General features: G+C 46.1%; 106 protein-coding genes and 1 pseudogene (2 of these 107 only partly in view). 11 read left to right on the top strand and 96 right to left on the bottom strand.

Annotation, left to right across the window (positions count from 1 at the left end):
• The 36 genes from MHI48_RS11470 to MHI48_RS11295 form a co-directional block, all read right to left on the bottom strand.
• Positions 1-72, bottom strand: the 5' portion of a protein-coding gene (locus MHI48_RS11470; RefSeq protein WP_405143984.1) for a chemotaxis protein CheW. The gene continues 2001 nt to the left of window position 1, outside the view; 72 of the gene's 2073 nt are visible here — the first part of the coding sequence; it begins with the start codon at positions 70-72; its stop codon lies beyond the left edge, outside the window.
• Between the two features lie 32 nt (positions 73-104).
• Positions 105-1547, bottom strand: a complete 1443-nt coding sequence (gene cheB, locus MHI48_RS11465; RefSeq protein WP_405143982.1) for a chemotaxis-specific protein-glutamate methyltransferase CheB — start codon at positions 1545-1547, stop codon at positions 105-107.
• Positions 1548-1579: 32 nt separating this feature from the next.
• Positions 1580-2467 carry a MinD/ParA family protein gene (locus MHI48_RS11460; RefSeq protein ID WP_405143980.1) on the bottom strand — a complete coding sequence of 296 codons (888 nt, stop codon included), beginning with the start codon at positions 2465-2467 and terminating at the stop codon, positions 1580-1582.
• Complete coding sequence (gene flhF, locus MHI48_RS11455) at positions 2464-3816, bottom strand: flagellar biosynthesis protein FlhF (protein WP_405143978.1); 1353 nt, start codon at positions 3814-3816, stop codon at positions 2464-2466. Before flhF ends, MHI48_RS11460 begins: the two co-directional genes overlap by 4 nt.
• Positions 3813-5846, bottom strand: coding sequence for a flagellar biosynthesis protein FlhA (flhA, locus tag MHI48_RS11450; RefSeq protein ID WP_036670372.1), 2034 nt, complete (start codon positions 5844-5846; stop codon positions 3813-3815). Before flhA ends, flhF begins: the two co-directional genes overlap by 4 nt.
• A gap of 25 nt (positions 5847-5871) precedes the next feature.
• Positions 5872-6954, bottom strand: a complete 1083-nt coding sequence (flhB, locus tag MHI48_RS11445) for a flagellar biosynthesis protein FlhB (protein ID WP_200869420.1) — start codon at positions 6952-6954, stop codon at positions 5872-5874.
• Positions 6955-6977: 23 nt separating this feature from the next.
• Positions 6978-7766, bottom strand: coding sequence for a flagellar biosynthetic protein FliR (gene fliR, locus MHI48_RS11440; RefSeq protein WP_036609353.1), 789 nt, complete (start codon positions 7764-7766; stop codon positions 6978-6980).
• Positions 7767-7776: 10 nt separating this feature from the next.
• The gene (gene fliQ, locus MHI48_RS11435) at positions 7777-8046 is read right to left on the bottom strand and encodes a flagellar biosynthesis protein FliQ (protein WP_017689172.1); all 270 of its coding nucleotides are present in this window, start codon (positions 8044-8046) and stop codon (positions 7777-7779) included.
• A gap of 25 nt (positions 8047-8071) precedes the next feature.
• Entirely contained in the window at positions 8072-8827 is a 756-nt protein-coding gene (gene fliP / locus MHI48_RS11430) for a flagellar type III secretion system pore protein FliP (RefSeq protein WP_405143975.1), read from the bottom strand.
• Positions 8824-9360, bottom strand: a complete 537-nt coding sequence (locus tag MHI48_RS11425; protein WP_100529395.1) for a flagellar biosynthetic protein FliO — start codon at positions 9358-9360, stop codon at positions 8824-8826. Before MHI48_RS11425 ends, fliP begins: the two co-directional genes overlap by 4 nt.
• Before the next feature lie 11 nt (positions 9361-9371).
• Positions 9372-9737, bottom strand: coding sequence for a response regulator (locus MHI48_RS11420; RefSeq protein WP_017689175.1), 366 nt, complete (start codon positions 9735-9737; stop codon positions 9372-9374).
• 28 nt (positions 9738-9765) lie between these two features.
• Positions 9766-11040 (bottom strand): flagellar motor switch phosphatase FliY, encoded by a 1275-nt coding sequence (gene fliY / locus MHI48_RS11415; RefSeq protein WP_036609358.1) that lies wholly within the window; start codon positions 11038-11040, stop codon positions 9766-9768.
• Entirely contained in the window at positions 11030-12028 is a 999-nt protein-coding gene (gene fliM / locus MHI48_RS11410) for a flagellar motor switch protein FliM (RefSeq protein ID WP_036609359.1), read from the bottom strand. Before fliM ends, fliY begins: the two co-directional genes overlap by 11 nt.
• Before the next feature lie 40 nt (positions 12029-12068).
• Positions 12069-12530, bottom strand: coding sequence for a flagellar basal body-associated FliL family protein (locus MHI48_RS11405; protein ID WP_036609360.1), 462 nt, complete (start codon positions 12528-12530; stop codon positions 12069-12071).
• Positions 12530-12751, bottom strand: coding sequence for a flagellar FlbD family protein (locus MHI48_RS11400; RefSeq protein ID WP_017689179.1), 222 nt, complete (start codon positions 12749-12751; stop codon positions 12530-12532). The genes MHI48_RS11405 and MHI48_RS11400 overlap by 1 nt, the downstream gene beginning before the upstream one ends.
• A 68-nt stretch (positions 12752-12819) precedes the next feature.
• Positions 12820-13638 (bottom strand): flagellar basal body rod protein FlgG, encoded by an 819-nt coding sequence (gene flgG, locus MHI48_RS11395; RefSeq protein WP_036609361.1) that lies wholly within the window; start codon positions 13636-13638, stop codon positions 12820-12822.
• 81 nt (positions 13639-13719) lie between these two features.
• Entirely contained in the window at positions 13720-14103 is a 384-nt protein-coding gene (locus MHI48_RS11390) for a TIGR02530 family flagellar biosynthesis protein (protein WP_036609362.1), read from the bottom strand.
• Positions 14100-14657 carry a flagellar hook capping FlgD N-terminal domain-containing protein gene (locus MHI48_RS11385; protein WP_017689182.1) on the bottom strand — a complete coding sequence of 186 codons (558 nt, stop codon included), beginning with the start codon at positions 14655-14657 and terminating at the stop codon, positions 14100-14102. Before MHI48_RS11385 ends, MHI48_RS11390 begins: the two co-directional genes overlap by 4 nt.
• A gap of 19 nt (positions 14658-14676) precedes the next feature.
• Complete coding sequence (locus tag MHI48_RS11380) at positions 14677-16065, bottom strand: flagellar hook-length control protein FliK (RefSeq protein ID WP_051449694.1); 1389 nt, start codon at positions 16063-16065, stop codon at positions 14677-14679.
• Positions 16066-16105: 40 nt separating this feature from the next.
• A complete protein-coding gene (locus tag MHI48_RS11375; protein WP_036670365.1) occupies positions 16106-17047 on the bottom strand; it encodes a MotE family protein in 942 nt (313 codons plus the stop codon).
• Between the two features lie 14 nt (positions 17048-17061).
• Positions 17062-17520, bottom strand: coding sequence for a flagellar export protein FliJ (fliJ, locus tag MHI48_RS11370; protein ID WP_405143970.1), 459 nt, complete (start codon positions 17518-17520; stop codon positions 17062-17064).
• A gap of 11 nt (positions 17521-17531) precedes the next feature.
• The gene (gene fliI, locus MHI48_RS11365; protein ID WP_036609365.1) at positions 17532-18851 is read right to left on the bottom strand and encodes a flagellar protein export ATPase FliI; all 1320 of its coding nucleotides are present in this window, start codon (positions 18849-18851) and stop codon (positions 17532-17534) included.
• Positions 18838-19701: a FliH/SctL family protein gene (locus MHI48_RS11360; RefSeq protein ID WP_036609366.1), complete on the bottom strand. Its 864-nt coding sequence runs from the start codon at positions 19699-19701 to the stop codon at positions 18838-18840. The genes fliI and MHI48_RS11360 overlap by 14 nt, the downstream gene beginning before the upstream one ends.
• Positions 19694-20710 (bottom strand): flagellar motor switch protein FliG, encoded by a 1017-nt coding sequence (gene fliG / locus MHI48_RS11355; protein WP_036609368.1) that lies wholly within the window; start codon positions 20708-20710, stop codon positions 19694-19696. The genes MHI48_RS11360 and fliG overlap by 8 nt, the downstream gene beginning before the upstream one ends.
• An 11-nt stretch (positions 20711-20721) precedes the next feature.
• Complete coding sequence (gene fliF, locus MHI48_RS11350; RefSeq protein WP_036609370.1) at positions 20722-22305, bottom strand: flagellar basal-body MS-ring/collar protein FliF; 1584 nt, start codon at positions 22303-22305, stop codon at positions 20722-20724.
• Between the two features lie 137 nt (positions 22306-22442).
• Positions 22443-22754 carry a flagellar hook-basal body complex protein FliE gene (fliE, locus tag MHI48_RS11345; RefSeq protein WP_017689190.1) on the bottom strand — a complete coding sequence of 104 codons (312 nt, stop codon included), beginning with the start codon at positions 22752-22754 and terminating at the stop codon, positions 22443-22445.
• A 58-nt stretch (positions 22755-22812) separates the two neighbouring features.
• A complete protein-coding gene (flgC, locus tag MHI48_RS11340) occupies positions 22813-23262 on the bottom strand; it encodes a flagellar basal body rod protein FlgC (protein WP_017689191.1) in 450 nt (149 codons plus the stop codon).
• Between the two features lie 6 nt (positions 23263-23268).
• Positions 23269-23676 carry a flagellar basal body rod protein FlgB gene (gene flgB, locus MHI48_RS11335; protein ID WP_036670359.1) on the bottom strand — a complete coding sequence of 136 codons (408 nt, stop codon included), beginning with the start codon at positions 23674-23676 and terminating at the stop codon, positions 23269-23271.
• Between the two features lie 987 nt (positions 23677-24663).
• Positions 24664-26064, bottom strand: a complete 1401-nt coding sequence (hslU, locus tag MHI48_RS11330) for an ATP-dependent protease ATPase subunit HslU (RefSeq protein ID WP_047842474.1) — start codon at positions 26062-26064, stop codon at positions 24664-24666.
• Between the two features lie 116 nt (positions 26065-26180).
• Positions 26181-26723 (bottom strand): ATP-dependent protease subunit HslV, encoded by a 543-nt coding sequence (gene hslV / locus MHI48_RS11325; protein ID WP_017689194.1) that lies wholly within the window; start codon positions 26721-26723, stop codon positions 26181-26183.
• A gap of 26 nt (positions 26724-26749) precedes the next feature.
• Entirely contained in the window at positions 26750-28093 is a 1344-nt protein-coding gene (gene trmFO, locus MHI48_RS11320) for an FADH(2)-oxidizing methylenetetrahydrofolate--tRNA-(uracil(54)-C(5))-methyltransferase TrmFO (protein WP_370511405.1), read from the bottom strand.
• Positions 28094-28149: 56 nt separating this feature from the next.
• Positions 28150-30249, bottom strand: coding sequence for a type I DNA topoisomerase (gene topA, locus MHI48_RS11315; RefSeq protein WP_036609379.1), 2100 nt, complete (start codon positions 30247-30249; stop codon positions 28150-28152).
• A 116-nt stretch (positions 30250-30365) separates the two neighbouring features.
• The gene (dprA, locus tag MHI48_RS11310) at positions 30366-31496 is read right to left on the bottom strand and encodes a DNA-processing protein DprA (protein ID WP_036609380.1); all 1131 of its coding nucleotides are present in this window, start codon (positions 31494-31496) and stop codon (positions 30366-30368) included.
• A gap of 245 nt (positions 31497-31741) precedes the next feature.
• The gene (sucD, locus tag MHI48_RS11305; protein WP_036609382.1) at positions 31742-32671 is read right to left on the bottom strand and encodes a succinate--CoA ligase subunit alpha; all 930 of its coding nucleotides are present in this window, start codon (positions 32669-32671) and stop codon (positions 31742-31744) included.
• 63 nt (positions 32672-32734) lie between these two features.
• The gene (gene sucC / locus MHI48_RS11300) at positions 32735-33895 is read right to left on the bottom strand and encodes an ADP-forming succinate--CoA ligase subunit beta (protein WP_036609384.1); all 1161 of its coding nucleotides are present in this window, start codon (positions 33893-33895) and stop codon (positions 32735-32737) included.
• Positions 33896-34138: 243 nt separating this feature from the next.
• A complete protein-coding gene (locus MHI48_RS11295; RefSeq protein WP_036609387.1) occupies positions 34139-34594 on the bottom strand; it encodes a MarR family winged helix-turn-helix transcriptional regulator in 456 nt (151 codons plus the stop codon).
• Between the two features lie 478 nt (positions 34595-35072).
• Between MHI48_RS11295 and MHI48_RS11290 the strand changes: the two genes are divergently transcribed.
• On the top strand, positions 35073-36683 hold the full coding sequence (locus tag MHI48_RS11290) for a YifB family Mg chelatase-like AAA ATPase (RefSeq protein WP_036609389.1): 1611 nt from the start codon (positions 35073-35075) through the stop codon (positions 36681-36683).
• Between the two features lie 243 nt (positions 36684-36926).
• On the opposite strand, the gene MHI48_RS11285 is transcribed toward MHI48_RS11290, so the two are convergent.
• The 10 genes from MHI48_RS11285 to rplS form a co-directional block, all read right to left on the bottom strand.
• Positions 36927-37478: a nitroreductase gene (locus MHI48_RS11285; RefSeq protein WP_036609391.1), complete on the bottom strand. Its 552-nt coding sequence runs from the start codon at positions 37476-37478 to the stop codon at positions 36927-36929.
• Between the two features lie 280 nt (positions 37479-37758).
• The gene (locus MHI48_RS11280) at positions 37759-38949 is read right to left on the bottom strand and encodes a carboxypeptidase-like regulatory domain-containing protein (protein WP_036670356.1); all 1191 of its coding nucleotides are present in this window, start codon (positions 38947-38949) and stop codon (positions 37759-37761) included.
• Between the two features lie 57 nt (positions 38950-39006).
• Positions 39007-39168 (bottom strand): paeninodin family lasso peptide, encoded by a 162-nt coding sequence (locus MHI48_RS11275; RefSeq protein WP_143781352.1) that lies wholly within the window; start codon positions 39166-39168, stop codon positions 39007-39009.
• A gap of 319 nt (positions 39169-39487) precedes the next feature.
• Positions 39488-39886: a YraN family protein gene (locus MHI48_RS11270; RefSeq protein ID WP_051447123.1), complete on the bottom strand. Its 399-nt coding sequence runs from the start codon at positions 39884-39886 to the stop codon at positions 39488-39490.
• Positions 39880-40191, bottom strand: a complete 312-nt coding sequence (locus MHI48_RS11265) for an EscU/YscU/HrcU family type III secretion system export apparatus switch protein (RefSeq protein WP_036609395.1) — start codon at positions 40189-40191, stop codon at positions 39880-39882. Before MHI48_RS11265 ends, MHI48_RS11270 begins: the two co-directional genes overlap by 7 nt.
• Positions 40188-42221: a hypothetical protein gene (locus MHI48_RS11260; RefSeq protein ID WP_036670354.1), complete on the bottom strand. Its 2034-nt coding sequence runs from the start codon at positions 42219-42221 to the stop codon at positions 40188-40190. Before MHI48_RS11260 ends, MHI48_RS11265 begins: the two co-directional genes overlap by 4 nt.
• 30 nt (positions 42222-42251) lie before the next feature.
• Positions 42252-42953: a ribonuclease HII gene (locus MHI48_RS11255; RefSeq protein WP_081745912.1), complete on the bottom strand. Its 702-nt coding sequence runs from the start codon at positions 42951-42953 to the stop codon at positions 42252-42254.
• Positions 42954-43417: 464 nt separating this feature from the next.
• The gene (gene ylqF, locus MHI48_RS11250; protein ID WP_036670353.1) at positions 43418-44281 is read right to left on the bottom strand and encodes a ribosome biogenesis GTPase YlqF; all 864 of its coding nucleotides are present in this window, start codon (positions 44279-44281) and stop codon (positions 43418-43420) included.
• 30 nt (positions 44282-44311) lie between these two features.
• The gene (lepB, locus tag MHI48_RS11245) at positions 44312-44932 is read right to left on the bottom strand and encodes a signal peptidase I (RefSeq protein ID WP_036609449.1); all 621 of its coding nucleotides are present in this window, start codon (positions 44930-44932) and stop codon (positions 44312-44314) included.
• A 357-nt stretch (positions 44933-45289) separates the two neighbouring features.
• Complete coding sequence (gene rplS / locus MHI48_RS11240; RefSeq protein ID WP_017689212.1) at positions 45290-45631, bottom strand: 50S ribosomal protein L19; 342 nt, start codon at positions 45629-45631, stop codon at positions 45290-45292.
• Between the two features lie 361 nt (positions 45632-45992).
• On the opposite strand from rplS, the gene MHI48_RS11235 reads away from it, so the two are divergent.
• The gene (locus MHI48_RS11235) at positions 45993-46895 is read left to right on the top strand and encodes a polysaccharide deacetylase family protein (RefSeq protein ID WP_256721266.1); all 903 of its coding nucleotides are present in this window, start codon (positions 45993-45995) and stop codon (positions 46893-46895) included.
• A gap of 3 nt (positions 46896-46898) precedes the next feature.
• Here the strand turns inward: MHI48_RS11235 and MHI48_RS11230 are convergent, their stop codons facing one another.
• From MHI48_RS11230 to MHI48_RS11130, 21 genes are all read right to left on the bottom strand, one after another.
• A complete protein-coding gene (locus MHI48_RS11230; protein ID WP_076318517.1) occupies positions 46899-48146 on the bottom strand; it encodes a hypothetical protein in 1248 nt (415 codons plus the stop codon).
• Between the two features lie 154 nt (positions 48147-48300).
• On the bottom strand, positions 48301-48675 hold the full coding sequence (locus MHI48_RS11225) for a VOC family protein (protein WP_076318516.1): 375 nt from the start codon (positions 48673-48675) through the stop codon (positions 48301-48303).
• A 187-nt stretch (positions 48676-48862) separates the two neighbouring features.
• Positions 48863-49630, bottom strand: coding sequence for a tRNA (guanosine(37)-N1)-methyltransferase TrmD (gene trmD, locus MHI48_RS11220; RefSeq protein ID WP_036670343.1), 768 nt, complete (start codon positions 49628-49630; stop codon positions 48863-48865).
• 1 nt (position 49631) lies between these two features.
• A complete protein-coding gene (gene rimM, locus MHI48_RS11215; protein ID WP_036609454.1) occupies positions 49632-50144 on the bottom strand; it encodes a ribosome maturation factor RimM in 513 nt (170 codons plus the stop codon).
• Between the two features lie 301 nt (positions 50145-50445).
• Complete coding sequence (locus MHI48_RS11210; protein ID WP_017689218.1) at positions 50446-50676, bottom strand: KH domain-containing protein; 231 nt, start codon at positions 50674-50676, stop codon at positions 50446-50448.
• Positions 50677-50699: 23 nt separating this feature from the next.
• Complete coding sequence (gene rpsP / locus MHI48_RS11205; protein WP_017689219.1) at positions 50700-50972, bottom strand: 30S ribosomal protein S16; 273 nt, start codon at positions 50970-50972, stop codon at positions 50700-50702.
• A 53-nt stretch (positions 50973-51025) separates the two neighbouring features.
• The gene (gene ffh, locus MHI48_RS11200) at positions 51026-52405 is read right to left on the bottom strand and encodes a signal recognition particle protein (RefSeq protein WP_017689220.1); all 1380 of its coding nucleotides are present in this window, start codon (positions 52403-52405) and stop codon (positions 51026-51028) included.
• Between the two features lie 63 nt (positions 52406-52468).
• Positions 52469-52819 (bottom strand): YlxM family DNA-binding protein, encoded by a 351-nt coding sequence (ylxM, locus tag MHI48_RS11195; RefSeq protein ID WP_017689221.1) that lies wholly within the window; start codon positions 52817-52819, stop codon positions 52469-52471.
• Positions 52820-53081: 262 nt separating this feature from the next.
• Positions 53082-53729, bottom strand: a complete 648-nt coding sequence (locus tag MHI48_RS11190; protein ID WP_017689222.1) for a hemolysin III family protein — start codon at positions 53727-53729, stop codon at positions 53082-53084.
• 146 nt (positions 53730-53875) lie between these two features.
• Positions 53876-54889: a signal recognition particle-docking protein FtsY gene (gene ftsY, locus MHI48_RS11185; protein WP_036609455.1), complete on the bottom strand. Its 1014-nt coding sequence runs from the start codon at positions 54887-54889 to the stop codon at positions 53876-53878.
• Between the two features lie 108 nt (positions 54890-54997).
• A complete protein-coding gene (gene smc, locus MHI48_RS11180) occupies positions 54998-58567 on the bottom strand; it encodes a chromosome segregation protein SMC (protein WP_036609457.1) in 3570 nt (1189 codons plus the stop codon).
• A 217-nt stretch (positions 58568-58784) separates the two neighbouring features.
• On the bottom strand, positions 58785-59489 hold the full coding sequence (rnc, locus tag MHI48_RS11175; RefSeq protein ID WP_036609458.1) for a ribonuclease III: 705 nt from the start codon (positions 59487-59489) through the stop codon (positions 58785-58787).
• A gap of 13 nt (positions 59490-59502) precedes the next feature.
• Positions 59503-60741 (bottom strand): beta-ketoacyl-ACP synthase II, encoded by a 1239-nt coding sequence (gene fabF / locus MHI48_RS11170; protein ID WP_036609459.1) that lies wholly within the window; start codon positions 60739-60741, stop codon positions 59503-59505.
• A 177-nt stretch (positions 60742-60918) separates the two neighbouring features.
• Positions 60919-61152: an acyl carrier protein gene (gene acpP, locus MHI48_RS11165; RefSeq protein WP_024630176.1), complete on the bottom strand. Its 234-nt coding sequence runs from the start codon at positions 61150-61152 to the stop codon at positions 60919-60921.
• A gap of 152 nt (positions 61153-61304) precedes the next feature.
• On the bottom strand, positions 61305-62054 hold the full coding sequence (fabG, locus tag MHI48_RS11160; protein WP_017689228.1) for a 3-oxoacyl-[acyl-carrier-protein] reductase: 750 nt from the start codon (positions 62052-62054) through the stop codon (positions 61305-61307).
• A 211-nt stretch (positions 62055-62265) separates the two neighbouring features.
• On the bottom strand, positions 62266-63207 hold the full coding sequence (fabD, locus tag MHI48_RS11155; protein ID WP_036609461.1) for an ACP S-malonyltransferase: 942 nt from the start codon (positions 63205-63207) through the stop codon (positions 62266-62268).
• A gap of 25 nt (positions 63208-63232) precedes the next feature.
• Entirely contained in the window at positions 63233-64222 is a 990-nt protein-coding gene (locus MHI48_RS11150; protein ID WP_036610885.1) for a beta-ketoacyl-ACP synthase III, read from the bottom strand.
• An 8-nt stretch (positions 64223-64230) separates the two neighbouring features.
• Positions 64231-65226, bottom strand: coding sequence for a phosphate acyltransferase PlsX (plsX, locus tag MHI48_RS11145; RefSeq protein ID WP_017689231.1), 996 nt, complete (start codon positions 65224-65226; stop codon positions 64231-64233).
• The gene (gene fapR / locus MHI48_RS11140) at positions 65223-65771 is read right to left on the bottom strand and encodes a transcription factor FapR (RefSeq protein WP_047842457.1); all 549 of its coding nucleotides are present in this window, start codon (positions 65769-65771) and stop codon (positions 65223-65225) included. Before fapR ends, plsX begins: the two co-directional genes overlap by 4 nt.
• A 372-nt stretch (positions 65772-66143) precedes the next feature.
• The gene (gene rpmF, locus MHI48_RS11135; protein WP_017689233.1) at positions 66144-66317 is read right to left on the bottom strand and encodes a 50S ribosomal protein L32; all 174 of its coding nucleotides are present in this window, start codon (positions 66315-66317) and stop codon (positions 66144-66146) included.
• Positions 66318-66384: 67 nt separating this feature from the next.
• Positions 66385-66891, bottom strand: coding sequence for a DUF177 domain-containing protein (locus MHI48_RS11130; RefSeq protein WP_036609465.1), 507 nt, complete (start codon positions 66889-66891; stop codon positions 66385-66387).
• Positions 66892-67354: 463 nt separating this feature from the next.
• Here MHI48_RS11130 and hmpA point away from each other — a divergent pair, with 463 nt between their 5' ends.
• Both hmpA and MHI48_RS11120 read left to right on the top strand, forming a co-directional pair.
• Positions 67355-68590, top strand: coding sequence for an NO-inducible flavohemoprotein (gene hmpA / locus MHI48_RS11125; protein WP_076326829.1), 1236 nt, complete (start codon positions 67355-67357; stop codon positions 68588-68590).
• 290 nt (positions 68591-68880) lie between these two features.
• Positions 68881-70111: pseudogene (locus MHI48_RS11120) on the top strand (nucleotidyltransferase).
• 362 nt (positions 70112-70473) lie between these two features.
• Here MHI48_RS11120 and MHI48_RS11115 read toward each other — a convergent pair.
• Positions 70474-71514 (bottom strand): SepM family pheromone-processing serine protease, encoded by a 1041-nt coding sequence (locus MHI48_RS11115; RefSeq protein ID WP_076326831.1) that lies wholly within the window; start codon positions 71512-71514, stop codon positions 70474-70476.
• A 251-nt stretch (positions 71515-71765) separates the two neighbouring features.
• Here MHI48_RS11115 and MHI48_RS11110 point away from each other — a divergent pair, with 251 nt between their 5' ends.
• Positions 71766-73103, top strand: a complete 1338-nt coding sequence (locus MHI48_RS11110) for a nucleoside recognition domain-containing protein (protein ID WP_076326832.1) — start codon at positions 71766-71768, stop codon at positions 73101-73103.
• Here MHI48_RS11110 and coaD read toward each other — a convergent pair.
• The 16 genes from coaD to MHI48_RS11030 form a co-directional block, all read right to left on the bottom strand.
• Positions 73081-73587 carry a pantetheine-phosphate adenylyltransferase gene (gene coaD, locus MHI48_RS11105; protein ID WP_085981453.1) on the bottom strand — a complete coding sequence of 169 codons (507 nt, stop codon included), beginning with the start codon at positions 73585-73587 and terminating at the stop codon, positions 73081-73083. The two genes, MHI48_RS11110 and coaD, sit on opposite strands and share 23 nt — an antisense overlap.
• A gap of 1 nt (position 73588) precedes the next feature.
• Positions 73589-74197, bottom strand: a complete 609-nt coding sequence (rsmD, locus tag MHI48_RS11100) for a 16S rRNA (guanine(966)-N(2))-methyltransferase RsmD (RefSeq protein ID WP_076326833.1) — start codon at positions 74195-74197, stop codon at positions 73589-73591.
• Positions 74198-74499: 302 nt separating this feature from the next.
• Entirely contained in the window at positions 74500-74937 is a 438-nt protein-coding gene (locus tag MHI48_RS11095; RefSeq protein WP_143781355.1) for a hypothetical protein, read from the bottom strand.
• A gap of 43 nt (positions 74938-74980) precedes the next feature.
• Entirely contained in the window at positions 74981-75226 is a 246-nt protein-coding gene (locus MHI48_RS11090; protein WP_143781356.1) for a hypothetical protein, read from the bottom strand.
• Between the two features lie 144 nt (positions 75227-75370).
• On the bottom strand, positions 75371-75676 hold the full coding sequence (locus MHI48_RS11085) for a hypothetical protein (protein WP_017689244.1): 306 nt from the start codon (positions 75674-75676) through the stop codon (positions 75371-75373).
• A gap of 168 nt (positions 75677-75844) precedes the next feature.
• Positions 75845-78892, bottom strand: coding sequence for a glycoside hydrolase family 2 TIM barrel-domain containing protein (locus tag MHI48_RS11080; protein WP_036670306.1), 3048 nt, complete (start codon positions 78890-78892; stop codon positions 75845-75847).
• 157 nt (positions 78893-79049) lie between these two features.
• Positions 79050-79880, bottom strand: coding sequence for a carbohydrate ABC transporter permease (locus tag MHI48_RS11075; protein WP_036609483.1), 831 nt, complete (start codon positions 79878-79880; stop codon positions 79050-79052).
• Positions 79873-80763 (bottom strand): carbohydrate ABC transporter permease, encoded by an 891-nt coding sequence (locus MHI48_RS11070; RefSeq protein WP_036610887.1) that lies wholly within the window; start codon positions 80761-80763, stop codon positions 79873-79875. The genes MHI48_RS11075 and MHI48_RS11070 overlap by 8 nt, the downstream gene beginning before the upstream one ends.
• Positions 80764-80904: 141 nt before the next feature.
• A complete protein-coding gene (locus MHI48_RS11065; protein WP_235193818.1) occupies positions 80905-82188 on the bottom strand; it encodes an extracellular solute-binding protein in 1284 nt (427 codons plus the stop codon).
• 352 nt (positions 82189-82540) lie between these two features.
• Positions 82541-84310 (bottom strand): sensor histidine kinase, encoded by a 1770-nt coding sequence (locus MHI48_RS11060; RefSeq protein ID WP_036670305.1) that lies wholly within the window; start codon positions 84308-84310, stop codon positions 82541-82543.
• Between the two features lie 18 nt (positions 84311-84328).
• The gene (locus tag MHI48_RS11055; protein ID WP_036670302.1) at positions 84329-85876 is read right to left on the bottom strand and encodes a response regulator transcription factor; all 1548 of its coding nucleotides are present in this window, start codon (positions 85874-85876) and stop codon (positions 84329-84331) included.
• A 271-nt stretch (positions 85877-86147) separates the two neighbouring features.
• A complete protein-coding gene (locus MHI48_RS11050; protein WP_405143953.1) occupies positions 86148-89216 on the bottom strand; it encodes a X2-like carbohydrate binding domain-containing protein in 3069 nt (1022 codons plus the stop codon).
• 404 nt (positions 89217-89620) lie between these two features.
• Positions 89621-90502: an SMP-30/gluconolactonase/LRE family protein gene (locus tag MHI48_RS11045; RefSeq protein WP_340032453.1), complete on the bottom strand. Its 882-nt coding sequence runs from the start codon at positions 90500-90502 to the stop codon at positions 89621-89623.
• A 12-nt stretch (positions 90503-90514) separates the two neighbouring features.
• Entirely contained in the window at positions 90515-91180 is a 666-nt protein-coding gene (locus MHI48_RS11040) for an SGNH/GDSL hydrolase family protein (protein WP_405143951.1), read from the bottom strand.
• Positions 91181-91264: 84 nt separating this feature from the next.
• Positions 91265-92053 carry an alpha/beta hydrolase gene (locus MHI48_RS11035; protein WP_405143949.1) on the bottom strand — a complete coding sequence of 263 codons (789 nt, stop codon included), beginning with the start codon at positions 92051-92053 and terminating at the stop codon, positions 91265-91267.
• Between the two features lie 143 nt (positions 92054-92196).
• Positions 92197-93030, bottom strand: coding sequence for an AraC family transcriptional regulator (locus MHI48_RS11030; RefSeq protein ID WP_100529367.1), 834 nt, complete (start codon positions 93028-93030; stop codon positions 92197-92199).
• Between the two features lie 128 nt (positions 93031-93158).
• On the opposite strand from MHI48_RS11030, the gene MHI48_RS11025 reads away from it, so the two are divergent.
• From MHI48_RS11025 to MHI48_RS11015, 3 genes are all read left to right on the top strand, one after another.
• Positions 93159-95186, top strand: coding sequence for a beta-galactosidase (locus MHI48_RS11025; protein WP_405143947.1), 2028 nt, complete (start codon positions 93159-93161; stop codon positions 95184-95186).
• A 438-nt stretch (positions 95187-95624) separates the two neighbouring features.
• Positions 95625-96581: a YafY family protein gene (locus MHI48_RS11020; RefSeq protein WP_339198869.1), complete on the top strand. Its 957-nt coding sequence runs from the start codon at positions 95625-95627 to the stop codon at positions 96579-96581.
• A 1-nt stretch (position 96582) separates the two neighbouring features.
• A complete protein-coding gene (locus MHI48_RS11015; RefSeq protein WP_339198866.1) occupies positions 96583-97302 on the top strand; it encodes a hypothetical protein in 720 nt (239 codons plus the stop codon).
• Between the two features lie 100 nt (positions 97303-97402).
• Here MHI48_RS11015 and MHI48_RS11010 read toward each other — a convergent pair whose 3' ends face one another.
• Together MHI48_RS11010 and MHI48_RS11005 are read right to left on the bottom strand one after the other, a co-directional pair.
• Positions 97403-98917: an altronate dehydratase family protein gene (locus MHI48_RS11010; protein WP_338708415.1), complete on the bottom strand. Its 1515-nt coding sequence runs from the start codon at positions 98915-98917 to the stop codon at positions 97403-97405.
• On the bottom strand, positions 98914-100431 hold the full coding sequence (locus MHI48_RS11005; protein WP_339198863.1) for a tagaturonate reductase: 1518 nt from the start codon (positions 100429-100431) through the stop codon (positions 98914-98916). Before MHI48_RS11005 ends, MHI48_RS11010 begins: the two co-directional genes overlap by 4 nt.
• Positions 100432-100572: 141 nt before the next feature.
• On the opposite strand from MHI48_RS11005, the gene MHI48_RS11000 reads away from it, so the two are divergent.
• From MHI48_RS11000 to MHI48_RS10990, 3 genes are all read left to right on the top strand, one after another.
• Positions 100573-101499 carry an AraC family transcriptional regulator gene (locus MHI48_RS11000; protein WP_339198861.1) on the top strand — a complete coding sequence of 309 codons (927 nt, stop codon included), beginning with the start codon at positions 100573-100575 and terminating at the stop codon, positions 101497-101499.
• Positions 101500-101640: 141 nt separating this feature from the next.
• Positions 101641-103629 (top strand): translation factor GTPase family protein, encoded by a 1989-nt coding sequence (locus tag MHI48_RS10995; RefSeq protein ID WP_339198858.1) that lies wholly within the window; start codon positions 101641-101643, stop codon positions 103627-103629.
• A gap of 14 nt (positions 103630-103643) precedes the next feature.
• Complete coding sequence (locus tag MHI48_RS10990; RefSeq protein ID WP_405143943.1) at positions 103644-104321, top strand: tetratricopeptide repeat protein; 678 nt, start codon at positions 103644-103646, stop codon at positions 104319-104321.
• Positions 104322-104434: 113 nt separating this feature from the next.
• Here MHI48_RS10990 and MHI48_RS10985 read toward each other — a convergent pair whose 3' ends face one another.
• The 10 genes from MHI48_RS10985 to MHI48_RS10940 all read right to left on the bottom strand — a co-directional run.
• A complete protein-coding gene (locus tag MHI48_RS10985) occupies positions 104435-105496 on the bottom strand; it encodes a phosphotransferase (protein WP_339198852.1) in 1062 nt (353 codons plus the stop codon).
• Between the two features lie 92 nt (positions 105497-105588).
• Complete coding sequence (locus tag MHI48_RS10980) at positions 105589-106215, bottom strand: GDSL-type esterase/lipase family protein (protein ID WP_017689264.1); 627 nt, start codon at positions 106213-106215, stop codon at positions 105589-105591.
• A gap of 200 nt (positions 106216-106415) precedes the next feature.
• A complete protein-coding gene (locus tag MHI48_RS10975; RefSeq protein ID WP_405143940.1) occupies positions 106416-109583 on the bottom strand; it encodes an MMPL family transporter in 3168 nt (1055 codons plus the stop codon).
• Positions 109580-110038 carry a MarR family transcriptional regulator gene (locus tag MHI48_RS10970; protein ID WP_339198846.1) on the bottom strand — a complete coding sequence of 153 codons (459 nt, stop codon included), beginning with the start codon at positions 110036-110038 and terminating at the stop codon, positions 109580-109582. Before MHI48_RS10970 ends, MHI48_RS10975 begins: the two co-directional genes overlap by 4 nt.
• Positions 110039-110257: 219 nt before the next feature.
• Positions 110258-110695: a GNAT family N-acetyltransferase gene (locus MHI48_RS10965; RefSeq protein WP_036609514.1), complete on the bottom strand. Its 438-nt coding sequence runs from the start codon at positions 110693-110695 to the stop codon at positions 110258-110260.
• 55 nt (positions 110696-110750) lie between these two features.
• The gene (locus MHI48_RS10960) at positions 110751-110936 is read right to left on the bottom strand and encodes a hypothetical protein (RefSeq protein WP_211081698.1); all 186 of its coding nucleotides are present in this window, start codon (positions 110934-110936) and stop codon (positions 110751-110753) included.
• Between the two features lie 68 nt (positions 110937-111004).
• The gene (locus MHI48_RS10955; protein ID WP_047842435.1) at positions 111005-111718 is read right to left on the bottom strand and encodes a bifunctional 2-polyprenyl-6-hydroxyphenol methylase/3-demethylubiquinol 3-O-methyltransferase UbiG; all 714 of its coding nucleotides are present in this window, start codon (positions 111716-111718) and stop codon (positions 111005-111007) included.
• Between the two features lie 68 nt (positions 111719-111786).
• Positions 111787-112740: an alpha/beta hydrolase gene (locus tag MHI48_RS10950; RefSeq protein ID WP_047842434.1), complete on the bottom strand. Its 954-nt coding sequence runs from the start codon at positions 112738-112740 to the stop codon at positions 111787-111789.
• Between the two features lie 36 nt (positions 112741-112776).
• Entirely contained in the window at positions 112777-114474 is a 1698-nt protein-coding gene (locus MHI48_RS10945) for an ATP-binding protein (protein ID WP_076326897.1), read from the bottom strand.
• Between the two features lie 15 nt (positions 114475-114489).
• A protein-coding gene (locus MHI48_RS10940; protein ID WP_076318470.1) for a B12-binding domain-containing protein crosses the window boundary here: on the bottom strand, positions 114490-115343 show its 3' portion. 235 nt of this gene lie beyond the right edge of the window; only the last 854 of its 1089 coding nucleotides appear in the window; its start codon lies off the right edge, out of view — the gene reads right to left on this strand; the stop codon is at positions 114490-114492.

The following is a 115343-nucleotide window of genomic DNA, read 5'->3' as shown; positions in this document are numbered from 1 at the left end:
GTTTTCGTTAAGCGATTGCAGATGATCATTAGACTCATCAATAAACATGGATAAATATTGGTTCATGTCCATTGTGAGGCACCTCCTCCGTGAGTTACACTCCGTTATTTCACTGCTTGAACAAGTTTAGAAGCAATCTCCTGCAATGGCAGAAGATGACGAACGCATTGCAGCTCTACAGCAGAACGCGGCATACCATATACAACACATGTTTCTTCATTCTCGGCAAAGGTTGATGTAACTCCAGCTTCGTATAATCGCTTCATCATACGTGCTCCATCACTTCCCATTCCCGTTAGCAAAACAAGATGCCTTTGTAAAGATGTAAACGGTAGAAGTGACTCAAACATCGTATCCACTGAAGGTCTATGTCCATTCACTGGTTGATCTTCAGTCAACTTCACGATAAACTTCCCGTCTGCTGTTTTGTTAACTTTCACATGGAATCCGCCGGGTGCTATATAGGCGGTTCCTTTTTTCAGAACCATGCCCTCTTCAGCTTCAACCACATGCAGTGGACTGAATGTATTCAATCGTTGAGCCAGAGAACGTGTGAAATTGGGCGGCATATGCTGCACAATAATGACCGGTGCAGGCAAATCAGCAGGCAACTGCTCGAGCAATGTCTTGAGAGCCCTCGGTCCACCCGTAGAACAACCTATTGCCACAAGTTTGTTGAATGGTCCTTCCAGCCCTCCTCCACCTTTGGGAACAGGATTAGGCTTGGTTACATCCTTGGCTTTTGCAGAGGCAGAAGTTGCCGCTATTTGATCAGCTGCCACTCTAGCTGCATTAGGTAGTCGAACTTCCTTTGGAGTCTGTACTGGATTAGCTGACCTCACTGCTTTTTCTGCCTTCGTCCCCAAATTACGCTCAGCCTTTGGCAAAGGCTCCGGTTTATTCTCTACGCGACCTGGTTTTGAAGGTGACAATGGTTCAATTGGTTTCTTGGCTTTGGCCTGAAAGGCTTCAGTCCTCTCTCGAAGAGAGCGTTGAATCGTCTCGACAGGTTCGATCGTTTTTTTCACAGGCTCCGCTCGATCCCTAGCCGGCAGTTCTTTCTGCACTGGCTGAGTTGGGGGAGCAACTGCTCCTCGCAACATGTCTCTATTTTTCATGGATAACTCACGATCAGCTTTTCTTTTGACCTCATTCATCGCAGCACGCATGCGCTCAACCAAGGCTTTACCAACTTGAGCAATATCCTGGTCATGTGAAATAGATGGTTTGCGAATGAAGTCAAATGCCCCGGCTTCAAGCGCCATAATGGTTTCTTTCATGCCTTGTTCATTGATGCCAGAGAGCATAATCACAGGAACGAAAGATTCCTTCATAATTGATTTTAATGCATCCAACCCATTCATTTCGGGCATCTCAACGTCCATTGTAATAATATCGGGTTTCAATTCTAGTGATTTTTGAATCGCTTCTCTACCGTTTGATGCCGTTGCCGTAACCTTGAATTCCGGATCCGCTTGGATCAAATCCGTAACAATCTTACGCATAAAAGCGGAATCATCGACAACCAATACTTGATACGCCGCCATGTTGTGTCACCCCTGTTTCCTTTATTCAGAAATCATGTTGTTCGTTTAAGCCACTTATTCATAAATCCCCTGATTCCTGTCAAGGTTCCGGATCCCGGAGTTGCAGGTACAGCCAGATAACGAAGAGCAAGTTTCTCTATATCTTTAGAGGCTTTGGCATTGGGATAAGCCAGACTATAGGGCATTTGCCTTTTAACCGCCTTGACTACCTGGGCGTCTTCTGAAATATACCCAAGCAGCGGAATATCCGTCTGCAAAAACCGCCTCGCCACTCCAGCTATTTTTTCTGCCACCCGTTCCGCTTCTCGTTCGTCTTCCACCCGGTTAACGATCATCCGAAAGGGTGTAGCATTTTCCTGGCCGTGCATAACTTTGACTAAAGCATAAGCATCGGTTATTGAAGTCGGTTCAGGTGTAGTTATAATCAGGCATTCATCAGCAGCACCGATGAACTTCATATTCTCTCTGGAGAGTCCTGCCCCAGTGTCAAAGATGACATAATCCATTTCCTGGGCAATATCCTCGACTTGACTGGCGAAGAACTCCAGATCACGATTAGACAATGAGAACAACTCTTTCATGCCCGATCCTCCAGCAATGTAAGGCAAGCCACTGGCACCCAGTTGTATGATTTCCCTTATGGATTTTTGTCGGTACAACAGGTGGTAAAGATTATAGGAAGAAGACGTACCCATAAGAACATCAATATTAGCCATTCCAATATCGGCATCAAATACAAGTACCTTTTGCCCCAAAGCCTGCAATGCCAAGGCAAAGTTCAGTGTGAAATTGGATTTGCCAACACCTCCCTTACCACTAGCCACAGTAATGATTTTCGAGGATCGAATATCTCGCTCAATGCCTTCCAATTCCAATGGCGCGGAGACCATACTTCGAAGTGCAGCTGCCTGATCCTTCATTGTGACCATTCTCCCAGCAACTGTTTAGACAACGAATCTGCATCTGGTTTCAACAAATCGTCCGGAACATTTTGTCCATTTGCCACATATGCGAGCTTGAGTGGAAAACGGTGTAACAAGTTAAATAGCGGACCGCAGCTCCCAGTCTCATCCATTTTGGTGAAAATCACCTTATCCAGTCCATATTTACTGAAATGTTCCGTGATCTGCACCATATCAGCACTTTTGGAAGTCATACTCATGACCAGAAAGGTTTCGCTATTCTCTACAGGAGCAAGCAAACTTTGCAGTTCCGAAACAAGTAATTCATTTCTGTAGTTTCTACCCGCTGTATCCATAAAGATCAAATCACAATTCTCTAATCGAGAAATGGCACGTTGTGTATCACCAGGCGATTGCACCACCTCAAGTGGAACATTCAGTATAGATGCATACGTTCTAAGCTGTTCTACTGCCGAGATCCGATACGTATCTGATGTAATGAATCCCACTTTACGCTGTTTTTTGAACATTTGTTCAGCAGCCAATTTTGCAATTGTCGTCGTTTTCCCTACACCGGTTGGTCCAGCTACATAGACGATTCGCGTGGTAGGAAGAATGCCTTCTTCAATACGTTGCTCCAAAAAGTGCATAACCTCAAGCTTCACTATTTGCTCTACATCCTGTTCTTTTAATCCATTCTCAGACCATTTTGCTTGAATTGAATCAAACCAGGATTCCCATACTTCAGGCCAAACATCTTGTTCTGTCAAACGTTCTCGGATCGTATGCAGTTCCTCTGGCACAGGGTCTGCAGAAGTACCTTGCTTTGAAAGCCTGGTCACCATCTGTTTAAGATCCTGCAATTCAGTCATCAACTTATCCTGCTGCAGGTCAGAACCTGTTGGCTTCGGACCAGTTGTTGAACCCGAAAAATCCGCCCCTTGCGGTCGCGGTTTATGATCCGTGCTCGAAGAACCTGAGCCGCTGTCTATGTTTGAACCGATATTACGCGATTCAAACACAGACGGTGCAGCCGCAGATTGGTCCTGTACACTTTGATCAGCTGTATTCGTTGCCACCGACTCATCAGAAGCCGCAACAAACGAACGAGCTGTTTGCCGATAAGCCTCAGGTACAAATGCACGAGGTACAGGTGTGAATTGATTTTGTACTGGCTTTGTTGTTTGCTTGTTTTCTTCCTTATCCACTGCAGCTACAACTTCGATCCGTTTTTTGCGAAACATTCCCATTACACCGCCCACCTTAATCTCTTTGGTGGACAGAATAACGGCATCACTTCCCAGGTCTTTGCGAATTTGAAGCATAGCTTCGGGCATGGTCTCAACAACGTATTGTTTTACTCTCATAAGTTCACCACCCCGATACTTTGAATTTCAACATTCGGCTCCAACTCGCTGTAGGAAAGCACAGGAATGTCCTGCATAGTACGTTCAATAACCTGACGCAGATACATCCGAATGGTTGGAGAAGTTAATACAACAGGTTGTTGACCTGATTGAATCAAACGGTTCACTTGTTCACTGAGCTTCTGATATACACTTTGTGTAGATACAGGGTCAAGCGCAAGATAACTGCCTTGATCCGATTGTTGCACACTTTCAGCAATTTTCTTCTCAAGACCAGGTCCAACCGTGATCACTCGAAGTGTCTCACCTTTCTGTGAGAACTGCTGAGTAATCTGACGTGAGAGGGATTGTCTGACGTATTCAGTCAGCACATCAGGATCTTTCGTATACGTACCATAGTCAGCTAGTGTCTCAAAGATGGTAACCATATCTCGAATAGATATTTTCTCACGCAATAACTTGGCAAGCACTTTCTGTACATCACCAATGGAAAGTAGAGAAGGGATCAGTTCATCCACAAGGGCAGAATAGTTCTCTCTGAGATTATCCACAAGTGCTTTTGTCTCTTGTCTACCAAGTAACTCATGCGCATGTTTCTTAATCAGTTCTGTCAGATGTGTAGCCACAACGGAAGGCGGATCAACGACCGTATATCCTGCAAGTTCGGCTCTGTCTTTGGTTACTTCATCAATCCATAGTGCCGGAAGTCCAAAAGCAGGTTCCGTCGTTTCAATACCTGTCACAGACTCCTCATCATAGCCAGGACTCATGGCAAGGTAATGATTCAACAACAGTTCTCCGCCACCTACCACATTACCCTTGATTTTGATAACATACTCATTGGGTCTGAGCTGGATATTATCTCGAATCCGTATGACCGGAACGACCAACCCCAGTTCAAGAGCACACTGCCTCCGAATCATAATGATCCGATCCAATAAGTCCCCACCCTGCTGATTATCAGCAAGTGGTATTAAACCATAACCAAATTCAAACTCAATAGGGTCCACCTGAAGCAGGTTAATTACACTTTCAGGACTTCTAACCTCTTCAATCTGCTGTTCTTCTTCCAACTGTTCTTCCGCTACTTGTTTCAAATTCAGATTATTCTGCATACGCCACGCGGCATATGCCAAGACACCTGCCAACGGAAGCGTAGTAATAACATGAATTGGTGTGAAGAAACCGAGCATGGCAATAACGAAAGCTACGATATAAATTAGTATTGGATATGTAAACAGTTGCCCCGTAATATCATCTGCCAGGTTTCCTTCTGAAGACGCTCTGGTGACGATAAGTCCTGCTGCTGTGGAAATAAGCAGAGCCGGGATTTGGCTTACCAATCCATCTCCGATAGTCAGTACAGAGTACGTTGACATTGCATCTGCAAAAGCCATCCCATGCACAGTCATACCGATTATAAATCCACCAATGAGATTGATCAGGAGGATGATAATACTTGCAATTGCGTCACCTTTTACGAATTTACTTGCTCCATCCATCGCTCCATAGAAATCGGCTTCACGTTCAATTTTGGAACGACGCTCACGAGCTTGTTGCTCGTTGATCAGACCCGCATTCAGATCCGCATCAATACTCATTTGTTTACCAGGCATCGCATCAAGGGTGAATCGGGCAGCAACTTCAGCTACGCGCTCAGACCCCTTTGTAATAACGATAAACTGAACGACAACGAGGATCAAAAACACGATAAATCCAATTGCAATCTGTCCTCCAGCAATCCAGCTACCAAAGGTAGCAACTACAGCTCCAGCATCCCCTTCACCAAGAATTAGCTTGGTAGTCGAAATGTTCAGAGCCAGTCGGAATAGTGTAGTGATCAACAGCAAAGCTGGAAAAATAGAAAACTGCAACGCTTCTTTGCTGTTCATTGCAACAAGGAGTATCATCAGTGCAATTGAAATATTAACGACCAGCAACAAGTCCAACAGCCAGGTTGGGATCGGAAGAATCATCATCAACACAATGCCAATGATACCCGCAAGGACAGCTATATCTTTAATCTTCAATGAATGTACGGCCTCCGATCCCCTTTTATTTCGTTCTGCCCTTTAGTTTATATACATAAGCCAGCACTTCAGCTACCGCTTGAAACAAATCGGCCGGTATAGCGTCACCAATCTCGGCTCTCTGGAACAATGCCCGTGCCAGCGGCTTGTTTTCCATCGTAATAACACCGTTTTCTTTGGCTATTTCCTTAATACGCAAGGCGACATAATCCTGACCTTTGGCAATAATCTGTGGTGCCTCCATCTCGGAACCTTCATACTTTAGCGCAACCGCAAAGTGGGTCGGGTTCGTGATGATTACATCCGCATTTGGCACTTCCTGCATCATACGCTGCATAGCCATACGACGCTGGCGTTCCCGGATTTTACCTTTGATCAGCGGATCACCTTCCATTTTCTTGTACTCGTCTTTGATGTCTTGCTTGGACATACGAATCTTCTTCTCATGGTCATACTTCTGATACATGTAATCAAATATCGCAAGTATCATTAATGCCACTGCAATCTTGATACCAAGACTTAAAGTGATCGACGCAGCGAAATGTAAAATAGCATCCAATGAAAAATGAGAAAGTGAAGCAATATCTGACTGGTAGCCTTTAATTGTACTGTAAACGAGATAACCGATAAGCGACATTTTCAAAATGGATTTAGCAAATTCCACTAATGAGCGGAGAGAGAATATATTTTTGAAACCTTTAATCGGGTCCAGTTTCTCAAGTTTTGGCTTCAAACCTTCCCCTACAAGAAGAAAACCAACTTGCATGTAGTTAACGATTAAAGCAACCAGTAACGCACCCAGCAAAACGGGAGCGATCAATAACAAAACTTCAATGCCATAGCGCATCATAAGCGCCATCACATTCTCTCCGGTGATATCCATACTCAATCGATTGATGAAGATATCTGTAAACAGACGAACTATACGTTCTTTATAGAAATTGCTGAATACCATCATGATCAAAAACACGATTAGGAGAATGGATGCGCCAGATAGTTCAGCGCTTTTTACAACCTGTCCTTTTTTTCGTGTATCCTGTTTCTTTTTCGGGGTAGCTTTCTCCGTCTTCTCCCCTGAAAACAACTGGAGGTCGAGTTGAAGTTTCATCCGTGTCTTTTCCTCCGTTTCACTCAGCCGGGCCTTTGTCCAATGGTTCCAAGCAATTTTTCCATCGATCTGAATATCGCTTCGAACAATTGACTAAATACAAAGGAGAAACTGGGAACCAGCAAAAGCAAAATAGCAAGACCAACGAGTAACTTAAGCGGCAACCCAACTGCAAATACATTAAATTGAGGAGCAGTTTTGGCCAAAAAACCCAATCCAACATCCGTCAAAAACAACGCAACTACAATCGGAGCCGACATCTGAAAAGCCAGCATAAATGATTGACCTAAGGTCTGAATCAAAAATTCAGCAATACTTCCATCTGCCAACCGTAGGAAAAACACATTAGATAATGGTACCCACCGGTAACTGTAAACTATCGCATCCAGCAAATAATGGTGACCATTCATTGTCAGAAACAGAAGCATAGCAAATGCATACTTCAAGTTACCCGTAAGTGGAGCTGAAGCACCTGTCATTGGATCGTATACATTGGCCATACCAAAACCGATCTGTAGATCGATAAAGGTCCCCGCAGTCTGAACAGCCGTCATCAACAGATAAGCCACAAAACCTAAAAGCAGGCCAATTAGAATCTCTCTGATGATCAATAAGACATAACTCAGGTCTGTGGGTACGGTCTGGTCTATTCCGTAAATCAGATAGACAGATAATGTGACAAATGCAGAGATACCTATTTTAACTGAAGCCGGCACATTTCGAGCCGAAAAAACTGGCGCAGTTACAAAAAATGATGTGATTCGACAAAACATAAGCAGAGCGACAGGGAAACTTTGCAACAATGTCTCCATCTGCTAAAGCCTACCCTATGTATCTGTATAGATTATCGAGAATGTTAAACGTGAAATCGACCAAGATATTTAAGATCCAAGGTCCAAACAAAAGTACTGACAGAAGTACGGCAACAATCTTGGGCACAAAAGCTAATGTTTGTTCCTGAATTTGAGTTGTCGCTTGAAAAATACTGATTGCAAGTCCTACAACCAGAGCTAGTATAAGCATAGGTGCGCTGGCCAGCAATGACGTGTATACCGCTTTCCCGGCCAGACCGATAATAAATTCCGAAGTCATGACCGTCCTCCTTTAACTTTCCGGATCAAGTGTTAAAACTCAGTAACAGTGACTTGACAACCAGATACCACCCGTCCACAAGGACAAAGAGCAGTATTTTGAAAGGTAATGAGATCATGACCGGCGGAAGCATCATCATCCCCATTGCCATGAGTGTACTCGCGACAACAATGTCTATAACCAGAAACGGAATAAAAATCATAAACCCCATCTGGAATGCTGTCTTCAACTCACTGATTACATATGCCGGCACCATAACAGTAATTGGGATATCCTGATAGGTCTTTGGTTGTTCAGTCTGATTGTACTTCATAAATAGCAGAAGATCTTTTTCTCTGGTGTGACTAAACATAAATTTCTTCATGGGATCCGCTGCTTTTTCAAGTGCCTCTGTTTGCGTAAGCTCTCCCTGGAGATAGGGCTGAAGCGCTACCTGATTTATGGAAGACAATGTCGGCGACATAATGAAAAGTGTCAGAAATAGCGCCAAACCGACCAGCACCTGATTGGGTGGCATTTGTTGTGTACCCAAAGATGTACGTATAAAACCGAGCACAATCACAATCCGAGTAAAGCTGGTCATCAGTACAAGCATTGCTGGAGCAATACTAAGCACCGTAATTAACAGAATGATGGACAGTGAACTCGTGCTTGGTGTTCTTCCATCACCGTTTCCAATCTGAATATCAATATTCGGAATGGGTTCGGCAAAGGCAACCGTTACAGATGCCAGACTGATAAGTCCTAATAAACAACACGCTAACCAAATCTTTTTCTTCATGAATCCCTCGACCGATCTGTAGTATTGTCTTTATCCAGGAGCTTTTCCATCTTCTCTTTACGGTTAGGCATCTGCCGAAGTTTGGATTCAAACATTTCGTGAAAAGAAGTTGTGTCCTCTAGTTCCATTTCCCGCGGCGGTTCTTCTTTACGGAAACGTTTTGTGAGCTTGGCAATGAGAGGTGAGAGATTTCCTTGTTGTGCAGCAGCATCTCGTTCGAAGGAATCAATGATTCTTTGGGCCTCTTCCAGATCCGAAACCTTATCTATCAACTGGATGTCTTCACCTACACCAAGCAGATATACACATCCACCAATTTCCATAATTTGCAATGACTTGTTTTGCCCCAGTCCAACTCCGCCCAGGGTACGAATTGTGCCGTGCCGGAACATTTGCTGATTCCTTTTGTTTAGAAAACGGATCAGATAAACAATAAGGGCCAGGATGACGGCCAGGACAACAATCACCCATACAAGCTGTAAATAATAATTACTTCCCACGCCAGCTCCTCCTGGAATATCACCCTGAGCCATCATCATGTCTCTTAAACGCCCAGTGTCTTGCTGATCGCTTCGATAACCCGGTCAGATTGGAACGGTTTAACGATAAAGTCTTTAGCACCTGCTTGAATAGCGTCGATTACCATCGCTTGTTGACCCATCGCGGAGCACATAATTACTTTAGCGTTAGCATCAATCTTCTTGATTTCTTTCAAAGCTGCAATGCCGTCCATCTCAGGCATCGTAATATCCATTGTGATTAGATCTGGACGAAGCTCTTTAAATTTCTCAATTGCTTGTGAGCCATCCTGTGCCTCACCAACAACCTCATATCCATTTTTGGACAAAATGTCCCGGATCATCATTCTCATAAATGCAGCGTCGTCTACGACTAAAATTCGGTTTGCCATCTTGATTCAAGTCCTCCCTAAATTGTGCTTATTGTAATTTCTGAATTCGGTCCCATTGGCTAACGATATCTATAACACGAACACCAAAGTTTTCGTCAATAACGACAACTTCTCCCTTGGCGATCAGTTTGTTATTCACCAAAATATCGACAGGTTCCCCGGCTAACTTATCCAGTTCGACAATCGAACCCTGTGACAGTTCCAAAATATCTTTAATTTGCTTCTGGGTCCTTCCTAATTCTACGGTGACCTTAAGGGGAATGTCCATCAATAAATTCAAATTGTTTTCGTCTACCTGACCATACGCCCCATTTTGCAAATTGGCGAATTGAACTGGTTGTACGTTAACATTCCTATTTGGCATTCCACCGTAATGTTGAGGTGCACCATAAGGTTGCTGCGGTGGCATGCCATACGGCTGCTGTGGCGGCATTCCTTGAGGCATACCCATCGGGGCCTGTCCATATCCGTTATAGTCCTGAGCAGGCTGTTGTGGAGCCTGTGGAGCCTGTTGGTGCTGAACGGGCGGCTGCTCCGCAACCGGTGGTGGCGTTGCTGGTACAGCTGCTGGCGCAGGTTCAGGTGTTGATGCCACTGGTGCGCTGGCAGTTGACTCCTGAGCGCCTCCAATCAGCATATCTACCATGCTTTTGGCAAAATGTACTGGAAGCAACTGCATCAGATTGGAATCGATCAGATCCCCGATTAACAAACGAAATGAAACTTGGATAAGTGTCTCATCTGCTGGAAGATTACTTACACCCTCTCCACTCTCCAGATTGAGAATATCGATTCCCGGAGGGGAAATATTCACAAAACGATTAAAAATCGTGGACATTGAGGTTGCAGAGGAACCCATCATCTGGTTCATCGCTTCCTGTACTGCACTAATATGGATTTCATTCAGTTCTTCATCGACCGGATTTCCTTCTCCACCCAACATCAAATCAGCGATGACTTGGGCATCTCTCTTCTTGATAACAAGTGAGTTAATACCTTCGAATCCATCCACGTAATTCACATGAACGGCAACATGTGGCTTAGGAAAAGCTTCTTCAAACTGCGTTCGACTAATGATAGAAACTTTAGGTGTTGTAATATCTACTTTGAGGCCTAATAGCGTGGATAAGGCTGTTGCCGCGCTACCAAATGTAATGTTACCAATCTCCCCCAAGGCATCCTGCTCCAGCTCGGTCAAAAAATCATCAACCGTCTTTTCAGCGGGTTCCGAGCTGTTTATCGATTCCGATTGCCTGAGCAAAGCATCGATTTCTTCTTGGGATAAATAATCCTTACTCGTCAAATTCTTCAACTCCTTCGGTGACAATCTTGTCTATTTGCACAGCCACACGGTCTTTGATTGTCCCCGGACTGCCCATGTATTTCAGTTTGTCACCCACTTTAATGGAAAGTCCCTCATCAACTGGTTTGTTCAACGTAATGACATCGCCAACGGACAGACCCAGAAATTCTGCAATTGAAATTCTCGATTCTCCCAATTCCGCAACGATTGGTAACTTGGCTTTGTTTACACGCTCTTTTAGAGCATCATACTCCTCCGGAGCTCTCGTTTTCTTCTCCGAAACAAACCACTGATGAGTTGACAACCGTGACATAATAGGTTCAAGAACGACATGCGGTATACATAGATTGATCATGCCTGTCGTGTCACCAATTTTGGTACTGAGCGAGATCAGAGCAATGGTCTCATTGGGAGATACAATCTGCATAAATTGCGGATTGGTCTCGAGCGCTTCCATCCTTGGGGAAATATCCAACACAGTCTTCCATGCTTCCTGCAAACTTTCAAATGCTCGGCTGAATATCCGCTCCATGATGGTCGTCTCAATCTCCGTCATGGATGCGATCTTGGTTGGAGCAATTCCGGTTCCACCAAGCAGGCGATCCAACATCGCATATCCCACGTTTGGATGGACTTCCATCACCATTCGTCCCTGTAGTGGCTCCGCTTCAAAAATGTTCAATATCGTCATCTTAGGAATAGAACGGATAAACTCATCATAAGGCAACTGTTCGACCTGAACGACATTGATTTGAACGAACGTCCGCAGTTGGGCTGAAAAATAAGTGGTGAGAAAGCGTGCAAAGTTTTCGTGAATACGAGTCAAGCTTCTGATATGGTCTTTGGAAAAACGCACTGCCCGCTTAAAATCGTACGATCTGATTTTCTTCTGAGTTTCTTCCTTCTTCAATTCTTCTGCGTCCATTTCACCAGAAGAAAGGGCTGCTAATAGGGCGTCAATCTCATTTTGTGATAATACATCCACCATGTTCTCACCCCCTTACAGGTCTACAGCGTGTTCTGTTCATTTACATTGGCGCCATTACAAAAGCTGAAAAACTGGTGCTGCTCAACTTACCTTCAGGTAAAGCTTCATTAATTAGTCCCGTCAATCTCTCATTAAATTGTACGCGGCCCTTCGCTGTAGCCAGCTCCTCAGACTTTGTATCCGCAAACGTCTGAATGATAATAGGCTTCACTGTAATTTCTTTGATTTTCTCGAAATCTTCTTTGGCTGTTTTGTCTGACAACTTGAATGAGAAGCTGACAACTACAACATGATCCGTATCAGCCAAATTGGTTTTAATTTCTCCAAGCTCAGAGGAAACCTCTACAATCTCATCCGCAGTCATCTTCTTAGCTTCTGAGGCTGCCGCCGTATGTGTGTCGTCCTTATTCCCGTTCTGTCCTTGCATAAATACAAACACAACCACCACAATGAGTGTTATCGCCAGCAACATTGTTGCAAGCCAGGGCATCATTTTTTTCATCAGGATTCCTCCGTTTGCTGCACTTTAATAGTGGCTGCCTGAACCCCGATTTCACGGTTGTAATCTTTAATCTTGGAAATAACGTCAGCGGCTTTTTCAAGCACAATCAGTCTCTTTCCAGTTACCAGAGTAATATACGTATCCGGCGTCTCTTCCACAATTTCAACCATCAGCGCATTTAACCACATGGGAGAACCATTTAACCGCGTAACCGAAATCATGCTAAGCCCCCTTAATCAGAGTGGGAGGAGCAAGCTCCCCCACGTTTTAAAAATTCATTAATCAGTTATTAACGTTTCAGGTTAACAACTTCCTGAAGTATTTCATCCGACGTTGTAATGATTCGGGAGTTTGCCTGGAATCCACGTTGAGCTACGATCATCTCAGTAAACTCTCCAGTCAGATCCACGTTAGACATCTCGAGCTGTCCAGCAATGATTGCTCCTGTTCCGTCCTCAGCACTGTTCGCTGTTAAAGGATCAAGAGTACCGTCAGGATTTGCGTTAGCTGTCATCCGGTATAGGTTACCCCCTATTTTTTCCAATCCTTCAGGGTTAACTACCTTCCCTATTCCAATTTGAGTATCGCCTTCGATTGTTCCATCAGCCATTGTCTGATTAATCATACCGTTCTGTCCGATTGTGAATGAAACAACATCATCCCCAATTGTAATGGGCTCTCCCTCACTACTTAAGACGAACAAACCATCTGAAGTTACAAGATTTCGAGCAGCATCAACATGGAAATCCCCTGCACGTGTCAAGTAAGGAATTTCCTGATCTCCACCCAGGGAGACAAGAAAAAAGCCATCTCCGTTAATACGTAAGTCTGTCGGATTGTTTGTAGTCATTGGGCTTCCTGCGAGATGCAGTGTATCTATAGATCCCACAGATACACCCAAACCGATTTGCTTTGCATTCACACCACCAGATGGAGCATCAGTTGGGGCAGTTACCCCTGCCGTAGTTTGGCTCATAATATCTTTGAACATAACCCGACTGCCTTTGAAGCCAACCGTGTTTACGTTCGCAATATTGTTACCAATTACGTCGAGTTTTGTTTGGAAACCCCGCATCCCGGAAACGCCTGAGTACATTGATTTCAACATTTTTAAAAATCCTCCCAGTCTTCATTTGGTTACCGCATCAGTCGGTCAGCGGCATTCCGGCTCCCGAGAAGGGCCAGCCGGTCAAGAAATGATTACGGCACTATCAATCTGAGTGAACACATTATTCTTCATGCTCTCACTATCCATAGCTGTAACCACAGTACGATTTTTGACATTGACGATAAAAGCCATATCCTGCATTAAAATCAATGACTCTTTGGCTCCTTTGGCAGCAGCTTTGTCCAAAGCAGAACCAATCTGTTCCATTTGCTCGGTCTTGAGTTCAATACCACGCTGTTCCAATCGTTTGGCAGCATGATTGCTCAATTTCAGAAGATTATCTTCCAGCACCTTTGCAAAAGGTTTTTCGGGTATAGCCGAAGCTTCTCCCGTTTTGGGTCTTTGAAGCATATTCGGTGTAATCGGGCCTGCGTATAATTGTCCAACCGTTATGCGATCACTCATATCGTTTTCCCGCTATCTTCTGTATCACCCGTTTCAGCGGATGATTCAACTTCCTGGCTCTCGTTCGTTTCAGGAGTTACATCCTGAACGTTCTGTACCGGAGTTTGACTCTCTTCTGCCTGTTTTGGATAATTCACCTGAATGATCTCATCCAGCTTAATCTCGTCGTTGCCCACTTTTGCGTATTGAACGCTATCTCTTACAATGATGGAATCTACAATACCCTGACGAAGAGTTCCGTTATCATCTTTATTAGAAGAAAGCCAACTTACCTCCATGCCAATCATACCGGATACAGCACCAAGGGACTGGTTCAATGTTTTAAGCTGCGTAGAAATATTGACCAGTTGTTCCACTGAGCTGAACTGTGCCATTTGAGCGATAAATTCCTTATCCTCCATTGGCTGCATCGGGTCTTGATTTTGCAGCTGGGTAATCAGGATTTTTAGAAACTGATCTTTACCCAATTCTTTTGTTGCAGCACTTGTGGTTGCTTTATTGGCTGCCGAATAGTTCGGCCAGGTATTATTCATTGAAACATTTTCATTAGCCATTTACTCACCTCATTTCTATTTAAGCCTCAGCACTAAACGTATCTCTCTGTAATTCGTTTCCTTCGACTTGCTCGCTACGCCAGTTACGCAATTCTTCTTGAATCCCTGCTGTAGCTATAGCATCATCCGATTGTTCCTCACGCTCACGCGAACGGCGTTGTTGCTGAGAGTTACTTCCCGGCTGACGGCCTCCGTCCTGATACATCTGTGATCCGATTGAACTGTTCTGGGTAACCTCAAGTCGTTCCACTTGAATTCCCTGGGCTTGAAGTGAAGAACGTAGCTGCGTCATTTGTTGTTCAAGCATGTCTTTAGCCATCGTATGTTCAGTCATAAACCGTGCAACCAACTGCCCGTTCTGCAAGGTAATTTGAACATCCAATTTACCTAGATGCTCAGGCCGAAGTGAGATGGTCGCCTCGGAAAATCCTTTTTGCTGGACAATATCCAGCTTATTAACAACAAACTGTGTCATTTCCTTGGCAAACTGTGATGTTTGCATTACAGGTTCAGCCGGTTTTCCTGCTGTAGTACCTGATGAACGCAAGGACAGCTCTCCTGCAGTAATGATGGTTGAGTGTTCCACTTCTCCACCTGCATTTGAAGTAGATGTTGTCTCAACCTCAGCTTTCACTTGGGTTCCAGAATTCGCCACTGCCGCAACAAGAACTTGTGGTACGACCGAATCCTGTTTGGATGTTTGAAGCCTAGTACTTGGAGCGACCTGTGCAATCTGATCCTTAACTGCAGTCAATGTATCCAGTATGGATTTCAGTTCAGTCCATCCTTTGTTACTAGTGGTATCCACTCCAGCCTCTTGAAGCTGACTCTGCAGAGATTGTAACAAATGTTTGAATTCAGGAGCGTTCTTCGCAACGTTACTCTCAGGATCATTCATTCCAGCTACTAATTGTGTAAGCATATCTTGCAGAACAAAACGTACTGCTGCCGGATGCTGCGACAGTTCAATTGCGGGTACTGTTTTTACGCTTTCCGCTCCGTTCGAAGACTCGTCGGAACCTTCTGCATTAGTACCTGAAGGATTAGTTAATTGTGTATACATCTGTTGAATCAGAGTTTGCATACCTGCAAGTAGAGCTGGGTCATTTTCCAAAGCTTCGTCAAGTGAATCCAAGTCCGTGAACAACGAATTCAGTATAGCTGTGATTGATGCCGCTTCTCCTTCTTCACTTGTAGCAAAGGAAAACAACAACGGATTGGCAGTTAAACTTCCAGTAGCGCTTGAACTATCACCTTCTGTGTTTCCTCCAGATAGCGATTGTGCAAGAGTTTGGAGAAATTCACCGCTAGCACCTGCAGCTGAACCTTTCGATTGTGCTCCGGTTGTCTGACCTGCTCCTGTTGCTTTTACAGTTGCTGTGGATGCCATTTGATATACAATCGACATTTTATTTTCACCTCCTCTCGGTTAAACAGTGTAATCCGATCTACTTGTTGCCCATTAATTTGTTCAAAATTTTTGCAGTTTCAACCGAGTCCTCTGAAGACATGTTCTCAAGCAATTGAGAGCGTGTTGCATCATCTACTGAATTCAGGATGGTCAATGTTTTGTCAGGACTTAACTTGTATGTTTCCAATAATAACTTGGCACCACTTGAAGCAGACATCGAAGCAAATGTTTGACTAAGCTGGTTTTTATCCAGGTTTTTGCTTGTGGTTGTGGATGCAGTTGAAGTTGCTGTGGTTTCTTTCTTCAATCTGGATTGCAGCGCATCCAGCGCCAGATCCCCGGACGGTTTGGCATCCTTCATCATCATGGTGACATCGGCTGCTGTTTTCGGGTCCATCTTTTCAAGCACCTTGGTCCGAGCAGATGACTGCATGGCATTCAACAACAATACCATTTCCTCATTCGTCATATTTTGCAAAATCGGTGCAGCTTTGCTTGGGCTCATGTCAGCATACATTTTAGCCAAATCTTTGATTTGTTTCTGATAATCAGATTCCGTTTCCGGCGTTGCTGCTGTAGCCGTTTCAGCCGCTTTTTCCGCATCATCCAACTTCTTCTGAAGGTCCGTGGCCTTCTTTGCTTCAGTTGTTGTCGCTTCCTGTGCTGCCTTGAGCTCTGTTTCTTTGGCAGTTACTTGGGATTTCAGCTTTTCGATTGTGGCTTCAGCACTTTCAACCTGCTGCTCACTCTTCTCCAGCTTCTCCTTCTCCGGATCCAGTACAGGATCAGGTACCCATTCCTTGACTACCGGTATCTTGTTGGCGAATTCAAACAAATTATTACGAATATCTACATTAAACAGCGTAAGTAGTACACCTAGCAATACTACGGTGAATACAATCGGGATTGAAATCATCAGAAACTTTTCCCAACCGCCTCCCGACTCTTTTTCCATGTCGCTATCATCTTTAACAGCCATCGTTTATTCCTCCTTCACGAGACAACTTCGCGTCCGGCTTTGGCAGCGAAGCGTACAGTAGCCATCTCGTCCAGATCGTTCTGTTCCCGGAGGAGCATCTCCTGCTGAAATTTGATCTTGGCCTTGTCTCTCGCTCCAAGCCATACTTTTTCATCAACCATCTTACCGTTCAGAAACGTCTGATTCCGTTGCACGTTGACCTGAGCATGTTTAACATCACTGTTTTTGCGTGAAATGCACTCGTCAAGATGATGTACATAACGCTGCATCTCCTGCAGACTGTTTACAGACGCTGTATTTTCCGTAGCAGATTGGATAATGCCGATCAGATTACTTCTATCATTAAGAAGTTGTATCAGATGTTCTTCCTCCGTCTGAAGTTTACCGATCGCTGTGGATAACATCCACTCTGCCTGTGTTTTTTCATTACTCTTCAGGTCAACAACTTTCTGGAAATGATATCGAAATTTCATCGTTTACCCATTCATCTCCTTGCAAATTCAAGAATCAAACGTTCCTGTACTTCACTTAAAGTGACTTTCTCGTCGACTTTCTGCTTGGTAAAGTTCCATATACTATCAATCTGGTCTATCGATTCATCTATGGCTGCATTTGATCCCCGCTGGTAAGCTCCAATATTGATCAAATCTTCCGATTCTTTGTACACAGCCATCAAACGTTTCATATTATTAACGGCTTCCAGCTGCTCTTCCGGAGCAATATCCTTCATAACACGGCTTATGCTGGCTAACACATCAATCGCTGGAAAATGACCTTTATTTGCAATGGATCGATTTAACACAATGTGTCCATCCAGAATACCCCTTACCGCATCCGCGATTGGTTCGTTCATGTCATCTCCATCAACCAGAACGGTGTAAAAGGCTGTAATCGAACCCGTAGGCCCTGTGCCTGCCCGTTCAAGCAGTTTGGGCAAACTTGCAAAAACCGATGGCGTATATCCTCTCATTGCCGGAGGTTCACCTACGGCCAGACCAACTTCCCTTTGTGCCATCGCATATCGAGTTACCGAATCCATCATGAGCATCACGTTCATTCCACGATCTCGGAAATACTCTGCAATAGTGGTCGCAATAACTGCTCCCTTAATCCGAATCAGGGCAGGCTGATCTGAAGTTGCAACAATGACTACGGAGCGTTCCAGTCCTTCCGGACCCAGATCCCGTTCAATAAAGTCGCGCACCTCACGTCCACGCTCACCCACAAGCGCGATGACATTGACATCTGCTGCTGTATTACGAGCAATCATGCCCATCAATGTACTCTTACCAACACCAGAACCGGCAAAAATACCTACACGCTGTCCCTTACCTACGGTCAACAATCCGTCGATAGCTCTTACACCAACACCCATCGTTTCAAGTACACGCGGACGATCCATTGGATTAACCGGTGTATTGGAGGTAGAGTACATCGGCATTCTGGATGGAAGGAGGGAACCGTCCAGCGGTTGTCCAAGTCCGTCCAATACTTTACCGAGCAATTCGGAGCCTACCTGAACGCCGAGTGGTTTACCCGTACCTACTACATCGCAACCAGGACCGATGGATTGAAGTTCACCCAGTGGCATAAGCAGCACTTTGTTATCTCGAAACCCAACAACTTCGGCCTGAAGAGGCTTAGCCGATTTACCAGGATAGATATAACATACGTCACCGATACTTGCATCTGGCCCTTCTGACTCCACCATAAGACCAATGACCTGAGTAACTTTGCCGTTAATACGAACAGGATCGAATTGGCGCAAATGTTCCATATATCGCTGTGAACTAAGAACCTTCATGTTGATTTTTTCGCTCCTCATCCTCAAGTGCTATGCGGACCAGTTCTTTTTTAATCTCAGCAAGCTGTGTATCAATTCTCGCATCTACACTTCCGAACGAAGAACGAATGACACATCCCTTATCTTTGACCGTTGAATCAGGCAAAATCTGCAATTCTGCCTGAGAGTCAATAGATAGAGACAATTCTTCACGAGCTGCCTGTACAAAAGTAAACTGATCAGGTGCCACACAGAGTGTGATCAAACCCTGCTCCCGTTTACGTGACAAACTCTGACGAATCAGTTCCAATGTATGATCGGGTTCAATGGTAAGTTGCTTATCAATGACTTTCTCAGCGATCCCGCAAGCGAGCTCCACGAGGAACGGTTCGGCTTCCTGAATGATCTGATCTTTAGCTACATAAGCTTCCTTGAGCACTTCCTGGGCTTCAATCATCATCTTTTCGATCTGCACCTGGAGATCCAGTTCAGCTTGTACTTTGCCTTCCTCAAAACCCTGTTGGAAACCTTGTGAACGAAGCGCTTCAGTCAGATGTTCATCCTGTTGTCGTTGTTCCTGCCACCAGCTGTCGATCTGTTCACGGGCCTCTTGAAGCATGCGCTCTGCCTCTTCTGAAGCTTCACGTACTTGCTTTTCTGCAAACTCCTTGGCATCTTCCAGCATTTCTGCGGTGAGACGTTGTGTTTCTTCGTCCACGCGTGCTTGAAGCGTTTCTGCCTCAGAACCTTCAGCACTATCACCGTATAATTCCGTTTCAGACTCCTCAGCACCACCATAATGATGATGATTTTCAAGTTTTTTACGGTCATCAACGGGTACATACTGGAAAGATTTAATCAAATTAGACAATGATATCATCTCCTCCACCGCGTGCGATAATGATCTCACCGGCTTCTTCCAATCTGCGTATCGTTCCTACGATACGTGTCTGAGCTTCCTCAACATCACGCAATCGCACAGGTCCCATGAATTCCATCTCTTCTTTGAATGTCTCGGACATCCGTTTCGACATATTCCGGAACACGGCATCCCGAACTTCTTCGCTTGCCACTTTGAGTGCCAACTGCAAATCTGCGTTGTCGATATCCCGAATAATGCGCTGAATCGAACGATCATCCACATTGACGATATCTTCGAATACAAACATGCGTTTTTTGATTTCCTCTGCAAGCTCTGGATCCTGAATTTCAAGCGAGTCCAAAATGGTACGTTCTGTACCCCGATCGACTCCGTTCAGAATCTGAACGATCGATTCGATACCACCTGCATTGGTGTAATCCTGCGTTACGGTAGAGGATAACTTCTGTTCCAGAACCCGCTCCACTTGAGAGATGACTTCCGGCGAAGTACTATCCATAACAGCCACCCGGCGAGCGACATCTGCCTGTTTCTCTTGTGGCAAGGATGATAGAATCGCTGCTGCCTGTTCGAATTGCAGGTAAGACAGAACCAGGGCAATCGTTTGCGGGCTTTCATTCTGAATAAAGTTCAAAATTTGATTCGGATCTGCTTTGCGCGCAAAGTCAAATGGTCTGACTTGCAGCGTAGCTGTCAAACGATTAATGACTTCAAGTGCTTTTGATGAACCCAGAGCTTTCTCCAGGATTTCTCTGGCGTAATTGATACCGCCCTGAGAGATATATTCCTGCGCCAGACAGATCTGGTGAAACTCGGCCATGATCATATCCTTTTCGGAAGAATCAACTTTGCGAACGTTGGCAATCTCCAACGTAAGTTGCTCAATCTCCTCATCACGCAGATGTTTGAATATCTGAGCCGATACTTCCGGACCTAATGTAATCAACAATATTGCTGCTTTTTGTTTGCCAGTCAAACCTTGACTGCTTGCCTTTGCCAATGCGCTCACCTCTATTCGTCAGCCAGCCATGTACGCAGCAGATTGACGAATTCGTCTGGCTTTTTCTTGGCCAAACTCTCCAATTGTTTGCGCACCTGACTTTCGTTCGTTACACTGTCCAGCGTAATGGACGGGAACTCTGTTGCTATTGGAAGAGGAATCTCTTCTTCTTCGACTTCGTTTTGTTTGCGGCGACGGCGTACTAACAAAATAACTACCGCTGCGATCAATGCCGCTATGAGTGCGCCTCCACCCCACATCATCGTTGAGGAAAGCTGGAAACCTGTATTGTCTGCAGAGGCAGTCTGGAAGCCTTGTGACATGACTGAAACTTTCTTTGTCAGATCGGCGTCACTTATTACAGTGCCTGAGTCTGCCAGTGAAGCACGAACAATGTTAACCAAAATGTTCTCAATTGCGTCCTGAACCGGTCCCTGTAATTCTGTTTCTCCATTCGGTGGTTCAACTGCAACGTTAATGGTTAAGTCTTTTACAGTATACGGACTGGAAATAATATCCTTAGCGATTCGATTAACATCGTAGTTTATAGTGCTTGATGATTCTTCGGAGGTAGAGTTACCGGTTGCATCAGATGATGGGTAACCCGGAACTTCCTCTTGTCCTGTGCCAGCAACACCACCTGTTGGATTGCTTGCGCCAGTGTAGCTCTTTTGAATCTCCTGCACACTGATCTCGATGCCTTTCATATTATCTACATCAACAGGTGTGACCAGATTTTCCTTACGTGTTTCTTTGTCAAAATTAAGCTTGGAGGCTACCAAAACATTAACTTTGTCTTCGCCTACAATCTGGGAAAGGAATTGTTTTACGTTATTACGGACATCGTTTTCAAACTTTTTCTGTAGTGCCATGTTCTCTTGAACTTCGGAAGACAACCCGCCACTGCCACCTCGGGCAGTTGGGATCAATTCTGCTTCATCTGTGTTTGTAATTGTGATGTTCTCAACAGGCAGATTAGGAATTGCAGTCTTAACCAAGTTAAAGTAGCCATCTACCGCTGCCTGATTTGGATGATAACCCGGTTTGAATTGGAGAGCTACCGATGCTGATGCTTTGTCTTGTTCTTCCAAACCAGCAAAGATGTTATCTTTCGGCATATTAACCAGTACTTTAGCATCCTGTATCCCTTGCATCCGCTGAAGTAACTGTTCAACTTCTCCGTTTATAGCGTTGTTGTACTTTACATCAAACTCTTTATCCGTCATCCCGATGGGGGATGATGACTCCTCGAATGACTTATACCCTAATGAACCATTCTGAATAATCCCTTGAGATCCAACATTCACTTTTGCAATTGCAACACTTGTACTCGGTACGGATATGGTCTTGCCATCTGAACTTAATTTGTATGGAATGCTAGATGAATCGAGATAACTGATCACGCCCGCTGAATCACTTGCATTCAAATCTGTAAAAGCAACTTCATATTCCGTTTTGGACAATTGCATCGTGAGTACAACTGCAGCCAAAATCAGGAACAGGAAGGTGGATATAAATAATACTTTTTGCTTTTTGCTAAAACTATTCCAATACTGGGATGCCTTATCCCTGTACTGGGCGATTCTCTCATTCACTCTGTCACCCCATCCGAAACTTTGCTTAGTCTGTCCTTACTCAACCCTAGCCGTTTCATAGGTTGACGATCAGGAGCAGCATCGCAGCTGCTTTGTTGTAATGATCAGCGCTATTATCGAAGCGCAAGTAGGTTATTTTATAACTGCGTTCGCATAACTTCTTGGTATGCTTCGACCACTTTGTTTCGGACTTGAGTTGTGAGTTGTAGGCTTAACAAGGCCTGTTCGGAAGCAATCATCACCTGATCCACATTCGCTTTGCCGACCAAAAATTGATTCGACATTTCATGCGATTGAGCCTCCTGTGCTGCAACGGACCCTAATGCATTCTGTAAGTATGTACCGAAGCTCTGAATGGTTTCGGCTGGTGTAGAAGGCTTACTTTCGGTTGCACTCTTCATCTGTAGCGGTTGTATCCCCTGTGTGCTAAACATGTTGTTCTGAATCATTAATGTCCCTCCCCTTCATCCCTGGTTTGTATTTTTCTTATTTTCATTTCTAAGCAGATTATCTTCCAATCTCCAAAGCTTTGGAGATCATCGCTTTGGTTGAATTCAGTGCTGTTACGTTTGCTTCATATGAACGCGAAGCAGAGATCATGTCGACCATTTCTTTCGCAATATCTACATTAGGCATAAATACATATCCTTCTGCGTTTGCATCCGGATGAGAAGGGTCATACACAGGCTTCAGAGGTGACTGATCCTCGCGAATCTCCGTTACTCTTACGCCATCTCCTGAACCGCTACCTCTCATCTGATTTTGCAGCATCGTACCAAATGACGTTTTATTCGGCTCAAGCACAACCATTTTACGTTTGTAAGGGACCGCTTCACCATTGGATACGCTCGCGCGCGTAGTCTCTGCGTTGGCAATGTTGGAAGATATTACGTCCATCCGCAACCGTTGGGCTGTCAGAGCTGAGCTACTGATACTAAAACTATTACTAATGTTCAATTTAGGTTATCTCCCTTCCACGCCAACACGCATGATTTTAATTTGTTCGTTCACTTGCTGAATATAAGCGTTATAACGTAACTGATTCTCCGCCAGAAGACTCATTTCTCTGTCTATATCGACATTGTTTTCGTTGTTATTCATGGAGGTTGACTGGTCCATATTAACTACTGGCGTGGGTACGGAAGAGGAAGGACCTATGACAAAATGCCTTGCATCAGTTACTTTACCCTTAAGAACAGGCATATCTCCATTCATTTGCCCTTGCAACATTTCTTCAAAAGAAACGTCCGAGCGCTTGAAATACGGGGTGTCGGCGTTCGCGATGTTGTCAGCAATTGTTCGTTGTCTGATATTGGACGCATCGAGTGCACCTTGTAATCTTTTAAAGCTGATATCGTTTAAAAGATTCACAATCTCCCTCCTCTCTTTAGAAGTTATGGAAAAAGATTGTATCTTTTCCCTTAAAAATTCTTATGTTTTTTTCGACAAAAACATTCGTCTTTACACGGTTTTCTAGGACTTAAGTAGAATTAACTCTGATGTTGTCGTATAACATAAGTTTCTTCGAGTTTGGGATTTATTACAATAAGAAAAAAGCCCTATCTTTTCTGAAAGACGGGGCTTTTTGTGTATTTTCTGCAAATTATGAATTTTTTCGTAAATGTTCGGGCCCAAAACAAAAGTATGTTAATACTCTCCCTTATTGTTCTTTAACATTCTTAAAATAAAAAAAAAAATTCGAGTCTCAGCATGAGCTTATAACGCCCGTAATTATGTATATTTCCGAATATTTCATAGTTGATAATGTTAGAATTTTTTGCCGTCATACTAAGGGTTTAAGGACAATATGATAGGTATACATACAAAGCTGTATATTAATCAATTGACAAATTATCTTTCAAGAATAAAGAAAACTCGTCTTGCCCACACAACACTTTCTTAACAATTCAGTGGGGTCTATATATTTTAATTTTAAGAAAACAATTAGTGGCTTCAAACTTTTCAACAATTCATCATTTTGCGCATTTACGCAACATTTACCAATCTGTCGACTAAACCGATGACCAGACTTGGAATAAGGAAAATTCTTTTAATGGGAATCATTGGGTATGGAATGGAAGAATAACTACCACTCCGATAGGTTTTAACTCCGGATACATGCGGCACAAGTCCTAGGTTTTGTCGATCCGTATAACAACCACACATCTTTTATCGGTTGTAACATCAAAATCCTTTAGATAGAAACAAAAATAAACGATATGCGTTAAGTAAGAGGGCCTTTGTGATTCGTTAAAGGATCGCTTCCCTTTGTCGATCACACAAATGTTCTCTACTCTCTTGCATACCGTTCATTTATAACATCATTTTAACAACTACATTACTAGCCGCAGCCGCATGTTACAGGATATACTGACTCAAATCACGATCAAGCGCAATATCATTTAATTTCTCCCGGACATACTCCGGAGTAATCACCATACGTTCCAGTGTAAGCTCAGGTGCCTCAAAGGATAAATCCTCCAAAAGCTTCTCAAGAATCGTATGCAATCGACGTGCACCTATATTTTCTGTATTTTGATTGACGGATTCAGCCAATTTGGCAATCTCGCGAATAGCCTCATCCGAGAACTCAATCTCAATATTCTCTGTGCGCAACAGATCAACATACTGCTTGGTCAGTGCATTTTGGGGTTCAGTCAGAATGGATACAAACTCCTCCAGTGTTAGACTGCTTAGTTCCACACGAATTGGGAAGCGTCCCTGAAGCTCAGGAATCAAATCAGAGGGTTTGGCGACATGGAATGCGCCAGCTGCCATAAACAGAATATAATCCGTTTTGACAGGGCCATATTTCGTCATCACTGTAGAGCCCTCTACGATAGGCAGAATGTCACGTTGCACACCCTCACGGGATACATCGGGTCCACTACCGCGTCCTTGACTGGCAACCTTGTCGATTTCATCTATGAAAATGATACCTGTCTGCTCCGCCCGGCGAATGGACTCTTGTGTAACATCATCCATATCGATCAATTTGCCTGCTTCTTCCTGGATCAACACTTTGCGAGCTTCTTTGATAGCGAGCTTGCGCTTTTTCGTACGACGAGGCAACAAGCTACCAAACATCTCCTGCATGTTCATGCCCATCTGATCATTACCTTGACCAGCAAACATGTCCATCATGTTAGGCGCAGTGTCTTCGACATCAATCTCAATGATGTCATCCTCCAACTTGCCGGACAACAGATCAAACTTGATCTTACGGCGGCGTTCGGCAACCCCGGTATCTGGTTCTGGCTCATCCTGTTCCTGAACGTTGTTGCCATTATTACCAAAGATCATCTCAAAGGGATTACGCTGACTCTTGGACTTAGACTGTGAAGGAGCCAAAATATGTACAATTCGCTCATTGGCAGCTTCTTCAGCTTTGTCCTTCACTTTTTCAGTCCGCTCCAGCTTCACCATCCGCAGTGATGTCTCAATCAGATCACGCACCATCGATTCAACGTCACGGCCAACGTAACCTACTTCAGTGAACTTGGTAGCTTCCACTTTCACAAATGGCGCACCTACCAGTTTAGCAAGGCGACGGGCGATTTCCGTTTTACCCACACCGGTAGGTCCAATCATCAAGATATTTTTAGGCACAATGTCGTCCTGAGTGTGCTCAGGCAAAAGGCTACGCCGATATCGATTACGAAGGGCTACAGCTACCGATTTTTTAGCTTTCTTTTGACCTACAATATACTTGTCAAGCTCTGCAACAATCTGTCTCGGTGTTAACGCTTGAGTATTCATATTGCTTCCCTCCTACCAGTATGTTGAATTTATTTTTCCTAACAAGGACAAAGAATCCCCTAGACGTCCTGGAGCAGATTACAGAATCATGCTCCACTACGGGAGATTTCTTTGGCTTATAACTCTTCTACAATAATATTATTATTGGTATATACACATAGCTCCGAGGCAATCTGAAGTGATTCACGCGCAATATCTTTCGCTTCCAGGTTTACTGCATGACGTTTCAACGCACGCGCAGCAGATAAGGCAAAGTTTCCACCTGATCCGATAGCAATAACGTCATCATCCGGTTCAATTATCTCCCCGCCGCCTGAAATGAGCAGCATACCTGATTTGTCCATCACAATCAACAGTGCCTCAAGCTTACGCAAGATCCGATCCTGACGCCAATCCTTGGCAAGCTCTACAGCAGCACGTTGCAAGTTACCATGGTGCTCCTCGAGCTTACCTTCGAATTTCTCAAACAGGGTGATCGCATCCGCCACAGAACCAGCAAAGCCAGCAACAACCTGTCCGCGGTACAAACGTCTTACCTTCTTGGCTGTATTCTTCATCACAACACTTTGGCCCATGGTCACCTGACCATCTCCTGCGATTGCAGCCTTACCATTATGACGAACAGCACAGATCGTTGTAGCATGAAATGACATATCCATGATATCAGCATCCTCCCACGAATAATTTATACGCGTTCCGGAACAGTTAGACCTTCTGCCGCAGCAAAACTGGTGATGCCATCCAGGGCACGCTGTGCAAGAGCTTCATTTTTTTCCTTTTTGTTACGAATCTTCGTTTCAAGCTTCGGCAGCAAACCAAAGTTTGCGTTCATTGGTTGGAAGTGCTTGAAGTCAGCAGTTGTAATATACTGAGCCATACTGCCAAGTGTTGTTTCTACGGGCAATACCACCAGTTCCTGCCCAAGTGCTGCTTTGGCTGCGTTCATGCCGGCAATCAGCCCTGATGCAGCAGATTCCACATATCCTTCTACACCCGTCATCTGACCTGCAAAGAACAGGTTTGGACGCTCTTTAAACTGATACGTCGGAAGAAGCAGTTTAGGAGAGTTAATAAATGTATTACGGTGCATTACGCCATAACGAACGAACTCTGCATTTTCAAGTCCAGGAATAAGGGAAAAGACACGTTTCTGTTCTCCCCATTTCAGATGCGTCTGGAAGCCCACCAAGTTATACAGGGTTCCAGCTGCATTGTCCTGTCTAAGCTGAACAACCGCATGTGGCAACTCTCCTGTATGAGGGTTAACCAGACCTACCGGTTTCATCGGACCAAACAGAGCCGTCTGTTTTCCGCGTTTCATCATCACTTCGATTGGCATACAGCCTTCAAAGTAGATTTCTTTCTCGAACTCTTTCAATTGAGCGACTTCAGCAGTAATGAGAGCTTCATAGAAGACATCAAACTCTTCTTCTGTCATCGGACAGTTCAGATATGCCGCTTCACCCTTATCATAACGGGAAGCCAGATACACTTTATTCATATCAATTGAATCTTTTTCGATGATCGGTGCAGCTGCATCATAGAAGTAGAAATACTCTTCCCCCATTAGTGCCTTGATTTGCTCAGACAAGGCAGGTGAGGTCAGCGGCCCCGTTGCAACAACAACGATGCCATCTTCCGGCAGAGAAGTTAATTCCTCATTCACCACTTCGATGAGCGGATGCTGGTGCAACGTGGATGTAATCTCACCTGAAAATCCATCCCGGTCCACAGCAAGTGCCCCACCTGCGGGAACTGCATGTTTGTCTGCTGCTGACAATACGAGAGAATTGAGCATTCTCATTTCTTCTTTTAACACACCCACTGCATTGGTCAATCCATTCGCACGAAGCGAGTTGCTACATACCAGTTCTGCAAATTTATCCGTATGATGGGCTGGCGTTTTCACAACAGGTCTCATCTCGTATAATTTCACGCGTACGCCGCGACTTGCAATCTGCCAGGCCGCTTCTGTTCCTGCCAGCCCGGCACCAATAACGGTTACTTGTTGTTCATTCGTCAAAATCATTTACCCCCATAAAGCAATTTCATATTTCACTATAATTGTATTGATTCACATATATACTAATCTGCTGATTCGTCATCCGGTTCATCCACCGGCTCCTGATGATCACATGAAGTACACTGCAATCGTGCTCCCTTTTTGTTCCGCTTTTCAATCATTAGCGATCCGCAACTTGGACATGGTTTGGCTGAAGGTCTGTCCCATGAGACAAAATCACATTCAGGATATTTGTCACAACCGTAGAAAATACGTCCTTTTTTGCTACGACGCTCAACAACATGACCTTCCTTACACTTCGGACAAGTCACGCCGATATCCTTGATAATCGGTTTGGTATTCCGGCAATCAGGGAAGCCCGAGCACGCAAGAAACTTGCCAAAACGTCCGAGTTTATAAACCAGCGGTTTGCCGCACTTCTCACAGATCTCATCGGATACTTCGTCTTCAATCTCGATTTCTTTCATTTCTTCTTCCGCAAACTCAAGGCGTTTCTCAAAAGATTCATAGAATTCTGCGAGTACCTTGACCCAATCCTCCGAACCTTCCTCCACATGGTCAAGATCACCTTCCATGTTTGCGGTGAACTCTACATTCAGGATTTCCGGGAAAAACTCTTCCATCTGTTCGATGACCAGTTCACCCAGCTCGGTCGGCATGAATTTCTTTTCCTCAATTGCAACATATCCGCGCTTCTGAATGGTCTCCAGTGTTGGCGCATATGTACTCGGACGCCCTATACCCAATTCCTCAAGCGTCTTAACCAACCTTGCCTCCGTATATCGGGGTGGCGGTTGTGTAAAATGCTGTTTTGGCTCAATCTCCTGCTTCTCAAGCACATCTCCACTTTTCAACGGGGGCAACAGACGATCTTCATCGGTTGTACCATCGTCGTTTCCTTCAACATATACCTTCATGAAACCTTGGAATCGTACCTTCGAACCTGCTGCACGGAAAATGGTGTCCCCCGCAGCAATATCTACAGAGAGTGTATCCAGGATAGCCGAAGACATCTGGCTCGCAACAAAACGTTCCCATACCAGTTTGTACAACCGGAACTGATCGCGACTCATGAATGACTTGATTGAGTCAGGGTCACGCAGAATTGAAGTTGGACGAATCGCTTCATGCGCATCCTGAGCATTAGCTGCTTTTTTGGAATAGTTTCGTGGAGTCTCAGGTGCAAATGGCTCACCATACTTACCAACGATATATTCTTTGGCTTCTTCTTGTGCAGATGCCGCAATTCGTGTGGAGTCCGTACGCATATACGTGATGAGACCTACTGTGCCTTCTTTTCCAAGGTCTACACCTTCATATAGTTGTTGGGCGACCGACATCGTCTTGGAAGCTCTGAAATTCAATTTACGCGCCGCTTCCTGTTGCAGAGAACTTGTCGTAAACGGGGCGGAGGGATTACGGCTCCGTTCTTTCTCTTTAACTTCCTTGATCGTAAAGTCTGCACCTTCGATCTGTTTCAGGATCGCTTGCACTTCCTCTTCACTGCCCAGCTCTGTTTTGGCCCCGTTCAGTTTATGAAACTTGGCTTCAAACGGATTGCCGTCTGCTGTCAGCTTGGCGGTAATGCTCCAGTATTCTTCCGGCTCAAAATCATCAATTTCATTTTCACGATCTAAAATGATTTTAACAGCCACGGACTGAACCCGGCCTGCAGACAAACCTTTTTTCACTTTCTTCCATAATAACGGACTAATTTTATATCCAACGAGCCGATCCAGAATACGTCTTGCCTGCTGCGCGTTAACCAAATCCATATTGATTTTCCGCGGCGTTTTGAACGCATCTTTGACCGCCTGTTTTGTAATTTCATTAAATACTACCCGGCAATCTGCCGTATCGTCCAGTTCAAGGGCATGGGCCAAATGCCATGCGATAGCCTCACCTTCGCGATCCGGGTCAGCTGCGAGATACACTTTTTTCACTTTCTTCCGTGCATCCTTCAGTTCTTTCAAAATTGAACCTTTGCCGCGGATCGTAATATATTTCGGATTAAAATCATTCTCTACCTCAACGCCGATCTGACTCTTTGGCAAATCGCGAATATGCCCCATCGAAGCTTTTACGATGAACTTGCTGCCTAAATATTTGCCTATCGTCTTCGCCTTTGAGGGCGACTCCACGATTACGAGTGCATCCGCCATAGGTTCATCCTCCTCTCAGTCATGAAACTGTCATGAAACTGTTTCTGTAAGCTTATGCATAGTTAATAACTTCTGCTAATTATATATTTCCACGCACTACGTAAGTTGTAGCTTCGTCATACCCTCGCGTATTTAGTGCCTGGTAATTGGCTAATCTGCTTTTTTATGATTAAAGATAACAGAACTGAATGCAAATGTCCAAAATCCCAACCAAGCAGCTCAACCAGTTGATCCAATGATTGTTCTCCCTGTTCCAACAGATAAATCACACGTTGTTCATCTGGAGAGAGCTTAACCTCAGCGAATATCCCACGCCTGGAAGGCTCGCTTGTTTCGGTCGAACGTCCTCTATTGTAAGGAAGTTGTTCTGCATTTGGCAAGCCCAATCGATACTCTTCCAATACATCTGCTGCACAAGTGACCAATTTGGCCCCTTGACGGATAAGATTGTGTGCTCCCCGACTTTTCGGCGATGTAATAGGTCCAGGGACTGCAAATACATCCCTGCCTGCTTCAAGCGCAGCATCTGCTGTAATGAGTGAACCACTGCGAATGTCAGCCTCAACAACCAATGTTCCCAGTGTCAGACCGGCAATGATTCGATTCCGTTCCGGAAATAATCCCTGGCGCGCTCTCGTACCTGGTGGATATTCCGACAAAAGCAGCCCTGTCTCCGCGATTCGTTCAGCGAGGCTTGTATTTTCGGGTGGGTATATATTATCAATCCCTGTTCCAAATACTGCAATCGTTTTTCCTTTGGCACGTAGTACTGCCTCATGACATACGCTATCAATACCGCGGGCAAGCCCGCTTACAATCGTCAGTCCTGCATTGCATAATTGCTCTGCAAGCTTTTCTCCAACTTTGCGCCCATACACGGTTGGCATACGAGTTCCCACCATGGCAATAGACGAATTGTGAAGCAAACTAACATCCCCTCGAGCATACATTACCCAGGGAGGCTGAACGGTTTCCTTCATTAATATGGGATAATTCTGATCCAGATAAGTAATAACCTCTATCCCCTGATTGTAAACGTGTTCTCTTTTACTCTCGATCCAGTCGATAGTAAATTGGCTAGCCAAACGTGCAGCTTGATCTTTGCGCAAGCCTGCTGCGACCCAGTCGCTTTCCCCATAATTCAATAGTTCGGGTAATTCATGTTGTCCCAGAATCAGTTTCGAGATTGTTTTCTTTCCAATGCCCTCCATCTCATGTAACCCAAACAAGATCCATCTTTCTTTCATACCATAAACCTCCCAAAGCGGGAAGAGATCTTCCCTCATATTGTGTGTTAAGTGACCACGGAATGCAAGCGTTTACGCAGATGAGAGACAATTCCTCCCCCTTTTTCCGTAAAAAAAAACGCAAAAAAGCAACCCTTCGCCCTGTTCAAGGACAAAAGGTTGCTTACCTTTTCCGTAACCATAATAGTCGGTCTACCAGAAATAAATCATTTCCGAGCCGTTTCTTCTATTATAACGAAAAAGAATTAATGTGTCGTGCACAAATTCAAAATACCGCGTTCCTCAAGTACACTCACCAAAGTCGAACCCATCTCAGCAGGAGTTGGTGCTACTTTGATTCCACATGATTCCAGCTTCGCAATCTTCTCTTTGGCTGTACCTTTACCGCCAGAGATAATAGCGCCAGCATGGCCCATCCGTTTGCCTGGAGGCGCTGTTACGCCACCGATAAAGCCAACAACCGGTTTGGTCATGTTTTCACGTACCCAATCTGCAGCATCCTCTTCAGCTGTACCACCAATCTCACCAATCATGATGACCGCATGAGTCTGTGGATCTTCATTGAACCGTTTGAGGATATCAATGAACTCGGAGCCTTTTACAGGGTCTCCCCCGATTCCTACAGCAGAAGATTGTCCAATGCCACGTGTCGTCAGTTGATGAACGGCTTCATAGGTAAGTGTTCCACTACGGGAAACAACGCCTACGTGCCCTGCCATATGGATATAACCAGGCATGATACCGATTTTACATTCGCCTGGTGTAATGACACCTGGACAGTTTGGTCCGATCAGGACGGTATTTTTACCTTCCATGAAGCGGTCAACCTTGATCATGTCAAGAACCGGAATACCTTCTGTAATACAGATCACGAGGTCCAGCTCAGCATCAACAGCTTCCATAATGGAATCTGCTGCAAATGCAGGAGGAACGTAAATGACGCTCGCTGTTGCGCCTGTAGCTTCCTTCGCTTCCTGCACAGTGTTGAACACCGGCAGACTAGCTACTGTACCGTCTTCCAACGTGATATCCACATTAGTTCCGCCTTTACCCGGTGTAACTCCGCCTACCATCTGGGTTCCGTAGTCCAATGCGCCCTTCGTGTGGAACATTCCCGTTGAACCCGTAATGCCTTGCGTAATGACTTTTGTATTTTTATCGATCAAAATACTCACGTTGCTTCACATCCTTACGGTTATTTTTCAATTCCCGGACAGCTCCGGTACTAAGGAATGAACTTATTTTACGAGGGCAACAATTTTCTGTGCACCATCGGCCATGGAATCAGCAGGAACGATATTCAGGCCAGATTCACCCAGAATACGTTTGCCAAGCTCCACGTTAGTTCCTTCAAGACGAACAACCAGCGGTTTGGTCAGGCCAAGCTGCTTCGCGGCTTCAACAACACCATTGGCGATAACATCACAGCGCATGATGCCACCGAAGATGTTAACAAAGATCCCAGCTACTTTGGCATCGGATAAGATGATCTTAAATGCTTCAGTCACCTTCTCTGTTGTTGCACCGCCCCCAACGTCAAGGAAGTTGGCCGGGTCTCCACCGTAGTATTTAATAATATCCATCGTTGCCATCGCAAGTCCCGCACCATTGACCATACAGCCGATGTTGCCATCAAGTGCTATGTAGCTGAGGTCGTATTTGGAAGCTTCGATTTCTTTTTCATCCTCTTCATCCAGGTCACGCAGTTCCAAAATGTCTTTGTGACGGAACAGGGCGTTGGAGTCAAAGTTTAATTTCGCATCTAGCGCGATAACGTTTCCATCTCCGGTAACAACGAGAGGATTGATCTCTGCAATAGAGCAATCTTTTTCGACAAATGCAGTGTACAGCGCGAGCATGAACTTAACAGCTTTGTTCACCAGTTCATTTGGAATCTTAATGCTGTAGGCCAGTTTACGGGCCTGGAACACTTGCAATCCAATGGCAGGGTCAATGATTTCTTTGAAAATTTTCTCAGGTGTAGCTTCAGCTACTTCTTCAATCTCAGTACCGCCTTCTTCGGAAGCCATCATAACTACACGGCCTGTGGCACGGTCCACAACAACACCCACATAATACTCTTTGCGGATATCGCATCCTTCTTCAATCAGAAGACGTTTCACTTCTTTACCTTCTGGTCCAGTCTGGTGTGTTACCAATACTTTGCCCAGAATTTCAGAAGCATAGGCACGAACTTCATCCGTACTCTTTGCCACTTTTACGCCGCCGGCTTTACCCCGGCCACCTGCGTGAATCTGTGCTTTGACAACAGTCACTGGACTGCCCAATGCCTCAGCGGCCGCGACCGCTTCATCGACTGTATAAGCAACCTTTCCGTTTGGAACGGTAACTCCATACTGTTTCAGTACTTCTTTTCCTTGATATTCATGGATATTCATTCTCGAATCCTCCTATCAACATGACTGCAACAAGGCGGGTTGGTAGACTAACAAAAGACAAATGTTGACTATTTTCACTCAAGCCCAATTCATTGTAACACGTTTTTAAAACGCTTTCCTTAAAAAACTAATGGTTAATAGACAGTATTTTGATATGAGTATGATCCCATATTGTGAATGCTTGGGTATTTATGGAAAAAACCTCAGCTAAAAACTGAGGTTTCCTTGATGTAAAACTACATTTTATTTTTTGGCTGCGTTGGTGTTGGTTTCGTGAACTTTCTCCAGCAATCCTTTGAACTGACCCAGCAATGTTTCAAACTCTGTACTGTTCAAACACGCATCTCCCTGAATGGATTCAGGTATGGATAATGCCTTGTTCCGCAACTCACGACCCGAGTCGGTTAGTGTAATTAATACTTTTCGTTCGTCCTGAGCCGAGCGTTCGCGATTAATAAGTCCTGCTGACTGCAAACGTTTGAGAAGTGGTGTCAACGTTCCCGAATCGAGATAGAGAGCCTCCCCGATCTCCTTAACCGTACATTCTTCACGTTCCCATAAAACCATCAACACCAAATACTGGGAATACGTTACGCCAAGTACCTCCAGATAAGGCTGGTACATCTTCGTAATCTCACGTGAACAAGCATATATGGCAAAGCATAATTGGTTATCCAGCTTCAAACTGTCAGTCTGCATATGTCTTTCTCACCTGCCTATTGTGCAATCTATTCCTAATAATACGGGAACTATAGATCTATACTATCACAAAATAGAAAAAAAACAGAATAATTGAGCACAAATGATTTTACTATTCAATTTAATTATGATAAATTAGATTGCGTAAAATATAAATATAATTAGATAATTATCATTTCATCCCCATGATTTAACAACAATAATAGATAAGTCCAGCGAACAGATTCACGATTTCTCAGGTCAAATTTAATAATCATAATGAAAGTTTATACGTAACCATTTCACCAAAGCTATTTAATGATTTCCTTCCAGAAATAAAATTCAGGGATCAGGAAAGATGACTACAGCAATGATAATGACAGGTTGACTCCATGATTCCTTTTATATAAAATGCTTAATAGAAGCTGAGGAAGCACCTTAATTCGTAGACTGGCCCGTATTATGCGGAGTCAAGAATCGAGTGAGGTGTTTCTTTGTTATGTACGGAAAATTACACAGTGCGTGTTTGTACGGAATCGATGGTGTTCTGATCGAGGTGGAAACCGATTTATCTAATGGTCTGCCACAGACATCCATCATCGGTTTACCGGATTCAGCTATTCGTGAGGCCGTTGAACGTGTCCGTGCAGCGATTAAAAACTGCGGATATCAGTATCCTTTACAGCGGATCACAATCAATCTGGCCCCCGCTGATCTACGCAAGGAAGGATCTTCCTTTGATCTAGCCATTGCTATTGGTTTACTTATGACAAGCGGCCAGCTTGTACTTCCTCCCCAGGAACGGACACTAGTGGTTGGCGAACTGGCGTTGGACGGTTCGATCAGGTCCGTGCCGGGCATTTTATCCATGGTGGATCTGGCCAAACGGCAAGGCTTTACGTCCGTGCTCCTACCTTTGGATAACGTGGAGGAAGCGTCACTGATTCGAGGTATCCAGGTTTTTGGTATTCGTCATTTACAGGATATTGCTCCGGAAAACCCAGATCAACCCTCTAATTCAGTGGGAATACCAAATAATTCGAATGCAGGACCAGTCGTGTTGAAAAATTATGCACACCTCGCTGCTCCTATAACTGATAAGACTCATAAGATGGCGGATAGGAAGACGAGACAAACACCATTATTTGCAGACGACTATAGTGATGTTCTAGGGCAGCATCATGTAAAACGCGCGCTTATGATTGCTGCAGCCGGCATGCATAATATACTGCTCGTTGGACCGCCAGGCACGGGCAAAACGATGTTAATCAAACGTCTACCCTCCATCCTTCCTCCTTTGTCAGAAGATGAAGCGTTGGAAGTCACCAAAGTATTAAGTGCCGCAGGCAAGTTGAAAGAAGCGCCTCAAGGCCTGATTGCAGACAGACCTTTTCGCTCTCCTCACCACACGATATCCACCTCTGGTCTGATTGGAGGCGGTGGTATCCCAAAACCGGGTGAAGTGAGCCTTGCCCACCGGGGCATATTGTTTCTGGATGAATTACCTGAATTCCAGCGCCAAGTGCTGGAGGTATTAAGGCAACCGTTAGAGGATCGCACAGTGACAATTAGTCGGGCACGGGCTGCTTTCACCTTTCCGGCCCAGTTTATGCTTGCATGTTCCATGAATCCCTGTCCCTGCGGATATTTGTCCGCTCATTCGGAGGAGCAACGCTGCATATGTAGTCCAGCCCGTGTTGCCGCGTACCGAGCCAAAATTTCAGGACCACTGCTGGACCGCATTGATCTTCAGGTTGAGGTTCCTCCACCAGGCGAGTGGCGCAAGTCTGCTGCTTCTCCTTCCTCTGAAGAAATGCAGGCAAAAGTGATCCACGCTCATCAAATTCAGGCTACACGTTATGCCAAAAGTTCAGTCCGTTGGAATAGCCAGCTTTCGGGCACGCTTTTGCGACGAACGATCCATCTCCCCCAAGAGGCAGAGCAACTGTTAGAGCAAACGCTGCAAACGTTAAACCTGAGCATGCGTGCACATGATCGGATTATCAAGATGGCACAGACAATTGCCGATCTGGACCATGAAGGTGAAATTGTGACAGCTCATGTGGCTGAAGCCATCCAGTATCGTCAATTGGATCTTAATTTATTTTGAAGCTATTTTAGAAGCATATGGAGGGAAGAACAGGCCGATTTACCCAAAGGCAGTGAAATGGGCATGAAACTGTAAACAGCAGAGGAAGATCGAGAAGGATTCCTTATGCAGATTCTACAATGCGGATACGCCAACATGACAAAAAACGTACAAGCCCTTCTCTTCTGTGAAGAAAGGTACTTGTACGTAGATTTCCCTGTAAACGTAAGGGGATCTTATATAGCTAAGGTCTACAATAATCTATTATTCAAAAAGAGTGAGTTTGTCCTTAGCTGGTGTGCGTTCTTTGGCAGAAGGAATAACATCAGGATATCCCATATAAATCATGCCTACAATCTTCTCTCCCGCCTCTATTCCAAGCGGTTTGCGGAATTTGGGAGCGTACAAAAATGGCTTGGTCACCCAGAACGTTCCAATGTCTTCACTCCAGGCTGCAAGCATAAAATTCTGAACCAATGCACTAACCGCAGCGAAGTCTTCGTCCCAGATATTCTGTCTTGGATCTTCTTCCAGCACAACAAGCATAACGGATGGAACTTGCATAATATTGGGTGAGAATTTGTTGTCTTCTCCCATTTCTGCATCAATAGCCTCAGCCAGTTTCTTCCGTCCATTTCCGGTAAACAACAAAAATCTCCAAGGTTCACGCAGTTTATGATTAGGAGCCCAGACTGCCGTATCCAGCAATTCTATAATCTGCTGTGTAGGAACAGCTTCTTTTTTGAATTTTTTCACCGTACGACGGTTTTGAATCGCATTTCTGACTTCATTTGTTGTTTTCGTAGCTTTACTCATCGGCCGTACCTCCTGTTTATAAAATCATTTGCAACCGCAATAGTGATTCGCGGCCTTGTACATTCAATATAATTTCTTTATGACATAATAAAATACCAGTTTACCTTCTTGATTATACACCCATCTGATCACGAGATTCAAAGGGGAGGCAAGGTCAGTACCGTTAGGGTCATTCCAACAGAAAAGACGACTCTGAATCTTGATTCACCACGAGGGATCATAAAGTCAGAACCGTCTTTTATTCTCATGTTATTTATTCACATATCATATCAACGAGTAATCAATCGTCGTAACTCTCCCCTTCAAACGTGCCATTCCCTTCAAATGTGCCATTAATAAAATCCATTTTGTTGTACTTCTCCTGGTTACCTGCAACATCTGTACTATAGTACTCTACCACCTTGACATCAGGGGCATAAAACTTGACGGGTCCCTCATAGTTTTTCCATTCTCCCCCGTTGATTCGATATTGCGTTGTTTTTACACCCGAACCTTTGACTTCGTCTGTTGCCTGAAGTCTGAATGTAAATCCTTTGATGTATATTTTCCCGTTCACAGTATCTGTAATAGGAACTAATCTGTACTTGGTTACTGGAGGTGTAAAATCTGCATCCTTCTTAAGTACGATATTAAACGTATTATGATCTCCTTTTACAAGAGTAACGCTCAGGCTCGTTTTTAGATATCCTGCTGCTTCTCCCGTTATCGTTCTAGCCCCTGTTGGTACGCGCTTTATTAAATAGTTGCCTTGAGCATCTGTTGTTGCCGAACCTCCAGCATTAACTTTAGCCCCACTTACTGGATTGCCCGACTCATCTACAACTTTTCCCCGCACGTGTGCCGCCTCTGCCAAAACAACATCCATTCTCAAGGTTCCTCCCTCCCGGACACCCAAGCGATCCTGTTCATATAACATATAATCATCGGCATCTACCCATATTGCAATGTTCGGATTATAGGCGTAATCAATTCCTGTAACCGCATATCGACCTTGCTGATCAGTTTTCACTATACGATCAAAGACACTTGTTACTTTTATACGAGCATCTGGAACCGGTCTGCCTGCCTGATCTTTGACTGTTCCTACAATCGTGGATGGCTCATAAATACGAAAATCAAGTTGTATTTGCTCTCCACCCCTTAAACTATAGGAAGTGTAATGTCGATACGGCACATACCCCTCTGCTTCAACTGAAAAGGTAAATACAGTATAGTTCTCAACGGATTCAATAATACGATAATTCCCACTCTCATCTGTCTCCACGCTGTGTTCCTTATTCCCATAATCAAGCCAATACTTGACTGTGGCGTCCTTGACAGGCAATCCCTGACGATCAATCACTTTACCTGACACACTAACCGCATTGTCAGATTCAGTAGCATAAGAAACTCCGGAATACATGATTCCAAACAAAATGAAACATAAAGATAGTGTACTTAGTCGAATGATCCATTTGATACTTGTCTGCATCTTCTCACTACACCTCATTTATTTTATTGATCAAACATTGCTCTTTAACCTCTTAAATTAACTGACCATAAGTTCAAGCTTCCAGAATTCTCCGTCCCAAACATATTGCCAAATCCCCTGTCCACCGTTCATGGTCTCGCTGATATCCAGCACTTCCATCCGAGGGCACTCCCATACTTGTTTTACTGTGTTGTTCGAAATATTCTGAAGCTCTTTCATACATCCCACCAACCTCTCTTTAAATTTCAACTTTCTTATTTTATTACAAATGATACATTTTGTATCTATAATTTTCTGAAATACAATGATTTTATTATCAATGCTCTATCCTCTGTTTAGTGATTTCATAGGTAAATCAAAAAAGCCGCAGCTCCTGTATGTAGAGGAACTACGGCTTTAGAATATTAACTAATTTTAAAACTAAAACGAATGCAAAGATAAGACATAATTAAACTTGTACTTCAAAATTACTGACCGACTCACATTAAAAAGATACAATTCGTATCAATTAATACAGCAGTAACTTCGAATGTAATTCTTAAAAAGCATTAACAATATGATTCACAGAGACAATCTCTCCTGCTTGATCAAGCATTACGGCAATTACATCAAAACGGATCTGAAGTTCCGTCTCTCCCGTCATTTGCAAATACACGGATGCGGTTGAACGCACCTGCTGCATTTTACGCATATCAACCGATTCCTGAGGTGTACCGTACTGAGCGGCTCCACTTCTGCTTCTTACTTCCACAAAGATAATCAGGCCCTCGCAGGAAGCAATGATGTCAATCTCACCGCTACGGCAACGCCAGTTCTGTCTAATGATCCGATAATCGTTCTCTCGCAACCATTGACAGGCAGCCTCTTCACCTAATCGGCCTTTCTGCTGTCGTGTGAGCTTTAATCCTGGCTCCTGACCCAATCTACGTTCTACCATGACTCATTTTCCTCACGTCCTGAGGCCATGCGATCTGCACGGTAGACGTACGTTAGCACCTCTGCGACCAGTTGATACAGCTCTGCCGGAATCTGTTCATCCAGATCCAACTTGGAGAGCACCTCCACAAGTGCTGCATCCTCCTGAACAGCCACGCCGTTTTCTCTGGCTTTATCCAGAATGGCTTCTGCTACTTTGCCACGGCCCTTCGCTACAACAACAGGTGCTTCACTCTCTCCAGGGACATACTTTAGGGCAACCGCCTTTTTGGAAAGCAGGTCCGGTTGTGACGACTCGTCTTTCATACCTTCAAGTCCACCCCTTTGTATCGTTCAGGACTATAGTCCGAGGCCCGCGTTTTTCGTTCCGCGCCCGGTTCCTGCCCCACAGGCCACGGTTCCGCCTTGAAGGTCAGCAGTTGATAGCCCAGCTTGTCCAATGCCTGATGGATTACCTCTCGTCCACTCTCCAGGAGCGGTCCCATGCCTTCGCGATCATTTAATACACGCAGACTGACAATGTTATTAACCACATGGACATCTACCAGAGTAGGCCCAAGACTCTTCATGTCCAGATCGAACCATAGACGGCAATTGGACGCATCCAGCTCTCCACGAGGTCCACGACGTGATTGAATCTGAACAGACGCCGTTTCTTCCCCATCCGGTCCAGTGATCGGAATAAACCAGTGCATCTGTGCAAATGTAGCACTGCGATCTGTTGTTAGCAATAACTGCTGACCTGTCAGATATTGCACGGCCTGTCCGGCGGCATCCTTAAGCGCCGCCGGTGCACCTTCGCTGCTGGCAAGTTGCAGCAGCAAGCCCTTCAGCGTGTCCGCATTTGCCGGACTCGCCGCATCCCCCACGCGCGGCTGCACTGCCGCGCCGTGAACGGCCTGCTGCTCGTGCTCCGCACCGAGCAGCTTCAGCACGCGCCCCACCCACGGGTCCCTCTCGTGGGTGACAGGCGCGTGCACTGCCGCAGCTCCCGCAGGTGCTGCGGCACTACCGCCAGCCGGCGGCGCATCAGCGCCGGCTGGCAACGGCTGCGGCACGCCTCCGGCAGCCGCAGCCGCCTGGCCGCCCTGCGATGCAGGGGCGGCCTGTGCTGCAGTGGACGCGCTGCGCAAGGCGTCCAGCAGCGTCAGCAGCTTGGGCGCCAGCTGCGCTGCCGTAGGCGCTGCTGGCGCTGCCTGGCCTGCTGCGGACGGCGCCCCCGCAGCAACAGGCGTTTCAGCGCGACCGTCAGTCCGACCGGCCGCGCCTGCTTCAGGCTGGCCTGCACTTGCACGGCCAGCCACAGATTCTGCTGCCGCCCCCGGTGTACCCGGGCGGCTCCCGACTTGGCCCGCGTCAGCCCCGCGCGGGCTCTCGCCAGGTATTCCGGTTCCAGACGGAATACCTGCACCCCCTTTGCCAGCCGTTTCAACGTTGCTAGCAACTGCCTTGGCCCCGGCTTCAGCATTCGCTGTGCCTCCGCCGGTCTGCACATTTCCTTTCACCGCAGTACCTGCATCCTCTGTCCCGCCATCCGTCATGGATTTAGATCCCGCCAAAGCTGCTTGTCCTTGTTGCGTTGACAAAGCAGGTGTTCCGGTTCCAGTCACCTGACGACCATTGCCTGACGCAGCCAATCCTTCTTCCATCTGTGCTTCATTCAGCACGACGGGTACACCAGCCACAACAGTTGGTTTCATCGCATCAGATTGTTCTCCAGGCAATAGCGGTTTACCTGTTGTTTGAGTCAGCATCGTTTCCAACTGATCAGCCAACCCGCTTAACAACTGGTGCAGAGGGGGACCAAACACCGTCTGGTGTAATCCTTTTACTGTTTCCGCCGTAACCGGAAGACCACGCTGAAAAGCAATTCCCGTCGCCTGCACCCATTCTTCCACAGGGACCTGTGCAGGTTTAGCTGTCATCATATTCTGGACCATAGCCACATTATCCTTCGTTAGTGGCAATCCGCTACGCTGCATGGCAAGTAACAGTTCCCGGTTCCCTTTTGTATCCGGCAGTCCTACATCCTTAAGCAGGTTGTTCAGCGAAGCTTGTGGCAACTCAGCAAGTGTACCCGTCATAGGTTTCATTACCGTTATGCCATTTTCACCTGGAGGCTGCACTTGAAGCAACGTGGTCTCACCCGGACGGAGTGGAGTCTCCAACTTGGCGCGCACTTGCACACCTTGAATCTGCAGAACTGCTTCTCCCCCATCATCGGATACACTAACGACGGAGCCACGAACCACCTGACCTTCCTTTAATTCAAGCGGTTTGGCATTGCCGGGCTTACTGTCTCCCATTAACCCCTTTATCATGGAACCGATATTCAAATCTCTCCCCCTCCTTTCTTCAAACCTGTGTTAAAACAAAGATTGCTGCTCTCCAAGCAGGTTGCCCAGAAAACTGCGCCGATGCATCGGGGTTGCCCCCAATGCCATAATCTGCTCCCGATGAACTTTTGTTGCATATCCTTTATGTATCGACAAACCATATTCCGGATATAACGTATCCCATTCTTCCTTACACAGCCGATCTCGCGTTACCTTGGCAATAATAGATGCCGCTGCGATCGATTGACTATTAGCATCACCTTTAATAATGGACAGTTGAGGTACATTCACATCCACCTTTTCGGCATCCACCAGCATATAATCAGGAGTTTCTCCCAATGCTTCAACCGCACGTTTCATCGCAAGTCTCGCAGCCTGTTTGATATTAAGCCGATCAATCGTCTCTGCATCCGCGTACCCGATACCTACCGCCAGCGCTTTTTCCATAATGACGTCATATAATGCATCACGTTTTTTCTCCGTTAATTTCTTGGAGTCATTCACACCTTCCAGGATGAGATCCTTCGGTAAAATAACCGCCGCTGCGACAACATCCCCAAACAAACAGCCCCGTCCTACCTCATCAATACCAGCAATACGTTCAAATCCACTGTCCCAATACTCCCGCTCATAGAGCAACAGATCTCGAGGTTCACTGACTTCTTTTTTCTTCTTTGGTCCAATCGGAGTATCCAGTAGATTCAACCCGATCTCTTCATTATTTTCAACCATAACGCTCATCTCCTCTACCCACGCTTTTTCAGCATACGTATCACTTATAACTTTTTATAATATAGACGTAAATCCTCTGTCTTTTGTTCTGTACAACCTGTCTCTATCAGTAAAACTTTTCCTTGAGATTTACAATATAAAGATAGTGATGTCTTCATTTATCGGTATTTGATGGTTTAAATTGAATATATCAGACCTCGTCTAATTTAAATTGCACCACCATTTATCATAGCACGATTTAGATGCACCTGATATATAGGTCAGCCAATTCCATAAAGCGTACTGTTCTTCAATCCTCTTCCATTTTATCGTTTTCGACGTATGTTCCAGCTCTACTTCCACGTTTGTATACACAAAAAAACGACCGCTCCCGGTAATCCGGTAACGGCCGCTTCTTTCGGCACTTGTATATATGAAATGAACAGATAAAGATAATGATCTTCATCGTGTAGAGTCCATTTTTTTTAATAGGGAGCTTCCATAGAGAAACGTCCCATTTTACCCGCTCGCAGTTCACGCAGAAATGCTCGTGATGCCTTTTCCAGATCAATGCGTCCACCGCTTACAACACATCCACGGATACGGCCGACTTGTTCCATAATTGCAATAACACTGTCTGAATCATCTGCATCCTTGGAGAACTCCTGAAGTCCATATCTCTCTTCAAGGGCGTCCCAGTAATAACGCATCAGGTAACTGATTCCAAAAAAGGCGATATCCTCTGCATTCAAAATTTCCTCTTTGATCGCACCAGTTACGGCAAGACGATAACCTACATTTTGATCTTCGAACTTAGGCCAAAGAATACCTGGAGTATCCAATAACTCCATTTCTTTGCCTACCTTGATCCACTGTTGCCCCTTCGTCACACCAGGACGATCTCCTGTTAACGCAATACTCCGTCCAGCCAGTCGGTTAATCAGTGTTGATTTACCTACATTGGGAATCCCTACGATCAACCCGCGAACCGCACGAGGATTAATCCCTTTAGCAATTTGACGGTCAATTTTTTCTTTAAGAAGAAGCTTGGCCTGCACGGGAATATCTTTAACATTGGTTCCCGTCGAAGCATCTACAGGAAAAGCGGTAATTCCTTCTTTTTTGAAATATTCAATCCATTCTTGCGTCACTTTTGCATCTGCCAAATCCGATTTGTTCAACAAAATCATCCGGGGTTTATCCAGCAATATTTCGTCAATCATTGGATTACGGCTGGAGACAGGCAGACGGGCATCCAATAGTTCGATGACCACGTCGATGAGCTTTAACTTATCCTGAATCTGGCGTCTGGCTCGAGTCATATGACCTGGAAACCATTGTATCGTCAACTTGTCTTCACCTCATTATTTACTTCAATTTCAGTGGTTGATCCACTTAATCTCACCGATCGGCCAGAAAATCACATCTGCACGACCAATAATATCTTTTAACGAAACATAACCGATCATACGGCTGTCTGTACTATTTGGACGGTTATCTCCCATGACAAACACATGACCTGCCGGCACTTTGCCATCAGGGAACTGTTCATTCGGGAAATCCTTCACGTTATAGGTTCCACCATTTGCTTCAGCTGCATCAATGGCTCCTTGAATATACGTTTCATCAACCTTTTTACCGTTAACCATCACGGTATCGTCTTGAACCTCAACGGTATCACCTTCTACAGCAATAACACGTTTAATGAAATCTCGACCTTCGGATGGTACGTGGAAGACGATAACTTCACCGCGCTTCGGTTCTCTGATATCATATAAGATTTCGTTGACGATCACACGTTCACCCGTTTCAAAGTTCGGCTGCATGGACGGACCGTCCACAACAAACGGTTTGAAGAGCAACCACCGAATGAGAATGACGAGAACTAATGCGATAACAATGGCTTTAAGCCATTCAACAATTTCATTTTTGGCTTTTTTGGATCGACTATCTTTCTCTTCGGCAGGATTGCCCCGGTCATGTTGAACTTCTTGTTCCATTCAAGATCTTCCTCTCTTCACAGTACATGTTTATAGCAGTACACACATCCAGCATTCTGTATCGTTCCAATAACTCAATGGATGGATACAAAACATTCACATCAGTTATGTAATCTTACACCAAGCATTACAGTACATTTAATCCACAATTCAAATGCCTTCAAGAGGTTGTTCAAAAAGTCGGTACTGAAACCGGTCTTTTGAACACGCACTTCAATAACTGATTTTACAATCCTCCCGGACTATTCCCCGCATGTGTTGCCATACCATTTTACTCGGAAGTGTACCTCCGGTTCAACTTTTCCCGGACAAAAACGAAAAGGGCTTGTCTCCAAGCCCTTCCCGGTATCCGTTATATTAACGAATTTCTTTAATTCTCGCTGCTTTACCGCGTAGTTCACGAAGATAATAAAGCTTCGCACGACGAACTTTACCACGGCGAGCCACTTCGATTCTATCGATTTTAGGGGAATGAAGCGGGAAAGCTCTTTCCACACCTACACCGTAAGAAATTTTACGAACTGTAAAAGTCTCACTGATTCCACCACCACGGCGTTTAATCACAACACCTTCGAACAATTGGATACGCTCGCGAGTTCCCTCGATTACCTTAACGTGCACTTTCAAAGTGTCACCAGGACGAAAACTCGGAAGATCCTTGCGAAGTTGTTCTTGTGTAATCGCTTGAACGATATTCATCTATGACTCCCTCCTTCCATACAGGCGTTCATACTTCTTCCAGAGATCACCTTGTCTCCTTCATCATCCATAGAGGACCGCCGTATTCCACATAACAGACTTATTGTATCACGCAGCATATCAAAACACAAGAGAAATTAAACAAATGCCTATTGTTCAATCTGCCACTCTGAAACTCATCCATCACATGTTAACTTCATTCTAAAATACATTCATTCTCCCGTATGGAAAGTGAATCAACGCTCTCATCTGCAAGTCAACCTGATACAGGAAAAAATACTGTAACTTCCAGTGTAGTAATATCGTCTATGATATAACTTATTGACCACTTTAAAAGGAGAATCCCAAGACTTATGAAATATTGGAAAAGATCACACTTGCCCTACTCGCCATGCTCACATGCTCCATTACACTATATTCATATGCCGTAACTCACCCAACGAATGCACTGTCACACAAAGCCTGCACATCCTGGGACATAGTCAAACGCAAAGCATTCGAGCTGTCACACACTGACTTCTCTAACCAATCTGTGCTGATGTATCATTACATAGAGCCCAAACTGAATAATCACGAGACAGATAATAAATCCATCATTAATCTGGAGGATTTTGAGCAAAATATGAAATACCTGCATGATGAAGGCTACCGCACGATTACATTGAATCAGCTTGAACAATATGTTAGCGGGAAGATTTCCCTGCCACAGAAGTCCATTGTAATTACCTTTGATGACGGATACCAGAACAATTATACTTTAGCTTACCCTGTGCTTCAGAAATATAATTTTCATGCCTCGCTGTTTGTCATAGGCAGTAAAATTCAAGATCAACCTTCGGAATTTGAGCCCGCCATTAACAGTTTCATCTCCAAACCAGAGATGCAGGCAGCAACTGACGTATTTGAATTCAATAGACATACCTATAACCTGCATCACAAGGGATTTATGCGCTGTGGTAACAGTGTTCCTGTCGGTCTGGACACCAGTCTTCTGGATGATGATATCCAGCATATGAAGCAAACCGGAATAGACACACCTTATTTGGCCTATCCTTTTGGTTATACCAGCACACAGATGATCTACAAGTTACAGCAACATGGATATCGCATGGCTTTTACCGTAAAGTCTGGATTTGTGCATCCAGGAGATCATCCCATGAAGCTGCCTCGCTTGACGGTCACGACAGGTACTGATTTGGCGACCTTGCTTCAACCCGAATCCAGTCCGCAGAACGAACCATTTGCATCGGAGAATGACCAGTAAAACCTAGATTTTAACTTCACCGCCCGGATACAGAGTCGAGTTATACAGCCTTTTAAGCTGTGGCTTGGCTCTTTTTGCATCGGTAAGTGATAATGTCATCGGAGAGCTGGAATAAATCACTGCTTCCTCTGCGTCATAGATGATGATCTGTTCTTTCCCCGTCTGAACCAGGTCTGCATGTACCGCATATCCCTCTTTCGGGAATTCAGTAACCGTTTTCATATCTCCATCTACCAAAGAAGGCAACACATCTCCACCTCTACGATACGCCAAAATATAATCGAGTCCACCTTCATCCCAGTTACATACAGGCTCTATAATGGTTAACCAGCCAGGAGTCGTGCGGTTTTCTTTCCATATTTCTTGCCCTGCGCTATCCAGCATGAACATTCCATCCTTACCATTCTCATCCCCACGGACAATCCGGTCCAGACCTGCAATCTGTAAACCTATCATTCCAGTACAAAAATGGCCTAATGCAATATGCTGTGATTCAATCGAATCTTCATAACGCCACTTCTCATTACCATAGCGGTCCATCATGACCGTAACACTGCCACCGATAACAATCTCGACTTCCCCATCACCATCAACGTCGCTAAACCATATACAGTCAGCATGATCATCGAGATTATGACAAGACCATAACAACGTCCCATCATGATCCAGCATGTCATATCCGGCCATCACTTCATCTTTCCCATCTCCATCGATGTCATATACCCATGGAAAATGTCCCGGATTCCCTTCATGCTTCCATAACAAATTAAAATCATGGTCGAGTGCCCATAACGTCTTATAGCGGTCTTTCAGTATAATGTCCATTTTCTGCTGGTTACCCGTCAGGTTGGTGAGAATAATGCAGTCATGTGCTTCATCACCTGGCAGATCACGTGTTTCTTTAATCTCTCCGGTCCGGCCATCCAACACGAGAAATTGTTTGTCCATGACACACAATACTTCATTATTTCCATCTCCATCCCAATCTGCGACCTGAGCGGGATAGTCTGAACCCGGACCCCCTGCATCGGGATCAGGAGTTCCGACCTGCCATAGTAATGTTCCTTCCAGATCAAATGCAGTCAAACAACATACCTGATGTGGAACATACCGATCGTCTATACCCCCATCTGCCTGTACCAGCAACATTTCAAGTCTGCCATCCCCGTTTAGATCTCCCAAAAGCATTTTGCAGCGTTCTCCGGCTTGGCTAATATTTAGTCTGGCGATTTCATAAGGCTGAATGCTCATCATCTTCCTCCTCAGCTTATCGTTGTTATTCAAATCCAGCTGAGTTCACCATAAAGAAAACCCCTGTTTTTTACAACCCTATTATGTGGTCATGCAAAAATGTTCAAAGCTGCAAAAAAGTGCCTACGTAATTAAACGATTTAAACGAATGATTTTAAGCCCACTCTAAAAACTCAAGACGATTGCCAAAAGGATCATTTATATAAAAACGTCTTACACCTTCATCTGCCCTTGCTTCGTCATCGACAATATGAATTTGGTTATGAATGAGATGATCACGCAACTGATCCAAATGTTGTACATGAAATGCCGGATGAGCTTTTGTAGCGGGAATAAAATCTTTTTGTACGCCAATATGCACTTGGTGTCTGCCACACTCAAACCATACACCACCCCGTTTTCTCAGAATTTCAGGTTTGGGAATCTCCGTCCAGCCCAGTACTTTATTGAAAAAATGACGTGCCTCCGCTTCACAAGATTCAGGTGCTGCGAGCTGAATATGATCAAGACCAATAATATTGTAAGTCATTCATACACCGCCTTTGGTTTCATTTAGTGAAACTGAGTTTTAAAATATACCCACATTTTATAAAATAACCCATTGAATATCCAGCTTTCTTTACAAAAAACATAAGAAAAGCCAACCTTTGGTATCAAGGTTGGCTTTCTCAAACTCTATAAAAAGATATATTTACGTGTTTATACGATACATATACTTATTCTGTGCTATGTTTACGGTTTGAGCGTATCTTTTTCAACCAAATACGTTCTTTATCCGTCAAATCAGCCGTTTCCAACATCTCCGGTCTGCGCTCCAGCGTACGAAGCAACGACTGTTCTCTGCGCCATGCCTCAATGTTCAGATGATGTCCCGACAACAGCATATCCGGTACTTTCATGCCCCTAAACTCGGGTGGACGTGTGTAGTGTGGATATTCGAGGAGTCCAGTACTGAATGAATCCGTCACAGCACTTGTCTCATTGCCAAGCACACCGGGAATAAGGCGTACGATGCTGTCGATCGCAACCATAGCAGGCAATTCCCCACCAGTGAGCACGTAATCACCAATGGATAGTTCATCCGTCACGAGAAATTCGCGAATTCGCTCATCGTAACCTTCATAATGTCCACATATAAAAATCAGATGATCTTCCTGTACAAGTTCTTCTGCTTTTTTCTGTGTAAACGTCTCACCTTGCGGACACATTAAAATGATACGTGGAGCTTTCATGGTTGCCGCGGCTTCTCCGCGTTGCTCCAGTACATCTTCAACAGCAGCAAAGATCGGATCCGGTTTCAGCACCATGCCTCCACCCCCACCGTAAGGAGCATCATCGACCGTATTGTGCTTATTGGTCGCATAATTACGGAAGTTGGTTGCACCGAGGGACACCAGCCCCTTCGTTTGGGCTTTACCCAGAATGCTTGCTCCGAATACGCCATCAAACATCTCCGGGAAGAGTGTTAATACATCCACTTTCATGTTACAGCAGCCCTTCCATCAGGTGAATCTTCACTTGCTGCTGTTCGATGTCCACATCAAGTACTACATCATCAATAACGGGAATCAGCACTTCTTTACCTGCTGGCGTTTTGACAACCCATACATCATTGGCACCCGGAGTCAAAATTTCAGAGATAGTTCCAAGCGTTTCACCCTCTTCGGTGATAACCGAACACCCAACGATTTGATGGAAGTAGTATTCACCTTCCTCCAGCTCAGCGAGGTTCTCTTTTAACACTTTGGCCATACCGCCTTTAAACTTCTCTACTTCATTAATATTGCCATACTCTTTCAGACGAAGAATATACATATTTTTATGCAAACGTGCAGATTCCACGTTAACCATGACTGGATGATTATCTGGTGTAAAGAAAAACAACTCTGCATTTTTCGCGAAACGCACTTCCGGGAAATCGGTTATAGGCATGATTCTCACCTCACCGCGAATTCCATGCGTATTAACGATTTTACCTACATTCATAAACTCTGCCATACGTTCCTCCTACGAAATTAAATCAAACTAAACAGCTACTTCGACTCTCGTACGGTCGTTCCGGCGACGGTTCGTTCTTTCGATCGCTGTTACCCCCTCATTTTTCGAACTTACTTTAAAAGGTGAAAATGAGGTGATAAAGGCGAACGCTGACGCTTCTCCAGAATCGATCCCGTCCCCTGCACTGCTCCGAAGTCACTCATACCCAAAATATTTTAATTCAATATCTAATTCAACATATTAAGTTCAGCATGCACGAAAAGGGGCTAGGACATGCATCCTAACCCCCTTTCGTATATCTTTAAGATATGATATCAACGGTAACCCGTTTATCCATCTTAACTGCTGCTGATGTGACGACCGTACGAAGTGATTTCGCGATTCGTCCTTGTTTACCAATTACCTTCCCGACATCGTCAGGATGAACAGTTAACTCATAAACGACAAGCCGGTCTTTCTCAACCGTCCGAACCGTCACATCTTCCGGATGATCGACTAAAGCCTTAGCAATTATGCTTACTAATTCTTCCATAGATGACCCTCCGAATCAGCACTTTATTTAGATAATTTAGACTCGTGGAACTTCTTCATCACGCCCGCTTTGCTAAGCAAGTTGCGGACAGTGTCAGATGCTTGTGCACCGTTTTGAAGCCATGCCAATGCTTTATCTTCATCGATCTTAACAACAGCCGGTTGTTCAACCGGGTTGTAGTAACCGATCTCCTCGATAAAACGACCGTCACGTGGGGAACGGGAATCCGATACCACTACGCGGTAGAAAGGAGCTTTGTGAGCACCCATACGTTTCAGACGAATACGAACTGCCATTTGAAAATTCACCTCCTTCAATGAAATCTGTATATGATCCAGCTTCGCTTAAATCAACGGAAAGGAAACTTCATTCCTTTACCCATACCTTTAAGCTGCTTCATCGCTTTATTTTTACCGCCGCCTTTAGGTCCCATCATATCCGAGAACTGTTTCATCATGCGGCGCATCTCATCAAATTGCTTGATCAGACGATTTACTTCAGCCAGAGATGTTCCGCTTCCGGTAGCAATACGCTTCCGGCGGCTATGGTTGATCATGTCCGGGTTACGTTTCTCTTCGGTCGTCATTGAGTAAACGATCGCTTCGATCCGGCCCATCTGTTTATCATCAACCTTCAGATCCTTGGCTTGTTTCATCTTGCCCATGCCGGGGATCATATCCATGATCTGATCGATTGGTCCCAGCTTTTTCACTTGATCCATCTGCTCCAGGAAATCTTCAAACGTGAATTCTGCATTACGCATCTTCCGTTCCATTTCCTTGGCTTTATCGGTATCAATGTTTAATTGTGCTTTCTCAATCAGAGATAACATATCACCCATACCGAGGATCCGTGAAGCCATACGTTCCGGGTGGAACGGCTCCAAAGCGTCAAGTTTCTCTCCAAGGGAAGCAAACTTGATTGGACAACCCGTAACTGCTTTGACGGAAAGCGCAGCACCACCACGAGTATCTCCATCCAGCTTTGTCAGGACAACCCCGGTCAGATTAAGCTGCTGGTTAAAGTGTTCTGCTACGTTAACCGCATCCTGACCTGTCATGCTGTCTACGACAAGCAGTACTTCATCCGGATTCACTACGCTGTGAATCTGGCGAAGTTCTTCCATCAGTTCTTCATCAACATGCAGACGTCCAGCTGTATCGATAATAACATAGTCATTACCGTTATCCTTCGCATGTTGAAGACCTTGACGTGCGATCTCAACAGGGCTTGTCTGATCTCCCAGTGTGAATACCGGCGCTTTGATCTGCTCGCCAAGTACTTGCAACTGTTTGATCGCTGCGGGACGATAAATATCTCCTGCAACAAGCAATGGTCTGCTGTTTTGCTTTTGCAGCATTTTAGCCAGTTTACCCGATGTGGTTGTTTTACCAGCACCCTGCAAACCAACCATCATCAGCACCGTAGGCGGTTTGTTCGCTTTAGCCAGTTTCGCTTGGCTTCCACCCATCAAATCCGTTAGTTCCTTGTTAACGATGTCGATGATGACCATTCCTGGCGTGAAGCTCTCCATCACTTCTTTGCCAACAGCCTTCTCTTTCACCTTGGCGATGAATTCCTTGACCACTTTGAAGTTTACATCCGCTTCGAGCAATGCCAGACGTACCTCGCGCATAGCCTCGGCTACATCTTCATCAGACACCTTGCCTTTGCCGCGCAGCTTGCTGAACACATTCTGTAATCGGGTCGTTAATCCTTCAAATGCCATGATCCCACCTCCTTAAGCTTTAATACTGTTTGCAAGACCGATACGTTCCGCTCAGCCAATATTTCATTCACTAAGCTGAGCAACGATATCGTGTATTTGTTTGTTGTTATCAATGGAGACGCCTGCGCGTTCCAATGCATTTTGCAAATCTTCAAGATTGCGATTACGCCGTTCATGCTTTTCCAGCAAGCCCAGCTTGCTTTCGTAATTTTCCAGCACTTGTTCGGCACGCTTGATATGCTCGTATACCGCCTGGCGGCTGATCTCAAACTCGGCTGCAATTTCACCAAGTGAGAAATCGTCATGAAAGTAATACTTTAGAAAAGTCTGCTGTTTCTCGGTAAGTAACAATTCATAAAAAGCAAACAGCAAGTTAATCCGGTTTGTCTTCTCAAGCCGATTTTCTTGACTCACATCGGGGCACTCCCTTCGTCAAGGAAAAACACTTTACACTCTTGCAACGTTCCTAATAATACCTAAAACAAATCAGGTTGTCAAGCAAAAATACTTGTCACAATAAAAACAGCTCTGATGATACGTTATTTCGATGTTTAACGGGTGGTTTATGCCCTTCTTCACTACAAGCAAATTCTATCTGTGTCCCTGCGACCCACCTCTATGTAGAAGAAAAAACGAATGCGTCTCAGTCCGTGGAGATGCATCCGTCTATGGTGTTCTAACGAAGTGGTGTCAGGTACAGCAGTACCATAAAGAAATGAAGAATACTGCCTGCTAACACAAAGAGATGCCAAATCGCATGGTGGTACGGAAATCCACGCCATACATAAAAGAGCGTACCAAGTGTATACATCAGGCCTCCAGCAACCAGCAACACAATGCCGCCTGTAGGAATGGCCGCCATAAGAGGTTGCCAGGCAATAACGATCAGCCAGCCCATCGCAATATAGAAAATCGTGGACATGAATAGAAACTTTTTCGTAAAAAATGCCTTAAAGATCACGCCGAATAATGCGATACCCCAGATTATGCCAAACAGGGTCCATCCAAGTGTACCGCGAACAGCAATAAACAAAAGCGGAGTGTACGATCCCGCAATAAATAAATAAATGGAAGAATGGTCGAAAATCTCAAATAAATCTTTCACTTTTCCATCTTTCCATGCATGCACGAGTGTAGAACTTGTATAGAGCAACAGCATGGTGATTCCGTAGATCGTGAAACTGACCACATGCCAAGCCGTGCCTTTCATACTTGAAAATACAATCAATATCACCAGTGCAGCTACACTGAGTGCAGCGCCGATTCCATGTGTCACCGCATTGGCGACTTCTTCACGGCGAGAATAGGTATACGTATTGGCCATTTTCAACCGTCCTTTCTAACCCTTTAACATTGCCTGCTTTATTCCTCCATTATACACGTATTGCCAGTGACATTACACGTGACACTTATCACGTATATCACTGGCAATACGGTTAACATTATTAATTCATTCTATTATTAATGATTCTAGGAATTAGCTTCCTCTTCTTCAGCACTTTCCGCTGGCTGTTCTTGGATCAATCCGGCGAACAAGGCATGCACAAATTGCTCCGAATCAAACGGCTGCAGATCATCAATTTTCTCACCCAGTCCTACGAGCTTCACAGGCAAGTCCAGCTCCTGACGGATCGCAACAACGATCCCCCCTTTGGCTGTTCCATCCAGTTTCGTCAGTACGAGGCCAGTTACACCGCTTTTCTCACCGAAAAGTTTAGCCTGGTTTAAAGCATTTTGACCTGTTGTTGCATCCAGTACCATCAGTACTTCATGCGGAGCATCCGGAATTTCACGCTGAATAACACGATAGATCTTGTTAAGCTCGTCCATCAGGTTAGATTTGTTTTGCAGACGACCTGCTGTATCACAGAGCAGAACATCCGCACCCCGTTGTTTCGCTGCTTGTACCGCATCATACATAACCGCTGCTGGATCAGAACCAGATTGCTGTTTGATCACATCGACACCGGCACGTTGCCCCCATACTTCCAGCTGTTCAATGGCTCCGGCACGGAACGTATCTCCAGCTGCCATGATGACTTTTTTACCTTGTTGTTTAAATCGATGTGCCAGCTTGCCAATCGTTGTTGTTTTACCAACACCGTTAACACCAACAAACAAAATGACGGTAATGCCATCCGGGTTCATTTTCAATTCGTTATTCTGTTCACCGCGAAGAAGACCCGTCAGTTTCTCGGACAATACAGGCTGCAGCTCAGCCGCATCCTCAATTTTGCGTTTTTTCACCTCAACGCGCAGGTCTTCGATCAGATTCATGACTGTATTCACACCAACGTCTGCTCCGATCAAAATCTCTTCCAGTTCTTCATAGAACTCTTCATCGATTTTTTTGCGACGGATTACGAGATCCGACACTTTTTCCACTAACCCTTTACGTGTCTTTTCCAATCCATCCTTAAACTGTTTGGTGACCGACTCCGTTTTGCTTGCAATGCTGTCTCTAAGCTTTTTAAAAAAACTCATAAAGCCCCTCCATCGTGTACATAATCTAAGCGGTTTTGCAAAAATGCTCAATCTGAATGATTTTCAATGATTACAATGAGTTCGTTTGTCTCGCAGGTTTGGATCAGATCAGGCAATTACTGCTTCCTCATCTTCCAGTTTAACCGAAACAAGCTTGGATACACCGCCCTCTTCCATTGTAACACCGTACAGCACATCTGCCTCTTCCATCGTACCTTTACGATGGGTAACAACGATAAACTGTGTCTGTTCGGAGAATTCACGCAAGTACTGGGCAAAACGTACCACGTTAGCTTCGTCCAGCGCTGCCTCAACTTCATCCAGCACGCAGAATGGTACCGGTTTGACATGCAGAATAGCAAATAATAAAGCCATCGCCGTCAAAGCCCGTTCCCCACCGGATAACAGTTGCAGGTTTTGCAGTTTCTTGCCTGGTGGCTGAGCCACGATATCTATTCCCGTTTCAAGCAAGCGCTCCGGGTCCATCAGAACAAGGTCAGCACGTCCCCCGCCAAACAGCTTGCTAAACACGGTACCGAACTCACGGCGGATGGCATCAAACGTGATCTTGAATCGCTTCGCCATCTCGTCTTCCATTTCCCGAATAACCTGATACAACGTTGTTTTAGCTTCAACCAGGTCATTCTTCTGTTCACTCAGGAACTCGTATCGCTCATTGACTCGCTGGAACTCCTCAATCGCTCCCAGGTTCACATCACCCAGGGCGGAAATACTGCGCTTCAGCTTCTGTACCTCTGCCTGTGTATGCTCCACGTCTTCCGGTACAGGATAACGCTCTTTGGCCAGTTCATAGCCCAGTTCGTATTCATCCGTCAGCTTTCGCAGTATATTTTCCAGCTCAACATCCAACCGGTTCACGGAAATTTCCGTCTGTCGCATCTGTTCTTCCACAGCTTTTAACTGCGTGCGCTGTTCCTTCGTTTCGCTCTCGGCAAGCTCAAGCTTTTTCGACAACTCACTTCGGGCAGCACGTTTGAAGTCCAGATCCTGAGAAGCTTCCGCTTTTTTCAGCTTATACTGGTTCAGATCTTCAATCTGTTTAACACTCTCGGTCTGTGTTTTCTTGAGATCTGCTTCCATCGAAGCCAGCAACGTGCGATTCTGACGAAGATCTTTCACCAGCGACTCTACTTCCCGCTCCAGACGTCGCAATTGTTCTCCATTGGAGAATCGCTCCTGATCCAGCTTGCCTTCACGCACTTTCAATTCGGTGAGTTGGCTCTGCAATTCTTCCTTCGCAGATTCATTGGCTTTCCGAGCAAACTCGGCTGCATGAATGGCACGATGAGTCGCTTTTTCTTCCTCTTCAAGCTGCTCCAGCTTCTTCACAGCGACGATCCGAGCCGTATCCAGCTCTTTGATCTCTTCGGTAAAGCCACTCTTCTCCTGCCCGGCAACGGCAACCTGTTCAAGCACATGGCGAAGCTCATGCTCTACCTGTTTCATTTCCATCGAAGCCTGCTGTTCTGCATTTCGGGTATCATCACCGGACTGACGAAGTTCATCCAGTTTGTCCTGACACTGTTCCAGTTGAACTTTTACATCATCCACACTGCGATGCAGTTTCACGATTTGATTTTCCGTATCCAAAATATCCTGGTCGAGCTGGTCCAGCTGCCGTTTCCGGCTGAGCAGACTCACATTTTTCTTGTGCTGGCTACCACCTGTCATGGAACCACCCGCATTGACCACGTCACCTTCAAGCGTCACAACCCGGAAACGATACTGACAGCGAGCCGCAATTTTATTGGCGACCTCCAACGTTTCGGCAATAATAACATTACCGAGCAAGCTGCCAATGATTGAAGCATATTTGGATTCGAATTGTACAAGATCAGCACCGATCCCCACAAAACCCTCCATACCTTCAATCATAGAACGTTCAGCCGCTCCAATGGCACGAGGACGAATGACATCCAGAGGCAGGAACGTTGCACGCCCCAACTGGCGTTGCTTCAGAAAAGCAATTGCCTGTCTGGAAACTGATTCATTTTCCATGACCACATGCTGCAAGGATGCTCCCATTGCTGTTTCTACCGCAAGTTCGATCTTCTCGGGAACTTTTACGAGTTCAGCCACAGCTCCATGAACACCGCTCAGCGTACCTTTACGTGAAGCCTTGAGAACCTCCTTGACACCCAGCATGAATCCGTCAAAATCATCCTGCATCTCTTTCATCGTATCGCGGCGGGAAACTTGAGCTTCACGCTTCTGTTCCCATTTACGGACCGTACCCCGACTTTCTTCGAGCAGCTTCTGCAGCGACTGAAGTCGTTCACTTTCCGTAATGTAACCACCACGTAGATCGCTGATTTCTTTGCCCAAGCGAACAACTTTTTTCTCAATGTCCGTTTTGCGACTCTCCAGTGTCTCTTTCTGCTCTTCCCATTTGCCTGATTCTTCAGCCGCGCGATTCATTCTGCGCTCCAGCGTTTCTTTCTGCTGATCCACATAACGAATTTCATTGCGTGTCTGAGCCATCTGATTCATCAGTTCCAGCAAATTGCCTTTGAGGCTTTCCTCTTGCTGCTGACTAATGCCACCTGTGACACCGATGAGTTTGGCTTCTTCCTGAGACAGCTGATTTCTCACATCATTCAGTTCATGCTCAAGCTTGCCAAACTTCTCACGCAGTGCAAGCAGCTCGGTTTCCCGTTCGCGATGTCTCTCTTCACTGGCGGCAAGCGTTACTTTGAGCTGTTCCTGATTTGTTTGCAGATGGTGCGAGCGCTCCTTGAGCAATTCTCCAAGTCCTTCACTTTTCTCTGTCGCTTCACTGAATTGCAATAAAGCGGCTTGCAGTTGCTCTGTCTCTGTTTCCAGGATACGCAGCGCATTCCGATCATTTTCCAGCTTGGCATCATGCGTAGAGACAATCGCCGCCAGTCCAACCTCTTCCTGTTTTAGCGATTGCAGGCGCTCATTTGCCTTACTCCAGGACGCATGAATCTGTTCGATCTGGTACACATACATGGAAATTTCCTGCGATTTGAGCTGAGAACGAAGTTCCTTATAGTGGATCGCTTTCTCCGATTGTTCCTTTAGCGGGCCAATCTGATCTTCCAGTTCAGTCACCAGATCATGAATACGCAGCAAATTTTGCTCTGTCTCATCCAGTTTGCGCGTCGCATCCCGCTTGCGGGATTTATATTTAACGATACCTGAAGCTTCTTCAAAGATACCTCTGCGATCCTCTGAACGGGTACTCAGAATCTCTTCGATTCGCCCCTGTCCAATAATCGAGTAGGCCTCCTTACCGATGCCGGTATCCATAAACAACTCCGTGATATCCTTCAAACGACAAGATTGTTTGTTAATAAAATATTCACTATCTCCGCTACGATGTACACGACGAGTCACCGTCACCTCACCAAAATCCAATGCAAGTGCGTGATCCTCGTTATCAAGTGTAAGCGACACCTCACCGAAATTAACGGCTTTCCGTGCGTCACTACCTGCAAAGATGATATCTTCCATTTTGCCACCACGCAGCGACTTAGCACTTTGTTCCCCCAGAACCCAGCGAATTCCGTCCGATATATTACTCTTTCCACTTCCGTTCGGACCTACAACAGCCGTAATGCCACGAACGAACTCCATCTCCGTTTTGTCGGCGAATGACTTGAATCCACCCAATTCAATCCGTTTTAAAAACATAGGGTTTCTCGTCACCTCCTCTTGCAAATTTCAAGTATTGCATTCCAGCGCCTAAATAAATTGAACCAAAATAAAGTTCACTTATTTAGTTAACGATCAGGAACCTTCTCCTGAACCTCTTTACAAAAAAAAGAGCAAAAAGCAGTCCGGCCGATTACTTCCGCCGGGGCGGACCCGCGGGCTGCTCTTTGCTCTTCGTTTGTCTATGCGCTATCGGTTAAGCTCCGGCTTCCGGAAGCTTCAGTCGATCAAGTGCTGCAGATGCAGCCTGTTGTTCCGCTTCCTTTTTGGAACGTCCTGTACCTCTGCCAAGCCTTTCTTGACCCATATGGACCTCCGAGACAAACTCACGTTCATGGGCAGGTCCCCGTTCCTCAACGATACGGTATTCCAAAGCTCCCATATTGTGATGCTGAGTAAGTTCCTGCAGTTCCGTTTTGTAATCACTCATTTGCAGCTTGCTGCCCAATACGATTAATGGGAAGACATGCTGATCAAGAAATGTCCGAACAGGCGCAAGCCCCTGATCCAGATACAATGCACCAATGAAAGATTCAAACACATCCGCCAGCAGAGCCGGCCGTGTCCGTCCTCCAGTTAGTTCCTCACCTTTACCAAGAAGTACATACTGCCCAAAACCCAACACTTCAGCAAATTTGACGAGGGAAGGCTCACAGACAATGGATGCCCGCAGCTTAGTTAATTCACCTTCCGGACGGTTAGGATACAAATGATACAAGTACTCCGATACAGTCAGTTCCAGCACGGCATCGCCCAGAAACTCCAGACGCTCGTTGTCCTGATGCTGACTGAAGCGGTGTTCGTTTACATAAGAAGCATGGGTAAACGCTTGTTTTAAAAGCTGCCTGTTGTCAAATTTGATTTGAAGTTTATGTTGTAACTGCTTCAGATCTTCACTCAAACGAACTAGCCCCTTATGCTTCAAATTTTTTGAGAATAATGGTGGCATTGTGACCGCCGAATCCAAATGAATTGGACATGGCAATATTAACTTTGGTTTGACGTGGAACATTTGGTACATAATCCAGATCACATTCCGGGTCCTGATTTTCCAGGTTAATCGTTGGAGCCAGTGTCTGATGTGTCAGTGACAATCCGCAGATAACCGCCTCTACACCACCAGCAGCGCCAAGCATGTGGCCCGTCATGGATTTAGTGGAACTCACGGCGAGCTTGTACGCATGATCACCAAACGCCTTTTTGATCGCAAGCGTTTCGGATCTGTCGCCTACAGGCGTCGAAGTTCCGTGTGCATTAATGTAGTCCACTTCTTCAGGCTCAATGCCCGCATTACGAAGTGCCATCTTCATGCAACGTGCTGCTCCGTCCGGATCTGGTTCTGTCATGTGATGTGCATCGCCTGTCAGACCGTAACCGATCACTTCACCATAAATGCGTGCACCACGTTTTTGAGCATGCTCCAGGGATTCCAGAATCATAACACCAGCGCCTTCGCCCATAACAAAACCATCACGTTCTGTATCAAAAGGACGGCTTGACTTCGCAGGATCATCATTACGTGTAGACATTGCGCGCATCGCACAGAACCCTGCAAGACCCGTTGGTCTGATTGTTGCTTCCGCACCACCACAGATCATGGCATCTGCATCACCATTGGCAATCAGCTTGAAGGAATCTCCGATGGAGTGTGTACCTGTTGCACAAGCGGTAACAACGTTAATGTTAGGACCTTTGGCACCAAGGGAAATAGACATTTGGCCTGAAGCCATGTTGGAGATCATCATGGGAATAAAGAATGGGCTTACCCGTTTTGGACCTTTTTGCAATAATGCATTATGTTGGTCCTCCCACGTACCCAATCCACCAATACCTGATCCGATGGATACACCGAAACGCTCTGCATCAATATTCTCGTTAATTTTCAGACCACTGTCTTCAACGGCTTTGAAGCCGGCTGCCACAGCGAACTGTACAAAACGGTCCATTTTGCGAGCATCCTTGCGATCCATATATTCTTCCGGGTTGAAATCCTTGATTTCGGCTGCAATCTGTGTCGTGTATTCACTAACATCAAACGCCTCAATCTGAGAAATTCCGGACTTTCCTGCCATTAAACTGCCCCAGAACGTTTCCAAATCTTTTCCGAGCGATGTCATTACGCCCATTCCGGTAATTACTACTCTTTGTTTCAAACCGAGTCACCTCTATATCGACTGCATTACGCAAGTATTTTGTGGGAATATCCGCAAACAGACATCTACTCAACAAAGATAGGCCTGTTTGAGTAGAGCTGCTTGCGGAATGAGAAAAACCAATGAATGATGAGAAGTCCCGCCTGTTCGAAAACATGTGCGGGACTAAAAATGACTTTAGGTATGAGATTGTATGTAGTTTACAACTTCACCTACGGTCGTGATTTTTTCTGCATCTTCATCAGAGATTTCCAAATCAAATTCATCTTCCAATTCCATGACCAATTCCACTACATCCAAAGAATCAGCACCCAAATCTTCTTTGAAAGATGCTTCAAGTGTAACTTCAGCTTCGTCTGCGCCCAAGCGGTCGACGACGATGCGTTTTACACGCTCCAATACATCGGACATCCGGTTCACCTCCTTCTTTGGTATTATACGAGAATCGCAGGCAAAATGCCATAGAAGACATATGCGGCTCCCGGCCGGGGAACCCGGCCTTTTTCCGGCATTTCGGATCGTCCAGCGCCTGTTCCCCGACTATTGTTCAAGTCCGGGAAGAATTACATGTACATGCCACCATCGACATGCAGCGTCTGCCCTGTCATATAAGATGAAGCCTGTGAAGCCAAGAACGTGACTACACCCGCGATTTCATCCGGCTGACCCAAACGGGACAACGGAATACCACTTAGCATACCGTCCACCAGCTCCTGGGACAACTCTTTTGTCATATCTGTCTCAATGAAACCTGGTGCAACACAGTTAACTGTGATTCCACGAGAAGCCAGTTCACGAGCAGATGCCTTTGTCAGGCCAATGACTCCTGCCTTGGCAGCAACATAGTTCGCTTGTCCAGCATTACCGAGCACACCTACAACCGAGGAGATATTGATAATTCTTCCCGACCGTTGTTTCATCATTGGACGTGTAACCGCCTTAAGGCAGTTAAACACACCTTTGAGATTGGTTTCAATAACCTGATCGAATTCTTCCTCTTTCATACGCATGATCAGATTATCACGGGTAATTCCAGCATTGTTCACCAGAATATCAACGTTGCCCCATGCTTCGAGTGTAGCTTTGACCATTTGTTCAGCTTCATCCATCAGGCCAACATTGGCTTGAAGTGTAATCGCCTTGACTCCTTTGGCACGAATCGCTTCCGCTACTTCCTCAGCTGCCGCTTGGCTACCCGCATAATTCACGGCTACGTTCGCTCCAGCTTCTGCAAGTGCCAGTGCAATACTGCGCCCAATGCCCCGGGATGCCCCGGTAACGAGTGCATTTTTACCTTCTAATGGTTTAGACATAATCATTCCTCCTTTCCCCAAATCTATATCAGTTCAACCAAAGAATGTTTACACTTGCCACTCCGATGACAGAATAAACTTCCGATCGCTGTTATCCCCAGATTTTTTTGATTCCCTTTTATAAAGGGAAAATCCGGTGATAAAGGCGAACGCTCCGCTTCTTCAGTTTTTTTCTGTCCTCTCCGTTCTCGTGTAAAAAGTTTAGTTTAACTCATATAATTCCTTCTAATTCACTTGCCGTTGCTTCGAGCGTTTCAAGACTGTTCACATTGTACAGTTTTACGGTTTTATCTGTTTTTTTAATCAAACCAGTCAATACACTGCCAGATCCAATCTCGATGAACGTATCCACACCTTGCTCAATAAGCCATGTCACACTGTCTTCCCATAATACAGGAGAATAGACCTGAGCTGTCAACAAATCCTGAACCTGTCCATCCTCTGCAGGTCTTGCAGTCACATTAGCGACTACAGGGACCGATGCCGGTGAGAACGTAACGGTTTTCAGTTTCTCTGCCAGCTTCTCAGCCGCACCCTTCATCAATGAAGAGTGGAACGGACCGCTTACTTCCAATGCAATGGCGCGTTTACCGCCTGCTTCTTTCACTCGTTCCGCAACAGCAGCTACGCCTTCCTTCACACCAGAAATGACGATTTGTCCCGGACAATTAATGTTGGCAAGTTCAACCGCATGACCACTTTCAGATACGTCACGGCAAAGCACCCCCAGCGCTTCCCGATCCGCACCCAACACAGCAGCCATCGCTCCTTGTCCACCCGGTACTGCCTGTTCCATATACTGACCACGTGCCCGCACAGTGCTCACTGCGTCAGCAAACGAAAGAACGCCCGCTGCCACCAGTGCACTATATTCTCCCAGACTGTGTCCAGCCGTATAGTCAGGCTGAATTCCTTTTTCTTTGAAAGCTTCTAGCAAGGCAATACTTGCTGTCAACAGAGCCGGTTGTGTATTTGATGTCTGTTTCAACTCGGTCTCCGGTCCTTCAAATACAAGGTTGCTCAGCGAGAAACCCAATGTTTCATCTGCTGTGCGAAAAATTTCGGTTGCCGCAGGCACGGACTCATACGCGTCCTTGGCCATGCCTACAGCCTGTGATCCCTGTCCGGGAAATACAAATGCTATTTTACCCATCTCATTCATCTCCCAGATGTCTATTTTACCAAACGAGTACCGATGCACCCCATGTCAAACCGCCACCGAATCCAACCATCAGAACGGTATCTCCGGCTTTCATGCGACCTTCCTCTGCTGCTTCTACCAAAGCCAGCGGGATGGAAGCAGCAGATGTGTTTGCATACTTATCCACGTTGACTACAACCTTTTCTTCAGGAAGTTCAAGGCGTTGCATCGCAGATTGGATAATCCGAATATTCGCTTGGTGAGGAACAAACAGATCCACATCCGTACGCTCCATACCAGCTTTGCGTAATACCTCAATGGTAGCCGTCCCCATGACACGTACCGCAAACTTAAACACTTCACGACCGTTCATGTTGATGTAATGCTTTTTATTTTCAACGGTCTCTGCAGTAGCAGGCAGACGGGAACCGCCGCCTTCCATCTGAAGAAGACTACCGCCAGCACCTTCGGCACCGAGATCGAACGCTTTGAATCCGCGACCTTCCGGAACTTCACCAACGACTACCGCCCCTGCTCCATCACCAAAGAGGACACAAGTGTTACGGTCTGTATAATCCGTAATACGAGACAAGCAGTCCGCACCAATTACAAGTGCATTGTTGTACATACCGCTTTGGATGAAGCTCGTAGCACTAGCCAAACCGTATACAAATCCGGAACAAGCAGCCGACAGATCAAATGCCGCGGCACCTTTTGCACCCAATTTGTCCTGCAAGATGCAGGCTGTCGATGGGAACGAAGAATCCGGTGTAATGGTTGCAACAATGATCAGATCAAGATCACTGCCTGTCATCCCTGCAGATTCAAGGGCTTTAATCGCCGCTTCGTATGCCAGATCAGAAGTTGCCTGATCGGGTGCAGCGATGTGACGCTCTTTGATTCCTGTACGACTGACGATCCACTCGTCATTGGTATCGACCATTTTCTCCAGATCGCTATTTGTCAAAATTTTCTCAGGCACATATTTCCCTGTACCAATAATCCCTACTGGGCGCAAATTATTCATATCGTCACTCACTTCCCGCTAATTTCCTTAGATATGCTCTCTACCAGCTGATTCTGCACTGCAATCCGAGCTTGGCGCACAGCATTTTTGATGGCATTGCCATCAGCAGATCCATGACTTTTCACAACCAGTCTGCTCAAACCGAGGAGTGGCGCTCCGCCATGCTCCGTATAATCCAGCTTTCGTTTCAACCCACGCAGCTCAGGCATTAGTACAGCTGCAGCCAGTTTACTTTTGAGAGAAGATGAAAACTGTTCCTTAAGCAAGGCGAAAATGGCACCTGCTGTGCCTTCCAGCGACTTCAGCAGTATATTCCCTGCAAAACCGTCACATACAAGCACATCACAAGCACCAGTCAGCACATCACGTGCCTCAACATTACCGACAAAACGAATTGGGAGTTGTTCCAGTAAAGGGTATGCATGTTTGGTTAACTCATTTCCTTTGCCTGGCTCTGTTCCTACATTGAGCAAACCCACTCGTGGGGACTCAATGCCCTGTACTTTTTGCCGATACAAACTGCCCATCAAGCCATATTGTGCAAGGTGCTCCGGTTTGGCATCCATATTCGCTCCTAGATCCAGCGCAAGCACACCTACATCATCAATCGTTGGAATCATAGGCGCAAGCGCCGGACGTTCAATGCCTTCCATGCGACCTACAACAAGCAAACCCGCTGTCATGAGCGCTCCAGTATTGCCCGCCGAGATCATCGCGTCCGCTTCGCCCTCTTTCAGCATGCGGCCTGCGACCACCATGGAGGCATCCTTTTTGCGACGAACTGCTTTGACGGGTTCATCATCCGAACCAATAACTTCGGAAGCATGCCGGACCGTAAGATTGGCAGGTCTCACACCTGACTGACTCAAAAGAGGTTCCAGCTTGGCTTCATCGCCGATCAGGACGATCTGTGTATCCGCCCATTCCGTGGCTGCGGCAATCGCACCTTCTACCGTTGATGCAGGTGCATTGTCGCCTCCCATGGCATCAATGACGATTTTCATTCCAAATGACCTCCTTCTCCGCTGTCTTCTCCACCTGAATGGTAGATTACAAAGTTGCCTTGAAACACCATTTCTTCACCTACATAAGTGAATACTTCCACTTTGGCTTTGCCCTTTTGACCCGGGATCGATCTCACATAAGCCTTTGCAATACATTTTTCTCCCAAATGAACCGAACGGACAAAGCGAATGTCTGCTGATGCAGTCAACGCGATCTCGTCATTAATAATCGCTACAGCCAAGGAGTTGGCCTGTGCAAAGACATAGTGTCCGCGTGCAATCCCTGTTCTGGAAAACACGTGTTCTTCCTTAATCTCAAACAGGGAAATCCCGCTCTTATCCAGTTGCAGATCCACAATATCACCGATAATCTCATGCAAGGGCAACGAGCGTACCTGATCATACGAGAGCTCTGCCATCAGTTTCATCCGCTCCCGAAGTTCGGGTATTCCAAGTTCCAGCCTGTCAAGACGAATCGTCTGAATACTCACCTTCAATTGGCGTGTAAGTTCCTGATCCGTCACAAACGGGTTCTCTTCTATCATTCTGGTTAACTGCTGTTGCCTCTGTCTCTTCGGTACACGTTCGATGCCTGACACCCCCCGCTGTATCGTTTACGGAACCGTCCCGTCCGGCCAGTTCAACCATTCTTTCGTGTTGCTTCTATAGTTGCATCCCTGGTCACCAGGGTCGTTCTCAAACGGATTATGGTTCATCTATATGTAACGTCAAATCTTAGAACCTGGTACTAAACTATAGTATATCTCATCCCGTGTCAAAAAGAAAGACTGGCCTAACAAAAACAATTCACCCTTCTGGTGCAAGGATTTCATGCTTGTTAGCTCACTCTACCTACACTCTCTAATCCAAAAAAAGTAGCACCTCATCGAAATGAAGTGCTACTAAATGTCCAACTATTATTGAGAGATGATCTCTCTTGCTTTGTACGTTCCGCACACTTTGCACACGTGGTGACTAAGTTTAAGTTCGCCACATTGTTCACATTTCACCATGCCCGGTACAGCCAATTTAAAGTGAGTGCGACGTTTGTCGCGACGCGTCTTGGACGTTCTCCGTTGAGGTACTGCCATTATTCCCACCTCCTTATCAAAATCAACCTTTGCAGGTAGTCTTAAAATGTTCGATTTTCAATCATGCTCATTTAAAAAAATCCTTGAGCCCTGCAAGCCGCGGATCAATAACCTCGTTATCACAACCGCAGTCACCTTCGTTCAGCTCATGGCCACACTTGGGGCATAACCCTTTGCATGTATCGCTACATAGCGGTATAAACGGAAGATCCAGCAGAAAAGCTTCCTCGGCATAACCCTTCAGATCAACGCTATCTCCATCCACATAGAGCGTATCATCGTCTTCGTGTAATCCCTCTGGCTGTTTTCCCTGCTTGAATTGCTCATGAAAATCAATATGAAAATGTTCATTGATCGGCTTAAGACAACGGGAGCACAACATGTCCACTCCTACAGTCAGCTTGCCATGAACATCCACAACGTCACCTTCTCTGAATTCTGCAGATAAGTCCGCAGTCAGCGGGGTAACGGCTGTGATATCTTGTCGGTTAGAAACCAGTTCCTTGATCTCCCACTGTTCGTTAAACTTCAGGGGACCATCACTGGTAGCCACTTTGCGAAATGGCATTAACATTTCCATCACTCCAAACGAAACCAATTTCATAATTCGTATCAAACGTATCACGACAGTTATACAGGTCAAGCCTGCTTTTGTAAAGCAATAAATCCTGACTGTATGTATTCTGACGAATCTTCGTTAAAAGTATTATGAAATTGACTTAACAAACAAAAATCATTATACCGATTTTTCAAGACGTTTGTCAACACTTTTAACTTTACACCCTATTTTAAAACCAATGGCCCAGAACCGTTTACTCCATCTGGTCTATTATAGACTCACTTCAAGATAAACTACAAGTCGTCATTTTAATTGTAGTTCCTTACAAATAGCGGTCACATTTCGTTAACGTTTAGTGTGATCTATATCACATAGACCCGCTTGTCCCCTATCTATACTTGCTATAAACCGAAGCACGATCAGCTCCATGACCGATTTATTATCCAACTATTTCATATTATATCGGGAGGGAAAATATATGTTAAGTGAGCACACCATTAGAGTCATTAAATCTACAGTACCCGTACTTGAAGTCCACGGCGAAGCGATCACACGCCATTTCTATGAAACGATGTTCACAGCTCATCCGGAACTGCTAAATATTTTCAATCACGCAAATCAGAAACAGGGACGACAGCAAGCCGCCCTCGCCAATATGGTATACACCGCTGCCCTGCATATCGATAATCTGTCCTCCATCCTGCCTGCCGTCCGGCAAGTTGCACATAAACATCGCAGCCTGGGTATCGTTCCCGAGCAATATGTGATTGTTGGCACCTATCTGCTTCAAGCCATCAAAGATGTACTTGGAGACGCGGCAACGGATGAAATTATCACGGCGTGGGGCGAAGCCTATAATGTCATTGCAGACGCCTTTATCGGGATTGAACAGGATATGTATACGGAAGCGGAAAACCAAACGGGTGGCTGGGAAGGGTTCCGTACCTTCAAGGTTGCCAAGAAAGTGCAGGAAAGTGAAATCATCACGTCCTTTTACCTCGTTCCAGACGATGGCCAGCCCATTGCTAGTTATGAACCGGGACAATACATCAGTATCAAAATCAAACCAGAGGCACAGTCATTTACCCAGATTCGTCAGTATAGCCTTTCAGATACCCCGGGTAAACCCCACTATCGCATTTCCGTTAAGCGTGAGCGAGGTGTATTAGAGCGTCCTGACGGAGTTATCTCTACGTATCTCCACGATCACATTAAAGAAGGCAGTCTGGTGGAACTATCCGCTCCTGCTGGCGACTTCACGCTGAATGCAGACGATAAACGACCTGTTGTTCTCCTGAGTGGTGGTGTCGGTCTAACGCCCATGATCAGTATGTTAAATACGCTGGTTAACTTGAATGAAAATCGCATCATTACATTTTTGCATGCAAGTCCCAATGGTCAATCGCACGCGTTCCGTGATCATGTGAACAGTCTGGCCAAACGTAATCAGGGCGTTAAAGCTTATTATTGTTATACTCAACCTGAGGATGCTGATCGTGAAAATGAGTATTTTCATAAGGAAGGTTATATAGATGCGATCTGGCTTCGTCAAGTGATCGATGAACTGGATTCCACGTATTATCTGTGTGGACCGGTTTCGTTCATGCGGGCAGTGTATACGGAACTTCAGGCGCTTGGTGTTGCCGCGGACAACATTCATTATGAATTTTTTGGGCCGAAAGCAAGTTTATCTCCCGCGTCGGAAAGTGTCTAAGCGTGCTGAGATTGTGAGATGTGATTAGCCTAACTTCTTCCTACATGTATAAGTGTATAGGTAAGTGTACTACTACGATGATTTATTAAGATGAAGAAGCCGTTCTCCGATTATCGAAAATCTGTAATATACAATAGATTTGCAGGCACAGTCTGACATCTGCTGATGTTGGATTTGTGCCTTTTTCTTGTCTGAATTGGTGCATGATTTGATCTAATACATGACATCCCCTATGATGGAATGGATGTTATACATACTCGGTTATCCAATCGAAAGGAGTACGTCTAATCATGAAAGCCGTAGGCGTTATTGTTGAATATAACCCCTTGCACAATGGGCATGTCTATCATTTGCAGGAAGCTCGGCGGCTAAGCGGAGCAGACGCCGTTGTCGCAGTTATGAGCGGCCCTTTTCTCCAGCGTGGCGAACCCGCCATCGTGGGTAAAAGGGCACGCACCGAGATGGCGCTGCACGCAGGAGCGGATCTCGTGCTTGAACTGCCGGTGGCTTACGCAGTCCAACCGGCCGAGTGGTTTGCCTTCGGTGCGGTCTCGCTGCTGGACCGCACCGGCGTTGTGGACTCGCTCTGCTTTGGCAGCGAGTCCGGCGACCTGGACAGCCTGCAGCGCATTGCGCGCGTGCTGGCTGTGGAGCCCGCAGGGATGCGCGAGGATATCGCGCGCCGCCTGCGAGAAGGCGCCAGCTACCCCGCCGCGTACGCAGGCGCGGGCGGCGCTGGCGCCCGGCGGCGTCGATGCTCAGGACGCCGCTGCACTGCTGGAGCAGCCCAACAATTCGCTTGGGCTGCACTACCTTATCGCGCTGCAACGACTTGGCAGCGCGATCCAGCCCTTTACGGCGGCGCGTACCGGTGCCGCGTATCATGAGGCGACGCCCGGGCCGGGGGCGATCGCCAGTGCCACAGCCGTCCGCCGCCTGCTGATGGCGGACGGACCTGACGCCGCCGCGCCATACGTGCCGGCGGCAACCCTTGCCATTCTGCATCGCGAATGGCAGGAAGGGCGCGCTCCCATACACTGGGAGCGCTTTGCACAGCCGCTGTTGCACCTCGCGGCCACCCGACGTGCCTCCGAGCTGGAACGCATCGCCGAAGTCACGGAAGGCCTGGAATACCGGCTGAGCCGTGCACTCGCTCAGCTCCCGGAGCCTTCAGTCGAAGCACTCCTGAATGCACTGAAGACCAAACGATACACACGCACCAAGCTCCAGCGTATGCTCGCACACCTGCTCCTGAATCACACCAAAGCCGAGTGTTCACCAGAGCATTTGGCTGCCGGACCCGGATATCTCCGAGTCCTCGGATTTAATGCTCAAGGGCAGAGCCTGCTTAAACAAATGAAGAAAACCGCGTCACTGCCTGTTGTGCTGAAACCATCGACGTTCACACACAATCAGCTGGAACTGGATATACAAGCTCAGGTTGCGTATGTGCTCGCTTGCGAGCACAGGGACACACGTAGGATGTTCAGTGACTACTATGAGTCGCCTGTGAGACTGTAATCCGCTTTTGACCATAAGGCTTCATCTCTATGGAGCTTTTTATTCCATCATCAAACAGATCATTGATATCCACTGTTCCACACTCAACTATACAATTAAAAAATCCCCTTGTTGCGCGCCTCTCAGGCACCTCGCAACAAGGGGATTTTCTTATTCACTTCTCTTATTCACTTCTCTTATTCTCTTAATTCTTGTTCTCTTAAATCTTTTGGGTATCTCTACCCCTTTGGGTCTAGTGAGTCTGTTGATCTTCTCAATTCTCTTGATCATATTTCATTCCACTGTAATCAATTATTCGGATTTCATCCGTTCTTTATCCATCCGGTTCAACTCAAATCGATCTCTTCCCGCCCGATTATAACCTATGATTTCACGGACAAGGTTTTCAAATAAGCCAGCGCATCATCCACCGTGCTCACAGGCACAAGTTTCATTTTGGTGCCGATCTGTTCAGCCTTGGCTGCTGCTTCCTTATAGTTATCTTTAGGTACAAAGAAGATCTCCGCTTCTTTTCGATCAGCGGCTACAATCTTGTGTACTACACCACCAATGGCACCCACCACACCCTCCTTGGTAATGGTACCTGTACCCGCTATTCGATGCCCCTTGGTCAGATCTCCAGGTGTTAACTGGTTATAGATCTCCAACGTAAACATCAAGCCGGCAGACGGACCACCAACCTGAGTATCGGTGAAGGAGATCTGTTTGTCCGGCTCTTCAGCTTTCACCTTCTGAACCGTACCAATCATTACTCCGAGTCCCGGGCGGGTTTCACCTGTTTTATTGTCTTTTACCTGAATCAGTTTCACGTCCCGGCTAATGGTCTCTCCACCACGTTCCAGTTGCATTCCAACCGTATCTCCGACCTTTTTATCTTTTAACTCGGCAGAAAGCACCGTATTATCCGGCGTAGCTGTTCCGTTCACTCCCAGAATGATATCTCCCGGAGCAATGTCTCCTTCCGGTTTTGGATCTTCAGACAGTCCAAATACAAAGATATGTTCAGGTACAATAGAGTAAGTCACACCAGCCTGCTCATATGCAGCCTCCATTGCGGAGGATTGTGAGTCACTCATGAACCACACCTGTTCGGCAGAGTATTCCGCTTCGCTTTTGCCGCGCAGTCGGTCTTCCTTTTTATCCACTTGAGCATTTTTATTGAACAGAGAGGTTCCTAGCAAAAACACATTGGCATATGTTGCCGACACGGTTGTCATCATGAACACACCGTGTTCTTCCTGGTCTCCGCCCTTAACGGTTACCATTGGTTTTACTTCATCTGCACTGCCAGGCATATATATGATATACGGCGTTGGCATGTACACGGCAACATAGACGACCAGAGCCACCACGATCACAAAGATCGAAGCTCTGAATCCGCCAGATTTCCGAATCCGATTCATCGCATGAGCCTCCGTTCTTTGTATCTCTATATAAGCTGAACTCTACACTAATCAGCAATCGTAATTCCATCTTGTTTAATCATTTTTTTCAAGTCTAACACTCTGGTCCTTGTGCATACAATGGTACAGGCCGGATAGGCCGCTGTATACAATAGCCTGTCCGGTCAAGGCCGAACCGCCCTTCGGGCGTCATTCGGCCGTCCATAACGATTCAGATGCCGAATCGGCGTTATCTGATATGAGGTGAAACGATGACATTACAGAGCGAGGTTAGAGATTCTGGCCCGTTACGAACGATAATCCTAAGTACCGGCGCTTTAATGTTGGTCATTGCGGTAGTTGCGTCCCCCAAAGAAGCGTTTGACGCCTCTATTCAAGGTCTGGATATATGGTGGAAAATCATCTTCCCTGCCATGCTCCCGTTCCTCATGTTATCCCAAATGCTCACTGCGTTTGGCTTCACCCACGCGATCGGCGCCTTGCTCGGACCGTTAATGCAACGCTGGTTCAGACTCCCAGGCAACGCAGGTCTGGCGATTGCCGTTGGCATGTGCGGCGGATTCCCCGCAGGAGCAGATGCGGTATCCCGTTTATTTCAGGATAGACAAATTACCGCCAAGCAGGCGGTTGTCCTTGCGGCGGCATCTCATTTTGCCAATCCAATGATGATCATTTTGGTCGTTGGTGCTGCTTTTCTTCACCAGCCGGCGGCCGGATATTTTCTACTCGCGGTCCACTGGATCAGCGGCTGGATTGCTGCCATTCTTGCCACACGTCTCCTGCCAGCACCGGGTAACCAGACAAACAGGGTTGGCTCCACAGCCGCGCAAACAGATAACAACTCTCTTGATTCTCAGTCTGCAAGTCCTGCAAGTTCCACAAGTCGCTCATCTGCCCCCCACCACGCTACGAACAAACGACGCAGTATATGGTCTGATATGATGATTGCAGCGAGGGAAGCACATCGTCGTGATGGAAGAGGATTTGGCAAACTGCTCGGTGACACCGTATCCCAAGCTGTGCAGACCTTAATGATGACTGGGGGATACATGATCGGTTTTGCCGTATTTATCCGGTTGGTCTCCCTTTATCTGACTCCCGGGTCGTCTGCTGCGCTGTGGCCAGCCTTCTTCGAGCTTCACCTCGGCACCTATCATTTGAGCCAGACTTCATTAACACCCATGCTGCTCATGTCTCTACTTGCAGCCGTTCTGGGATGGGGTGGTTTATGCTCCCATCTGCAAGTCTCTGCTGTATTGAAAACAACTGGTCCAAGCAGCAAATCGATGTTGTACTTTGCCGGAGTTCGTCTGACTCATGGATTAATCGCCTTTTTCATCAGTCTGTTCCTATGGATGCCGTTCAGCCGTTATAACACAGAAGTCTGGACCACATTACAGACGAATGCAGAGCGAGACCTCTCGACACCATTTGGTTGGCTACTCATACATAGTCCAGGTAACACATACACGATCAACACCATTTGGAGCATCTTCCCTGCTGCATGCATGGGACTTGCGTTACTTCTTGCAGTCATGGTTAGTCTATCAGGTCTTACCTTCTGGTTTAACCGCCGGTTTTCTCGCTGATTTTCTGACGGAGCGCAGCTTCCACTTCAGGTGAGACAAGATCTGTAACATCTCCATGATAATGAGCGATTTCTTTGACGATGCTGGAACTTAAATAGGAATACTTCGGATTTGTCATCATAAATATGGTTTCCGCATCCGGGTTCAACTTGCTATTGGTCGACGCCAATTGCAACTCGTATTCAAAATCAGTTACCGAGCGTATACCACGAACGATGACCTGAGCTTCCTTTTGCCGGACATAATTGGCTGTCAGATCGCGGAAACTGTCCACTTCGACATTCGGTAGATGGCGGGTTACTTCCGTAATCAGTTCCTTGCGTTCCTCCACCGTAAACAGCGGATTTTTGCTCATATTGTTCAACACAGCCACAATGACGCGATCAAATTGCTTCGACGCTCTGGCGATAATATCCAGATGCCCCATCGTTACGGGATCAAAACTTCCAGGATATACGGCGATCCGTTCCTGTCGATGTATCATTTCAGTCATGAGGAGCCTCCTCTTCCGGTGTAATGGATTCTCCATCTTCAATTGCTTCAGGCGCATAATAATAGATGGATACTGCCGTCTCCCCATACAAAGCCTTGCGCGTTTGTTCAAACGGGCCGAATTGCTCAGGGTAATCATGTTTGGATTCATATTCAAGCACGATGGTTGCTTCGGGTTCCAAAAGTTCCAGTTCGTGCATGGTCAGCATTAACTCGTGCCCGTTCTTCATGCGATATGGCGGGTCGAGAAACACCAGATCAAACGTTGTGCCTCGCTTGGCGAGTGCCTTCAATGCTCGACCTGCATCATTACGATATACGGCCGCCTGGTCTTCCAGCTTGGTTGCCTTCAGATTCATGCGGATGACTTCAATACTTTTCGATTCCAAATCAACAAAAACAGCCTTGTCCATGCCGCGGCTCAGCGCCTCAATACCGAGACCTCCACTGCCTGCAAACAGATCCAATGCTGTGCCGCCCTCAAAATAAGGACCAACCATGCTAAATAACGCTTCCTTCACCTTGTCGGTGGTTGGCCGCGTACCCGTGCCAGGAACAGCCTTCAGCGGCCTGCCTTTTGCACTCCCAGATACCACTCTCACTTGACGAGTCACCTTTTCTCTATGTAAGTTTATTGATACGACTATCGTACCACATTCGGGTTCGGTTTGAAAAATGTGCGGTCTTCATTTCCCTTGGAAAATTGTTGACGAATTGTTGACGCATATGTATAAAAAGGAAACAATCGGGCGATTCTATAATTATCGACATCACAAGTGTCGTAGACAACCGCGGAGAAGACTTACGTTTCCCCATAAGCTCTTCGTCCGGTTTCTCCTCTCCCATGAAAAAGAAGCTCTCGAAAGAGGGCTTCTTTTTGTTGTTTATGTTTTAATTTATTTTGCTAGTTATACTTTTCTTCAAATTCACTTATGTCGGCTTGCTCTTCGGTCTGCAACCATCCGATCTCCCTCAGCCACATGCCCATATCTGCGATAAACTCATTCACTTTTAAATGTTCAATCTTGTATTTCTGGATCTTTTCACTTAAAAAAGCATAAAACTCATGGCTTAAGACATACCGTTGTTTGCTTTTGCTTAATGTCTTATACCGATCCTCGCTGACCACCAGATCAAAATAGATGACATTCTCCTTCTTCACATGCCTGACCGTGGACCTTCTCTCGTATTCCTCAGGAAGACACCTGAAGACAAAGAATAGTTCAATATCAACTATTTGATATTTGCTTTCTGCTTGATCAAAAACAGACTGCAACTCATCCGAAAGATTGGCAACTTGCGTTAAACCTGAAGTGTCAGTTGATCGGCCCAGAATCATCACTAAACTCCTCCTTGTGCCTTGCCCCAACGTAGCAAGAGCTATACTAATTCATCTCTCGATGCTTCCGATTAGACCTTCGCAAATTGATCAATGGAATGATGAGTGCAACAACCGGTAAGAGAAGATTTATTGAACCATTCTTAATCATCATGAAGGTAATAAACAACACGGCGAGCCAAGTCATAATCTCCATCATTTCATATTTGGTTAACGTCAGCTTGAATGCTTTTTTCGAAATGAAACGAATCAAGAAATAAGCGATCAAGCTATAGAACAGGATCATTCCCAAGATAGCAACTAGGATTATGAGGTACATATCCACCATAAAAATCTCACCCGACCCTTATATCATTTTCTTAATTTTACCATATAAGAGATAAGGTGTCATTCCAAATTCCAAACCAGCGCTTCGTCAAGACTGGCAATTTACGCTTTACTTCTCTTCAACAACAATCGTTGCATTATAGATCACAACACGTTTCCCATTGAGATCAAATAATACTTTATTGCCGTATTCCGTATCTTCCACGTCAATCTTGCCATCATAGGTCTGAATCAATTCACCATTATTGCTGTACACTTTAACAACCCTCTCCAGGCCACCCGAGTTATTGGACCTCATCGTTTTGAGTGCACGTTCACCCGAAGCGGTATTGAAATACCATATGAAACATCCAACTATGATACCCAAGAAGACCAACACCGTCACCCATATACCTGTCTTTGCTTTTTTACTCATCTTGAACCCCCTCTTATGTTTCCTGTCTCGTACATTACGAGGTTGGAGAGAGAACGGTTTCATACAATGCCCTCAAGCTGTTCGTTGACATAACAAAACAGAGGCCTCCGATAGCGAAGACCTCTGTTCTTTATAGAATACATTCTTTATTCTGTATGATCCTTTTACTTACAGTGCACGAATGACAAACTCAAATGTCAGTTCGCCGTCCGAAGGGATCAGGTATTCCGGATGAACCGGAGCACCCCAGCTGTCATCACCGCCAACACCCATTTGTTTACCCGCTACAGTCACGACCGTATAGTGTACAGGAGGCAATTCGTACGCATGTTGTGCATTCTCCAGCTCAAATGCCGTATATGGTGAAACATTCAGCTCAACCGGAGTTCCGGATGCTTCAATTTTGAAGCCACGTCCCGCGTTGTCTGTCAATTTGGCCCAACGTACGCCCGTACGGTTGCCTGATTCCTGTGGTACCAGATATGGAGCCATGGTATCAGCTACCTTGCTGCCATGGATACCCAGACGTGCGCCAAATGCGCGGTCTGCATAGTTTTCTTCTGGTCCCATCGCAAGCCATTCCACGTTTTCGAAGTCAGGTGATGTTCTGAAGGACAATGCATGAATTGGCAAGTTTGGCAATCCAGCAGTACCTTTGTACGTATTATGCACACGCACACTTCCATCTGCATGAACGGTATATACCACTTTCACTTGTACATCCTCCGAAATGTTGAGCTTGTACGTGAACTCGATCCGGTATTGATCCGGTTTCTGTTCCGCTTTCCACTCTACAGAACGTGGCATCAGGCTCGCTGCATACCAGGCGCCCAGTTCGAAGCCCATCGCCATACCTTTGTCATTATCCGTCATTGCACGCCAGAAGAGCGGTGCAGGTGGTACAGCAATCGTCTCGCGACCAGACAATTTCAGGGAAACCAGTGTCCCAAACTGTTTGGAGAACAGCGCGTGTGTCTTGCCAGCACGAACACCGATGTTAACGTCACCTTCGATAACTTGTACATCACTTACAAGATTCAAGTCGACTTCAACTGCATCATTTACCTGATCCTGTGTGAAAATAAACTGTCCAAATGCCACTTCTTCGCCTTTGTCAGCCCACAGTGTAGCTTCTTTTAACACAAATGCAGTGTTCACAGCGTACTCGCCGCCCGCCAGAGCTTCTGCACCCAGCGGAAGTTTCACTACCATCTCGCTTTGGGCATCCACGTTGACTTCCAATGTTCCACGCAGCACTTCATGTCCATCGCGCTCCAGGCTGTATACCAGTTCCAGCGCAGATGTATCTGCGAACAGATTACCATTCACGATTTTGACACCTTCACGATCCGGGAACAGCTTGATGTTCTGGTACAGGAATTTAACCTCCTGCATTTTCGCAGTTACTTTACGGTCAGCATGGACGATACCGTTGCCACAGAAGGAATAGTCTGATGGACGATCACCAAAATCTCCGCCATAAGCGAGGAATTCTTTGCCGTAACGATCTTTTTTATAAATGGATTGGTCGATGTAATCCCAGATGAATCCACCTTGATACATCGGATATTTGTCTTCCAACTCCGTATATTTGTGCATACCGCCAATAGAGTTACCCATGGCATGCATGTACTCACAGCTGATATACGGCTTGGTCGGGTTTGCATTCAGGAATTCCTCAATGTCCGCCGGTTTGGCATACATGCGAGTCTCCATATCACTTGTTTCATCGAAACGGCGATCATGGAATACACCTTCGTAATGTACCAGACGTGTTGGATCAGCTGATTTGAAGTATTGGGATACTTTGTAGATGACTTCACCACCATGTGATTCATTACCACAAGACCAGATCAGAATGGACGGATGGTTTTTGTCACGCTCCACCATGGATACAGCGCGGTCCATAACGATATCAAGCCATTCCGGTTTGTCACCTGGAATAACCCATGAAGGCTCAACAGCACCAAGTTTCTGCCAAGATCCGTGTGTCTCCAGGTTCATCTCGTCAATAACATAAAGTCCGTATTCATCACACAACTCATACCAAAGACTTTGGTTTGGATAGTGTGACGTACGTACGGCATTCATGTTGTTCTGTTTGATGGTACGAACATCCCACAGCATGTCTTCCTTCGTAACCGCACGTCCACGACGCGGGTTGAACTCATGACGATTCACACCTTTGAATACGATACGTTTACCGTTGATGTGCATCACTTTATCAATCATTTCAAATGTACGGAAACCAACGGCTTGAGGAACAACCTCAACCAGTGCACCCGCAGCATCATATACACGAATATAGAGACGGTACAAGTATGGAATCTCTGCGCTCCACAGGTTCACTGTACCGATATCTTCACGAAGACTTACTTGCCCATCGTTAACTTTGGATTCAAACATTTTAACGGTATTGCCTTCACGATCACGAAGTTCAGCCTCTACTCGCGCTCCAGCAACCGCTTTTCCTTCCAGTTTCAAATCTAGTTGCAACGTACCGTTGGTATAGGACTTGTCCAGATCTGTGCGAACATGAACATCACGAACGTGTGCAGTTGGGACGGTATACAGATACACATCTCTGAAAATGCCGGAGAAACGCCAGAAATCCTGATCTTCCAGCCAGCTGCCTGTGCTGCGTTGATACACCTCAACTGCGAGTTTGTTCTCTCCATCCTGAAGGAATGGCGTCAGGTCAAAATCAGATGGCGTGAAGCTGTCTTCTCCGTATCCTACGAATTGTCCATTAAGCCATACATAGAATGCAGACTCTACACCTTGGAAAGAAATATATACCGAATTCGACTCCCAACCTGTCGGCAGGTGGAATGTGCGAATGTAACTTCCAACCGGATTTTTATCCTGCGGTAATGCCGGCGGACGAATTTCGTTCAGTCCATCCCAAGGATATTGTGTATTTACATATTGAATCTGTCCGTATCCTTGTAGTTGGATATGCCCCGGAACTTCAATATCATCCCAGCCTTCACTGGAAAAATCGGATGTATAGAAAAACTCAGAACGGCTGTCTGGACGAATTGCATAGTTGAATTTCCACGTACCATTCAGATCATAACGCATGGACATCGCGCCTGAACCTACAGCTTCATCCATTGTTTGGTAATAACGGTGATCGGAATAGGCATGAAGACGGTTCACCTCAAATACACTTACGTCCCCCAACCAGTTGATATCTGCCTTTGTTGCTTTCATCGGCTCTCTCTCCCTTTAAAACGTTATAGTTTGACTTATTCAAGGTTTACGCTGGATTTCCTTTTGCTTTACATAAACAAAAAAGACAGAGGTACGCCATAACAGCGCCCTCTCTTCTTTCCTGCATCCGTCATTTGCACGGATTATGCTGTTTTCATTACTTCACGGAACCTACCATACCTGCAACAAAATGTTTCTGCATGATGAAGAATACGATTGCTGTAGGCAGTGTTGCAATCACGATTGCTGTCATGATTACTCCGTAATCCGGAGAATAACCAGCACCCAGATTTGAGATCAACAGTGGAATCGTTTGTTGGTCAGGTGTTTGCAATACAATGAGTGGCCACAGATAGTTGTTCCAGCTACTCATGAATGTAATGATTGCTGCCGCTGCATATGTTGTTTTCATGGTTGGCATATAGATCTTCAAGAAGATGCCGAGTTCACTCAAACCATCAATACGTCCAGCTTCCAGCAAGTCTTTCGGGAACATTTTGGTGTTCTGACGGAAGAAAAAGATCAGGAACGCTGTTGCGATGGTTGGCAGGATCACTGCTGCCATCGTGTTGATTCCAATAACCGGTGCAACTCCCGAGATTGTTGCGAACATACGATACAGTGGTACCATGATCGCTGCAAACGGGATCATCATGGATAACAACAGGATATTAAACACAATGTCACGAGACTTCGTGCGATATACCTCGAAACCATAACCTGCCATGGAACCAATAAACAGTGCCAAGAGAGTGGAGACCACAGAGATAATCGCCGAGTTTCCGAGAGCCTGTACCAGATTTGTCGAATCAATCAGTTTGTTGAAGTTATCAATAAAAGCTGAACCGGGCAGCAGTCTACCCTTGGTGACATCGACTGATGCATTTGTTGAACTGACCAGCATCCAGAAGAAAGGGAAAATGGATACAAAGGCGACGATGGATAGGAACACATATGTGAAAATCCGTTTTGCTTTAGCTTTAGCCATTTTTATTATCACCTGCCACTTTAAACTGGATGATGGACAATACAATAATCAAGATTACGATGGAATACGACACTGTTGCTGCATAACCGAAGTCCGGTGAATATTTGAACGAAAGGTTGTAGATGTATTGTGAAATCGACATGGTCGCATTACCTGGACCACCTTTGGTAATATTCATGATCTCATCAAAGATTTGCAATGTACCAATCGTTGATGTGATGGACGTGAAGAGGATAATCGGTTTAAGCAAAGGTACTGTGATTTTGAAGAATTGTGTAAAAGCATTCGCTCCGTCAATTCTTGCAGCTTCATAGATCGATTGATCGATGTTTTGCAGGGATGACAGATAGAAAATCATGTTATATCCGGTCCAACGCCAAGTAACGGCGATTATGATCGTAATTTTAGCCCAGAACGGGTCTGTGATCCATTGAATTGGATCTCCAATAATGTGCAAGCCCATCAGGAATTGATTCACCATTCCATCTGGTGCGAACAGATATTTGAATACAACAGAGTACGCTACCAATGAAGTTACACAAGGCAAGAAAATCGCTGTACGGAAGAAGCTCCGGAAACGTAGTGTGCTGTCATTCAGCAATACGGAAATAAACAAACCAAGAATGATCATTACAGGCACTTGAATAATCAAGTAGATAAATGTATTCGATAATGCTGTACGGAACGTTGTATCAACTAACAATCTTTTGTAGTTAGAAAGGCCCGAAAATTCAAGATTGGCTCCTACACCAGACTTGAACGATAAGAGCAGCGCTTGGATCATCGGGTAGAAGTAAAATGCAACAATCCCGACAACAGCCAGCAAAACAAAAGCCCATCCAGTCAAATTATTTTTCTTTTGGAGACTGTCTCCTGTATTCATGGCTTTCACAGTATGGCTCCTCTCTCTCCATGGAACATGGGTAGAACCCACGGAGCCCCTCGCCATATCCGGTTCGACTTGCGCCGGACATAGGAGATGGCTCCGATGTTTCCTAGGGTTCTATAAGTTACCTTGGGTATCTTAGTTTAATTGTGCTTCAGCTTGTTTTTGTGCATCAGCCAGAACGTCATCGATTGATTTACCGTTCAGGAATGCTTGCATTTCTACTACCAGAATATCTTCAATGGCATATGTGTTGATACCATAGTTTACGCTTGGAATTTCTTTCGTCCAATTTGCAAAGTCTGTGAAGATTTTTTGTCCGCCGAAGTACTCGTCTGCTTTGGCATACGCGTCACCATCAACTGCTGGTTTGTACGTACCAATTGCGCCGATGTTGTTCAACAGATCTTGATACAATTGTTTATCAGAACCAAATGTTTTTGCTACAAAATCAGCTGCTTGATCTGCGCCAGGAACGTTGTTCATAACATACCAAGAGCTACCACCCAAGTTGGATGCGTGAACAGAGTTTGCTTGACCAGCCATTTTCGGTATTGGAGCTACAGCCCATTTACCGGATTGGGAAGCTTCTTGACGTACAGATGGTGAGAACCAGTTACCTGTAGGAATTGTTGCTACGCTACCGTTATTGGCGTTGGCAACGAATTGACTCCAGTCAGAGTGCAATTTAACAATGTTGGCATCCATCATTGCTTTGTAAGTAATAAACGCTTCTTTCAGAGCAGCATTATTAGCAATGTCAGGTGTTTTACCATCTTCTGCGGAATACCATTTACCTGCAGTTTGGATCATCATACGAATCAAACCAAGGTCATTCGGGTCAAGAGAAAGAAGCTCTTTACCTGTTTTAGCTTTTACGTCTTTACCAATTTGGATGTAGTCATCCCAAGTGATGTCTTGCAGGTCAGCTGCTTTGTAGCCAGCTTGCTCCAGCAGATCTGTTCTGTAGTACAAACCAGCAACGCCGGAGTCAAATGGTACTCCGTATTGTTTACCATCAAACGCTGTTGGTCCGAGTTTGTAATCTGCAAAATCGGAAGCCGTGATACTGGAAGACAGATCTTTGAACGCATCAGGATATGCATTCAGGAAGCTTTGTGAACGATAGTCTTCAATCAGAACTACGTTTGGAAGACCACTGGCAGTTCCGGAGTTAAGACCTGTGTTCAGTTTCTGAATGATATCAGCTTGAGCGTATTCAATGATGTTAATTTTCACATCAGGATTTGCTTTTTGATATGCTTCTTTTGCTGTTTCCATTGCAGCTACGTTAAAAGCTTTGTCCCAAGCCCAGACCGTAATTTCGTTTGTTTTTTCGTCACCACCACTAGCGGATTTACCTCCGCCACCGGATGAACATGCGGACAACAGCAGTACTGTAACGAGCATCAATACCCACATTTTTTTCAAAACATTCAACTCCCCTTCGACCTCTTTGTGTGTAATTTGTTTACGTTTTCTGAAAGCGGTTGCTTTCGATGTATTCATCTTATCATTCCCATATCTCCATTCGTTAGTAATAATTTTGTACGGATTTGTCATCTTATTGCCACAATGAAAACCTTTACAGAAACCGCTTGCATTAAATTTAGTTTTTTGTAATTTCTTTTGATTTTGTAATTTCTTGATCTTGAAATAGTACAAAAATGATTTCACCCGCTTTACCTCTGACACGTGAAAATCCCCCGACTCTGTAGAAAACAGAAGCGAGGGATCTCGATTTTAAGTGTATTTAATGGAATCGGGTTTCGATTCAACTCGTGATTAAAGGTAGTGTAACGGTGACTCTCGTTCCTTCCCCAACCGTACTCATAATGGTGACACCATAAGGTGAACCATATAATAACTCAATACGGTCATGGACATTGCGAATCCCGATCCCACTGAATAGTTGACGATTGTTCTTTGGATTGGGCAACGTTTCTCCCATGACAAGTCCTTCAATTCCATCCCCGTTGTCCATAATCTCACAGATGAGTGATTCTCCCGCTCTGGAAACCATGACATGAATCGTACCCGTTTCTTTCTTGATGAATCCATGGAAAAATGCATTCTCGATAAACGGCTGGATCACCAGTTTGGGTACATGATAGTGTGTACAATCCGGAGCAACGTAGAAAGCTGCTTTAATCCGGCCACCATATCTGACGTGATTAATGAAGACATAATTTTTCAAATTCTCGACTTCTTGTTCCACTGTAACCGTCTGACTCACATCACTGATCGTATTTTGCAGCAATCCAATTAATGCATTAATCGTCTCCGCAGCCCTGTCTTTGTTGCCTTGTTGCACCAGAACTTTGACAGATGCAAGTGTATTGTACAAGAAGTGAGGATTAATCTGACTCTGTAATGCCGCAAGCTCTGCATTCCGTTGTTCATGCTGTGTCTGTACTAACTGATCCACATAATCATGCAGTTCATCAAGCATGTAATTGTAAGCATGACCAAGCTGCCTGCTCTCGTAGCTTCCGCTCACCGGAATATAGTTGTCCAGATCACTTTTTGTAATGTTGGACATCTGCTTCACAAGTCTGCGCAGTGACTTGGTAATCTGGCTGGTGATGAGAAACACAAGGATGAGTGCCCCCACAACGATAGCTGCACAGATCAGGGCAACCGTCTTCATGTCGATAAGTTGACCCATCGCCAGATCCTTATCCACTACATTGACAATATAAAACCGATAGAACGGTAAATACTCGGATAACACAACGCTATCCTGATCCATCACACGAGCATTAATACTTCTCGGAGAGTTGTTGTTCATATCCCGGGCATACGATAGCAAATCCAGCTGAGTTGTTCCGATCCAGTCTTCACGATTCGATGATACAATCTCACCTTTTTCATTCATAATGACCACATCATTGCCACGACTTGTAAAACTGCTGTAAAATTGCCGGAATATGTCTTCTCTCATCGTGACATAAAGCGTACCGTATATCCGGCTGCGTGTTCGGTCCGTCAACGCTTTCGTCGCAGAGATCATCTGCTGACTCCCAAGCGTTGCCTCGTTTTGGTAAACATCAAAGATAAGACGACTCGGCGTCTCAGCGGCTTCCATCGTAATTGGCTCCTGCTTCAATTCATCCACGGACAACTGAAGGTGAGCACGATTCGTGGAATAGCTCCGTCCATTAATTCCGATAATTGTTATCCCGACTTCGTAGGATTCTGTGATGGATTGAATTCGATCCATCGTTTCCCTCATATTATAGAAGGATTTGGCCATCGTGAGGGAATCGGCATCTCCTTCGGACAGGAATCCTCGGATCGATCCACTCTGCGTCACATTATTCGATACGGCAGCAATGGCCTCATTAAAGGATTCAAAATTTGTTTTGATCTGATTAAGCACCTTGGAGTTGGTGATACTGAACGTCTCAGTAAACAGATTGGTTGACATGTGAATGGTCGTCCATAAGATGAGTACAGAAACGAGGACAATACTGACCACCATAACCAGAAACAACTTGGGAAACAATCCGAGACGAGATAATTGGTTCATCCATTTCTTCATGATCTTATCCTTCTGACTTTATGCCCAGAATTTGCGCCGGTATCGGCTTGGTGATAATCCGGTGAATTTTTTGAATACTTTGCAAAAGTAACTATGATCGGAATAGCCTACCATACTGCTAATCTCAGAGATCGTTACATCATCGGATCGGAGCAATTCCTCGGCTTTTTCAATCCGAATTTTATTTAAGTATTCATTAAATCCTTCTTTTTTGTGAGATGAGAAATAACTGGATAAATACGATGGATTAAAATGAAAGTGCTTGGCTACTTCAGCAAGCCCGAGCGGCTGATCAAAGTGATCATGCATGTAATCCAGCAGCATCTTCATGTTGGGATCACTTCGTTTTCCACCCGCACCAACGGTACACTCCTGAACTTCCGTCATGAATTGGTCAAGCACAGTCATGACTTCGTCCAGACTCGAAGCGCCGTCCACATTTTTAAAATACGTATATTTGCTCTCTTCCAGCCCGGCAGACTGAACATCCATATCCGCGAGGGTAATGGTCACGTTGAAGATCAAGTTACCGAGAAATGATTTGATCTCAAACACGTCGGCAATATAATCCCGTCCAAGTGTTTTTGCATGATCCTGTAAATACTCCCTTGCCGCTTCGACCCGGTTACGCTTCACATGCTGCAAAAACATATTCACATTAAACTGGTAACCTGCGGAATGCATTGGAGGCAGTTCACCATACACCAGGATTGGTCGATCCTTATAATAGAAACGATATTCAATCAGCTTAATCAGGCGTTCCCGGTAAACAACACCCATCTGTTCAAATGAAGTAAAGCTTTCACTAAGCACCCAACCAGGACTGTCTTCTCCTGTTGCATTTTCACTGGCCAACTGTCTGATCCGTTCAAGCATCCATTCATCTCTCGCAGGATCGACATTAAGAAGCATCACAGGTAATGTACCCTCTGCGGGAACCATTGCACATTCTACTTCAGGCAGATCACAGCGGAGCTTGGACTCAATCTGCTCCTGATCCATCTTCAGTGGATTCCCTCCAGCACCCACGGGTTTATACACAAGCAAGCGAAAGGATTCATACGGAAAGGTATCTCGAATGATCGGCATTTCGCTATCTTCATCCAGTGTAAATCCGGACAGCATCTTCTCCATCAGTTGCCCAAGTCTCCAGCCATCGTGCGACGGCTCGAACTGTAATTCCGGAATTTTACCCGCTGTGCGTTGAAGGACTTGCAATAATTCATTTGTATCCAGCTTGGGTTTCAGTATATAATCGGCTGCCCCGTGCTGAAGCGTTGAACGTACATACTCGAATTCACTGAAGCTGCTAAGTACAATAACTTCAATCTGCGGATTACTGGCTTTTAGTGTACGGACAAACGTTTCCCCATCCATGACAGGCATGACAATGTCGGTGATCACAATATCCGGTTTTAACAGGTTCACCTGCTGTAATCCTTCTTCACCGTTGGAAGCTTCACCCACAATGATAAATCCTTCCGCTTCCCAGTTCATATGGTGCTTTATGCCCTGTCTTACCAGAAACTCATCGTCAACAATCAGCACCTTGCACAACCGGTTCATGATCGCGACCCCCTTGTCTAATCTTTCCTCTATATCTGTACAGGCTATACCAACTATTATATATCGGTTATAAACACTTTCCAGTGTTAGCGGTTACATTAATTCTAAATTAATTGTACATCTTTTTATATCCTAAAACGATCCTTTAAGCAATGGTAACTATCTATAGTTTACACTATATTTCGACAAAATAAGAAGCCCCGACTCGCCATTTGATCATCTGGCGAATCAGGACCCCTATTTCAATCCTTTATTTCGTTAAATCACTCACTTATGGTTCAATTCCCCATTGGAGACTTCCCGCGATATAACCAGTGACTTTGGACCAGTCCGTATAGGAAGTCTGACTACCTGCAAAAGAATAATCATCCGTTTGCGTATAGTTGGTCCAATTGTTCTTGGAGATGCGCGTATGGATTTCTGTGCTTTGTCCTGCATTCAGAGTTCCAGCGGAAGCTATGAATCCAATCTCAAGCACGTGGTCAGCACCTGTCCGAACCGGATTGAGTGCACTGAACGTGCCTGTTACATTCGCACTGCCAGCAGTCGCCCAGTCAGCGAAGAAGTTCTGAGGCTGTTCGCCGTTTATCGTGTAATAGTATCTGATCTTCACATCAGACAGATTCAAGGCTGTAGTACCTGTGTTTGTCAGTTTGAATTTGGGACTAATCGAGCTGCCCGTCGCTGAAGTGTTACTGTTAAACATCTCAATGCGTATGGTTCCAACAGGTGCAGCTGTTGTGTCTTTAATGAGCAGATTCAAGGTCGCAGGAGCACCTGCGCTGAATTGAAAGGTTAGCGTCACTGCGCCATTGGGAAGTGAAGCCAAGTAGTTTTTACTTAATACGACCTCATTGCCTGTCAACGTGTAATCTGTACCTGAAACCAGTGTTGCATTCCCGTTGCGAATGGATGCAAGTGTATTGCCGTTAAGTGTTAACGTGACTGGAATATTAATCTGATTGCCTGCTTTGCGATCAAATTCGGCTGTAACCGGTGTAATCGCAGAGTTGGTCACTGGAGTACCTCCGCCATTGTTACCTCCAACACGGTCAGCATACAAAATTCCGCGGCCATTTGTTCCGAGATATACTCTTCCATACAAACGCGGATCACCCGTAATTGTAGTTACACGAGCATACTGATGCTGATCATCATTGATACGAACCCAATTGGCACCACCGTCATCGGAGCGGAAGAATCCACGTGTTCCATCGATCTGTGCAACCGTGTATAACGCAACAACACTCTGCCCAGGGGCCGCTTTACCAAATCCGATACTGTCTGCTTCCTCTACATTGGCAAGCTTCGTGAATGTTGCGCCTGAATCCGTAGAATGCCATAATCCGTAAGGACCTTCTTCCTCACTACCACCTGCAAACCAGAGTTCACCTTCAACACCTGGAACGGCATCCAGATCGGCATTTCCTTCCATCGGAAGTCCGGTCGCAGATGTTGCCGTGAAAGTAGCACCACCATTCACACTCACATAGATTTTACCCGCTGCAAATCCATAAAATTTGTTTGGATTGACACGATCCGAAATCACTTTTGCCTGTGCAGGTATGCCCGTACTTGCCGTCCATGAATTGCCGTCAGTCGAATAATGTACGCCTTTATCTGATGTGCTCCATACGAGTCGGTTACCATTCGCAGAGATGGCTACGGTCCCTCCTCCGGTTGTGCCGGCAGGTTCTGCATTAGCCTTATACCACGTAGTACCTCCGTCACTGGACAAACCCATGGATTTTGCATTTGGATCAGCAGCATAATCTGCTTTACCTACGCGAACCATCGTATTTGGACTTAACTCTGCAAAATCCAGACTTTCTGTGGAAGGATAGTTCGGGCTCGTAAATATGGTAGCTGGAGCCTGGTCCAGATTGTTATGACGGAATCCGGAGACATCTCCCAATCCGCTTATCAAATGTGCACCACTTGGCGGGCTGACCAGATCCAGTACGGCAATCTCCTCAACCCCCTTCGCCATCACTGAAATATTGATTTTTTCATCATCATCCCAGTCTGTCAGGTTCTTCGTTCCATAGATCGTAGCACCTGTTCCATACATCATGCGATCCGAATCAAACGGATCAATCTCCAGATCACCGATCATCCAGCCCAGTTTTGGGGTTGTTTCGGGTGGGGCAGGATTGGTGCCAAATGTGAGCCATGGCGCTGCCGAAATATCCTGTGTATAACGTAACTTCCGGTTCGGATATCCTTCAAATTCCCATATGCGTGTCCATGTCGCTCCGCCATCTGTACTCCGGAACAAGGTGGCATCCGGCCACCAGGAATTTAATGTCGCAACCATCAATGTACCGGGATTCTGTGCATCAACAGCCAATCCGCCATATCCAAAATAATTATCCGTGCTACTGCTTGGAACAGGGCTGATGTTGGTCCAGACACCTGTAGACGTATTCAGTTTCCACACGTCACCTTTTGCCCCATCATAGGGTCCAACACCATCGCTGTACGTAATATAGAGGCTTCCGTCTGAATCAAACACACCATGATGCGGAATATAACCTGTAGGTTGACCAGCAACAGCTGACCAGGTCAGGCCGCCATTTGTGCTGCGATATACGCTTTGATCTTTATCCGCAACACCCACATAGATTGTCTGGGTTGCTTGCCCTGCCGAACCTGTTGTTTTGTCAAATGTAATCCATGCCAGACCTACGATGTCACTGGTATATTCATTCGAAGGATCTTGCACATAATTTCCCGGATTCGGGAAGCTTGTGACTTCGTTCCAAGTCACACCGTAATCGGTACTTTTCCATAACCCATGACCACTTCGTGCACCGAAATACAGAATACTGTTATCATTTGGGTCCACGGTCAGGCGTTCTCCCATTGAACGTCCCGGCATGTTGCCGCCCACTTTGAACGGAAGTGTTGTGGTTTGCCATGTATCTCCCCGGTCCGTAGAGCGCAAGATGGAGCCATTATTTTGGTCCCACGAATTCGTATACGTCCCAACTGCCATATACACCCGATCGGGATCAACCGGGTCCGTAGCCAGTGCGTCCACACCATTCTTGTTCCAGTCATCCCAGCCGACAAAATCCGTTAAGGGTATCCACCTCTCGTCAGCCGCATTCCAGCGATAGGCCCCCCCGATATCTGTACGGGCATAGATCAGATCCTTTTCCGACTCGTTGAAAATAATGCCCGGTACAAACCCGCCTCCTGCACCCGTCACCACATTTTTCCACTCATAGGCTTCACTTGGTGCCGCCGCTGTTGTTCCAGCAAGTCCTCCCAGCGAGGCGGTTACTACAGCAACCGTCAGGCTCATCATTCGCAATTTCCCCATAAACGTTCTCATATTAACTTATCCTCCTCTTCTACTTCGTTACTGCATTTCGGTCTATCCCCGCTGTCTCATCGTGCTGATGATGGCGTGCCAGACGAATCAATGCAACCCTTGATACAAGAAGCCTCACCCCCTTCCAGTCATATTGTTAAGCGCTTACATAATTGTTCTTGATTCGCGGTTATCTGGATAATACTTTCAATAAATAACATTCGCTGGCAATCTCCAAACCCCTCTGTCGAAATTCCGATTTTTGTAAAATATTTTCAGTGTTTAAACAGGTTTATACAACAAAAAAAGATGCTGTTAGAACAGCACCTTTCGACATTTTATATAAGAGTAAAAAAATGGAATCGTTTCTTTCCTGGCAAACCAGGCAGAGGTTCACTAAGGTTCACTACATAATTGGCACCTGTTTATTGCTGGCTACCATAAGTGTGAGTCTCCTGCCCTTTAACGCCCGGTCTGATGACAAAAAGTGAGCCCGCATCCGGTGTCTCTTTCAAACGTTCTTCCTTAATCCCTATACGTGCTGTTGTAATGTATAACTCTTCGAGATCCGGTCCACCAAAACAGCAGGATGTTACCTGATCTGCCGGCACCTCGATCTGTTGCAACAGTTCTGATGTATGCGGGTTCCAACGAGTGACTCTTCCTCCGCCCCAGTGCGCAACCCACAGCATGCCCTCACGATCAACCGTCATCCCATCCGGAAAACCAAATTCCTCCGGTATGTGAATGATACTTGTCCGATTTTGTATCGTACCTGCCGTCAGATCAAAATCAAACCGGTCAATAGAACGTGTCGGGGTATCAATGTAATACATGGTCTGCCGATCCGGACTCCAGCCCAGACCGTTGGATGTAGACACACCTTGTACCATTGTGCGAACGGGTTGCCCTTGCTCCAAACAATACAATGATCCGGCTTTGCTCTCATTATTCATGCTCATCGTGCCTGCCCAGAAGCGGCCCTTCGCATCACATTTTCCATCATTAAAACGATTGGTATCCTTATCTTGTTCAGGGTCTTCAATAGCCTGCAGCTCACCCGTAAGCAAGTGATACGTATGGAATCCACTGCGTAAAGCAACCACAACTTCGTCACCACGATAGGGAACAACAGCCCCGACATGTTCACCGACATCATAAGCCTGATCCTGCCCTGTAGCTGGATCATACACATGCACCTTGAAGCTTTCAATATCTACCCACAACAATCGATTGTTCTCCGCATCCCAGCTTGGACCTTCCCCCAGTAATGCCGGGGTTTGTAGTGCTACAGTTACGTCGCTCATGCCCTCACGTCCTTATTCAGATTTGACGCCGCCTGACCATTCGAATCCGATGGCATCCAAGAATGCTTTGGACAATACCATATGGCCCGTTGCATCCGGATGTACCCGGTCATAAGTCAGCACAGACGTATAGAAATGATCCCAAAATGGAGCAAATGCAGTCTGTGTATCCACATACACTGCATCAAACTCATTCGCTACCCTGCGTACCGCTTCTCCGTAGATATCCATCGTTGCCCGCATCGGGTCTTCCGGATTGGCCTCAAGATAATAAGGCGTCATTAGTACCAGACCTTTCAGGTTGGGACGAACCGAAGCCACCAGTTCACGCAATGTGGATTCGTATTCTTCAAGAAACACATGTGAGTCTGTTGACAATGGATTGTCGAACTGACGCCATACATCATTAATGCCGATCATGATCGTCAGCCAGTCCGGTTTAAGGTCAAGCACATCACGATCCCAACGCTGTTTCAGATCACGAATCGTATTTCCACCATTACCCACATTCTGGACACGCAACATCAATTCAGGATAGATGGACCGCAAGAGGGCATAGACTTGCGCTACGTAACCATGGCCCAGACCTGAACTGCCTTCGCCTACAGGATGTTCCCGACCACAATCTGTAATCGAATCCCCGATAAACAGAAGCTTGTCATTTTTTTGAAATTTCATCGTCATTTTCTCCTTCGCTCCAAGGCGCTAATATACGGATTACTCGATTGGTTAGGACCGTTCACTTGCTATCAGCCAAAAAAATTACCAGCCTTGATTCTTGAGCCATGTGAGACACAGATCTGACCATACCCGAACCGCGTGGTTGTCCTCAGCCAATCCAAGTCCATGTGAGCCTTTCTCAAAAACGTGCAAGTCATAGGGGATGCCATGCGCACCCAATGCAAGTGCGTAACGCAAGCTATTCTCTACAGGCACTGCCTGGTCATCGCTGGTATGCCAAATGAACGCTTCAGGAGCATCCGCTCTTACCTGTTGCTCCGCACTGAAAGCCTTGATCTGCTCGGCAGAAGCGTCAGGCCCAAGCAAATTCTCACGGGAACCGGCATGTCCATAGGACTCCATCGTAATGACCGGATAACAGAGAATAACTCGGTCCGGGCGTGAACTCTGGCGTTCGATGAGGTCCTCATGATCCGGTTGTCCCTCGTCATACAGCGTTCCCAGTGTTGCTGTGAGATGTCCGCCTGCGGAGAAACCAAGTACTGCAATCTTGGCAGGGTTGATGCCATACTGCTCAGCATGAGCACGAACATAACGTATGGCACGCTGACCATCTGTTATCGGTGCAGGATGCTGGTGAGGCGCCACCCGATAATTCAGGACAAATGCACTTATACCTGCACGGTTCAACAATTCCGCTATTGGAGCACCTTCATGATCAGCCAAAAATCCATAGCCGCCCCCTGGACATACAATGACAGCGCTCTCGGAACCGGGCTGAATAAATGGAATCAAATGTGGCATCTCGTCTTCATGACCCTGGGCTGCATAAGGTGCAGCATGATCCCATAAGGGTATAGTTGTTGTCATCTTCAATAATCCTCTCCAAGTAGAACGGATACATGGGTCCGTTTAAACGTTTTCGAATCTCAGGAATCGATACCATCATAACGGTAATGACCCTAACGCATCAATACCTTCCTGGCATCACTTTTTGATCATTTGGGTACATGTTAGTACAAATTACGGAACTGTTCAGGAGTCACCCCCTCAATCCTGCGAAAAGTTGCTACAAAATGGCTTGCATCTCGAAACCCTACCCTAACTGCAGTCTCCCTAATCGTCAGGGCGGTATCCCCGGTCATGATTTCCTTGGCTTTGCGAATGCGCAGCAAAATGAAATAACTGTAGGCTGTCATGCCAAAGGACTGTTTGAACAAGGTGTTCAGATGTCTGGATGAGATTCCCGTGACGTCAGCCATATGTTCGAGACCAATCTCAGGATTCGCATAATGCTGTTCCATGAATGCAATGAGCGGAGCGAGTCTCTCCACGGCATGAGAGATCGAAGACCGATTGCCGGTCATGCCATGTTTTTTGAGCAAAATCAGAAATCGATATATATCCGCTGACGCCTCGAGTCCCGACAAATCCTGATCACTTCTGATCGAATCCAGCACTTCCTGGCCGTAATCATTGAACGGACTGCTCTGCTCCCACTGATGCAACGCTGCTTCACCCAAACTAAGTGACTCCAAGATTGCCGGACACTGGGAACCGCCAAATGTAATATAGAATGTCTCCCACTCTCCTTGGGCGCGCACATATTCATGCGGTTCATTCGGCGGAAGCAAAATACCTGATGCTTCCCCCAGTACGACCGTGGACCCGGCAAACTTGAATTCTCCGGCTCCCTTTACTGTCTGAAGCCAATGGTAACAGGGATACCCCACAGGTCTGAACACCTTCTCCTGATTGCCGTTATAACCTAGGCTCTCAATATAAAGGGGCAACGGCTGATCACGTGATGTCATGAAATATCGTTGATGTCGGGGGGAGATAAACATGGGATGCCTCCTTGGTTATAAGCTGAAATACACTTCCGTATTCTTATATGAGTCATTACTTTTATTATATTTTAAAAGTCATATGTATCATATAGTATAGGATTATTCTTATACAAGAGGTGAACACATTGATTAGTAACAAACTGCCCAAAATGTTCTACGGGGGCGATTATAACCCGGAACAGTGGGATCACGAAACCCACCTTGAAGACCTGCGCATGTTCCAATTGGCAGGCATTGATATTGCCACAATCAACGTATTTTCATGGGCACTGATTCAGCCTGATGAAGTTACTTACCGTTTTGAAGAACTCGACCAACTGATTAATCGTTTACATGAAAACGGTGTCTATATATGCCTTGCAACAAGCACTGCTGCCCATCCGGCCTGGATGGCGAAGAAATATCCAGACGTGCTTCGTGTAGATGCCGATGGACGCAAACGCAAATTCGGTGGGCGCCATAATTCCTGTCCCAACAGCCCGACCTATCGCAAATACGCTGAGAAGATTGCGGATAAACTGGCCGAACGATACAAGGATCACCCCGCGGTTCTCGTATGGCACATCTCCAATGAATATGGCGGTGAGTGCTACTGTGACAACTGTGAGAAAGCGTTCCGCGTGTATCTGAAAGAACGCTATCAGACTCTGGAACAGGTCAACAAAGCATGGAATACGAATTTCTGGGGGCATACCTTCTACGATTGGGACGAGATTGTATTACCGAGTAACCTGAGCGAACATTGGGGTAACAACAATTCAACGTTCCAGGGAATCTCGCTGGACTACTCTCGCTTCAACTCCGACAGCATGCTGGATTGTTATCTGTTGGAATACGATGCAATCAAAAAACATATTCCGGACTCCGTTGTTACTACCAATCTGATGGGATTCTTCAAACAATTGGACTATTTCAAATGGGCAAAATATTTGGATATTGTCTCCTGGGACAGCTATCCTGGTCTCGCCACTCCTGTCAGCTTCACGGCAATGGCTCATGACCTTATGCGCGGACTGAAGGATGGTCAACCGTTCATGCTGATGGAGCAAACACCAAGTCAGCAGAATTGGCAGCCATATAACTCACTGAAACGTCCAGGTGTCATGCGTCTGTGGAGTTATCAATCTGTTGCGCACGGAGCCGATACCATCATGTTCTTCCAGCTTCGTCGCTCCATCGGTGCCTGTGAGAAGTATCATGGTGCAGTTATTGAGCATGCTGGGCATGAGAATACACGTGTATTCCGCGAAGTCGCTGAGCTGGGCAAGGAATTGCAGATCCTTGGAGATACCACGCTGGATGCATCTGTTGAATCCAAAGTAGCCATTGTGTTCGACTGGGATAACTGGTGGGCCATCGAAAAATCAAGCGGACCTACGGTTGCCCTGAACTATGTGGATCAGATCCATAAATACTACGCAGCCTTCTTCCGCCGCAACATACAAGTAGATATCATCAGTGTGGATACGGATATGAGCAAATACGATATTGTCCTTGCCCCTGTTCTTTACATGCTTAAACCAGGGTTTGCCGCCAAACTGGAGAAGTATGTTGAAGCAGGTGGAACATTCCTGACGACCTTCTTCAGCGGCATTGTCAACGAGAACGATCTCGTGACCACAGGTGGATATCCGGGAGAACTTCGTAAACTGCTCGGAATCTGGGTGGAAGAGATTGATGCCCTGCTACCTGAGCAAAAGAACCGCATTGTCCTCAAAGAAACCTACGGTGATCTTCAAGGAGAGTATGGCTGCGGCATGCTGTGTGACCTGCTGCACAGTGAAGGAGCCGAAATCATCGCGGAGTATGGAGACGACTTTTATAAAGGCATGCCTGTTGTGACACGTAATACCTTTGGTCAAGGTGAAGCCTGGTACGTTGCATCCGACCCGGATGAGCGCTTCCTGGATGGTTTGCTGGGACAGCTTGCAGCAGCCAAGAACGTAGAATCCTTGCTTGAGACACCAGAAGGTGTTGAAGTAAGCGCACGAACCAAAGACGGCAGACCCTACCTGTTTGTCATGAACCATAACGCAACCACACAATCCTATGATCTGGGAACAACTAAGGCACATGATCTGCTCACCAATCGTGAGCTTTCGGGAAGTGTTGAGATTGAAGCCCGTGGAGTGCAATTGCTCGAAATGAAATAAGCGATTTCGCTTAATTGGAATCATTCGGAATAATATAATGTGATAGAAATACCCGCGATACAAAGTGTCACATATTCATTCCTTTTATACTTGTTATTGTCTTCAGCGAGGATATTGGTATAGATTTCAGACCTTTATCGTCTTCTGTAAGCCAAAAGCTGCTACTTCCCGTATCTGTCTACACCGGATACGGGTTTTGGGCATGATCTGTGGTCTTTTTGATAGAAGGAAATATCAGTATGCAAAGCGAATTGGACGAGAAACACATTTTAACAAAGCCTGCCGGAACATGCTTGTGAATCCTGATGCTGATCCATTATAAAATAATGAACAGTTGAAAAATTGGTGACACTCATGATGTCACTTATTCGTTGTTACAATAGAAATATAACTACGACATCACTTTCCGGCGGCGCAGATCGAAACGGAGTGGCTGACATGAACAGAACAAATCGGCTTGCTGCCATTGTAATGGCATTACAGCATGGTCACGAAACGGCACACTCATTAGGTGAGAAATTTGAGGTTTCCCGTCGCACGATTCTTCGGGATATTCAATCCCTCTCCGAGATGAATGTGCCCATTATTGCCATTTCCGGTCCGGGAGGCGGTTTCAGTCTTATGGAGGGTTACGTATTACCCCCATTACAGCTGGACCCGGTAGAAGCAGCGACGCTCTTATTCGCTCTTGAAGGTCTAAGTCGCTACGCCGACACACCCTTTCATGAGAAACGCTGGACCCTGATGAACAAAGTTAAGGCTATCATTCCGGATGATATTATGTCGCGAATTGATCCCATGCTCAAACAACTGCATCATCATATTCCAGACCGCAATTACATTCTTCCTCATCTGGACGCACTGCTGGCATGTATACCCGAACACGGGTGGCTTAGTGTGCTGTATCGCTCCGCATCACGTCAGCGTTGGTTGCATATCTGTCCCACACGGGTATATGCTTCCTCCGGCTTCTGGTACTGTGAAGCATATTCCCTCGAACATGGTGAACAGCGTCTGTTCCGGGTTGACCGAATTACCGATGTCAAAGAGATCGAACCACAGGATGCATTGGTGCTTAACGAACAGGCGGAGCAACAACAGAGTAAGCCGATCCCTCCAGAACAGCCGCCAACCCTGGTTAAGGCACAACTGAGCTATAGGGGAATGATTGAAGCTGAACAGGACGAGCATATTGGTGAAAAGATGATTGAAATTGCCCCGGATCTCTGGGAATTATCATTCCTTTGTCCACCAGGGGAATGGGACTGGGCCGTACGATTCTTTTACCGATTGGGACGTGAAGCCGAAGTGATCGAACCCCTCCAACTTCGCAGTGAGATTCGTCAGCATGCCGAGGAAGTGAGCCGGAGATACCTTGCATCAACCAAGTCGTAGCATGACTACACACAAAAAGGAGCCTACTGATATCATGACATATGAAGCCGTTACAACGTACGAAGAAGCAGTACAGCGTATCCAAACTATAGGGCTGCTGCCTCTGGCACCACTATTTGCCGAATATCCTTCTCTTTCATCGCTAACCCCCAAAGAACATTGGCACAAGGATGATGAATTCGATCCCTGGTTATGGCGTTCACGCCTGGCTGAGGAGGGCATTGCTGCATATGGAAAATTTGTCAAAAAGAAAGCGCTTCTTGTCTCATCTGAATACTTCCCTTGGGTACATCGACTGCTTGCCGACTCCAGAACCATCAAGGAACAGTATGAAGCGGGTCTGCTCTCCCGTGAAGCGTTCAAACTCCATGCGTTAGTTACAGAACAGGAAGGCATCGATGGACGTGCTTTACGATCACAAGCCGGTTTCGGGGCAAAAGAGGACAAAAAAACATTTGACCGTGGACTTCTGGACCTTCAGGGCTGTGCAGCTATTGTGATCAGTGGCACCAAAGAAAAAGAGGGGCTCGCAGAAGGCAAAGTCGCCTGGAACAGCTCCGCATACGAGACTGCTGGTCACTGGATGGAACGTCACGGCATTAAGCCGTTTGAAGGTAGCGTTGCAGAGGCGCGTGAACTGCTGGTTGCACAACTGCAACAACATGCCTCACCAGCCGCATTATCAAGCATCGCCAAAGCGCTTGGCATCCGTGGAATCTAAATAAAGCCAATCCCGGTTGTAGTGCAAATTTCAACCGGAATTGGCTGTGGTTCACCATATAATGTAACCCAGACGATAAACAGCCTCCATCCAGAACGATTTAGAGAATTACTCCATCCTTGAATATGGCAATCTCCCGGAATCCATGCTGCTCACTGAGTGTGTGTGACCGTCCTGAAGCAATATCAATCAGTTGGCTGAACAGCTGTACTTTCACCTCATCCATCGTCTGCCCCTCCAACAGCTGGCCTGCGTTGAAGTCAATCCAGTGTTTTTTGCGATTCGCCAGATCGGATTGGGTCGCAATCTTGACGGTAGGTACCGGACCTCCGAAGGGAGTCCCCCGCCCTGTTGTGAAGAGCACAATATGTGCACCCGCCGCAGACAGTGCCGTTACAGATACCAGGTCATTACCCGGTGCTTCTACAATGTTCAGACCGGTTTGAGTTACACGTTTGCCATAACGCAGAACGTCGACTACGGAAGAACGTCCTCCCTTTTGCGTACATCCAAGTGACTTTTCCTCCAGCGTTGTGATGCCACCAGCCTTATTCCCAGGTGAAGGATTCTCATAGATGTTCTGGCCATGGTTCACAAAATATTGCTTGAAGCCGTTCACGAGGTCCACCAAATCGTGAAATACCTGCTCATTGGCAGCCCGGTTCATTAAGATCGTCTCCGCACCAAACATCTCCGGAACTTCCGTCAGAATAGCCGTACCCCCGGCAGCAACCAACATATCAGCAACTGCACCGACCAGCGGATTAGCTGTAATGCCGGATAAACCATCGGAACCGCCACACTTCAAACCAATTTTAAGTTTACTGAGCGGAAGCGGCTGCCGTTGTTCATGTTCAACGATCTCCACAAGTTCTTCCATCAGTCGAAGCCCTTCCTCAAGCTCGTCATCCGTTTCCTGTGCTTTGAGAAACCGTACTTTACCGCGGTATTCCGGAGCAATACACTCACGGAATTCATCGACCTGATTGTTCTCACAGCCCAGACCGATGACAAGCACGCCTCCTGCATTCGGATGCTCCACCAAGGAGGCCAGCAACTGTTGTGTATACTTCAGATCATCACCAAGCTGTGAACACCCGAATGGATGCGGAAAGTGAAATACACCATCGACCCGGCTTCCAAACTGGGACTGCCCCATACGTGCCAAAGCTTCACACACTTTATTGATACATCCAACCGTATTCACAATCCAGATCTCATTACGAATACCTGCGTCACCATTGGGGCGCAAATATCCATCAAATGAGCGCAGATGTTCCGGAGGCATGTCCGTCTGAACCTGCGCGCCCGGCTGATACTCATATTCAAGTAATCCGTGCAGACCCGTCTTCAGGTTGTGACTATGAATCCAGCTTCCCTGCTCAATCTGCTCTTGGGCAATCCCGATGGAGAAACCATACTTCATCACATCATCACCCGGTGCCAGGGTATGCACAGCAATCTTATGCCCTTTGGGCACGTCATCCAGCAAGGTAAAAGAAACACCGTCTGGCAGGGTGATGCATTCTCCTTTGGCATAATCCCGAAGCGCTATAATGACATCATCCTGTGGTTGAATGGCAATCCAGTCATTGATTGTACTTGTTGTGTTCATTTCCCTTCACCTTCCAACAATCCGATTTCACGAACAAGTGCTGCACGCAGCCCTTCTCTTGCATCCAGATTTTCGCCCCAGATCAGGGTATCTGACAACACAGCCGCTACCCGGTTATCCAGTTGGTTCTGATCCCTGTTAAGCGTGTCATAACCGTCCCAGTGTGCAGCCAAAGCAGCCAGGACATCCGGGTCATCCCGCAGCAGAATGTCCTCTCCATTCAGTCGTTGTGCCTTGTAACCTTCTGGCGTATTTACCGGACGATAGAGACACAATAATCCAGCAAACCCTTGAATTAAACGTTCTGGCCAACTTCCCTGATTTTGCTCGTAAGACAAAAGTGTTGGCAGCACACGCACCTTGAATTTTCCGATCGTATTCAAAGCAATATCTTGCAATTTGTGATCAATATACGGGTTAAGGAACCGTTCGAACACTTCTTCTGCATACTGGTCCAGCTGATGATCGGGCATATCCAGAGCAGGCACGATCTCCTGATGCACAGCTTCCCTGATCCATGAGCCAAAATGTGGATCTTCCATCGTTTCTCTCACATGCTGCTTACCTTGCAGAATGCCGAGGGATGACATTAAGGTATGTGCCCCATTCAAAATACGAACCTTGCGTACCTGAAAAGGCTTCAGATCTTTCACCCAATGTACATTGAGACCTGCCTGCTTGAGAGGAAGTTTTTTGTCCAATGATTCATCACCCTGAATGGCCCAGAAATGATATGGCTCTGCCGTATTAATCAACTGGTCCTCATACCCCCAGCGATTCGTCAGGGAATCGGCTTCCTCCTGGGTCGGCGCACCTGTTACGATTCGATCTACCAGATTGTTCAGGAAGTGATTATGGTTCTCGATCCATGAACGGAAGCCATCCGAATACCCATAATCCTCACTATGGCGGAGAACACAACTTCGAAGCACGTCACCATTGCCTTCAAGCAGCTCGCATGGCAGATGAATCAAACCTCTGGATGGATCACCATCAAATTTCAAATATCGCTGATGCAGGAAAACTGTTAATTTCCCCGGAAATGATTGGACGGGTTCACCCTCGATATAGTCCGCATACGTATATTTCAATCCTGATTCGGTTGTATTGGAAATAACGAACTCAAGTGAAGGCAGTTCCGCCAAGTTCAGAAAGGCATCCCATTCCTCATACGGATTGATACACTGTGAGAAAATGGAGATCAACTCTGTCCGCTCAACCGGCTTCCCTTGAGACAGCCCTCGCGTAATCATCGTATATAATCCATCCTGATCACGAATCTGCTCCAGCTTGGCTTTGCCTCCCGGTCGTGGTTGGGTAACAGCTACACTTCCATGGAATTTGCCTTGTCTGGCACTCTCATGAAGCATCCAGTCTGCAAATCCCCGCAAGAAATTACCTTCTCCAATCTGCAAAACCTTCACGGGACGTTCCATAATCTCCTTGCACTTGCGCTGACCATCGCTCCCCAGTAAATTCAGCTTCAACCTTGGCCGTTTTGTGCTTGCCGACATGGACACTCACCTCATCGATTATTTGTACTGTCGGAATGCAGCTCAAAGGCTCTGCACCCTTTTATTGTAAACGCTTTAAATTCATTGTATCATCAATAAAAGGAAATTAAATTGCTTATATTGCGGTAAATATACTCTCTCATGACCAGGTATAACATCTCGTTGAAGACGATCGTCTGGAAAGGAGTCTTTATGGAACGTTCACCTGTTCGTACGACTATTCAAGCAGAATCCGGTATTCCGTTCCGCCTGGTGTACAGCGATACCAAATCCCCTCAGAACGAATTGCCAGATCACCTTCACGACTGGCATGAAATTATCTATGTATATCGGGGTCAGGGAAGCATCTTTATTGATACGGGACTTGAGAATATGCAAGAAGGAGACCTGTTCATTATACCGGGCAGCACGGTTCATCGAGCTTTGCCGGATGCAGGCAATCCTGTCACATCTTCCGCATTGTTCTTCAGCCCGGGCTTGCTGGCATCGACCGCCGGAGGCGCTGCTTCTTCCTTGCTAAGCCTGTTTGAACGTTGTCGTAAACAACGTGTGTATAAGAGGCATTTGAACACAGAGGAGCAATCACAGGTGGCCGCCCTCATTGATGATATTCAGACCGAATTCCAGCTCGGTCATCATCTAAGCGCACATGCGGCCCTGTTAAGGCTGCAACTGTTGCTCATTTTTCTGGAACGTCTGGAAGCTGCGGGACCTGCGAATCCGGGTAAATCCGCTCCGGGTCCCTCCTGGCTCTCTTCTACGATCTCTCATATTGACGAGAACCTTCGGAATGGCCTTTCCCTCCCTGAACTGGCGCAGTACGCCTCTGTATCCCCTGCCCATTTCAGTCGTGCCTTCAAACGATACACGGGAATGACTCTAACGGATTACGCATTAGCACGAAGGGTCATTATGGCGAAAGAACATCTGGTGCAAGGTGATGAGACGATGGCAGCCGTGGCCGATGCTTGCGGGTTCGACAGCCTGCCCCACTTTTACCGTCAATTCAAAAAATTAACCGGTACAACACCCGCAGCTTATCGCAGAACCATGCACAGTTCACGTTAAAATAGAACCAGACTGGACGTAGGTTCCTGGGTCTAATCATATATATCCACATATTCTTCCATATGGAAGATGTGGTATGATAATCTGGATTATTACTTGTCGGAAACATTGCATTCCGTTGTCAGAGGAGCTTAGCATTCCATGTTAAACGAATTGAATCGCAGGAATATTGGCATCTTCGCCCATGTGGATGCAGGGAAAACAACCACCACCGAGCATATGTTATTTGAGAGTGGTGTCGTCCGCAGTCCGGGACGTGTAGATGACGGAACAACAGCCACAGACTCCCTGGACATTGAGAAAGAACGTGGCATATCCGTTCAGGCAGCCATGACCTCTCTGATCTGGAAAAACACCATCATTGACCTGATTGATACGCCTGGTCACATTGATTTTAGCTCCGAAGTAGAGCGAACGCTACGGGTAATGGATGGCGCTATTCTCATTCTGTCGGCAGTTGAAGGCATTCAGTCCCAGAGTGAAGCCATCTGGCATGCCCTTCGTTCACTTCGCATCCCAACCATCATTTATATTAATAAAATGGATCGGATTGGTGCGTCTGCCCCAGCGGTAATGGAGCAGATTCGTTCCACCCTGTCCCCTTTCGCATGCGAAATCCAAACGTATCAGTTCCACGAAGATTCATTTCATGGCATCGACTCGCTATGGAACCCGAATCAAGATTCTCTGTCAGATGGCACACCTTCCATTCCAGGTCTGGTCGAGATACTTGCCGAGCTGGACGAAAAGGTCATGGAAGCCTACATCCAGGAGACTCCGTTATCACAAAGGGATCTGAATGAAGCATTCCTGCGGTATGTGCATCAGGGTGAGATGTTCCCTGTGTGTTATGGGGCTTCCGGCAAAGGAATTGGCGTCACGGCATTGCTGGACACGGTCCTTGCATTTCTGCCTCCACCTGCACAACCAGTGGACTCTCCCGTATCCGGTGTTGTGTTCAAAATTGAACGTGACCGTACGATGGGACGCACGGCTTATGTCCGTATGTATGGTGGCAGCTTACACAATCGGGATACCATCCATAATTCGACGCGGGAGCTTGAAGAGAAAGTGACGCAGATTCGCCGCATGGATGGACGGAAATGGGCGGATACCGGTGCCGTTCACGCGGGGCAGATTGCTGCGCTGTACGGACTGAGTGACACACATGTGGGTGACATTATCGGCAATCCTGAGGGTGTACCTCCTCTGCCACAGATGGCTGTACCTTTGCTGACCGTACAAGTACATGGCAAGGACCCGGCACGTTACCCCGATCTTGTTGCAGCATTGCAAGAGTTGACGGATGAAGACCCCTTACTCGACCTGCAATGGTTGCCGGAGGAACGAGAACTGCATCTCAAGGTCATGGGAACCATTCAGCTTGAGATTTTATCCAGCCTGTTGCTGAGTCGTTTCGGATTGGACGCCGTGTTTGATCCACCATCCGTTATCTATAAGGAAACGCCTCGTGCAGCCGGAGAAGGTTACATCGCCTATACGATGCCTAAGCCCTGCTGGGCCATCCTCCGCTTCAAGATTGAACCTTTGCCTCGCGGAAGCGGTCTGATCTATGCCTCAACCGTAAGGACAGAAGATCTGCTGTTACGTTATCAGAATGAAGTTGAACGACGAATTCCGGAAGCCTTGTCTCAAGGTATGCTCGGTTGGGAAGTCACCGATCTGCGCATCACGCTGGTGGAAGGGGAACATCATGTCTGGCATACGCATCCGCTGGATTTTGTTGTAGCCACGCCTATGGGAATCATGGATGGATTGTCGAGAACAGGTACTACGTTGCTGGAACCCCTTCTTCAGTTCCGGCTGACGGTCCCGGAAGAATACGGCGGTAAGGCCCTTAGCGATCTGGTACATATGCGGGCAACCTTCGAAGCCCCCGTCATAGGTAGCGGACGTTGCATTATTGAAGGAGTTATGCCTCTTGCGACCTCAATGGATTATCCGGTGAAACTGCGTTCCGAGACCAGCGGCCGCGGGGTGCTTACGACTTCGTTTGCCGGATACCAAGATTGTCCTGCGGATGTGAATCATGCTCGCAAACGCAGAGGAGTTAACCCGCTGGATCAGTCGAAATATATTTTAAGTGTACGAAACGCGATTACATCATAAATGGAGTTGAACCTGTGCTTATTAAATTTCTTATCTTTGGCCTTCTATGGCGGATTGTAGGTAATCCGTTCATTGCCATCCTCATTTTACTCGTTATACTGTATTTCCTGGATCGTCGTTACGTTGGGGTGTTCCCAAGCTTCACGAAACCTCTCAAACGTATGCGTAACATCTCACGGCTTCGGCAACAGCTTGCCATGAGTCCCAATGAAGTTTCTTCCAAGCTGGAACTGGCTCGCCTGTTAATTGAGCGCAAGCGTTACAGCGACGCACATGCCTTATTGCTTGAACTGGAGCGCCCATACAAACAATCAGCTGAGTACTGGGAGGCATTAGGGACAACTGAGCTTCATTTGGGCAACATCGAAAAAGGCGAACGTCATATTTTGCAAGCCCTCGAGATCAACCCCAGAGTCAAGTACGGACGCCCGTACCTAACCCTTGCTGGAGCCTTCAAAGATACGCAAGAGGACAAAGCGCTGGATTATGTGCATCAGTTTCAGGAGATTCATTCCTCTTCCAGTGAAGCTTATTATCTGCTCGGCTCGGTTCACCGTTCCCTTGGGCGCAATGCTGATGCAAAACAGGCTTACGAGCAATCGTTGAACGTTTATCGTTCGTTACCCAAATACAAAAAACGTCAGGAGCGCCGCTGGGCTGTCCGCAGTTGGTTCCGCAAACGTGGATTGTAATGTCATCCGCTATACGCCGTAATCTTCATATATCACTTTTCTAACCAATAAAAGTGCACTGATCTCTGCCCTCGTATGAGCAGAACCAGTGCACTTTATTCTTAACAACGATATTAATACACCAATATCTCACGCAGTCGTTCTTCATGAAGACGCATCCAGTCAATCCGCTGTTTGAGCTTCACAATCTGCTCCACAGCCACTTCCGGCTCATCTGTACCCTCGAACATCCGACTGATGAAATGCATGACCACATCCAGACTACGCAGCAAAATCAATCGAGGTATAGCCAGCAACTCTTCCGGTTTCAGGCTGACCTGTTCCCGAAATCCCCTGATCAGTCCCTCCTGTGCCTGCCACATCCAATCTTCACTCTTGTCCATGGTAAGGAGGTCAGACATCGGAACAGCCAGCTCCATTACCCGCAAATCCCATGTCGCAAATTCAAAATCCAAAATGGCACAGATTTCACCATCCTGCTGATCTACCAATACATTCGAGGCATTCACGTCCCCATGAACCAATTGATGCGGCAGATGTTCCATACCACGCAGGGCTTCAAACAGATCTGGCAGCGCCTCTCTCAGTTGCTTCAACTCATTTGCACATGCGGCCAATTGCTCCGGCGGCGATGTGCATAGCTGTAATAATCGTTCTGGTGAACAGAGCGGATACGCATCCTGAATTCGATAGTATGGTGGATACACAGGTTCAAGTGGTATATCCAGCGTAGCCATAACAGAAGACAGGGCCCCCGCCGCTTTACCGAGCCCTATCAATTGATCTGGTGTGTGGCAGATGGGATTGACACCTTCCCTATAATGAAACAGAGTCACTATTTTGGTATGACCAGTGAGGGTATCTTTTACAGGAAGGAATGTACCTCCCTCACCAGATAACCGCCTTACAGGTGAAGGTGTATCAAGCTTAAAGTTCGAACGTTGTAGGGCTTCCAGCACCTCGTGTTCAAAGGTGATTTTCATCGGATCATTATGTGTTTCATATTGTCTCATGACGTAATTAGTCCCGTCTACATGGAGCATGTAAGTAGAATTATTCATCCCACCCTTTCCACGCTCGCCTTTCCAATCCGATGTGAAACCATATAAGGCCAACACTTCGGATATACGTTGCTGCTCTGAAGGATGGAGGGAACCGGAATCGATGTTTTGCACCAAAAATTAACCCCTTTATCTCACAAAATGGAACTGACTTCTATTTATCTTAAAGGAAGTCCATCGCTTGGTCTAGTTCTGTTCCAAAGTGATCAAGAGAACGGATAATATCCCGTCCGATTAAGCTGCTCCGCAATGACACGATACCCTCTTGCATTGGGATGCACTCTGTCCCAGAACAACAGTTCACGTTCACGACCTTCAAACCTGTCATACACCTGAGCACACGCATAGTTGCCTGATCCGGCTCCATTCAGAAACGAATTATATTGGCGCACCCAGTACGCAGCTTCCGTCGCTTGTGGATACGGGTTGTACAATCCGATGGATCGGACCATATACTCATGGTTGCCCTTTAACTGCCGAATGTGCCGCATGATCTGGGATACATTACTGCGGGTTTCTCCAAGCACCTGTGTCATTTTGCTGGCATTTGGAATGCCATTACTTGCTTTAAACGTACGAATCAGATCATTCCCGCCAATGGATATGGTAATGATATCCGCTTCACGGAGCGATTGCCGCACTCGGGGATGCGAAGAGATCATCTGCAACATTTCCCCCGACGTCAGTCCATTGACGCCCATATTTTCCATGGATACAAACGTACGAACATTCATTTCTGCCATTCGCCGATATAAAGGAACAAAGCCGGTGCCCAGCAACGCTCCTGTACCTACCGTTAATGAATCTCCTATAGCCACATATCGATATACCATCCCGTCGCCCCTCTCTGCTGTGATTTCTCTGAACAATAATGAATTGCTCTATATCTTATGATGAGTGGCAAGACAAGGCGCGGGATGGTGTCCTTAGGCATGCACCTTTCTTTTGCACAAGACCGTGATCCTTCTGTGGAGGTAAAAAAAGAAAAAAGCCCTGCCGCATAACGCGGCAGAGCCTGATTCATTGCAATGCATTACATGCCTATGGTCCGATCCGAATCAACGGAATCTGATTGTTCCTTGTTCGGGAACGGCCACCAGTTGGCCCGGCCAAACATCTTCACCATCACTGGGACGAAGAATGGCAGGAACAGCAGAGAGTACAAGATCAGTCCGCTAAGGACTACTGTGGCAATCTGCATCATCGAGAGAACACCGGATGGATACATCGCAGCAAATGTACCGCTCAGAATGACTGCGGCAGATAGAATAACGGTGCCCATGTTCTTCATCGCGTACAACATCGCATCCTGTACTTTCATACCTTTGTTCTCATTGAAACGGTCCATCAGGAAGATGCTATAATCCACACCAAGTGCAATCAGCATAACAAATCCGAAGAACGGAGTAACCCAGCTAATGCCTGCGAACCCGAGGATATTAACAAAGATCACTTCGGTTAACGCCATCGATGTGAAATAAGCCAGTAATAAGGAAACGATCAGATACAATGGCATAATGACCGAGCGAAGCAGCACGACCAGAATAATGAATGTACCTGCCAGCATCAACATTACAGTACGTGTATAGTCGTTATTCGAGATCTCCTGCAAATCTGCAAACGTACTCGTAACGCCACCTATGGCGATGTCTGCTTTTTCAAGCGTACTGCCTTGTACCGCGCGATGTACTGCCGCCTCAATGTCAGGAACACGATCAATGGCTTCTGTTCCGTATGGATTTTCGGCGAAAATAACATCAATCGTCATCGTTTTCCGATCTTCAGACAGATACGTATCAAATACCTGTGTGAAGTCTTTGCTGTTCAGTGCTTCTTCAGGAACGTACCAGCCTGCCAGATCGGAATCTGGTGAATTTTGCAATTGCGTCAGGTAGTCCTGCGCTGAATCCAGTCCCCCGGATACCTGTTTAATACCATCGACACTCTGGTTCAGTCCATCTGTCAGTTGTGTCAGCTGACCACTCAGATCCGAGAAGCCTTGTTGGATTTTCTCCTGACCACCCTGAAGCTGGCCAAGTCCATCCTGAATGGAAGGAATTTCACTAATCACTTTGCCCTGACCATCCGCAGCCTGTTTGAGACCGGATTGCAACTGACCGATTCCCGTTACAATCTGGCCCAGACCATCGGCAAGCGCCTTTTGTCCGGCTGCTGCGGAGGCAAACCCTTCATTGGCCTGATTAATTCCAGCAGCGGCTTCCCCAAGTTTGGTCTTAATCTGACCCAAACCTTGAGCAAGCTGCGCTGTGCCAGAACCTGTTTCACCAATCGTACCTTTGATACGCTGGTAATCAGCATCTTGCTGCAATTCAGGATAACGCTCTTCAAGTGCTGTGAAGGATTCGGACAGACTGGTTAGAGCTGTTGAAACCCCGTTCAGCTGTTGTTCCAGTTCGCGGGTTCCATCCCCCAGTGCAGCGACCCCTGCTCCCGCCTGACGATAGGCTTCAAGCAACTGATTGTTTGCCTGCGCAAGTTGATCTGCACTCGTTTTGGCTTGCTGAAGTCCGGCTTTCAGATCCCCTGCACCTGCGGAACCATCTCGAATACCTTTTTCAATCTGCCCAAGTCCCTGACTGAGTTGCGTGATACCCGATTGCAACTGGGAGGTTCCTTTGGTAAGTTCACCTGCTCCATCAGCAGCTTCTTTTAACTGTGGTTCATTTTTACTTAGCTGACTGCTGGCTTCACTCAGGCCATCACGGATTTTGTCCAGACCCGTCTTACCTTCACCCAGTCCATCCGATAATGTTCCCACTTGCTGTGTAACTTCAAAATCTTTAATCTCATCACCCGTAGGTCGTGTCATACTGCGGACACCAGAGACTCCGGCTACTTTCTCTACTTCCCGGCTAATTTTCTCGGCAACGGCCATATACTTTGCATTATCCATCTCTTCATCGTTCTGGATGACGATCTGACCCGGCAGTGATTCACCCGGACCGAAGCTGTCAGAGATAATGTTAAATGCTTTTACGGAATCATATTTCTCGCCAATCTCATCGAGACTGTTGAACGACAGTTTGCCATCGTAGGTTGCCAGAAGAGGCACACAGACAGCTGCAACGATGAGCAGCGCAGCCCATGGACGTTTAAGTGAAAAGCGACCAGCTGCACCATAGATCTTGCTCTCGGCATGTTCAAGTGAACCCTTTGACGGCCAGAATAACTTCTTGCCCAGCACCGCCATGAAGAATGGTACGATGGTCACCAAGGCAAGCATCATCACAGCAATACCTACAGCTACGGCAACCGCAGAGCGGTACAACATAAACTGGGCAAAGCCAATCGCAATGAATCCAACCAGCACAGCTAGTGCTGAGAAGAGTACCGTTTTACCGGCAGTACGATAGGTAGCAATGATGGCATCCCACGTATTCTCATGATGAGCCAGTTCTTCCTTGAACCGACTGATCAACAGGATGCAGTAATCCGTACCAATCCCAAACATGACGGCGACCATAAAGATCTGTGTAAATGTGGATATCGGGAAGTCGAGCCCATCCACCAGAAATGCAACAATCTGTTGCGATACAATGTAACTGATCCCCACCGTCAGTAGCGGGACAAACGGAGCTACAAACGAACGGAAGACCAGGAACAGAATGAGTAAAATAAAGACAACTGTAATATATTCCGATTTCTTAAGTCCCTCTTGGGAACTTTCAATGGTGTCTTCATCAATCAGACCTTTACCGGTTATGTAGTGCTCCACATTGACGGACTTCAATGCTTCATTCAGGTCTTCCCGCATTTCCTTGACCGTACGATCTCCCTGATCAATGGATAGCGATGTTAGAATCGTTTTTCCGTCAGCTGAGATCATCTTCTCGGACAGTTCAGGCTGAGAGAAAGGTTCCAGAATGGACAGAATACCGAGCTTCTCCTTGTCGGCCTCCAATTGCTTAACGGCCTTCTCTGCCTCTTGTTTCCCCGTGGTGCCCAGCCCATCGGGATTATAGAATACAAGGGCGATCTGGCTCCCCTGTTGTTCTCCTTTTTGTGCTGCAGCTTCATTCAGAATCGCTGCTGCCTGGGTGGAAGAGTACCCTTCCGGAACCGAAAACTGTCCCTTTTCCCGAATCAGTTCACTCATGTTAGGGGCGGTAAACATCAACACGGCAGCTACAACAACCCATAGCCCCATTAACCACCATCTTGCTTTTAGTATCGTTCTCATTCGTTCTCCCGTCCTCCTTCATGCGATAGCAAAGCTGCAAGCTTCTCAAAAGATTCAATGAAAATTCGGACTTCTTCCGGTTTAAAATGAACCAGATACGGCTCCAGAATCTGCTGTATTTCCTGTTCTGTTTCCTTGTATACCTGTCGTCCGGTATCCGTCAGTGTCAGATATACAACGCGGCGGTCACGTTCATCCCCGGCCCGATGGACCAGATCGCGATCCACCAGCTTGTTGACCAAAGCGGTAATGCTGCTCTTACCTATACACAGAAGCTCTGCAAGATCAGAGGGCGTGCAGAAAGGTTTCTCTTCAATCAGACGAAGTGCGCAGAACTGATCGGTCGTTATGGTCTGCCCCACTTGTTCGCGTATCCGCGTATCAAACCGCTTATTGACCATAAAGGAAGCATCCAAATAGCGGTTCACCAAACTTTTTGCATCCGGTGTACTCATTCTTCATTCTCCTTTCCCAAATCTATATAGTTCACTTAACGAACTATTCTTCTGTGAAACTATTCTATAATGAAACAATCTTACAAAGCAATACTTTTTTCCTGCTTTTTTGATGAAAACGACAAAAAAACAGGACGTCCGACTCAGCTCATTGCCAAATCCAACATCCTGTACTGATGATAATCCATATATTCCTTAAAGTAATAAAAGGCCTCTGTGCTACTCTTCGTCTGTATCTTCCTCTTTTTCAAGCACACAACGGAATCGCTCCACACCTGGGTATAATTCACCCAGACTATATACCACGAACCCCGTATTCCGATAAAACTCGACGGCTTCCAGTTCGGTCTCCGCAATCAGTCTATCAGGATTGTATGTTGCCAACAGTTGTGAGATCATACCACGTCCATAATTTTTAAAGCGGTTTTCAGGCAAAACCGAGATATGATGAATGGTAACCTCACTTGTTCCTGTCTTCTCATATCCAATCAGACCGATCAATTGTCCCTCATCTTCGTAACCGCCCATTTGCAATTCGTCTTTCTCTACATATTGTTGCAACGCACGGTTCAAGTGATCCGGATCAGGAAAAACCGAGTAGGACAACAGCTCCTGTACTTCCGGCTCCTGTATGCGTGATTTCAGATTAATTAACACCTTAATTCCTCCTATACCTTGCTTGTTTCCGTTATCGTATTGTAGTCGTTAGCCTCTAAAAGTTCAAGTCGTGTGCCGATTCAGCTCCGATACCCTCCAGCACATTTTGCTCAGCATTGGTATCGTGATAACGATTGCAACCATTCTTTTGTACATAGGATAAAATCTTCCCGTTCTGATCTGCGACAGCCACACGCGTGTGACTCCCTCCTCCATCCATCCCTATTACATATGTATTCATCCTTAACGATCTCCCTTCAGACCACACATTAAGAGGGCCGGGTCCATTGTCAGGTCCCGGCAGAGAATTTATTGCTTTTGCACAGCGAAACGAAGCAGTTCACAACGAAATTGTGTCGGTTCATCATACTTTTCCTCTTCAATCGTCTGTGTAACATGTTCCTGAAGCAGAATATTCCAGCCTTTGTAGGCATCCTCCAGTATAGCAATCGCCTCGGCTGTGGGCAGGTTCAGCTCAATTAATGGTTCAATCTCCTTGCCTGTATTGATTTCTTTCTCCTCCACATTGGTACTCATCGTAATACAATGAATGCCCCCTGTACGAGTTCCGGCCTGTAACCGGTCTATCGCTTCCATGAAGGCTTGCTTATTTGAGACATGTTCCAGACAAGAACATGCAGCAATATAATCAAAATAGTTTGGCTCCACAGCATAATGCTCAACATCTGCTTTCACTGCCTGTACGATATGATCAACCTGATATTCTTTCGCATACTTGCGAAGTCCGTCTACGGCCTCATCCAGCAAATCCACACCGATGACTTCACTGTTCGTTTTTGCAAGGCGCTGTGCAATCGGTATCGTATGCCTTCCCACTCCGCATCCCAGATCGAGGACACGCAATTCCTCCTTGTGAGCAAGTAGGCGTTCCAGCATATCCATCACCATAGGCATGGGCCTCGACATCCAGGTACCAGAGGCGAATAATTCATTATTCTGATAGAAATTGGAATGATAACCTGCCTCTGCTTTTCGTGCAGCCTCAAATTGTTCGTTTCCCATCAAGATACCCCCATCGTTTAGTAAATGATTTGCATCTTCTACTTAATACCCAGATTGTCACAAAAAAATCAATTAAAAGCAGGCGACAGATTTTTCTTCATAAAGGATTCCAGTGCCGCCTCATATCCGGTGCGATCGACTTGAAACGCTGTGCCATGACCGGCACGGGGGACGGTCAGCAATTCCTTTTCGGTTGGGCAGGCTTCATACAACCTGTACACCATTTCCGTTGGTACAAACGTATCAGCCTCACCATGGATAAATAACACGGGAACGTTAACTTTGGCAAGCTGCTTGAGAGCAGAAGCCTCTCTAAAGGAATACCCTGCTTTCCACCGGGAGATCAGACTTGTGACAGGTATAAACGGAAATGCAGGTAGCTTGTATAATTGCTTCAACTGGAACGTCAGTTCTTCTTCCACGGATGTATACGCACAATCAGATACAATCGCTTTAACCTGAATCGGCAGAACTTCACCACCTGTCATCAGTACGGTTGCTCCTCCCATGGATATGCCGTGCAATATGATTTCCCCTTGTGTACCCACTTTTTCAAGCACCCAGTTGGTCCACTGGACATAATCCTTCCGATCTAACCAACCAAAACCAATGATATCACCTTCACTCTGTCCATGACCTCGATCATCTGGCATGAGTACGTTATAACCATGCTTTTCCGCATAAAACCGGGCGAATCCAGCCATTTCTCTGCCTCTCCCCGAATAACCATGTGCCAGAATAACCGTCTGATTCGACCCTTTATTGGAACCGAGCCATGTACCATACAGTTTTAATCCATCATGTGATTGAAGAGATATCTCTTCTGTAGGCTGAGCATCCAGCCACTTCAGGTCAGAAGCACTGCTAATGATTTCATTGTCCGGTTCAGGCATCAGATTTGGATTATCTACCAAAAACGTTTTTGGCGTACGGCGAATGGCCGTTTTGAAAAAATAAAGCCCTCCTGTCCACAGAAGTGCAAGAACGATCAGTACCAGTACTGCAAGTACGTAGAATAACATGAACGAGCCCTACCCTCTTTCCTTATTAAGATATATTCAATCTTTACTTACTCGTTGCAGTGCTGCACATGCTGCTTGATAGGCGGGTAACAAAGCATCCAGCAAAGGTTCTGCTTTCCGTGATTGACCTTCCTTCGCGAACTGCTCTATCTGAGCAAACAAAGTTGATAAATAACGAATCCCTAGGCTCAAACTCCCTGATTTCAGATCATGGGCTACCTCGGTTGCAGCAACATGGTCACCGGACACAATATGTCTGCGCAGCACCTCAATCTTGCCAGGTGTATCGGTACGATACATGTCCAACAACATACCAAGGAGTGTACGATCGCCATCGGTGTTTAATTCCGCAATCTCATGTACGATGCTCATATTTAGTACCTCGGTCGGTTCGGAGGATTGCTGCCACTTCTCGATCATCTTACTCAAAATTTCCAGCGTGAAGGGTTTGCCAATAAAGTCATTCATCCCGGCTTCCATACACTTGTCTTTCTCTCCCTGCATGACATTACCTGTCATTGCAATGATTGGTGTGGTATGGCGCATTTCATCCATTTCTATCGAGCGGATTTTGCGTGTTGCCTCCAAACCGTCCATCACTGGCATCATATAATCCATGAGAATCAAACTGTATTTTTTGCTGAGAAAAGCAGCTATTGCCTCTTCCCCATTCACTACAGCGTCCACTTGGGTTATTCCCAGTTTTTTGAGCTGCAACATAACAAGCTGCCGGTTGATGACATTATCATCGGCCAGCAATACAGATACAGAAGGAGCTTCATCATCCATATCCTGCCCCTGATGCTCTTGAGCGGAAGCAACAGACTGGTTACCGTCTTTCTTACCAAGTGTAAGTTCGAACCAGAATGTTGATCCTTCACCCTCCTGACTGTCTACTCCAATCTGACCTTCCATCAGTGTAACGAGCGACTTGCAGATCGATAATCCAAGGCCCGTTCCTCCATACTCACTTGAGCGTCCTCGTTCAGTCTGCACGTAGGGTTGAAATAACTGGTTCTGATCTTCTTCCGAGATACCAATCCCCGTGTCTTCGACTTCAAATCGGATCATTTGTGTAATCTCATCATCTTTCATAAGGGCGACTCGTATCCGCACTGTACCTTCTGATGTGAATTTGTTCGCATTCTGAATTAGATTGATCAGTATCTGTGTAATCCTCGTTGAATCCCCTTCAAGAAGGGTAGAGATTCTGGGGTCACAGTCTATCGATAACTGATTTCCGTTCTTTCTGACTTGGGGTTCGAGCAAACGAACAATATAGTTTATCGTCTCTTGCAGATCCACTTCTCCCAGTTCAAGTCGCATCTGACCCGCCTCAAGTTTGGACAGATCCAGAAGATCCTCAATCAGCTTAAGCAACAGTTTGGTAGCATCCTGTATAACGGAAACGGAATTCTCCTGTTCTTCAGACAATGGAGACAGCTTCAGCATCTCAGCCATCCCCAATATGCCATTTAATGGCGTACGAAAATCATGACTGATGCCTGCAATAAATGCGATTTTTGAATCACCTGCGTCTACTGCTTGCTGACGTGCAGCTTCAAGACTGTTATTGTTCTTTGCAAGCAGACGCTGGAGTGTCACCAGTTCATTATTCATATCCGAGAATTCCGTAAGTATCCGTTCCTCTTGCTCTTTACTCCGGATCATCTGATCTGATAACTGCTTAATCGTTCTGCGTAGCCTCTGTATCTCTCCGCTCTCATTAGACATCACAACATCCCTCTCCTAATCCCTAACCATATCAAGATAATTACATGTAACTGGCTGAGACAGTAATTGTTCTGCAACCGCTATCGCTTCATCGGCTCCTGGAGCATAACCGTCAGCTCCTATCGTTTTCCACAACTCCTGATCAATATTAAAGGGATATCCCCCCACCATAATCTTCACATGTGCCGTTGCTGGATGATGACGGATCAGATGAATCAACTCTTTGGCCAGATGAAGGTGATACGTCATCGTAACTGAAATCGCAACAACATCGCCCTGATGCCGCTCTATAGCCTCTATGACACTTCCATTGGGAACATTGGCTCCCAGATAGTGCGTATCCCAACCTTCCATCTCGAACACATCTGTGAGCATACGCAGTCCGATCTCATGTTGCTCACTGCCTACACAGGTAGCCACTAGTTTTTTATCCTGACCCGTATGAATCAGCCAGCGGGAATAAAGACGTGATATGAATGACTGGGTCGTTGCCGTACAAAAGTGTTCTTGCCCCACACTGATACGATGACATTGCCACAATCGTCCAATTTCATATTGGGTGGGCTGAAAGATATATCGATAAATATCTCGAATTGTCACCCCGGCTTCTAACTGGGCTTCAATGATCTCAAAGGCTTCTTTCCGTTTATTCTCAAGCAAGCACTGTAAGTACGATTGCGCGGCATCTCCATATGGCATGGATTCGTTGATGTAACCCGCTTGTGACTCCATATGTGTTGTTCTATATATTCCCATCTCCAGATACTCGAGCAGAAGTGCCTTTGACGGATGGTCAAATTCTTCTTCCAATGTCTCTTTGATCAGATTGAGATTAATCGCCAGGTCTTCTGGTGATACCTTATAACCCT

The organism is Paenibacillus sp. FSL H7-0942 (assembly GCF_045040715.1).
Lineage (GTDB): Bacteria > Bacillota > Bacilli > Paenibacillales > Paenibacillaceae > Paenibacillus > Paenibacillus amylolyticus.
This window is presented reverse-complemented; position numbering and strand designations above follow the sequence as displayed.

Bases quoted from the DNA above. Each gene is read 5' to 3' on its own strand.
- cheB (WP_405143982.1), bottom strand. From the start codon at position 1,547: ATGGCGGCGTATCAAGTATTGGTTGTCGATGATTCCGCTTTTATGCGT.
- MHI48_RS11460 (WP_405143980.1), bottom strand. From the start codon at position 2,467: ATGAAGGATCAGGCAGCTGCACTTCGAAGTATGGTCTCCGCGCCATTG.
- flhF (WP_405143978.1), bottom strand. From the start codon at position 3,816: ATGAGAGTAAAACAATACGTTGTTGAGACCATGCCCGAAGCTATGCTT.
- flhB (WP_200869420.1), bottom strand. From the start codon at position 6,954: ATGAAACTTCAACTCGACCTCCAGTTGTTTTCAGGGGAGAAGACGGAG.
- fliR (WP_036609353.1), bottom strand. From the start codon at position 7,766: ATGGAGACATTGTTGCAAAGTTTCCCTGTCGCTCTGCTTATGTTTTGT.
- fliQ (WP_017689172.1), bottom strand. From the start codon at position 8,046: ATGACTTCGGAATTTATTATCGGTCTGGCCGGGAAAGCGGTATACACG.
- fliP (WP_405143975.1), bottom strand. From the start codon at position 8,827: ATGAAGAAAAAGATTTGGTTAGCGTGTTGTTTATTAGGACTTATCAGT.
- MHI48_RS11425 (WP_100529395.1), bottom strand. From the start codon at position 9,360: ATGGCTCAGGGTGATATTCCAGGAGGAGCTGGCGTGGGAAGTAATTAT.
- MHI48_RS11420 (WP_017689175.1), bottom strand. From the start codon at position 9,737: ATGGCAAACCGAATTTTAGTCGTAGACGACGCTGCATTTATGAGAATG.
- fliM (WP_036609359.1), bottom strand. From the start codon at position 12,028: ATGGTGGATGTATTATCACAAAATGAGATTGACGCCCTATTAGCAGCC.
- MHI48_RS11405 (WP_036609360.1), bottom strand. From the start codon at position 12,530: ATGAAAAAAATGATGCCCTGGCTTGCAACAATGTTGCTGGCGATAACA.
- MHI48_RS11400 (WP_017689179.1), bottom strand. From the start codon at position 12,751: ATGATTTCGGTTACGCGGTTAAATGGTTCTCCCATGTGGTTAAATGCG.
- flgG (WP_036609361.1), bottom strand. From the start codon at position 13,638: ATGTTGAAATCAATGTACTCAGGCGTTTCCGGGATGCGGGGTTTCCAA.
- MHI48_RS11390 (WP_036609362.1), bottom strand. From the start codon at position 14,103: ATGAGTGATCGCATAACGGTTGGACAATTATACGCAGGCCCGATTACA.
- MHI48_RS11385 (WP_017689182.1), bottom strand. From the start codon at position 14,657: ATGGCTAATGAAAATGTTTCAATGAATAATACCTGGCCGAACTATTCG.
- MHI48_RS11380 (WP_051449694.1), bottom strand. From the start codon at position 16,065: ATGTCGATTGTATATCAAATGGCATCCACAGCAACTGTAAAAGCAACA.
- MHI48_RS11375 (WP_036670365.1), bottom strand. From the start codon at position 17,047: ATGGCTGTTAAAGATGATAGCGACATGGAAAAAGAGTCGGGAGGCGGT.
- fliJ (WP_405143970.1), bottom strand. From the start codon at position 17,520: ATGAAATTTCGATATCATTTCCAGAAAGTTGTTGACCTGAAGAGTAAT.
- fliI (WP_036609365.1), bottom strand. From the start codon at position 18,851: ATGAAGGTTCTTAGTTCACAGCGATATATGGAACATTTGCGCCAATTC.
- fliE (WP_017689190.1), bottom strand. From the start codon at position 22,754: ATGATTCAGAACAACATGTTTAGCACACAGGGGATACAACCGCTACAG.
- hslU (WP_047842474.1), bottom strand. From the start codon at position 26,064: ATGAATACTCAAGCGTTAACACCGAGACAGATTGTTGCAGAGCTTGAC.
- hslV (WP_017689194.1), bottom strand. From the start codon at position 26,723: ATGGATATGTCATTTCATGCTACAACGATCTGTGCTGTTCGTCATAAT.
- trmFO (WP_370511405.1), bottom strand. From the start codon at position 28,093: ATGATTTTGACGAATGAACAACAAGTAACCGTTATTGGTGCCGGGCTG.
- topA (WP_036609379.1), bottom strand. From the start codon at position 30,249: ATGGCGGATGCACTCGTAATCGTGGAGTCGCCCTCAAAGGCGAAGACG.
- dprA (WP_036609380.1), bottom strand. From the start codon at position 31,496: ATGAAAGAAAGATGGATCTTGTTTGGGTTACATGAGATGGAGGGCATT.
- sucC (WP_036609384.1), bottom strand. From the start codon at position 33,895: ATGAATATCCATGAATATCAAGGAAAAGAAGTACTGAAACAGTATGGA.
- MHI48_RS11295 (WP_036609387.1), bottom strand. From the start codon at position 34,594: ATGCAGACTGACAGTTTGAAGCTGGATAACCAATTATGCTTTGCCATA.
- MHI48_RS11290 (WP_036609389.1), top strand. From the start codon at position 35,073: ATGTACGGAAAATTACACAGTGCGTGTTTGTACGGAATCGATGGTGTT.
- MHI48_RS11285 (WP_036609391.1), bottom strand. From the start codon at position 37,478: ATGAGTAAAGCTACGAAAACAACAAATGAAGTCAGAAATGCGATTCAA.
- MHI48_RS11280 (WP_036670356.1), bottom strand. From the start codon at position 38,949: ATGCAGACAAGTATCAAATGGATCATTCGACTAAGTACACTATCTTTA.
- MHI48_RS11275 (WP_143781352.1), bottom strand. From the start codon at position 39,168: ATGAAAGAGCTTCAGAATATTTCGAACAACACAGTAAAACAAGTATGG.
- MHI48_RS11270 (WP_051447123.1), bottom strand. From the start codon at position 39,886: ATGGTAGAACGTAGATTGGGTCAGGAGCCAGGATTAAAGCTCACACGA.
- MHI48_RS11265 (WP_036609395.1), bottom strand. From the start codon at position 40,191: ATGAAAGACGAGTCGTCACAACCGGACCTGCTTTCCAAAAAGGCGGTT.
- MHI48_RS11255 (WP_081745912.1), bottom strand. From the start codon at position 42,953: ATGGTTGAAAATAATGAAGAGATCGGGTTGAATCTACTGGATACTCCG.
- lepB (WP_036609449.1), bottom strand. From the start codon at position 44,932: ATGGAACAAGAAGTTCAACATGACCGGGGCAATCCTGCCGAAGAGAAA.
- rplS (WP_017689212.1), bottom strand. From the start codon at position 45,631: ATGAATATCGTTCAAGCGATTACACAAGAACAACTTCGCAAGGATCTT.
- MHI48_RS11230 (WP_076318517.1), bottom strand. From the start codon at position 48,146: ATGAGCATTCAGCCTTATGAAATCGCCAGACTAAATATTAGCCAAGCC.
- MHI48_RS11225 (WP_076318516.1), bottom strand. From the start codon at position 48,675: ATGACTTACAATATTATTGGTCTTGATCATATTCAGCTCGCAGCACCT.
- trmD (WP_036670343.1), bottom strand. From the start codon at position 49,630: ATGAAAGTGGATGTATTAACACTCTTCCCGGAGATGTTTGATGGCGTA.
- rimM (WP_036609454.1), bottom strand. From the start codon at position 50,144: ATGGCAGAGTTTATGAATGTAGGTAAAATCGTTAATACGCATGGAATT.
- MHI48_RS11210 (WP_017689218.1), bottom strand. From the start codon at position 50,676: ATGGAAGAATTAGTAAGCATAATTGCTAAGGCTTTAGTCGATCATCCG.
- rpsP (WP_017689219.1), bottom strand. From the start codon at position 50,972: ATGGCAGTTCGTATTCGTCTGAAACGTATGGGTGCTCACAAAGCTCCT.
- ffh (WP_017689220.1), bottom strand. From the start codon at position 52,405: ATGGCATTTGAAGGATTAACGACCCGATTACAGAATGTGTTCAGCAAG.
- MHI48_RS11190 (WP_017689222.1), bottom strand. From the start codon at position 53,729: ATGGCCAATACGTATACCTATTCTCGCCGTGAAGAAGTCGCCAATGCG.
- ftsY (WP_036609455.1), bottom strand. From the start codon at position 54,889: ATGAGTTTTTTTAAAAAGCTTAGAGACAGCATTGCAAGCAAAACGGAG.
- smc (WP_036609457.1), bottom strand. From the start codon at position 58,567: ATGTTTTTAAAACGGATTGAATTGGGTGGATTCAAGTCATTCGCCGAC.
- acpP (WP_024630176.1), bottom strand. From the start codon at position 61,152: ATGTCCGATGTATTGGAGCGTGTAAAACGCATCGTCGTCGACCGCTTG.
- fabG (WP_017689228.1), bottom strand. From the start codon at position 62,054: ATGTCTAAACCATTAGAAGGTAAAAATGCACTCGTTACCGGGGCATCC.
- fabD (WP_036609461.1), bottom strand. From the start codon at position 63,207: ATGGGTAAAATAGCATTTGTATTTCCCGGACAGGGATCACAGGCTGTA.
- MHI48_RS11150 (WP_036610885.1), bottom strand. From the start codon at position 64,222: ATGAATAATTTGCGCCCAGTAGGGATTATTGGTACAGGGAAATATGTG.
- plsX (WP_017689231.1), bottom strand. From the start codon at position 65,226: ATGAAAATCGTCATTGATGCCATGGGAGGCGACAATGCACCTGCATCA.
- fapR (WP_047842457.1), bottom strand. From the start codon at position 65,771: ATGATAGAAGAGAACCCGTTTGTGACGGATCAGGAACTTACACGCCAA.
- rpmF (WP_017689233.1), bottom strand. From the start codon at position 66,317: ATGGCAGTACCTCAACGGAGAACGTCCAAGACGCGTCGCGACAAACGT.
- MHI48_RS11130 (WP_036609465.1), bottom strand. From the start codon at position 66,891: ATGTTAATGCCATTTCGCAAAGTGGCTACCAGTGATGGTCCCCTGAAG.
- hmpA (WP_076326829.1), top strand. From the start codon at position 67,355: ATGTTAAGTGAGCACACCATTAGAGTCATTAAATCTACAGTACCCGTA.
- MHI48_RS11115 (WP_076326831.1), bottom strand. From the start codon at position 71,514: ATGAATCGGATTCGGAAATCTGGCGGATTCAGAGCTTCGATCTTTGTG.
- MHI48_RS11110 (WP_076326832.1), top strand. From the start codon at position 71,766: ATGACATTACAGAGCGAGGTTAGAGATTCTGGCCCGTTACGAACGATA.
- coaD (WP_085981453.1), bottom strand. From the start codon at position 73,587: ATGATACATCGACAGGAACGGATCGCCGTATATCCTGGAAGTTTTGAT.
- MHI48_RS11085 (WP_017689244.1), bottom strand. From the start codon at position 75,676: ATGAGTAAAAAAGCAAAGACAGGTATATGGGTGACGGTGTTGGTCTTC.
- MHI48_RS11080 (WP_036670306.1), bottom strand. From the start codon at position 78,892: ATGAAAGCAACAAAGGCAGATATCAACTGGTTGGGGGACGTAAGTGTA.
- MHI48_RS11075 (WP_036609483.1), bottom strand. From the start codon at position 79,880: ATGGCTAAAGCTAAAGCAAAACGGATTTTCACATATGTGTTCCTATCC.
- MHI48_RS11070 (WP_036610887.1), bottom strand. From the start codon at position 80,763: ATGAATACAGGAGACAGTCTCCAAAAGAAAAATAATTTGACTGGATGG.
- MHI48_RS11065 (WP_235193818.1), bottom strand. From the start codon at position 82,188: ATGTGGGTATTGATGCTCGTTACAGTACTGCTGTTGTCCGCATGTTCA.
- MHI48_RS11060 (WP_036670305.1), bottom strand. From the start codon at position 84,310: ATGAAGAAATGGATGAACCAATTATCTCGTCTCGGATTGTTTCCCAAG.
- MHI48_RS11055 (WP_036670302.1), bottom strand. From the start codon at position 85,876: ATGAACCGGTTGTGCAAGGTGCTGATTGTTGACGATGAGTTTCTGGTA.
- MHI48_RS11050 (WP_405143953.1), bottom strand. From the start codon at position 89,216: ATGAGAACGTTTATGGGGAAATTGCGAATGATGAGCCTGACGGTTGCT.
- MHI48_RS11045 (WP_340032453.1), bottom strand. From the start codon at position 90,502: ATGAGCGACGTAACTGTAGCACTACAAACCCCGGCATTACTGGGGGAA.
- MHI48_RS11040 (WP_405143951.1), bottom strand. From the start codon at position 91,180: ATGAAATTTCAAAAAAATGACAAGCTTCTGTTTATCGGGGATTCGATT.
- MHI48_RS11035 (WP_405143949.1), bottom strand. From the start codon at position 92,053: ATGACAACAACTATACCCTTATGGGATCATGCTGCACCTTATGCAGCC.
- MHI48_RS11030 (WP_100529367.1), bottom strand. From the start codon at position 93,030: ATGTTTATCTCCCCCCGACATCAACGATATTTCATGACATCACGTGAT.
- MHI48_RS11020 (WP_339198869.1), top strand. From the start codon at position 95,625: ATGAACAGAACAAATCGGCTTGCTGCCATTGTAATGGCATTACAGCAT.
- MHI48_RS11015 (WP_339198866.1), top strand. From the start codon at position 96,583: ATGACTACACACAAAAAGGAGCCTACTGATATCATGACATATGAAGCC.
- MHI48_RS11010 (WP_338708415.1), bottom strand. From the start codon at position 98,917: ATGAACACAACAAGTACAATCAATGACTGGATTGCCATTCAACCACAG.
- MHI48_RS11005 (WP_339198863.1), bottom strand. From the start codon at position 100,431: ATGTCGGCAAGCACAAAACGGCCAAGGTTGAAGCTGAATTTACTGGGG.
- MHI48_RS11000 (WP_339198861.1), top strand. From the start codon at position 100,573: ATGACCAGGTATAACATCTCGTTGAAGACGATCGTCTGGAAAGGAGTC.
- MHI48_RS10995 (WP_339198858.1), top strand. From the start codon at position 101,641: ATGTTAAACGAATTGAATCGCAGGAATATTGGCATCTTCGCCCATGTG.
- MHI48_RS10980 (WP_017689264.1), bottom strand. From the start codon at position 106,215: ATGGTATATCGATATGTGGCTATAGGAGATTCATTAACGGTAGGTACA.
- MHI48_RS10975 (WP_405143940.1), bottom strand. From the start codon at position 109,583: ATGAGAACGATACTAAAAGCAAGATGGTGGTTAATGGGGCTATGGGTT.
- MHI48_RS10970 (WP_339198846.1), bottom strand. From the start codon at position 110,038: ATGAGTACACCGGATGCAAAAAGTTTGGTGAACCGCTATTTGGATGCT.
- MHI48_RS10960 (WP_211081698.1), bottom strand. From the start codon at position 110,936: ATGAATACATATGTAATAGGGATGGATGGAGGAGGGAGTCACACGCGT.
- MHI48_RS10955 (WP_047842435.1), bottom strand. From the start codon at position 111,718: ATGGGAAACGAACAATTTGAGGCTGCACGAAAAGCAGAGGCAGGTTAT.
- MHI48_RS10950 (WP_047842434.1), bottom strand. From the start codon at position 112,740: ATGTTATTCTACGTACTTGCAGTACTGGTACTGATCGTTCTTGCACTT.
- MHI48_RS10945 (WP_076326897.1), bottom strand. From the start codon at position 114,474: ATGTCTAATGAGAGCGGAGAGATACAGAGGCTACGCAGAACGATTAAG.